This window comes from Rhizobium sp. 05N430 (genome assembly GCF_056396985.1).
Map to the genome: position 1 here is coordinate 1 of NZ_JBFTMO010000017.1, position 115,343 is coordinate 115,343.

A 115,343-nucleotide genomic window follows, 5' to 3' on the forward strand; every position below is an offset into this window, starting at 1 on the left:
GCCGACACAGCTCTCCGGAAGATCGACGGATGGATTGAAGACTATAATGAAATCCATCCACACTCAGCGCTCAAAATGGCCTCCCCAAGGGAGTTCATCAAAGCATTGTCTCAATAGCTGAGCTGTCCGGCGAAATGGGGGGCACTCCAGAGAGCAAGACTGGTGCTATGATCCTTCCATAGCTTGTATCTGTCGCAATGCAGTCCTGCTTTGGCTCATCTGATGAGCTTTATGACAGGTCCTTAAAGCTCGGGCCAAACCTTACCGGGTCTCGACGTGATGCGGCGTATCTTCGCATATTAGACAATGCGGAGCGGACCACCGCGAGCAATCCATTCCGGCTGATTCTCGCCTCGCTCCGCTTAAAGGACTGAATAAAGCGTCATCGTTCAGTAAGCGAAAAGAACGACTAGCGTCACACTGCCACGAAGCTTCAGGTACCAACGCAGGTCGTCGTCTTCGACGATAGTACTGGCGTCAACGACGAGGAGAATACCAAACAAAATCATCTGAGCCAAAAGGATGATCGTCATGGATCCGATGAGAAGCGTTGCAAATGCGACCAGTGCCAGAACGTTGCTAAACAGGGTAACGAAGACGCCGGCGCGACCGTTGAGTGCGCTCCGCCAAAGCGTTCCCGCCATGAACGAGGCGATAATTGCTCCATACGCTAGGAACGCGCGCTGCGCTTCAAATTGCGGCGCGATAAGCGAAACAACTATGAGCAGCCAAAACGGTAACGTTCCCAAATACGTCAAGACGATTGCCAAAACGCGGTGCCTTTTGCCCATCCTACTGACCCACCATGCTACTAAGCGCCTTCGCCAGCACCAGCCCGCTAACGTGCGCCGCCCCTTTACAGCTAGCATCGGGTTGAATTTCCGCGAGCTTTGAAGCGTCGCGAACGCACCAGATCTCCGCTGCACTTTTCACGGCCGGATTGTTGCGCCACTCGGCCTGCCGGATCATTGCTGCTGCAGGACGGCCAGTGTTGCACACCGCGACCATATCGCTTCGAACGCCACCGTCGCCAACCGAGCGGCAGCCATGAATGCGAGCTACAAGATCCCTGCTATCGATTGCACTCACTGTACCGCGCGAAAATAAGCCGTTTCCAACTGTCACGATTGTTCGCGCCTTTTCATCGCTCCAAGAATACAAGCGCGTTTACGAGGTCATCGCGAAACAGATCAAAAAGTGGGGATCTGATGTGCCGGAAATTTGATCCGACCGATGATCGACGCCGTAACAGCGCGGTTATCATAGCGAAGGACGGTTCTGATGGACGCAATCGTAAACGACACCGGATTTTTTGCGGCCGCGGACCTGCCCACCCAGGAGGAAGCCGAGGCCGCCGTGCGCACCTTGATCCGCTGGGCTGGCGACGACCCAACGCGGGAGGGCCTTCTTGACACCCCGAAGCGCGTCGCCAAAGCGTATCGTGAGCTCTTTGCCGGCTACGACGCAGCGCCGGAAGAGATTTTGGCGAAGACGTTTTCGGATGTCGCCGGTTACAAAGACATGGTCGTCGTCAAGGATATCGCATTCCATTCGCATTGTGAGCATCACATGGTGCCGTTCCACGGTGTTGCCCATATCGCCTATTTCCCGGATGGCGCCGTTCTTGGACTTTCAAAAATGGCGCGACTCGTGGACCTTTATGCCCGTCGGCTGCAGACACAGGAAACGATGACGTCGCAGATTGCAAAAGCTTTCGATGAGAGCCTGCGACCGAAAGGCTTGGCCGTCATGATTGAAGCAGAACATATGTGCATGGCGATGCGCGGCATCCAAAAGCAGGGTGCAAAAACCATAACGACGACATTCCTTGGCCGTTTCGACAGCTGTGCGCAGGATCAGTCGCGCTTTATGATGATGGTGCGCGGCTGATTGTTCGAGCTAACCATCCTATGTGAAGGGAGTTCGTTCAATGGCGGGTAAGCTGCTGACATCGTTGGCCCCCGGATACTCGGCCTTGGTGATCGGTGCCAGTGGCGGCGTCGGCCATGACGAGGAATCCGTCCATCTCGCAGCCGATCGATTTCAATCAACGTCGTTCGATTTGATTGTGTGCGCGACAGGTGCTCTCACGATAGATGGTGTTGGGCCGGAGAAATCGATCCACCAGATCTCAATGATGAACCAATTTGCCGTCAATGCCATCGGACCGGCATTAGTATTGAAGTACTTTGTTCCGTTGCTTGCCAAGAAGAAGCGGGGTGATCCTCGCTTTCCTGTCGGCTCGCGTGGGGTCGATTGGCGACAATAAGCTCGGCGGGTGGATTTTCTTATCGTTATTCCAAGGCTGCGCTGAACCAGATGGTCCACACGGCCGCGATCGACGTGTCCAGGGCAAATCCTGCATCGCTGCTGGTCGCAGTGCATCCGGGCAGTGTTGCGACCTCCCTGTCGGATCCATTTTCCTCAGGCTACGAAAGGTCGAAGCCAGACGAGGCCGCGCGATCGGCCCTTCAGGCGCTTGACGCGCTCCAGCCTGCGAATACCGGCGGCTTCTTTGCCTATGACGGAAGCTCAATCGTTTGGTAGCACGCGTTGAAAATGCTTCGCTGACGACTAGGATCTGAACAGAGCCCAGCTGGCAGGCTCACTATCCGCAGATTCTGACATTCCTCTGATCGTTATTCCTTTACCACCGCAAAAATCTACCTGACGTTTCATATCTGGATCGGCCGCGGCAGACTCGAAGATGTCCTGTGAAAGCGTGTAGATGGCGGGGATTACTTTCCCAGCATCTTCACCAATGCTGTCGATCCAATCGATCCATTTCGGTTCTTTTGAACCTTCTATTTTAAATCGCCCCTCGATCAAAGTGTCGCCACCGGTAACAGCCACATGGAACATCTTACCGGAGATCGTGTGACTGCGGCCGTCCGAGCATTTGTAGCTGCGGTAGAATGGGTCGAGGAACCCTTGAAGCTCCTCGTAATCTCATGTTGAGCGGGATCCCGGCCRCTTGTCGACGCTCGATCTCCTTCGGGGTTTCGACTGTGGTGAGTTTAAAGGGGCATGAATCGTCGATCAGGCTGTTTCTAACGCGGCAAGACAGCAGATAACGCCGTGGAGTAGCGCAGCCGGCAACGCTAGCGTAACCCGCGACCGTGGAGTTCGAAGCTAAGTTGTCATCTGCCAGCCCAAACAGACGTGTGTGCGGGCGTTCAAGGGCCGGAGGCGCTTTCGTCAGCTCCAGATGAGGATATTTTAAAGGCCAGTCATACGTTGGGAGATCTCCCAAAGCTGCTGACTGGCGGCTTTGTCGAGAGCCTGTTGCGGGATGCTTGCCGGTTGCGGATGTCCGCGTGTTTCGCCAAGGCGATCGGGCCCATAGTAGCCGCCTGATTTGGCCTCCTTCGAGGTGGCAGCGAACAGCTGCGGTAAAGCGCCTTGCGCGACGGGCTGGAAGAGAAACCAGAGATAGGTTCGCGCCAGTCCCTGCAAGCTATTTCGTCCGGGTGCATTGTGCAGCAGATCGGTCCGAGAGATCCCGGGATGTGCCGCGATGCTTGAGACGCGCCACCCTGCAGCTCGGCTTCGAGCCTGGAGCTCGAGCGCAAACATCAAACATGCAAGTTTCGACTGGCTGTAGGCCTCCATCGGACGATAGTGCCTCTCAGAATTGATGTCGTCAAAGTTGATCTTTCCTGCACGAGCTGCCACGCTGGACACGGTGACGACACGGGCGTCCGTCCCCCTTGATAGCAGTGGCATCAGATGAGCCGTCAATGCGAAATGGCCGAGGTAGTTCGTTCCGAATTGCAACTCGAAGCCATCCCGCGTTTCCTGCCGCTTCGGCGGCACCATGATGCCGGCATTGTTCACCAGCAAATCCACGCTCTCCCTCTCGTTTTCCATCCGCTGGGCGAACGACACGATTGAGGAGAGATCTGCAAGATCGAGTGTGTCAAACCGCACAATGGCTTTGGGAGCGGCGTATTTAACGCGCGATACAGCGTCGGCACCTTTTTCAGGATTGCGGCCGGCTATGGTCACATCGCACCCTGCGCGGGCGAGCGATAGAGCGGTTTCAAGCCCTAGTCCACCCGTTCCTGTCACCACGGCGGATCGCCCGCGCTGATCTGGTATGTCGGTCTCGTGCCACTTGGTCATTTCACCCCTCTTCCATCATTCTCGCACTTGGTGTAAAATTAATATCGCACTGAGTGTAATTATACAAGAGGCTGTGGTGAAGAAAACCGAGCGTGACGTTCAAGCAGGCGATGGCCTACGGGAACGAAAGAAGCGCGAGACAAAAAAGCGCATAACCGAGAAAGGCATCGCTCTTTTCGTTCAGAAAGGAATCGACCACACAACGCTTGACGAAATTGCCGCGGCCGCAGGGATTTCGCGCAGAACTTTCTTCTACTACTTCACGTCGAAGGACGAGATTCTGCTGTCTCTTCAAAGTGGGATCGGCGAGATGTTGGCGGATGCGGTACGAAAGGCTCCCGCGACCTCGACGCCGATTGACGCGGTACGAGATGCTGTGGTGAGCGTGTGTAATGCGATCCCGACGGACGACATGATCGAGATGGATAGGTTGATGAGGACCAGTCCAAGCGTTCAAGCGCGCAAGCAGATATCATACGTGCAGCAAGAACTTGAGATATACGACGCGCTCAGAGAGCGGTGGCCCGAGCCTGAGCGATCAACGGCGTTGCGTGTCGTCGCTATGGTTTCCGTCGGAGCGATGCGCATTGCTGGAGATATCTTCAACCAGGAGAAAGGCGCGCGGCCAATGGCCGAACTCCTTCAGGAAGCATTCGGCAGCGTCGTCCGGGAGGTCCAGTCAGGGTCCACGCATGAGTGATCTCGACGAGATCCGGAGGCCGGTTAATATGAGACAAGAGCCTAACAATATAAGGTCTGGATATATCCCACCAATGCAGTCAATGCAGGTCCGTCGCTGAGCGTGCGGTAGGTCATGCATCTCTCGCGTCCGTAGGCAAACAGACACCGGGATCGTTCAAGGTCGCCAACGTGAGCTCTAGCCGCTGCCTCCAGATGAGTTATGACACTCAAAAAATCCGCATCGATATGCGGCCGCTCTTTGAGTATCAAGAACGGCTGGTCAATGTGATCGTAGATGGCTTTGACTGCATTCAACTTCGTCTGATCCGAAGGATCATCCAGGCTCTTGTCCGAGTTTGCCTTCATTTCGAAAAGAACAGGTCGTGCATCCTCAAAAGCGATTTCACTTTTGAACGGCTCGGCCACCGCCTCGTACAACGGCCTGCCCTCGAGCAGCTCATCGAGAAAGCTTGGATGTACATGGGCTAGGATGTCTGGTGTATACCTGAATTGCCAGTTTATACCGCGGAATGCAAAGAAGAGGCTGTGTGGTTGTGAGTTTATCCTCACCACGCGAGAACACGCCGAAAGCATCCTCAGCGCGTTCCGCTCAACGTCGCGGGACTCCCAAGGCACCCCGTGGAACCTTAGCTTGTTTAATGGGATTAAACCGACCGGATGGGTTCGTCGCCCATTGGCGACCCATCGGACCGGAGCATCTCCCTCGGCTCGCCCGAAACCGAAGTTATCGACAATGTACGGGTCCGTGGTTTCTGACATTGAGTTCCCCTTGTGAAGCTCCGTTGATCGCAAGTTCGAGAGCAAAACACCCGTTGCATCTTCAACCCGCATGACAAAAAAGACGCGAAAAGATAGACTTGACCTCCCAGACCAAAAGCATCCACGAACAAAAGATTCCAACTTGCCACGATCAAAACAAAATATCATTCCCGGCGCGGAGAAAACTGGGAATCCTTTCTTTCAACAGAAAGATTCCACTTCCGCGTCCGATCACCTTGACCTCACGGTCTGGGCTGGCGAATTGAAACGCAAAATCGCGACTTCCGAAGAACTTACTGCGGACCTGCGCAGTCAGGCCGCCTCGTTACGCACCCGAGCAGACTTTCTGTCGGGTATGGCGCAGCAGGCTGACGTCGAGGCCAAGGCTCTCCGCGACTTACTAAAGCAGATCGAAACGACCGAAGTGTCAATCAAGTCCAGACCGAATGTCTCAACGCCTCACGGCAGCGACGCGAAGAACCTATCCTCTCGAGTGCGGGCGCATGTGAAGGTCATCCTCAAGGCAGCCGGACGCCCCTTGGGACGAACCGAAATACTTGCACAACTGAATGAGGACGGTGTCACCGTTCCCGGCCGCAACCCTGCCCAGAGAGTTGGAAAGATACTTTGGGAGGCCGATGAGTTCGAGTACAAAGGCAAAGGTTATTGGCTTGCGGGCGAGCCGGTTCCGGAACATCTCGTCCCTTCTAAACGCTATCGCGCACCAAACCGAAAGAAATAGCTGGGCGAAGTAGCGCCCCACATCCGGGCCGTTCTTTATAGTTCCGGCCAGTTCACGTGAAGGACGATGCATCCTGGACGCCACGGTCGCATGGATCATTTCTGCTGCCACAAATAATTCCTTCCATAAGTCGCGCACGATGACGTCGCTTCCTCAACTTTTGTTTATGATGCGATAGACCAAGGCTTCTCCTCCAGGCTAAGCGCGCTCGTGAATGCCAAGGCGGATGATTACACCGAGCCAGCAAGTGAAAGCTGGCTCGGAGGATTTTGCGCAAGAGGTCCCGGTGTCGGCTCTTTCACTCACGCAGGACGCGACTCCGCCCTACTTTTACTTACGCCGTGCGGAAGCCGAACATAGAAGCGGCAATGGGATGCCTCTCTGCTTTGAAACTAAACAACCGTCGCGGCAGGCTACTCGCTGTCTTGACCAATGCGGTCCATGCGCCGCAGAAAGATAGAGCGGCATGCGTCCATCAATGCCTCATGCGCATCATAAAATGGCTCATGGTCAAACTCACGTACAAGAACCGGAATATCCTTGGCAGGTGGGGTGTTGATAGGCTTCATTCGAACATCTCCTTCTCCGCGCCCTCAAGGAGCGGCGCGCAGACGCGATCGCATGCTTTCGCTGTTGTGCAGCGATGCGTATTGCGCATGGTTTCGTAAACGCCCTGACGGGCTACCGGCGGTGTCGTGCTGATGACTTAGTTGCCGCAGCCGTAAGTCGAGGCATGAAAGAGGCCCGCAGGCACCTCTAATGTGTGGCCTTTCAGCCGATCCACTGGTTTTTCTGGCCTGAAGCGTAGTGCAAGCCTGCTCGCCAGTTGTTTTCGAGAGATGTTCGAGATAGACAGATACTCGGCATAGATAGACATTGATGGTCTTCTCCATTTCTAGGCCACATCGGCAGAGCTGGTGTCACAGCCTTGCCGACCTATCGGATCGGGCTGCACGCCAATGCAGCCCGCATTCGTTTTAGCCTAACGCGTAAGGGGCGGATCGCTCATCTACGCTCGGCACACGAAAATAAGCTCCAGCCGCGAAAACTTTCAAGCGCCCTGGTTCGAGTGTGTGTTGAATTACTTCCGGGAGGTTCCAGTCCCGAAATTGCTCTTTACAAACGCTGATTTTGATCCCCATCACGATTCTCCGTTACCCTCCGGCATCGCATCCCAGACCAACAGCGCCACGTTTCTCACCTGACCGCCAACTTGGATACAACGGCTAGGGACGTTATTGAATCCTTACATTCTCACAGGTCCGGCGAGCGTCTGGCGACTTTATCCCTCACGGGAATTGGAGACGCCTCTATCGGAGTTAATTACAGGATGGAAAACTAATTGCCGTACGCGTGTACGCCGAAATTCTCGTCGTTTTGACCGCTCGCAAGACTCCGCCTCTGACTGGAGTCTTGAGCGGAGCCGATCCAACGCAAATCAAGGACGCCGCATTTCCAACTGGTCGCCGAATTATTTTCCGCTTGCGCCTAGATTTGAAGCAACGCGGGGTGAAGAGCGGAACCTTGAATTATCCCGACCGGAATTGACATTCTGGAGGCGGAACTTTCCGTGGAACTGCGCCACAGGATGGATTGAAATTGGGGAGCTGGACACTTCCGGTTTGCTTCGCGTTATCTGAAAGGATGTGTGTCTGGTGTAAAAGAGCATGCAACCGCGCCGGACGCCCGGCCTGAGAATTGGGGCTTGATTTTCCAGAAGTTGACCGATGTCCGGGAATCGCTGTGCCTTTTCCGCAACACGATCTCGTGTTGATTTTGGTGCCCCGAATATCCGTCGAGTAGTTCGGGACAGCCTCATTGCGAACAATCCGCTGAAATCGAAGACTCACTTGTGTCTCGCGCCGCATAACAACGGTCCAGCTGAGACCATTGTCCGTCACCCGCGCCCTCGATGAGCGGCCCTTAAAGTGTGATTTGTCTTCATCGACATAGCGGACGGTGACTTCGGCCACGGTAACGCGGCGCTACTGCCCAGCTCATATGAACAATCGGGTTGAACGATCAATCTTCGCGAATGCCGACTGTCTAGCATACGCGCTCGATACTAGAGAACATTACGAGTGTACCTCGCCAAAGAAACGGACGACATGTTGTCCGATACTTGATCCCCTTGACCGCAGCGGCAATGACCAAGAAGCCGCGACGCAAAAGCAAGCACAGCGCCTGATTTCATACATCTCGGCATCTCCATCCAATGACGACTGGAGCGCAGCGAAACGTAGAACCGATATTCGGCCCGCTCGGTGGAAGCGGCAGCCTATACAAGCCTGCCGCCCTTTTCCGTTAGCCCAACGTCTGTTTTGCACTCGCCACCGTGCCGTCAGTTCCACCCACACGGTCACCCCGCGGGATCATCCGTCCCACGACAAGAACTAGAACGGCTGCAATCGCTAAACACGCCGCAAGGAAGAACATTGGAGCGATAGTGCTGCCCGTGGTGTCTTTGATCCAAGGCACAACGTTCTGCGCAACGAAACCACCGAGGTTGCCGACGGAGTTGATGGCCGCGAGCCCTGCTGCTGCGCCAGCCCCTCTCAGAAAGTGGGAAGGAAGGCTCCAGAAGACAGGCTGGCCAGCGAAAATCCCGGCGGCGGCAATACTGAGGAAGACGAATTGCAAAACGTGGTTTGGGACGATGGCGGACAGGACTAAACAGATAGCTCCGACTACCGCGGGAAACACGATATATGGGGTTTTGGCAGGCGCTTTGTCTGCCCGGGTGGGCACCACGTAAAGAGCTATTGCGACGAGTACCCAGGGGAGGATGTTGAGGAAGCCATTGACTGTGTTGCTGACCCCGAAGCCCTTGACGATCGTCGGCAGCCAATAGCTCAGCCCGTAAGCGGCAAGCGGAAATCCGACGTAACAAGCCGACATCAACAGTACGCGTGGATTGATGAGAGCTTTTAAGCCATCGCCCGCGTTCGCTTCCATCCCGGAATTTTCCGAAGCCAGTCGCCTTTTCAGCCAGTCCTTTTCCTCCAGACTGAGGAATTTCGCATGCTCAGGACGGTCAGACAGATAGAACAGGGTCACAAAACCGGCAAGGACGGCTGGAATACCGGTCGCCAGGAACACCCACTGCCAGCCAGCGTAACCGTAGATGCCGTCTAGATCGAGTAACACGCCGCCCAGCGGTGCACCCACTGCATTGGCCACGGCGGAGAAAATCATAAAGAGCCCGACCATCCTGCCGCGGTACGACGCGGGGAACCATAGGGTCAGAAGGTACAGCACACCAGGAAAGAACCCGGCCTCACATGCGCCAAGGAGAAAACGCAGTATATAGAACATGGTGGGGTTCTGCGTGTAGGCCAACGCAACGGTGACAAGGCCCCACGAAACCAGAATTCTGGCAAACCACTTACTTGCCCCGAACCGATCGAGGAGAAGGTTACTCGGCACCTCGAAGATGAAATAGCCGATGAAGAACAGCGACGCACCGAGACCATATGCGTATTCGCTCATTCCCAGCGCATCGACCATTTCGAGTTTGGCGAAGCTCACATTCTGGCGATCAATGTAGGAGATCAGGTAAAGCAATCCGAGAAACGGCATCAAGCGCCAGGTAATTTTTGAAATCAGGTCTTTTTCGACAATCACAACAGTTCTCTCCTCACTCCGGATGCAGGTGACATAGGCCAGCTACCCAACCTATCAACCATGAGGCGAAGAAGTGCCCCCTCGCCCGCTCCCCAACGAATTGCCGCGCGTACCTGAAACTCCAAAGCCAATGACACCACCGGCAATAACCGAAGGTTATACCGGCGGCTTCAGAAGGATTTCTGCGGGTTTGGTGATCAGGTATACGAAAAGTCCGGGACGTATCGAGAGGGAGAGTGGCTTGAATGCTCGGCGGAAGATCGGGACGCGCTTCGTCGACGCGGTAGCCTTTGGGACGATCAAGGAGGCCGTAGAGGCATTGCACTTGGCATTGCACACAGAATGGTCGCGAGCCAAGCAACTGCACAACCTTCGCCGTATGCAAAAAATTGGCATCCAGCTTTGCGAGCTCCGTGCGCCTGGCGGTGACGCAAATCTACCTCTTGAATCCAAATTCAACGGAATAAGGCTGTCGATCGGCGAGGCAATCGATTTGGTCCAGTCGCGGGCGGCTGAAATCCGCCGATCCGCCTTCGCGGGTGAGGTGAACTTCAAACGCCTCCCGATTGTAGATTTATGGCCTGGGTGGACTAGGAAAAGTGCCGCCGTGTCCCTACGTGTGCGGACACAGAAATTCGCGGGAGGCGACATGAAACTGCTTGAGGCCATTACATCGATCAAGTCCGCAATAGACACGTCAGCGGAGGCAAAGAGCGATAGCGCTTGGAAAGCTGCGATCAACGCGGCTGGCCTAGTCGTGCAAGGCGACGAAAAGACCGGCCTCTACATCGATGAGGAATTTGTGGGGTCATTCGGCACTTTCAATGTGCGAGTGAAACACACATGCCGCGACACCTCGAAAACCTTTTCAATCGGTCCTGATCGAACAAGGGTGACGCTCGAACTGATCCAGGACGGCAAGGTGGTCGATAGCTATACCAACGGTTACGAGGATTAGTGCAATGAAGTTGCTGGATTTCCTCGCTGTTGGTGACGACGAGGCGTTTACCGTCGAAGACGCCGCGAACCTCAACCGCGATCTGGCGAGCAAGTCCCTCTCGGACATTCCCGCTGAACGTCGTCCCGACGTGCTGAATTACCTGACAAACGCAATGCTGGCCGATTCCGTGGATCATGATATTCGACCGCAAATCGAAGGCTTAATTGCCGATCTGGAACGGTGATTTTCTGACTCATCGATCGCCCGCCCATCTATTCCCTCGCGAAAGCGCAAATCGGCCCCTACAAGGCCTAAAACCACTACGTGCAAACGCTATCATTGCCCTGCTATACGTGTTCGGCACGTGGGTGACGGCGGGGGGGATATGAAGCAAATTGCAATGGCAGTCAGACGCTATTTCATGTGGAGAGTGATCGACATTTCCATGCGGATTGCCGTCCCGACTTCGATCCCGACATCGGGAGAAGAGGGCCAAAAAACCAACATCTACGTCGTCTATTTTCGTGGCGAAGACGGCGAATTGCCTTTCATGGCGAATGAGATGTTGCCGAATGGACTGACGGGCAAATGGTGGTCGAAAGCGGAAAAGAAATTTGCCGTCGAATGCTCTGTCCCCTACGCCGCATTCGATGACTATCGGTTGCACGTCCAGCACTTTTACAAAGGGTGGGTTTTCAACAGCGACGGCATTCTGTCGTTCGTGTGGAAACACATCACCTCTTATCCCTTCCTGCGGGTAATGGCCGATAGGGTCATGCAATTGGTCTTCAACCTGCGGCCCTTGCCGCGGCATGATCGGATGAAGGTTCTCAAATTCATCCTCGCGGAGACGATCAAGGATAAGGACTGGCGAGCGCCGAGTTTGGCTTTACCATGCGGGCGAAAGCCCTCAACACCATTGCCGACTACGAGAAAGAGGAACGGCGACACACGGACAATTTCAAAGTCCAGCGCCGAATCTTCTATCTAACGATCGTTCTGATGGCAGTCGGCATCATTCAAGCCGCCACTGGCGGCTTTGAGGCGTGGTTAGATTTTACCAAGCCGACACCCTGACAGGGACAATTGGAGCATATCGGAGCTTTCAGCATAGCGCCGCCAAAAGCGGGAAGCCTCGAACCGGCGATCAAAATGATCGTGCAGCCTTTGGGTGTTGGTTTCCACGCAGAACTGCGCCGGTTAGGCGCATAATTTCCATTGAGAATTGAGCCATGTGAACCTTTCCCCAATGCGGCGAGCGGCGGGGGCAACGGAGTATCCGCATGGGACTTTTAAACATCATCCGACGAATGGCGTTGCACGAGAAGCAGTCGATGCGCGAGATCAGGCGGCGCACCGGGCTGTCACGCAACACGATCGCGAAGTATCTGAGCGCTGGTCCATATTATTGAGAGAGAGGTCAGAAATGGAGACGGAGATCAGCCTGAATTAGCGCTCACTTTGCGAAGACTTCAGGTTCGCGCGTTCGAGTGCCGATTTAGGGTGGACGACACAGCGACACGCCCACGGCGTCACTTCGTTGGCGCATAATCGCCGGTAGAAGCGCAAGTTCCATGCTGGGAATTGCCGTTGTGCCGGAACGCAATGGTACAAGCCCTGAGCCTCCTTTTCGACCACATTCAGGTTGGCAGCGGTAGCCAATCGCTCGGCAAACTGCCATCGCAAAGCGTGTGTGGGCGCGAATGAGGACGCTAAATATGGATTGGTTTCCAACAGTCTTTTTCACGTTTAAGTTTCTAGTGCTGGGAGTGGGCATGTACTTCGCCATCAAGTGGCATTACGACCAAATCCAGAAGGCGGAGAAAGGCGCAGCGCTCCGTGCCGGCGGCATAATGGCTGGAATATTTCTGCTAGCCCTTTTTGGTGTTGGTCTCCTCGCCTTTTTCGTCAGCAAGGTTCTAGGCTTGGACTTAGGCTTTTGAAGCCTGTGCATAATCAGTCAGCAGTTGTAAGCCGCCAGTTCAAAGCCCCAAGCGCCGAACTCTGATACGCGCCTTAGTCGTGATTGGCTATCTCGCGAACGGTCACAGCATCAGCCCTTCAACATACCGCGGGATCAATCCGAGGAAACTTCCCGAAACCCCAAGAGGACAACAATATAATTATACAATAACTGCTCTCCATTCGCACCCATCCTTTCCGACACAACCGATGGAGCGAATTATGTCGAGTTACAAATCAAGAATATACGACAACCACAACAACAACTACTCTACTGGGTTTCCGCTGCTGGTGATCGGCGGCACGATAGCTGCAATCGTTGTTTACCTTGCTTTGGGATCATCCCTATTAGCACCTCCAGCCCGTGCAACAAGGGTTTACGTCCAAGTGGCCGAGACGCCTGTATACAGGCCCCTAGACATTCCGTCGCCGTCGCGCCCTTAGCGTTGCTGAAGTTTGGTCCGCGCGCATATCAGTGGAGAGTATGGGCGGCTTCGAGTCTGGCCGGGGTTGCCCTTAATACTCCGGGCGCACTTTCGAGCAATTGGGCGAAGGATCTCTCGTTGACACCGTCCGCCCGGTTGAGCATCGCAAAAGCGGATCATTTGCGGCCTCGATTATCGACAGATCAGCTAGAACAGGCGCTACACCATCCTTGGTGCACCCGGTCCCATTTCCGATGTCACAATCGCCGGATGGAACTCGACATCAGATGTACATTCGCGCCGTGGGAGGTAGTGGGAGTTCGCGTTACGATTGCGATAACCAGCTGTCACCGGCACCGACATGTTGACCTCAGGCATGGAATGCCTCCAAAGCATTTGACTGTGCGGCCCTAGTTATCGACAGCCAACGCGTTCGCCAATAAAACGATTGTATGCTTCCGGTATCGCGTATCGCACCCTATTTAAGATGTTAGATATGGCAAACGAGGCGTCTCACATGGTTGCACGATTAGCGCCGGTATCCTCCACGGCCGCGTCTCATCAAACGCGAGTGGACAGCAGTTTTTCGCTGGCGGAGCCCGACGTAGCATGGGTGGCCGAAAGGCAGTCGACGATAGATAGAGGCTTAGAGAAGGCGCGTGAGGAACGCGTGGGCGATGATCGAGAGTCGTCGGGAGAAGCCGCAGAACATCGTCACCAACCGTCACCGGACCTTATCTCGGCCGAAGAACCAGATCGCGCCTCCAGCCTGCTGTCGGGTGAAAGCGACCGAATCGGACAAGGAAACCTTAGCGACGACGTGCCTTTCGGGAAGCACGAAGGGTATGTCTAGCGGCAGCACTAAATCGATGCCTTGATTGGTTGCCTTGGTAGGCTTCTAGGGAAGCGTCACAAGGAAGTCACCGCCTGGATCGGCAGCGTGAACTCAAATCGACAACCGGGCGTCTCGATTTTAGCTAGGCGCATTTGCCCGCCATGGTTCTCGACGATAGTGCGGCATATCGACAAGCCCATTCCCATGCCGTTCATTTTCGAGGTCTGGAATGGTTGGAAGATGTTGTCTGCCAAGTCTTCGGGCACCCCGGGACCATTATCGTTGACCCCGACCGTCACCAATTCGTGGTCTTTCCTGAAATCGATCGTGATTGCCCTATCGCGATCAGTGATGCTCTTCATAGCCTCGATGGCGTTGAGGATCAGGTTCACGAAGACCTGCTGAAGCTGGACGCGGTCGACCGGGACGAACGGAAAATCGTCTGGTATGTCGAGCTTGAGCGCGACTTTGGTCTTTTGAAGTTCTCCGCGCGTCAGTGAAATGACATCGCCAATCAGTTCGGCCATCCGTACAGGCTCGACTGTCGCCATTTCCTTCCTGAACATTTTCCGAATTCTGGTGACGATCTCGCTCGCACGCCTCCCATCATCTATGACATTTTTGAGGCTGTCTCTGGCCCTGACAACGTCAGGGGTAGCCTTGGAGAGCCACCGCAGCGCTGCCCCACCGCTGGCAACTATCCCGGTGAGCGGCTGGTTCACCTCATGCGCAATCGAGGCCGCGAGTTCACCCATGGTGGTCGCGCGCGCCACATGCTCAAGCTCCGCCTGCACTTCCCTCAGATGCGCCGCGCTCCTTAGAAGTTCAGACTCCACTCTCTTGCGGTCTGTGATGTCCATCGTCGTTCCGACATAGCCCGTCACCTCGCCGGACTGACTGATTGAAGCCCTTCCTGTGCAGAGGAGCTGGATGGTGTTTCCACTGGGGAGTGTCGCCTGGTACTCGAACTGGATGTCCGTCTTCTTCGCGATCGCCTTCCGCATTGCATCCTTCACCAATGCGGCCTCCTCCGGACGCATTCTATCGAGCATACTTTCGAGCGTTCCTCCGACATCCGAGACCATGTAGCCAAAGATGTTGCCGTGTTCTTCAGACCATTCCAGCTTGTCGGTCGCGGCGTTCCATGCCCAGCTCCCGGTATGCGAGATACGTTGTCCTTCCGCCAGCATCGCCTCGCTCTTCTTGAGCGCGTCCTCCGCGATCTTGCGTTCAAGTACAAAGCTCGCGAGCTGAGTAAAGCGGTCGATCGCCTGTCGTTCGCGATCGCCGGCCGACCGGGGCCTGTTAGAGTAGACCGCTATCGTTCCGAACACCGATCCACGACCGGACATGATCGGAGTGGACCAGCAGGACTTGAATCCAAAGCGATCAACGATGTCGCGCGCGCAATCCCATCGGTGATCCGTGTCGACGTTGTCGATCCACACGGGCTCCTGCCTGAAAGCGGCTGTTCCGCAAGAGCCGAATTCAGGTCCGACGGGAATTCCGCATACTGCGTCACTGAAGCCCTCGGGGAGCTTATATCCTCCACCGGGCTGCAGCGTACGGCCTTCTTGATCCTGCAGCATGATCGTGACGAAATACGCGTCCGTTAGCACGTAGAGCGTCTGGCAAAGCGAATCCAGTATTGCCGGCAACGGCTGATCGGTCGTCATCATCTCAAACGACCGCTTTTCTCCAGCCAAGAGGATTTCCGCCCGCTTGAGATCGTCGATGTCGCTTTCAGCGCCATAACACCTGACGATGCGACCGGTGGCGTCGCAATGGGGCTTCGCTCTCACGATAAACCAGCGATACTCCCCGTCGTGCCGTCGCTTCCGAGCCTCCAGCCCGCTCACTTCGCGCTTGGTTACAATCCGATGCCATGTCGCCGCAGATTCCGCCCTGTCATCCGGGTGGAAAACGTACTTCCAACCGCCGTTGCAGGCCTGTTCGGGTGTGAGGCCAGTGTATTCGTACCATTCCTTGTTGAACCACTCGTTCGCCCCGTTTGCGTCGGCGCTCCAGGTCATCGACGGCATCGTGTCGTTCGCCATCCGAAATTCGTGCTCGCGCTCCGCGAGGTCGGCCTTCTCCGTTTCCAGTTCGGCAAAGAGCTTCGCGTTGTCTAGAGCTATCGCAGCGTGAGGCGCGATAGCGAGAAGAGTCGGCAAGCCAACCCGCCCTCGCAGCCTTTCATCCGTGAAGTCGAAGAGACGCAAAATGGCGATGAGCCGGGACTTTTTGACCAACGGGATGAAGTACCCTTCCCCACCCGACATTTTGGTACCTTCGCCGGTGAGCGTGGCGTTCACACCCGTTTCTTCCGAGATCGGCTCAAGGGTTCGCGCGACAGCGAGCACGGCAGCTTGAGATACCTCCCCGTGTTCGGGGGCACGGCGCTCCGAACTATAGGTGGTCTCTCCGCTGTTACGAAATCCAGAGCCGGTGATCCATGCCTGGGAGCCTTCCAGCTCGATCAGCATCGCCCTGTTCGCTCCTGACGCGTCCAACGCGGTCTCGAGGACCGCCTCAACGAGCGGTCCGTGACCGATGACAGAGGCAATTGCCTGCGAAAGATCAAGCACGGTTTCTAACAGATCGCCTTGGCCGATAACCGGCGACAGCTGTGCTTCACGCTCTCCAGATTCCGCAGCGATGTCCGGATATGCCCTCTCGAGTTGCGCTACCTTCGCTGCCGCTCCCCAACGACGATAGCAATCCCTCGCTCTGGACAGATGGATTTTAGCTGATTTCTCTCTGCCGAATTCCCGATAGAACCGCCCGGCGACTTCACATGCAAGCGCCTCGTCGGCAAGTAGGCCGAACCTTGTCGCCGCATCGATTGCCTGCTCGTATAGGCGCTCGGCTACCGTCGAATCTCCGTCAATCCGGGCCAATTCGGCGAGAGCGAGCAAGCGCTTGCTCTGGAATGTATCGGGGCATGTTTCTGCCCAACGGACAAGCCAGTCCACGTGACCGGCAATCGCGGCTCTCTTGTCTTCGGTGCCGTCCTTGAATCGCGCTGCGAGTGCGAGCGCGGCGATCAAGTGATACCCGGCGAGTTGAATATGTCCGGTGCAAGCCCAAATGAGGTCGGATATTCGCTCGACAGCATCTGCCGCCGCATTGAAATCGCCGTAAACGTAAGACGCGTGCGCCTTGAGAACCCAGTAGAAGCAGATGTAAGTCGGCGTCTGTTCAGGGACAAATTTGGCTTCGAACGCGCGGGCGTCGAAACCGTCGCGGTCGAACATATCTTTCAGGCCGCGTCCCTCCGTCATCGTGAGGAGAAACGCCCTCTGTGAATGAAGGGCCATCAGAGGAGCGGCAAAGCTGGCTCTTTCGACGAATCCGACGGCGTCTTCCAGTTCCGCAGCAACGTCGATAAGGCTGTCGCCTCGAGCAAACCGATAGGCCACCATGCGAACCCGCGCGTAGCAGGAATAGGGAATGTCCCTGCTGCCCGCCGCTGCCGCAATGCACGATCTGGTCAGCTCGATCACGGAACGCAAGGGACGCGCCCATACAGCAACCAGTTCGATGTAACTTATAGCCTTGACTTCGTGCTCCCAGAACCCGTGGACCTTGACGAGTTCTCGCGCGGTTTCGCAGAATTTCAATCCATCTTGATAGCGGCCGAAATGGTTACTGAGAAAGAAGCCAAACAAGCCAAAAGCAAGGACGGCCTCTTTGGTAATTCCGTGATCTAGGGTCAACACAACCATATGGCTGAGTGTGACGCCCAGCAGCCGTTCGTCCGTGAGCTGTGCGGAATTCGTCATGGCGGAGAGAACGCCGACAATAGCCTCCACTTCCGGATTATCCATCATCGGCAGATGGACAAGTTCTTCGACCTGACGACCGTAAAGCCGCTCCCATACTCCTATGGTGGCCGTTTCGAGATCGACCTGGTCTGGGTGGAGTGGTATGTCGAGACCGAAATCCCTTAGGCATTCGAGACCGGCGGCAACACTCTCTGGAACCTCAGACCTACGAAGATGCCAGTCGATCTTGAGGCAGCAAACCTCAGCCTTTTCGATCTTCGTGTCTGCCATTGCGGAGGCAAGCTGGATGTTCTTATCGGATGCGGCGAGTTCAGCAGCGGCCAGGCTGGATTTGGCTGCTTCCAACGCCGTTCGGAAACCTCCGTGGACCTCTTCGCCGGCATTCACCGTCTTGAGATCGTGCGGTTGGCTGGAAGTTTCGATCTGGGATGGCATCCGTTCGCTCTGTGATCGTCATTTGAAGGCGTGGCTACCGTTTGTTTTGGCACCGATGCTTTCAATTGGGAACCGGGCTTCTTCACGGAAGGTATAAATTCAGCGGAAAGCGCCAAGCAGCACTATCGGGCTAGGCCACCAGCGTTATCAATCTTTCCTGCCAACGGCATAAGCGGCTGAGCATATTGCCAAGCGATTTGGCGAAAGACGCCGGTCTACACTTCATCGATGGCCTGTCTCAAGCTTCTCACGCGCGAGGTGAACGATCCTGGTCAAGTGGTCTTGTAAGAAACGGTTTTGCCGATCAACCGAGTGCCTTTAGCGGTTTCAATTCCGCGCGTCCACGTCGCGTATTAGATTGCCTCGGACTGGCTGGGCAAGACCTCGTCACTTCAAGAGCGGCGGTCCGTTGGCCATTCCTGCATCAACATAGCAATGGCGCTTGCCGCCTGGACAGCCCGCGAATGACGAGATGTACAAGAATGCTGTTTTTCGTCCACTTAAACCATCTTCAGTGCCGAATACTTCGCCGATGGTCGCGATAGTCCGGTCCCGACAGCTGAAGCTTCCCAAGTCCGTGGAGAGAACAATGAACGATAAAAGCCTGACAACCGCCGCCGGCGCGCCCGTTCCCGACAACTTCAACATCGAGACGGCAGGACGCCGAGGCCCTGCCCTGCTGCAGGACGTCTGGCTAATCGAGAAGCTCGCCCATTTCGACCGCGAGGTCATCCCGGAACGCCGGATGCATGCTAAAGGTGCCGGAGCTCACGGGACATTCACGGTCACCAATGACATGAGCAGGTACACCAAGGCGGCCATCTTCTCCGAGATCGGGAAGCAGACACCGATGTTCGTCAGGTTCTCGACGGTCGCCGGCGAACGCGGCGCGGCCGACGCCGAACGTGATATCCGCGGCTTCGCCCTGAAATTCTATACCGAACAGGGCAACTGGGACCTTGTCGGCAACAACACGCCGGTTTTCTTCTTCCGCGATCCTCTCCGCTTTCCCGATCTCAACCATGCAGTCAAGCGTGATCCGCGGACCGGGATGCGCAGTGCCGAGAACAACTGGGACTTCTGGACGCTCCTTCCGGAGGCACTCCACCAAGTCACGATCGTCATGTCAGAGCGCGGCATCCCCAAGAGCTTCAGGCACATGCACGGCTTCGGCTCACACACCTACAGCTTCATCAACTCTGAAAACGAGCGGACCTGGGTGAAGTTCACCTTCAAAACGCAGCAGTCGATCGAGAACCTGTCGGACGAGGAAGCGACGTCGCTGATCGGTGCTGACCGCGAAAGCCATCAGCGCGACTTGTTCGAGAGCATTGAGCGAGGGGAATTCCCCCGCTGGAAGATGTACATCCAGATCATGACCGAGGAAGCTGCCACCACGCATCGGCACAACCCATTCGACCTCACCAAGGTCTGGCCGCACGCCGACTACCCGCTTCATGAGGTCGGCTATTTCGAGCTCAACCGCAATCCCGAAAACTTCTTTGCAGAGGTCGAACAGGCTTCCTTCACCCCCGCGAACATCGTACCGGGCATCGGATTTTCGCCTGACAAAATGCTGCAGGCGCGCCTGTTCTCCTACGGCGATGCCGCCCGTTACCGTCTCGGCGTCAACCATCACCAGATTCCCGTGAACGCTCCAAAATGTCCGTACCATTCCTATCACCGTGACGGCGCGATGCGAATCGACGGCAACCACGGGGCAGCGACATCCTACGTTCCCAACTCGGCAAACCAATGGGCAGAACAGCCAGACTTCCGCGAGCCGCCGCTTGCCCTCGAAGGTTTTGCCGCCCACTGGGATCACCGTGTCGACGAAGACCATTACGAGCAGCCAGGCAATCTATTCCGTGCGATGTCCGCCGATCAAAAGCGTGCCTTGTTCGAGAACACGGCGCGGGCGATGGCTGGAACGTCTGTCAAGGTTCGGGAGCGCCACGTGGTCAACTGCACAAAGGCAGATGCGGTATACGGTGCGGGCATTGCGCGGGCGCTTGGCCTTTCTGTAAATAGGCTGATCGATTGAGAGTCTGCCGGCCGTCGAGCTGCGAATTTTGAAAATCTCAGTGAGAGGCGGCAAACCCTCTCACCTCTTTTAGCGATTCAAACCAGACTCGGATCTACTTACGACGCGAAAGATATATCGTCGGGTTCTGAGCCACGATCGCCTTCGCATCCCGGTAGACTCCGGCTACCGATGCCCCACATAGGGCTTTGACGCGATCCGGATTAGCACTTCTGAATAGCTGCTCCGCATTCCCCTTATATCCCTGTAGCCAAGGAAGCTCGCTTACGGAGGCATCTCGATCGTTCATCGCTGCGACGATGCCCGATATTCTCGACTGGCAGAAATCCGCGGCGTCAAAGCATTTCAGGTTATTTAGGTGCGCGAAGACCCTGTCCTGGCTCATCTTACTGAAGCTACTGGGCACCAGTGCATAAAATGGATCGACTTTGTTGCCTGCCGCGCACGCTCTTTCTATTCCGATGAGGTCACTGCGCTCGATAGCGTTGTCGAGGTCCTCTCCTGTTAAGTAAGAACCAGGCGGTGCAGCAGCAGCACTGGGGCCAGTGGGTTGGTTTGCACCTTCAGCACTCTTTGTCAGTAAGTTACTGCCTATCGCACCGACGACCGAGATTCCCAAAATTAAGCAGACTTGCGAAAGGTTGCTTTTTCGAGATGAGCGTCGAGACGTCAAAACCGACAGAACGATTAGGATGATACCGAGACATGCCGCCAGAGACGGATAGTTTCTGATTGGCGCGAGAAGCAAAGTCACAACAGCTACAATTGCTTGCAGGACCCCGATATCCAGCAAAGAGTACAATTCTTTCAGCCATACAGCAAACAAACGGCTCTCCCTTAAATGCTAGAAGAAGCGTTAGCCTGCCGATCTTAAACTCGTTTAAAGGTTCAATGTAAACCTATTCCAAATTGGAGAAGTCACGCGTCATCCAAAAATGGTGACACGTGACCGAAGTGGTTCTTAGCCACCATTTTGGCCTTTGCGCCTGATTATCATCTCGCGAGCGGCACCGCACAAGAGGCAGAAGCCTGTGCAAGCCGATCGGTAGCCTCCTCGGTCGTCCACAAAGCGTTCGCGAACCAGCGGAAATTCACGAGAGCCGCGAGATAGGCGTCGCCTTCGGGCAGCTTGCTTCCGGCGGTCGCGTCGCGGACCACGGCGACCTCGAACCCCTTCTCGACAAAGTCGCGGAGATGGGACTCGACGCAGAAGTTCGCAGCCATGCCTGCCAGGATCACCTTGTCGATACGCTTCTTGCGTAGCTGAAAGACAACGTCGTTGGTCTGCGGACCCGCGATTTTGTGGGGCGAGCACACGATCGTCTTGCCATCCTCGATGTACTGCTTGTACTCGGGCATCCAATCCGCGCCCGAGTTTTCAAAGCCTTCGAGCGACAGCGGGTCGCGGCGATCGAACATCCGCAGCTTGTGCATCAGCGTCTCACCCGTGGCGGCAAAATCCCACCGGTGGTCGAACGGGTAGTAGTAGTGGGGCGAAATGACAACCTCGATGCCGGCCTTCTTCGACGCCTCGAAAAGCTTGCCGATGTTCTCGACCGTATTGTGTTCCGTGATGCTCGCGCCGAAAGCGCCCCACCCAGCACCCTTGGGGCTCAGGAAATCGATTTGCGGATCGGTGATCACCAACGCTGTACGTGGGATATCGATCTCAACGTCGGTCTTGGGGAGTGCCGGATTCTGCGGGTCGCGATATGCGATCGGGATGACTTTGTCCGTCATAGAAGCTTCCTCTAGGGCGTTTTGCCGGGCGGCGATCGCGTCGTTGCAACCGCGCGGGCGTGTTGACTGAGTTCGAGAACCAGTACCCATCGACGTCGGCCAGCGATGCAACGCTATGACGCGAACCTAATTATCGGGGATACGGATACGAGAATGGAGCCACGCGAGGCTGTGGGATTGTAACATCCTGTCACCACGATCCGCCCGGATGCACGCCCAAACGCTTGAGCACATATCCACGCTCGAGTTTGGGAGCTTGTCAGCTTTCACGACATTTCCCTCTGACGGTCCCAGCCGACCGCCGTGAGGTCCTCGGCCATGGTGCTTTTCGCCGCAAAGGTCCGTTCCGCGTCGAACATGTAATCACGGGCGAGCGGCAGGGTCGAAACGTTCTTTGTCAGCTGGAGCTGCCAATTCATATGGCCCATTCGGCGGAATGCCAGCTCGGACCCGATGAGGTAAAATTCGAACATTCGGCAGAAGCGCTCGTCGTAGAGCTTGGCGAGTTTGCCTCTGTTGTCGGCGAAGCGATGATGCCACTGCTCCAGCGTCTTTGCGTAGTGCAGACGGAGGACTTCGATATCCGTGACCCACAGACCCGACTTTTCTACGACTGACATAACCTCGGATATCGCCGGAGAATATCCGCCCGGGAAAATGTACTTGGCAACCCACGGATTAGTGCTGCCGGGGCCATCTGCGCGGCCGATGGAATGGATAAGCGCCACACCGTCGTCAGTCAGTATCGACTTGATCTTGTCGAAATAGGTTCGGAAATGGTTTACGCCCACATGCTCGAACATCCCGACAGATACCACGCGATCGACCTGCTTGGTCCAGTTTCGGTAATCCATCAGCTCGAACGTGACCACCTTTTCGAGCTGTGCCTCTTTGGCGCGTATCCGCGCTTCTTTGAGCTGCTCCTCGGATAGGGTTAGGCCCGTGACCCGCGCGCCAAACTCTCTGGCGAGGTAAAGGGCCATCCCTCCCCAGCCGCACCCGATATCCAGGACATCGAGTCCCGGGCGGTCGAGCCTGAGCTTGGAGGCAATATGCCTCTTCTTTTTGAGCTGTGCTTGCTCGAGCGTCTCGTCGCCGTCCGGAAAATACCCGCAAGAATACTGGCGATCAGTGTCCAACATGAGCGAATAAAGCCGGCCGTCGAGATCGTAGTGGTGAGCGACGTTTCTCTTCGAGCGCGCTGCGTAGTTCAATTGGTCAAGCTTCCGGCGAAACCAGCGCACTTTCTCCATCAACTTGTCCATCGGATGGCTGCCGCCATCCATCGCGTTCATGGCAAGGAAATCCAGAGTCTGGAAAAGCCCGCGCGGCCCGGGCTCGATCTCTCCATCCACGTACAGTTCTCCAAGCGCAAGCGCCGGATTGAGAAGAAGACGGCGCTTGGCGCGCTCGGTGCGGATCACTATGGCAGCCAGAGGCTCCTGCCCCGTTCCGAAGCTACGACTACTGCCGTCGGGGAACTTGACGCTGAGAGTGCCGATTTTAATGAGTTTCTGGAGGGTGGCTTCAAGCAACATCTTTACTACCTTCTCGGCCCTGTGGAACTGCCATTGGCTTCCAGGCGACGATAGGCGGTAGGGTTCTAGATTAATTGCACAATTCGGCTTGTATGCGCGGCGATCGGGTCATGAAATCTCGGCGTCGGCCCACGTTCCAAAGCGGCGCGAGTCGAAACGCACCTATCCATCAATGACTGCGCGCTTTCGTCGACAGCTAGCTTCCGTCGCCAATGAGATTGTGGGTGTCGGCAACACATCTCACCAGTTCGTCAGCATCGATCGGCTTGTTGAGGAAGTGCGCCGCCCCGTTCTCGAGTGCTTTCATCCTCGTGACGTCATCGTCATGCGAAGTGACGAAAACAATTGGGAGCTTGCTGCGTTGTCGCTGCAACTGCGCCTGTAGTTCCAGACCGCTCATTCCGGGTAGCCGCTGATCCAGGATGAGACACTGGACTTCATCATGGCAACTAGAACTAATGAAATCTTCGGCGGAGCCAAAAGCTTTCACCTCGTACCCATACGACGACATCAGGTCCGCGTATGCGACCCTTACCCCGTCATCGTCCTCAACTATTGCGATCGTCAGCAATTCACGTGGCTCCGACGGCCTCTTTGCAACTCAACCCACGAGAGCTTTGCGATGTTGGGCATTGTGCAAAGCATTCGGGATTTCTTGTTCCAACACGGCTAACGACTTTTGAGACGAACGCACTGACCTGGGAACCGAAAACCAAATCCTTGGGCATCCAGCTCGCGAATCCGCGAACATGCACGCGACCTTATCAGACTTCGAACCCCAGTCCACCTAGCTCTAGGTATAGAGACGCCGCGGCCGCACCCGTGCACGATGATACAATAACGACCGGCTCGGGTGGCGTAATTTGCTCCTACACTTCGATTGATGAGCGTCGAAAGCCGACGCGGCTAGTCGAAAACAGCCGCCGAAAGGGAGCATTAAATTGGACAACCTCAAGACGATCGCAAGCTACTCCGGAACGTTCAAGATCGGCGATTTCGTGGTCAACAGGCTGGGCTTCGGCTCAATGCGCCTCACCGGGCGCGGCATTTGGGGTCCCCCGACGGATCGCAGAGAAGCGCTGGCAGCCGTGCGCCGGGCTGTTGAATTGGGGGTCAATTTCATCGACACCGCAGACTCCTACGGCCCGGACGTCGCCGAGGAGCTGATTGGAGAAGCATTGGCGGGTCGCGGTGACATCCTGGTCGCCACCAAGGCCGGACTGCGCCGTCCAGGCCCGGATCAATGGACGCCCCACGGCCGACCCGAATACTTGATCGAACGTGCGAAGGGCAGCCTCAAGAAGCTCGGCGTGGAGCAGATCGGTCTCTGGCAGTTGCACCGGATCGACCCGCGCGTTCCCATGCAGGACCAGTTCGCCGCCGTCCGCCAACTGCTCGACGAGGGTGTAATCGCCAACGCCGGACTAAGCGAGGTTTCGATCGAAGAAATCGAGGCCGCCTCCCGGTACTTCAAGGTCGCCACCGTCCAGAACCGCTACAACCTGGTTGACCGTGGGAGCGAGGACGTCCTCGACTACTGCGAACGCAACGATATCGGCTTCATTCCCTGGTTCCCACTTGCAGCCGGCGATCTAGCGCGCCCGGGTGGCGTTCTCGACTCGCTAGCCAAGCGCCATGCCGCGACGGCTGGCCAGATCGCGCTGGCGTGGATGCTCAAGCGGAGCCCGGTCATGCTACCGATCCCCGGCACTTCGAAGGTCAGCCACTTGGAGCAGAACGTCGCTTCAGCACGCATCCAGCTCTCGGATGACGAGTTTGCGGATTTTGAGGGAAGCGTTGGCTGATCCTGCCGCGATCGTGTGGACGCCGTGCATGGACGCCGGCGGCTATCTCCAAAGTCTTCAAGAGGTGTGACATGGCAATCGACTCGACGGGATTTCCGCCTAATCAACAAGAGCTGCACACGTGCTCGATCGCCGGCGTAGCCGCTCGGACCCCGGCTGCATATTTCGGAATGGTTCTCGGTCTTGCGGGTCTCGGCAACGCTTGGCGCGCAGCCGAACAGACCTGGCATATAGGCAACGGCGTTTCAGAATGGATATTAGCTCTCGCCGCGGCTGTTTGGGCGGTTCTGGTTCTACTGTTCGCCGCCAAGGCGCTGTTCGCCGTGGACAAGCTGGTCGCAGAAATCAGCCATCCCGTCCAATGCTGCTTTGTCGGTTTGATCGGGGTCGCGACGATGCTGATCGCCGGCGCTGCTGAGCCTTACTCCTATGCCGCCGGCGCTACACTATTTGTCATCGGGTTTGCCTTCACTGCCATTTTTGCAGTTTGGCGTACCGGTGGCCTCTGGCATGGCGAACGGGACCACGCGACCACGACAGCGGTGCTTTACCTGCCGACGGTGGCCGGAAGCTTCGTGACTGCCACAGTGGCCTCTTCGCTCGGATATCAGGATTGGGGTCAGCTCGCCTTCGGTGCGGGGATGTTCTCTTGGCTTTCGATCGAGTCGGTCCTTCTCCACCGCCTGCTCACCGGGCCGATGACGCCGCCGGCTCTTCGTCCGACGCTCGGTGTTCAGCTCGCCCCCGCCCCGGTCGGAGCCGTCGCGTATATCGCCGTGACAGGAGGAACTCCCGACATGTTTGTACACGCCCTAATTGGTTATGGAATTCTCCAGCTCCTATTCCTACTGCGTCTTTCTCCGTGGCTTCGCGAAGCTGGAGCGGTGATGGGCTTCTGGGCTTTCAGCTTCGGAGCGACTTCCATCGCGACCGGCCCCATCCGCCTTCTAGGTGCAGGAGACAACGCGGCAATCTCGCTCGTTGCGCCAGTTACCTTCGCTTTGGCTAACGTTTTCGTGCTTGTGCTGACCATAATGACGGTTTGGCTTTTATTCTCCGGCCGGATGTACGGGAAGCCCGCTGTCGCGAAATAGCCTTTTGCTACGGACGAGAGACCACTTCAGAGCACGAAGTTAGAACGTCCAGATAGCCGGACGGGCTGAAGGTCGTTGGCTTCTGTCTTCCTGCAATCTTCTATCCGGACAAGGGCCACGACGCGCATTGCCGGCAGCGTGAGGCGATCGTGGCACGTTTGAACACGTCTCTCTAATCAACCCAACTCAAAGGATCATCAAATGAACGCGCCTGTCAGAAAGATCATCGACGCTCATGGCGGCCTCGAAAAATGGAAGAAGTTCTCGCTTCTAAGGGCGCGGCTCAATCAGGGTGGAGCCTTGTGGTCCATCAAGGGACATCCCGCAACTCTCTCGGAAGCCAGCGTAACCGTTGACCTCTTGAGGGAATGGGCCTCGCACTCACCGTTTGGCCCCGAGGCAAAGACGTCGAGCTTCGAGCCCAACAAGGTGACCCTCAGCAACGCCCAGGGCAAAGTTGTCGAGGAACTCAAAGACCCGCGCTCGTCATTCACCGGACATACGCTTGAGACGCCGTGGAACGAGCTGCAGCTCGCCTACTTCGCAGGCTGCGCAATGTGGACCTACCTGAACATGCCGTTCCTGCTCGCCCGTGAGGGCGTTGTGACCGAAGAACTTTCGGATTGGACCGAGAACGGCGAAACGTGGCACAGGCTCAAGATCACATTCCCACCCGAGATCGTCAGCCACAGCGCGGTGCAGACGATCTACTTTGACGACGCGGGCCTTCTCAAGCGGCATGACTATGACGTTGAGATCACCGGCGGAACTCCGGGAGCGCACTACATCAGCGGATACACGGATGTTCAGGGCATCAAGATCCCAACGCACCGTCGCATTTTCCCGAGACAGCCGGATGGCCATGCGATGACAGAGCCTCTCGTCGTCTCGATCGATCTCTCCGACATCGTGCTAACGTGAACGAAAGACTCCGCCTTGGCGACGCAGCCGCTTGCCGGGACGACCGTCAGGCCTCCGTGACGCGACACGATCCAATATTACAACGACCGGTTAGAGCTGCCTGCGACAAGTCGGAGAGAATACAGGAGCAACCCGGCGGAGGGGTCGACCAAACAGAAACCTCCCTTCCCTGCCAAGTTCGAACTGAACCACAAGCCTATTTGGGCACCCGGCCACATCTGCCTCAAAATCGAAGTCTGCGGGTTCTGTCAGTCAGACCCAAGTCCTGTCAGGCTTTTTTCAGATCAGCTGTCCGCGGTTCCTGCTTAACGGAGCGCATCATGAGCAAAGACCTGACAATGCAGGAAGCGATCGCTGACGATTTGATCGAAATGGTCAATGCCGCGGATGGCGTCGACCGACGCTCGTTTGCGAAGCTATTGGAAGACATCGCCGTCGAATTATCGGCGGTCGTCTTGGAGCGGCGTTCTCAAATTCGTTACAGTGATCATAATCCGGACACTCAAAGCGCTGGTCTTTCGCCAACCGCGTAATCCTCTTTGAGACCCCCGATCCGCCGTCGGCAACAGGCGAGACAGCGTTTCCAGATGCGGTCTCTCAAAATGTGATCGCGCCCCGACCGTCGCGGCCGCGCCTGTCATCGTTACCTGTCTCTAGGGATAGGTTGGCCCAACCAACAGTACAATTGTACCCATCCACCAGTCCTATATCGATTGCATGGGGCGAGCTTCTCAGGCGTTGTCCTCGGTTCTTTACCTCGGATCGCAGCCGCAAGCTGGCGCTGATCGATCCCAACGTGAGCGCAGGTGGACGATGACGATACTGCGGTTTGACGATTTCGAAATGGATATACCAGCCCGGAGCCTCAGACGATCCGGTTGCGACGTCCGCATAGGCTCACGTGCGTTCGATATGTTGATTGCTTTGGCCTCCAGACAGGGCGAAATCCTTTCAAAGGCGGACCTGATGGAGGCAGCTTGGCCCGAAACGCATGTTGAGGAAAGCTCCCTGCGTGTGAACATCGTAGCCCTTCGCAAGGCACTTGACGGTGGCAATCCTTACAGCATGGTCGAAAATGTGGCTGGAAGAGGCTACACTTTCACGGTTCCCGTCACAAAGCTGGAAGTCCACCGCACCGCCGCCCCAGCACTGCCAGCGCCTCGAGTGGATAGCCTTCCGAACGCCTGCGCACGGCTAGTCGGACGCGATGAGCTGACTTCGAAATGGGCCGACGAGATGAGACCCGGCATCACGACAATCGTGGGACCGGGAGGTATCGGCAAGACCGTGGTGGCCCTCCAGATGGCCCGCCTCGTCCAGGAAGCATATGATAGCGTTCAATTCGTAGATGTTGCGGAGCAGACAAGCGCTCTTTCCACGCCAATCGCCGAGGCTCTGACGGTGCAATGCCTGACGTCAGATACGCTCCGGCTTGCGGTAGAGAGCTTCGGCGAGAAATCCGGTCTATTGGTTCTCGATGGATGCGACTGGTCCATTGACCGCGTTGCGCTGATCGTGGAATCCATTTCAGACAGTCTCCCAAACCTCGTCATTCTAACGACAAGCCGCGAACCTCTCGGGATCATTGATGAAAAGGTCCTTCGCTTGCCGGCGCTTACCGTCCCAACCGCCCATGACAGAATAAATGACTTGGCAACATTCAGCGCCGTCGAGTTGTTCGCAGAGCGCGTTTCTATGGTCGCCGAGGAATATGCGATCGACGATCCACGGGGAATCGAACTTGCGGCCGAAGTTGTCCGTAAGACGGACGGCAATCCTCTTGCCATCGAGCTGGCTGCGTCTCGCGTCGCAGACCTTGGCCTCGAGAACCTGGTGATATCGCTTGATCGACCGTTGAGGACACTACGTCGCGGAAATCGGACCTCGCATCCACGCCAGCAGACATTGCGCGCGAACATCGACTGGAGCTACAATCTCCTCGACAAAAATATGCAGTCGCTTCTCGGGTTGCTTTCCGAGTTCGATGAAGACTTCACAAAAGATACCGCGCGCGCGCAGTATAGTTTCGAGTTCGCACGGTCGGACTTCGAGGAAGCGTTCAACGGCCTTGTCGTCAAATCTCTCATCGAAGGCGAGCAGCGCGACGGGACTTATGCGCTTCCAAAACTGATCCGCGAGTATGCTCTGGAGAAGCAAGCACAGCTTACGCCGGCGACCATGCAGTTCTCGACAGATACGAACTCTGTCGCCAGGGGACTCGATTATCGACATCCCCAGTCGCCATTCTTTCCCACCACAAGTGAACCACGCTCGTTCACCAAGGCCGTCCGGGCAGCCTAGCTATCCCCTTGGAGAAATGATTGGTCCTGGGTGAGAAGTTCGGCCTTCTTCACCAAATCGGCAACGGATCGGGCACGCATTTTCTTCATCAGATTTGATCGATGAAGCTTCACGGTTACCATGCTGATACCTAGCTGGCCGGCGATCTGCTTGTTCATGTAGCCGTTCACAACCGCATGCATCACCTCGACCTCCCTCGGCGTCAGGGACTCCCTGAGCTTCTCCACGTCTGAACGGGATTGGGACTGCGTCCGTATCACTTCGTCTCGCTTGATCGCTCCGGTCACCGCGTCGATCAGGTCCTGTTCCCTGAACGGCTTGGTCAGAAAGTCCATAGCTCCGGCTTTCATTGCCCTCACAGTCATCGGAATGTCCCCGTGTCCCGTCACGACAATTATGGGCATCCGATTGCCTGCGCTTTGAAGTTCTGACTGGAAATCCAGCCCGCTAGCGCCTGAAAATCGAACATCGAGGACGATGCATCCGGGCGTATCGAGATTGTCGGCGTCAAGCAGAGCTCGGGGAGACTCGTATGCGATCGCCTCTAGATCAATCGACTTGAAGAGGTCGACAAGTGCTACGCGCACTGAACGGTCGTCATCGACTATGCGAATGAGTGGCTGTGATGACGGACTTTCTTCCACCGGACATTCCTTTACTCTCGGCGGCCTAAGCTTTGATATTGCCGCCAAGACAAAGATTTAGCGCGGGAAATCTGCCGTTGCAATTCTGCAAAACCCATCGATGAGTGGGAAATGGCTCAAGTGAGCCTTTAGCCTGTCATTTGCCGATACTTGGAGGTTTGCCGCACCGCCAAATTAACAAGATCAAGAAAACGTACGGGCGAGAAAGGCTTCTCGACAAAGGCAAACGCTCCCAAATTCTCCGACTCGCCGAGGATCGATACATTTCTCCGTGCAGACATTACGATTAGCGGCGTTTTTATTCTGTTCGAGCGCAAAAAGCGCAAAAGTTCGACGCATCCTTTCCCTGGCATCTCGACATCACTTATCACGCAATCGCTTTCCCAAAGAGCCGAGGAGCAAAGGAAGTCCTCAGCCGTACAAAACACGTTCGTCGTGTAGCCACCGCTTTTAAGAAGGTCATCGATGGCGGCACAGACACTGGGAACGTCGTCGATTACGGATATAAGAGCGAATGCCGTCAAGACTCGTGCCTTTTTTCGTATTTCATCGGCCCGTTATGACGGCGCGCATGTATTCCTTCGATAACGTACCGGCAATAAACAGGTTCCCGTGCGGTACGGCGGTCAGACGATTTGGATCACATGTTTGCGTCAAACAACTCAAATTTAACAACAAATCACATGCGTTAGCTGGCGCTTTCGGCGAATATTAGTCGAGATTTCAGGTCATTTAGCTGCCCACCGTCTAGCAGTGTCCCTTGACGCACACGAATAGGTTGGACGCGGTGCACCTGCTCTCAGCGCCGGCCGTCGGAAGGCGCTTGATTACGACGCATCGTTGCGCTGGGCGAAAGGATAGAGAGCAATGGCAAAAACGACACTGGCAGCCGCTGCAAGACGTTCGGTCGTGCACAGTAGCGACTGATCCGCGAGGTCATCTGACATGTCCCTCCTAAAATTCGAAGATTACGAAATAGATATCGAGCAAAGGCGATTGACCGAGCACGGCCTTCCCTTGCGGCTAGGAGGCAGAGCGTTCGACATTCTCTCGGCACTCGTGTCCAGGGCTGGAGTGATCGTGACCAAGGAAGAGTTGATCGCTCTCGTTTGGCCTACAACCAATGTTGATGAGGGTGCGCTTCGGGTACACTTGGTCGCCCTTAGGAAAGCCTTGGGAGATGACGCAAGACACCTGATCGAAACGATACCCGGTCGAGGATATATTTTTGCGGGAAGCGTACGACAGGTCTCGCGGGACGAGGTCTTAACGGAACCAGTCTCGCCTGTTGCCCCGCATCTGGTAGGCAGCCTGCCCCGCATGCCGAAGAGCTTGATCGGCAGGAACGACTATATCCGATCAACCCTCGAGCTGCTCGGTTCGACACGCCTTCTGACGCTAACCGGTCCCGGGGGCATCGGAAAAACTGCGATCGCCGTTTCCTGTGCGAATGCCGTTGCAGAGAGAAAACGCGTTGTATTCCTCGACCTCACGACACTCGCCGAGGGAGAGGTTCTTCTGCCAACGCTTGCAACGCAGCTTGGTCTTAGTGCCTTCGGGAATGACGTACTTCCCGGCATCATCGTCGAGCTTTCAAAACGAGAAACACTCCTGTTCTTGGACGGGTGCGAACGTGTCGTCGATGCTGCCGCGGGTTCTGCGGAAGCGATACTTCGCCAATCCCCGACTACTCAAATCCTGGCGACCACACGTGAGCCACTACGAACCTCTATGGAAAAGGTAAGACAGGTCACGCCGCTAGCGTTCCCTATCATCGGAGAGAAGGTTTCGGACGTCAGCACTTTTCCAGCCATGGAACTGTTTGCCTCGCTGGCCGCTCTATCCGGCGATAGTGTTGATCTATCGGGGGAGACGAACCTCAGCTTCGTCGCAGATATAGTTCGCGATCTGGACGGGATACCGTTGGCTATCGAACTCGCCGCTGCCCGCCTTTTTGAAATGGGTCTTCCAACCCTTCACCGATCGGTTTCCGAGCCTACGGCATTTTTGAGGCGCGGCCGCCGAACCGCGCCGCCCCGCCAACAGACAATGCAAGCGACATTAGACTGGAGCTACCTCACCCTGTCGGATGAAGAAAGGGAGCTGCTTTTGCGCCTCTCGGTCTTTGCCGGCACGTTTTCAACCGACGCCGCATTTGCCGTATCGGAGAAGGCAGACGATCCGGATACATTCCATGAGGCGTTCGACGGGCTGTTTTTAAAGTCGCTTTTGGTCGTCACTCAGCGTGGAGGGAGCTTCAGACTGCTCTTGACGACGAGGGACTATGCTCGTGAGAAGCTTTTTGAATCGCAGCTTTTCAGATCTTGCAGGCTCGCGCATGCGCGATACTGCCTACAACGCCTCTCCTTCGCCCACGATGAATGGAACCGGCTCGATCCAGCAAAGTGGCGCTCTAGCTATGGCGAGCTCGTCAACGACTTGCGTTCCGCTCTCCTGTGGACTCTTGGAGAGGATAGCGACGAGGACCTCGGTCTAGCGCTCGCCGCGGAATCCGACATGCTTTGGATTCAATTTGGCCTGGTCGGGGAACAGCACGCGATATCCGAGCGGGCTTTGAAGCTATTCGAAGCAAGAGGTTTCAGTGATCCGGGCCTCGAGATGAAGCTTCGGATGCTATACGGCGTTGCGCTTTACCATTCGAAGACCTTCGAACGAAATCGGGAGGTTATCGATCAGTATGAGCGGGTTTTGAGCCTCGCCGCCGACGCGCGTGATATCGCAACGTTGATGCGGGCCATAGCCGGCGCAGCGGCTATCCATACGTCAAACGGCAACTACCAGAAGGCACTCGACCTCGTTCATCGTTTCGATAAAGAGTTCGATCAAATGCCTCCACAGGCAAGAAGCCATTTTCTGAACCACAACTATCACTACATTGGCAACTTCGACAGCGCCATGGAGCATGCTCGAGTAGCACTCTTACCGACGAGGGAGGCCTCGAAAGCTCCGCCAAATAGCGCAAGCTATTTCGACATCCGCATCAGCGCCTTTTCCGTGATGGTCAAAACGCTATGGATACAAGGGCGTTACTCAGCAGCCGAGACCGCTCTTCGTGATGCCCTGAAGGAGGTCTTGGAGAAAGATCACGCCATTTCCACATGTCTTTATCTGGCGGCCTCCGCGTGCCCGACCGCGCTCGGCATCGGCGATGCCGGCCTTGGAGCAAGATTACTGGAAATGCTCCGCGAGACATCGACCAGGCACTCCCTTCTCAGATGGAAAGCTTGGGGACAGGCTTACGAAGAGGTCGTCGCCGCGACAGCGCAAAACGACTCGGCTGCATTCCAGCGAACGGTATCCCGTCTGGGTGGCACGCCTCTCGAAAACTGCCTCGTCATCGGCGGTCGTCTCGCCAGCACCGAACTCCTCGAGCGGATCGTACCGGAAGGCACGTGGTGCGGAGCGGAAGTCTTGAGGCTGCGTGGCGAGTTGGGAATGTCCATTTCGCCAGATTACGGGCGCGGGCTCCTTCAGACGGCTCATGATCTGGCAATGGAGCAGGCCGCAAGGACCTTTGCCTTGAGGTGCGCAACCAGTCTTCATCGGCACTCCCCACCGGACCGCCAAAGTGCCTCGAGAAGCCTGCTCCTCAAGGCCTTGGACGCGGTGGAGTTCCGGGAGGACATCGCCGATGTGGCTTACGCCAGATCACTTCTCTAGCCGCGGCTCCAGAAGGATCAGCTTTTCCGGTTCGATTCGAACAGGAACCACACGCGCCCCTCGGCTTCGTCCACCCAGTTTTCGAGAAGACTGGTTGTGGCGACGTCGCCGTGCTCAGAGGTCAGTTCGTGGACCTGCCTCATGATCCCGATCAGCTGTTCGTTGTCGCTCTTGAGCTCCGCGAGCATGTCGTCGGCGGCAACGAAATCCGCATCGTTGTCGAGCAGTCGCTGCACGCGCGCAATATGGCCGACAGACCGCAGAGTCGTGCCGCCGACCTTCCGGACACGTTCGGCGACCGCATCCGTCATGCCGATCAGCTGATCGGCTTGATCATCCAACATCAGGTGGAAGTCGCGAAAATGGGGCCCGGAGAGATGCCAGTGAAAATTCTTGGTCTTAACGTAGAGCGCAAACACGTCTGCGAGCAAAGCGGTGAGCGCGCCGGAGATGTCGTTGCGTGCGTTTTGACCGAGGTCGGTCGGGGTTTTCAACGAAGCATTTCGTAGGGTCGAAGCGGAAGCCTGGTCCATGGATATATCCTTCAGTGCTGCCGGATGTAGCAAGCGGTAGCGCCAGACGTCCGGGATCACCAAGACTGAGGGGTATCGGGTCTGATTTCTTGGATGATCGAGCCGTTCTATCCAGGCCACGTTTCATCTTGCCGGAAGCAGCCGCTTTCCACTCGGGACGGTGCGCCGGCCGCAATAGCGTTGCGGCAGACAGCGGCTTCGGCGAAAGTCTGCTGACGGCTTCACGGCTCGCCATCCCCCTGCCCGCCCTTGACCACAAAGTGTGACAAACGCCCGTTCGTCGCCCCGGCGAGACTCAATGCCTAGCGACAATGGCGTGAGAAGAAGATACTCATGTTCATGGGGACGGCGATTGGGACGGCCGACTGTACGAGGGCTTGGGCGGCATGACTGAACGGATACGAAGACCTCTCTTCCTGGCATCGGCAGCCGCTCTGACTGCACTTGTTTTCTGGATCGACAGTATAACGGAATACGAGTCCTCTGTGGCAATCCTGTACCTGGCGGCACTTGTACTTGTGTCTGCGGTCGGTAGCAGTAGGGAGGTCAAGTGGGCTGCGTACGGCTGCGGGACTTTGACTGTCTTGGCCTGGATTATCGCCCATTTCCATACCCCGACGGCAGCAAGCGCTCTAAGAGGCGTGTTTGCGTGCATCGCGATAGGTGTTACGGCGGCTTTGCTTGTCAGCAGGAAGCGGCTCGAGGCGACCCAGCGGGACCTCGAACACAGTCGTGCCGAAGTCGACCTTTTCGCGAATTCCGTCCCGTACGTGCTCTGGCGGTCAAACCCCCGTGGCGAGATCGAGTATCTAAATGCGAGCTGGACGGCCGTCACGGGATTGGATCGGTTGACGGTGCTGGAAGGTCAACGCTACAACGACGTCGTCCATCCGGACGACATCCCCATCTTGAACGAGACCGTGTCGGCCGCGGTCGCCAATCGGACAGTTACGAACCTCAAGGTGAGAATCCGGCAAGCGGACGGGGCTTACCGCTGGATGCAGATTTACGACAACCCGGCATATTCACCGCTGACGGAACAAGTGGAACGCTTCGGCGGACTTTCCGACGTCCACGACGAGGTCATCGCGAAGCAACAGCTTCAGGTGGTTCGGGACGAGCTTGAGACAAGCCGGACGGAACTGGTGAATTTTACGGACTCTGTCCCACAAATATTGTGGCGTGCCGATGCCCGCGGCAAAGTCGACTTCTTCAATCGTCGCTATACCGAAATCACCGGGATGGATGTTCAAACGACCATCGAAAGGCAAGCTCACGTGGACGCCATTCATCCCGACGACCGAGAACGCTTTTCTGCCGTGTGGAACGAGGCGATTTCCGGCCGCACCGAGGTGCGAGCCACATACAGGCTGCGTCATGGAAGTGGCGATTTCCGTTGGATGTCTCTCGTAGGGCGGCCGGTGCGACTGGGGGAAAGTTCTGATGATGTAAGGTATTACGGTGGCATCTCGGATATCCACGATGAGGTGACCTCTCATCAGAAGGTGAAGGAACTCAACGAGACACTGGAACAGCGCGTGGCGGAGCGCACCTCGGAGCTAGTGCTCACAGAGCAGAGATACGCGGGGCTCTTCGACGTCAGCAATATGACGTTCGCGGAGATGGACTTCAGCGACGCCGAGAAGATGCTCGACGCGATCAAGGACCGCGGCGTTACTGACTTGCCCGCATATATGGCCGACCACCCGGACGAATTGGCACGGACGCTAGGTATGATCCGGACCACCAGGGTCAACGAGGCGCTTGCTCGCCTGATGGGCTACGAGAGCGTTGCCGAGCTTGTTGCCAACCCGCCTGAGCAGAACGCGGAGGACGGAACCGAGGTTTTGCTTCGCCAGCTCGACATGTACTTCAATGGCATCCATCATATCGACGGCCGCACGGTTCTCGTCGGCAAAGGAGGCCGGCGAATCCCTACCTACTTCACGGTGACCAGGCTTTCGGACGGGCTGCACCTGTCCAGCCACCTCGACCTTTCAGAACAGGAGCGGATCGAGGAGATGCGCCAGGCCGCGCAGGCAGAAATGGCCCGGGCGAACCGTATAGCGACCGTCGGGGCATTTTCCGCCTCGATCGCTCACGAGCTTAACCAGCCTATCACCTCCATGGTGTTCGACGCGCGGACCGGCATACGAATGATGAGCCGGGAGCACCCCGATATGGAGGGAGTCGATCGCATTCTGCAGCGCATGGAAAAGAACGCTCAACGGGTGGCAGGAATTGTCCAGAGGACGCGGGAAAACTTAGCAGGAAGACGGCGCGCCGTGGGTCCTATCAGTCTCAATCGACTCGTTCTGGAAACACGTGATCTAATAGATCACGACCTCAAGAGGGCGGACGTCGAATTGGAGGTCCTCTGCGCGAAGCCGGTGCCAGAGATCATGGGAGATCCCGTCGAGCTTCAGCAGGTGTTCGTCAACCTGGTGAACAACGCGGTCGACGCTATGCGTGGCCAGCGTGGAGCAAAGCGCGTCGCGATCGAATTAATCGCGAAGGACAACTCCGTCGAGGTGCGGGTAAGCGATACTGGACCGGGCATACCAGAGGAGTACATCCAGAAGCTCTTCGAGCCGTTCTTCACGACCAAGGAGACAGGGATGGGTATGGGGCTCGAGATTTGCCGTGCCGCCGTGGCGGCGATGGGCGGACAGCTGACTGTCATCAATCGTCCACAAGGGGGAGCGCTTTTCTCGTTCCACCTTCCATTTGCCGTCAAACGGGACGCATAGGACCTGGGTTCTGCAAGCGCTTTCGGCTCTGTGATCGAGGCTGTTTCGTACAATACCTCATCCCGCACGTTGGCATTCTTCGTCCGAGCACTATGACACCTCGCCTCTTGGCGGGAGTCAGATGTGTTGAGAACGACGGAAAGGATCGGTCATGCAGGACGAACGCCCGGAAGGAATTGAGCGGTACGATGACCCGGCTGGCGGTTGGGGTGCGCTCAAGGCGGTAGCGAAAACCCTCGCCCACCAGCAGGTGGTCGCGCAGGGAACCCCGACGCTCCTCAAGGCGAACCAACCGGATGGCTTTGATTGCCCTGGCTGCGCCTGGCCTGATCCCAAGCACACGTCCTCTTTCGAGTTCTGCGAGAACGGCGCAAAGGCCATCACTTGGGAATCCACAGCACGCCGCGTCGGCCCGGACTTTTTCGAAAACAACACCGTCGACGAACTCTGGACCTGGAGCGATCACAAGCTGGAAGACGCCGGAAGGCTGACGACGCCGCTGTTCTACAATCGGAGCCGCGACCGCTACGAGGCCATCGGGTGGGATGAAGCGTTCGTAATCATCGCATCTGAACTCAACAAGCTGCCCGATCCAAACATGGCCGAGTTCTATACGTCCGGCCGCGCCTCGAACGAGGCGGCCTTCATGTATCAAGTCTTCGTTCGGGCATTCGGGACCAACAATTTCCCTGACTGTTCGAACATGTGCCACGAGGCTACGAGCGTCGGGTTACCCAAGTCGATCGGTGTCGGCAAAGGAACCGTAACTCTCGAGGATTTCGATCACTGCGATGCGATTTTCTCCTTTGGCCACAATCCGGGCACCAACCATCCGCGAATGATGACGACGCTGCATGAAGCTTCCCGCCGAGGCGTGCCGATCGTCGCATTCAATCCACTCAAGGAGCGCGCGCTCGAGCGGTTCGCCGCGCCACAGAACCCTGTCGAGATGCTGACTTTGTCGTCGACACCGATAGCGTCATCCTACAACCAGCTTCGGGTCGGCGGCGACATTGCGACGCTCAAGGGCCTGATGAAGATGGTTTTGGAGCGCGACGATGTGGACATTCGTGGTGGAGGTCCAGGCGTGCTGGACCGCGAGTTCATCGCCGAGCATACGGCCGGGTTTGAAGAACTCAGAAAAGACGTCGAGGCGACCTCGTGGGAGAGCATCCTGGATGTCTCCGGGCTTTCGATGACAGCGTTCGAGAATGCGGCTGACGTCTACATTCACGCCGACAGGGTCATCGTTTGCTATGGAATGGGCCTGACCCAGCACGAGAACGGCACCGCCAACGTCCAGCAGCTTGCGAATTTCATGATGCTACGTGGGAACGTGGGTCGCAAGGGGGCTGGCATCTGCCCGGTTCGCGGTCACTCGAACGTCCAAGGTGACCGAACCGTCGGTATCACAGAAATTCCCAACGATGCCCTTCTGGACGGAATGGAGAAAGCATTCGGCTTCCGTCCGTCTGCGGAAAAGGGGCACAATGCGATTGAAACGATCGAGGCGATTGCCGAATGTCGCTCCAAGGCGCTCGTCTGCCTCGGCGGCAACCTCGCTGTCGCCATGGCCGATCCGGATGCGACGTTCGCCGCGATGCGCAAGCTCGATCTGGCCGTCCACATCGCCACGAAGCTGAATCGGTCGCATCTGCTCGTCGCGAAGACGTCGCTTATCCTTCCGTGCCTCGGCAGGACCGATCTCGATACCCAGGCTTCGGGACATCAGTCGGTAACCGTCGAGGACTCTATGTCCATGGTTCATGCGTCCCGGGGGTTTCTCAAGCCGCCGAGTCCCCTGCTCCGGTCGGAACCGGCCATCATCGCTGGAATTGCCAGCGCGACGCTCGGCGGCCGTCACGGGATTGATTGGGCCGGGCTGATAGCCAACTACGATCGCATTCGCGAGAAAATCGAAATCGTTTTTCCCGACTTCCACGACTTCAACAAGCGCGTGCGCGTGAAGGGCGGCTTCCGGCTCGACGTTCCGGCTTCGTATCGCGTCTGGAAGACAGATACCGGGAAAGCGAATTTTCTGCTCCCTCCGGGTCTCGATGGTGATCGCCTCGTCGAGAACCGGAAGGCGCTGATGCTGACGACGATACGGAGCCACGACCAGTACAACACGACCGTCTACGGCCTCGATGACCGTTATCGCGGGGTCTTCGGTCGACGGGATGTCGTCTTCATGAACAAGGCCGACCTCTCCGACCGCGGGCTTCAGGACGGCGACCTTGTAGACCTGACCGCGACGCTCTCAAAAGAGCCTCGGAAGGCCGCAAAGTTTACGGTGGTAGAGTACAACATCCCGAAGGGATCGGTGGCGGGCTATTATCCGGAGCTCAACGTTGTCGTCACACTCGAGCACTACGACCGCCTGTCCGGCACGCCGTCGTACAAAAGCGTCCCCGTCATCGTAGCAGCAGCCGCGTGAGCGCCCTCGCCCACCCCCGAAGAGTGGTCGCTTTTCGCCTGTAGGGGCGATTTGAGACAATACCGCTTTCGACGTGGCGTGCATTTTTCTTCGGCCACCAATCCTAGCCGATGAAGAGCGACATGATCGAACAGCTCCTTTCGAACCCGATACTTCAGTTCTCCGTTTTGGTCGTGACGACGATCGCGGTCCGTGTCGCCCTTGGCCGGAATCCGACGATCAGATTCATCGTCAGCGTCTGCTTTTTCGCGCTCCTGACCGCCACTTTGTTGTCTCACGACATCGCGCCTTATTCCCCCGACTTCGGCGACGACGTGCTATCAAGGAGAATAACGACCGGGCTTCTCAAGGCCGTCTGGTGGATCGGTGGAGCGATAGTGCTTGTCAGCGCTGTCCGGCTATTCCTCATTTTCGAAAACAAGCCGCGGGAGGGCCGACTTGCCCAAGACCTTGTTATCGGAATCATCTACCTCGGAGCTGGCTTGGCGTTGATAGCGAACGTCTTCAGCCTCCCCGTCGGCACCTTGATCGCAACGTCCGGAGCGTTCGCGATCGTGTTGGGTCTGGCGCTTCAGAGCACACTCAATGACGTCTTCTCTGGGATAGCGCTTAACCTCGGCCGCCCATATTCCGTGGGTGACTGGATCGTACTGGAAGGAGGCTTCCAGGGACGGGTCGTCGAGACAAACTGGAGATCGACCCACCTACTGGACGGCACAAACGACCTTGTCGTCCTCCCTAACAGCACCTTGGCAAAGGCACGCCTCATAAATTTGACGCGCCCTGATAACACGCATGGCGTCGCGATAACCGTGCGCTTCCTTCCCACTCGCTCGCCGGCCACTATCGAGGAGACGATGCGGACGGTGCTGTTGAGCAGCTTCGCCATCCTTAAAACCCCAGCACCCACGGCTCTTGTCGTTGGCGTTGACAGTCAGGCTGTCGAAATCGAGCTTGCCTTTCGAGTCTCCGGGTTCTCCGCAGCCGGGGCTGCAAGGAGCGAGATATACGATCTGGTCTATCGTCACGCCAAGGCCAACGGCCTGAGACTCGCCGGACCGCGTGAAGCCGTCGTCCTGCAATCGGAAGCACCCCCGGAAAACCAATCGGTCAAACACCCGGGCACTCCGTGGCGGCTGCTGGAGTCAATTCCGCTTTTCGCGACTCTGACTGAAGACGAGAAGGACGCCATAGCTTCAAGCATGACGCGTCGAACGTATCAGAAGGGTTCCGTCATCGCTTCGAAGGGGAGCAAGCTGACTTCCCTAATGATCATGCGGACCGGCGTCGCGGCGCTACAGAGGGTGGAAGGCGGCCGTCCGGTCGAGCTGGCGAGGCTGTCGCCTGGCGACCTATTCGGAGAGCGAGGGGTCCTGGTCGATGCCGCAGAGGCAGGAGATACGACGGCGCTCACCTTTGTGGTCATTTACGAGATAACCAAGGAAGATTTGGCGGCGGTTATGCGTGACCGTCCAGCCTTGGCAGAGGAACTCGGGGTTCTTCTCTCTCGGCGCATGGAGGAAGAGAAACACCTCTCGAATGCCCACGCTATTGAGCACGGCACCCATCCCGACACCATGGCCACACGTATTCGACGCCTGTTCGAGATACAGCGGGAATCTGAATTACCGTAAAGGCCGCCGGGAGCCCGGCGGCCTTAGATCACTTGATCACTTCACGTTCGCAAACAGCATATTAAGGCCTTCCGAGATCGTCGGATGGGCGAAGATTCCGTCCCTGAGTGCTGTGAATGGTAAGTTACCAAGCATCGCCATCTGCGCAACGCTCATGACTTCGCCCGCGTTGACGCCTAGCATCTCGAACCCGAGGATACGGTCGCTCTCCTTTGCCACCAGGGCCTTCATGAAGCCCTTCCGCTGCGAAAGAGTGCGCGCCCTCGGCACGACGTCCATCGGTAGCCGGGCAACACGATACTCGATGTTTCTGGAGCGTGCTTCGCTTTCGTTCAAGCCCACCCGCGCGAATTCAGGGTCGATGAATACGCAATACGGGATCATCCGTCCGTCGGTCGTTCTGTCGCCGCCCTTGAGCTGGCCTGATACCACGCGGTAGTCGTCAAGGGATGCATGGGTGAACATCGGCGTTCCCGCGACCTCGCCCATCGCCCAGACGTCTTTCGCCGAGGTCCTGAGAAGATTGTCTACCTTTACGAATCCACGCTCATCAAGCTCCACTCCCGCCAGATCAAGGCCGATCCCCTCGGTTCGCGGACGGCGGCCGGCGGCGACCAGTAGATGCGATCCTTCGAAAACGCGCCCATCTGCCGTCGTGATGCTAACCGTCTGTCCGGACTTTCCAGCCACGGTCATACCCGTGCAGTTGAGAGCCACATTGACGCCTTCGTCCTGCAGAACGCCCAGCAAAGCGGCGCTCACATCGTCGTCTTCTCTTGGAACCAGGTGAGCGCCCTTCTCCAGGATGGTCACCTCCGCGCCAAGCCGACGGAAGGCCTGCCCGAGTTCCATGCCGATATAGCCGCCGCCTAGAACAAGCAGGTGTGTAGGCATGTCGCCGAGTTGGAGCGCTTCAACGTGGGTGATCGGGTCGGCGGCCGCTAGTCCAGGGACATCCGGCACGGCGGCCGTCGTCCCAAGGTTGATGAATACCTTGTCGCCTGTGAGCGTCCTGACGCCGTTTCCTGTCTCGACGGAGATCGTCCTGGGAGATACGAAGCGTCCCCAGCCGATCACCAGTGCAAAGCCACTGGCGTCGAACCCGGTTTGGTTGAAAGCAACCATCTCCGAAACCACGCTGGCAGTACGGTTGCGGACGAGATCAAGACTGGTTCGGATGTTATCGGCATATGTGCCGAACTCGGAGGCCCTCCTAGCAGCATGCGCCACTTCCGCGCTCCGTATCAGTGCTTTGCTAGGGATACAGGCGATGTTGATGCAAGAGCCGCCTATCAGGCCCGCCTCGATCACGGCGACGCGCTTGCCCGCCTTCGCCTGCTCGATCGCTAGGGTCTTTCCCGCCTTGCCACCGCCGAAAACGAGGATGTCGAATGATTCCGATTGAGTCATTGATGTTTCTCCTTGGGGATTGATTTCCTTTCGGAGAAAAGCAGTTGTCGACGGCTGGCGATTGTAAAATCGAGCTTCCCGTCGAGCTTCCGGTGTACACTCCGGGTATTGGCCTCTTCGCGGCAATCACTCCATTGGAAACAAGACCGAGAACCGAAGCCCCGACTGCGTCACGGTGTGCTCCATTTTACCGCGAAGGTAGCTGCTCACAATTTTACGCAGCAGTTTAGAACCTTGATTGGGAGATGCCGTGCCATCGGCTTTAGGTCCGTCGATCTCCGCCCACCAGAGCCCGAGTTCGCCATTACGGCAGGTCCACCGGATCAGTATCTTGCCCGAACCAACGGAGAGCGAGCCATGTTTAAGCGCGTTGGTCGCAAGTTCATTTGCAAGAAGACCCAACGCCAGTGCAACGGTGGAGCTAACCTCGATCTCGGGGCCCTCCGCGAGAATCCGCGGCACGTCCGCGTCGTGATATGGAAACAGCACGCCCGCGAGGAGTTCTCGGAGAGAAATTCCAGAATCCCTTTGATCCTCGTTGTCAAGGAAATCATGAACTTCCGCCAATGTCCTAAGGCGTTGCGCGAATTCTCTCGAGTGCTCCTCTGGAAGGGAAAGGTTCGCAAGCCCGATCGCCGAAGCATAAACGTTCTTGAGCCGATGCCGCGCCTCGTCTCGCTCCAGACTCACACGCGCGCTTGCGTCCATCAGCTCGTCGAGATCGACGCACCGGGAGATCGCCGCCGACGCCGCCCGCGCGAGTGTCTGTGCCGCAGCGATCTCACCGATCGCGTCGGGCATCAGTTCTTCGGAGAAGAACGCCGAAACGCCTTCGATCGGTTGCCGAGCCATTATGGTGGGCACATGGACGCCACCGGAGTAGCGCGAAAGAGCACAGCCAGAAGTGCGTGCACGATCCCCCATCGCGCTCACGGCAATCAGGGTCGACGCCGCATGAGCCTCAATCGCACGAGCAGGCTTCGGGATCGGCGTCGCTCCCACGTTCCCGATCATCCCGGCGTTTGCCCGGATCATCTTGATGGCCTCGGCCGAGAGGATACGCCTCGCTGCGTTGCGTGCGATCTCCGCAATCTGGTTGCTGTCGTTGGAAGCGGCGATTTCCGCAAGCGCTTCTACAAGTATTGGGTAAGGCTGGGACATGTTCGACACCAAAGTTGGGGGTCGCCGCATGGGCTATTGATAGCACCATGGCTATGCCTCCGCTTCAGCTCGGAATAGGACGATTCTGTCTTTGAAGCCGTTTCGACCCTCATCAGAATCTATGCGCGACCACCAGGACCTTAGCGGTGAACCAGAATCAACCCGCTCCCGCGACCGAATCCTCCAATATTGCCTAGAGGCTTCCCGCGTATGCGAGTGCTTGCACAGGCCGATGAGAGGATACGAGATGAAAACCGCCACACCCCGAACGCTGAGGACACTCGGCGCGCTCGAGCATCTCTTTGCCGCCTATGGCGAAGACGGCACTATGAACTTCACGATCGCCGCGCGAATATCCGGCAATGTTTCGGAGCAAGCAGTTGCCGAGGCGCTTGCCAAGGTCCAGGAGCGGCACGTTCTGCTCGGGACCTCACTCGGATGGGACAGCGATGACACGCACTGCTTCATGCATTCCGAGCGCCCGGTTCCTCTGTCGACAATAGAGCCCTCTGTGACAAGCTGGGAGAGGATCGCTGAAAGCGAAATGAATAGGCCCCTTGTTTCGGCAGACGCACCACTCGTAAGGGCCGCTAGGGTCGCCGTAGACGACTCCACTACGTTGTTCCTTACTTTCCATCATGCAGTCGCCGACGGCATGGCTGCGGTATTCGTGATGCACCAGCTTCTGACAGCATTGAGCGGCGCGGAGCTCACGGCCACGGCCGACGACGTCAGGCTTGAGGACAGAATCGGGCTGGAGCTACCGCGCTTCTTTCGTAGTTCCGCCTTTTCTGGCAGGGACGACGAAACCGATCTCGGCAACCTCTATCGCTCCTCAGGTGGAGCGAAGGTCGATGCTGTGGAATTCGACAGGGATCGCTTGGCGAGGCTTCATCGAGCGGCGAAATCCCGGACTACGACTATAAACTCCATGATCACAGCAGCACTTGGGCGGGCACTTGTCACTCTGAACGACCGCTGGTCGGAAAATGCCCTCCGGGTCATGTCCCCGATCGACCTCAGATCGGGGTTCGACATCCCCGAGCACGTCGGCGTGGCACTGTCGATCGCGATTACTCCGTTCGAAAATGGGACGAGGTTCGCCGGGTCCAAGAGCAGATCGCCAAATTCCGCGAGAGGAAGATGGCGCTATGGATGGTCGCGGACATCGCGAAACGATGCATCACCGACCCGAGCTATGAGGCAACGAGGCGGCGCATACTGGAACATAGCCCTTTTGACAGCGTGATGACAAACTTTGGCGTGTTACGCATGCCGAACCGTTTTGGCGATCTTGTCGTCGAGAAGATGTGGGCCCCGGCGCTTCGCTCGGTACCGGGTCAGGACGTCCTGGCGGCGGCGACGTTTGACGGTGGCCTCAGCCTCGTACACACCCGCGTGGCGGGAACCGAGGGACTTCTCGCGCGAATGGTCGAAATCCTCGACACCGAATAACCGCCGCTTTCGCCGCCCGGCATCCAGTATGTCCGGGCGGCTCGTGTCCGCGGGAGATTTGCCGAGCCCGGCGGTTTCGTCGGGTGATCAGCCCCCGGTCACGCTCATATGTCGGCGAACGGCGGGCTTTTCTCCCCTACCGATGACAAAGTCATGTCCCCGTGGCTTACGGGCAATTCCACCGTCGATCGCCCGCCCGAGCTCGACATCGTCGGCACCAGACCTCAAAACTGCTCGGAGATCGACCGCGTCGTCCTGCCCGAGACACATGTAGAGCGTTCCAGTGCAGGTAAGGCGGACGCGATTGCAGCTCTCGCAGAAGTTATGGCTCATTGGCGTGATGAAGCCGAGCTTGCCACCCGTTTCCGCGACCTCGACATATCTTGCAGGTCCTGATGTCCGGTAGTCCAGTGGCCTGATCGTGAAATGGTCGGCAAGGGTTCGGCGCACATCCGAAAGCGGCAGGTAGACGTCGGTCCTGTCTTCGCCGACATCTCCCATCGGCATCGTCTCGATCAACGTGACGTCCATGCCGTAGAGATGGCCGAAACGGATGATATCGGGTATCTCGTGTTCGTTGACGCCACGCATCGCCACGACATTGAGCTTGATTTTCAGCCCGGCGGCAAGCGCAGCCTGGATTCCATCCAGTACCTTGGCGAGTTCCCCTCGCCTCGTTATCTTGCGGAACTGGTCGGCCTGCAGCGAGTCGAGCGACACGTTGAGCCTACGAACGCCGGCTTCCGCCAGCTCCACCGCGTGCTGCGCGAGCTGCGAGCCGTTCGTCGTCAACGTCAATTCGTCGAGGCCCGATCCAATCTTGCGGCCGAGCGACCGCACGAGGTCCATCATCCCCTTGCGCACCAGAGGCTCGCCGCCAGTCAACCGCAGCTTTCGCACGCCTTTCGAAATGAAAACCATGCAAAGTCGCTCGAGTTCCCGGAGGGTGAGCAGTTCATCCCTCGGAAGGAAGGTCATGCTTTCCGCCATACAGTAGGTGCAGCGGAAATCGCAGCGATCTGTCACGGACACCCGCAAATAGCTGACTCGACGGCCGAAACCGTCCGTCATACCGGTCATCATCGGAGGCTCCATGTTGTCTCCCGTCGGTCTCGCTTGCCACCCGTACTTTTGTAACGTCGCAATATCACACCGCGGCCTGCGAAAGGGGGAGCGACCTGATACGCTTTCCAGTCGCCGAAAAGATCGCGTTCGCCAGAGCGCCCGCTGCCGCAGCAGTGCCCGCTTCCCCGACGCCACCAGGCTTTTCGAGGCTCTTGATCTGGTATACCTCGACCTTGGGCGCTTCGTTAATTCGCAGGATGCGATAGTTGTCGAAATTGCTCTGGTCCACGGCTCCGTCGGTGAAGGTCACCTCGTTGAACATCGCGGTACCAAGCCCGAACAGCACGCCCCCTTCCATCTGCGCCGTGACGGTGTCCGGGTTGATGACGATACCGCAGTCTACCGCCAGCACGGAGCGCAGAAGCTTAACCTCCTTGCCGGGGGCGACCTCGACCTCGATTATATGTGCGAGGTAGGTATCGAACGCGAACTGCAGACTTACACCGCGACCGCGACCCTCGGGAAGCTTTTCCTTCCATCCGGCCTTTTCGGCAGCCAGCTCGAGTACGGCCAGCGCTCGCGGATTCTTGGTCAGCATCCTTCTTCTAAAATCGACGGGGTCCTGCCCTGCGGCGTGGGCCATCTCGTCGACAAAGCTCTCCATCACGAACAGATTATGGGTAGCGCCGACGCCCCGCCACCAGGCTGTGGTTAGCCCTTCCGGCTCGTGGCGGACGTAGTCCGCGAAAACGGACGTCTCATCGTAAGGCGTTTCGGCCGCGCAATCGAGCGCGTCCGGGTCGATGCCGTTTTTGAAAGCCGGCGGTGCCCAGCGAGCCATCACAGACGACCCCGTCACTCGGTGCGTACGACCGACAAGCTGGCCGGCCTCGTCCAGTCCCGCCGACACGCGGTCGTAGTAGTACGGTCGGAAGAAATCGTGAGTGAGGTCCTGCTCGCGGGTCCAAACCAGTTTGACGGGATATCGTATGTTCCGCAGGAGCCTCGCCGCCTGCTCGATCGTATCGATATCGAGACGCCGTCCGAACGCGCCGCCCATGAGCTGATTGTTGACGGTCACCTTGTCGGGAGGCAATCCAGTTGCCTCGGCGACCGCCTTCTGGGCTCGGACTGGAACCTGGGTCCCGACCCACAACTCCGCTCGGTCATCCTCGATGTGAAGCGTGCAGTTCATGGGTTCGAGCGGGGAATGCGACAGGAATGGCGAACGGTAGATCGCGTCGAGCTTCGTCTTAGCCTTCCGTATCGCTTCGGCTGCCCCGTTGTCGTCTCGCACGACAACGCCCGGTTTGAGAGAGGCCTCATGCATGTCCATTACGATCGCGTGGGTTGAAACCGACAAATTCGGCCCGCTATCCCAGCTCAGTTCGAGCGCGTCGACACCGAGCTTCGCGGCCCACATATGTTCACCGATGACGGCCACGGAGTCGTCTGTTCGGACGACGTCGCGGACACCCTTTACCGCTCGTGCGGCTGCCTCGTTCATGCTGGCGATCTTGCCGCCTTTGACGGGAGCGATCGCGAGTGTTGCGTAAGCCATCCCGGGAAGCCGAGTGTCGATGCCGTAGACCATCGATCCGTTGACTTTGGCCGGGGTATCCAGACGCTTTGCCTTAGTGCCGATAAGCCTGAACTTTGATGGGTCTTTAAGCGGGACCTGCTTCGGCACGTCTCGGGTGGCGGCGTCCGGAGCGACCTCGATATAGCTCAGCGAACGGCCAGAAGGACCATGATGTATGACACCTTTCTCGACAGCGCACTCGTCCGCGGGAACTCCCCATCGTGCAGCCGCCGCACCCACGAGCATAATCCGGGCGGACGCCCCCGCTTCCCGCAAACGCACCCAATCTGTCCGCGTGGACGTCGACCCGCCTGTCGCCTGGTCGTACAGTATGGGGTCCATGTACTTCTTGAGGTCAGGCGGCGCTGCCTCAACTCGCACCTGCCCAAGATCGACCTCGAGTTCCTCGGCCATGAGCATAGCACTGGAAGTGTATATACCCTGCCCCACTTCCGTGTGCGGCATGATCAGCGTGATGCCTTCGTCGTCGATTTTGACAAAGGCGTTGGGTATGAATTTCGACTGCTCGCCGTCTGCGGCGGAGGCGCGGCGAGTATTTCCCGGTAGCTGGACGGCGAGCACCAGCCCGGCGGTCGCAAGTGCGGTTCCCCGGAGGAAGTTCCTACGCGATACGAGATTTTCGATCATTGGAAAGCCCTCACGCGTTGACCGAATGGATTGCTTCGCGGATTCGGACGTATGTGGCGCAGCGACAGATGTTTCCGGCCATGGCGTCATCGATGTCGGTGTCCGTGGGCTTGGGATTCTCGGTAAGGAGAGCCGTCGCCGACATAATCTGTCCGGACTGGCAGTAACCGCACTGCACCACTTCTTTGTCCAGCCATGCGGCCTGGACCTTGGCACCGATTGGCGTGCTGCCGATACCCTCGATTGTGGTTATTGGCATGTCTTCGATCATGTTCATCGTCGTCTGGCAGGAACGAACCGCAACGCCCCCGAGATGAACGGTACAAGCCCCACACTGGGCGATACCGCACCCGAATTTCGTCCCCGTCAGGCCAAGGACGTCGCGCAGCACCCAAAGGAGCGGCATGTCGTCCTGCACGTCGACGTCGTGGACTTGGCCGTTGATGTTCAGCTTTCTCATTGTCGCCTCTTCTCCATGACATCCGGACGAGTAAACCGCGTTTCGGCTTGCCGGGTTGTCAAACCGTCATCGCGTACGGTGACAGAATCTGAGGCTGAGTAATTGGACGATCCTGCACCGAAATACCGGGCCGCCGCAGAGCGTGATGGCATGCGAAGGAGGCGAGCGCCTTGCGACTAGCAATCGACGTAGGCCGGAGACCCGCGACCGAATTCCACATTGGTGCCCTCGGTTAGGTAATCCCATTGTCGGGTTTTCGGCACCGAGGCGTTCCTGCGCCACTTGAGGGGTGTCGTTCCGACAAGTCGCTTGAACACCTTCGAAAGGTGCGCCTGATCGCTGAGACCGCAGGCATGAGCGATCTGGCTGAGCGGCTCCCGAGTCGATGCGATCAGGTATTTCGCCGCCTCGATGCGTCGGGACAGGACGTAATCGTATGGCGGGCGACCGAAGGTCACATTGAAGCCCTTGGAAAATCGGCTGACGCTGAGACGAACCTGCTCGCTAAGGTCGCTGACGCGTAGCCTACTGTCGACATTGTCGTCGACGTAGCGGATGATCTTCTTCCGCTGCCATTCGCTAAGGCCGGAAGGAAGCTTTTCCTTGATCGCTATAGCCGCCGGCGGCCGTTGGTCTTCGAGGCTCTGTCGATCTAGCCACCCTTCGATCGCCAGGGAGCCTACATCTGCGTGCCATACCTGCGGGGCGCTGCCGCCATCCAGAACCGTAATAAAAGAAAGGGAGGTGTCCATAACGATGTCCTCGCTGCTTCGATGCGGTGAGGTTGCCGTGTTGGGACGTGTGAAATCGAGTTATAGGATGTAAAAAGAAGTTACGCCGTTAAGGCCGCACTCCTAACAAATTCGGAACCGGATTGTACAATACCCACCAACATAAGGTCGGTAGCTGCAAGTTGAGGACCTTGCTGCTTGTCCGGCTTGAGTTCCCGCAGATCAATAAGAGCTCTATGAGGCATTCCGTGAACGCGGTGGGACTTAATTCCGAATGGGACGCCAGTTCCCGAGTGGCTCTCGTCACGAGAGCGAGTACAGACATCGGCATGGCGACTGTCCAGGCGCTCGCTCGTACCGGAGCGGACTTGGCGCTTGCCCTGGAGAGTGAACCTGCTCCTCACCTCATGGAGTCGCTGCGATCATACGGTAGTCGGGTTGTCTGGTTTCCAATCACAGGATCGCCGAACGGCGTCCAAGCTGCGCAGCTCGTGCGCGCTGTCGTCGCGGCGCTCGGACGGATTGACATACTTGTCGCAAATACGGTCCACCGCGTCGAAGGGCAGATAGACGACGAAGACGTCGACGAGGATGCGCTCGACGAACAGATGGCGACGGATGTTAGAAGCGTGATCTCCCTCATAAAGGCCACTTCTAAGGCCATGCGCGACGGCGGACGGGTTGTGGCTTTGGGCTCCTGCTTGGCCGAGCGTGTTGGGACGCCAGGTCTTGCCGATTTCGCGGCAACGCGCTCGGCAATTGCCGGATTCTGCAGGGGAGCTGCGCATGACCTCGGCCCCCGCGGGATTACGGTGAACGTGGTCCAGATCGGCGCGATCGAATCCCAAGCCGATCAAGCCCTTTCTAAAGAGATGCTCGCGGCAGAAAGAGACGCGAACGCTCTCAGGAGACTGGGGAAGCCGTCCGAAGTGGCGGACGCGATCATGTTTCTTGCGGGTCCGGGAGCGGCATTCATCACCGGTAGCGTTCTGAACGTAGACGGCGGATACAGCGCGTAGAACGAAGATTACAGCCAAATAGCCGCGCTGTTGTAGATCACGGAGCGTTGTTGTCCACCGCCGAAAGTGGGACAGCGGTCTACCCTGCGATGTTCGAGCGTCTCTGAAGTCGCGGAGACGCGGACCTACCTCAATGGATAGGTATCCAACCGGAAAACTTCGATGTTAGCTCAACTTCGGGAAGAAACCTGGGGTAGAGCTTAGGAGCTTGTCTTGGAGGTAGCGTTGCAGACGAAATCGATCGCCCTGTTTTTGTGATCGCACTGATCTTTTCGGTCAGCAGGGCTGCGTTTCGCCTGTTCCAGGAAGCCGGTGCGAAAATTTTCGTGTCGCCCTCTGCTCACCGGGACAAGATGACAGGCGACTGCCTCAAAGCACCGTCCAGCGCCGTGCGCGATGGATTAGGGGGAGAAGCGATGTCGAGCATCCGGAAGCCATTCGCACCATCCCGTCGCTTCGGTGTGTCAAATGGGATCGGCACTTCGATCCGTTACTTAACGTTGCAGTCGCAGGCGGTTCGCGGCTTCCGAGTTCTTGCTGTCGTGCCTGTAATTCTGGCTGGCTTGTTTTTGGAGGCGCGGCGCGGCACTCTTTCGATACCTCTCAATTACGGCTGGTTCGCCTCATACAATACTGCTGTAGCGGCGGCGATCGCCCTCGCCGCGGCAACCGTTATCATGCTTCGCAAACGCCGGCGCGGTACGCCTGCCCCGTTCATTGATCCCATTGAATACCGTCAGGAACTTGCCGATGCCTTACCGCACGTCTTGTGGGGCACTGGCGCTGACGGGCGGTGCGAGTTTCTCAACGAACGATATACCGAGACATTTGGAATTCCCCGTCTCGAGGCTATTCGGGATGAAAGCTGGGCTGATCCGATACATCCTGCTGATCGCCCCAAGATGTATCAGGCTTGGCGCGGTGCACTTGAAAACGGGAACTCGAATTACTCGGCCCACGCACGTGTGCGTATGAACGACGGGTCTTACCGATGGATGGAATCCGTAGGCCGGTCTGTGAGGTCCCCGGAATCCGGAGAAATCGTGAGGTGGTTTGGCAGTTTGGTGGACGTCCAAAGCCAAGTGGAAGACCGCGAGACAATTTCGAGGCTGCAGTTTGATCTCCAGACCATCACAGACGAATCCGCGAGATCGCTCGCCCGCGCCGACGAGCGTGTGGAAGCGATCTTTGAACCGAGAGAGACAACGTGGGTCGAGTATGACTTAACGACCGTACAGTCGATGTCTGACGAGCTGAGAGCGAACGGCGTGATCGATGTCAGCAGTTATATTGCCGCCAATCCGTCTCTGGCCAGCTATCTGAGGGAGACCCTCCAGGTCCGCCGTGCTAGCGAACGCGCTTTTGAAATCTTCGGCCACGAAGGCACTCCCGATACGTTTCTTAGATGGATGAGAACCGACGGCGTTCGCAGACTCGATGTCGAAATCGCCGTACTCGCCGCTTTGGTTCGCCGCGTATCGTCAACATGCGGAATAACGGAACTGGTCAACGCCGATGGCGAAGGACGTTCATATCCATTTTCGCTCTGGATTACCGACGATGGCGTTGCGAGGGTGTCGTTCTTCGACGCCCAGTGCTTCGACGATCGCACTGAAAGGGGAGAGAAAGCTCGGGAAGAACTCGCCAAGGCGTACCGTATTGCATGCGCGTCCGCGCTATCAACATCGCTGGTTCATGAAATGAGCCAGCCAATCACAGCGCTCTCGCTTGATTTGGCGACAGCCAGCAGGCTTGTAGCGACGGGTTCAGACAGCCTGGCGGCCGTCACGAAGTTGATGGATCGACTTCGCTGGAATGCCCAGCGGCTTACTGACATAGGATTGAGAACGCGCGACAGCCTAAAACCCAGTCGATTAAACCATCAGCTCGTAGATATCGTGGAACTGGCCGAGCGGTCACGCGAACTCGTTCTTAGCCCACTTGACCGGACCGATGCCGTTATAACGATAGCCGCCGACGCTGATCTTTCGACAATCGAGGCCGATCCAGTCGCTTTGCAGCAAGTTATCTGCGCCCTCCTCCTCAACGCTTTGGAGTCGGGCGGCTCGACCGTGCAGCCCCCCGTTATCTCGGTGAAGATTTCCCGATCGTCCTCAGCGCCGGAGCTGAGCATTTCGGTGTCGGATCGCGGCTCCGGAGTGCGTGAAGAGCACTTGGCACTCGCATTCGATCCGTTCTTTTCGACAAGACCTAATCGATTGGGTTTCGGCTTGACGGTATGCCAGAGCGTAGTCGAGGGTTTTGGCGGAACGCTGACCCTCAACAACAGAAGCGGCGGTGGAGCGGTCGCGGCGTTTTCTATTCCCTTATTCGACGCAGGAGCGCGCCCGGTCTCATCGTCGATTGTTTGAGAATGGCGCTCGAATCAGGTCACCCTATTCAGAAGTATATCCGGAGTTCGATTTGGCGTGACTTTCCGATCCAACGTCGGCGTTGCTTTAAATGCTAACAGATGTGATATCCGTCTGAGGGGTCAGTTCCGACGGGGTCTGTGGTTCGACGATGGCTGTTATTAAGTTCGGTACTTTTGAACTCGATCTGGTCAACAAAAAGCTGACAGAGTCGGGCAGACCGTATCAGCTCGGAAAAAAGGCGCTCGAACTCCTTATAGCTCTCGCCAGTAACGCTGGCGAAATCGTCTCCAAGGAAGAGCTGCTGAAAGCGGCTTGGCCCACGACAACGGTCGACGAGGGAGCCTTACGCGTCCACCTGATGACACTCAGGAAGGCTCTCGGCGAGTACAGCGAACAGCGGTATATCGAAAATATTGCGGGACGAGGCTATGTCTTCGTCGCCCCTGTGGAGTCTTCAGTCTCCAGCTCGGACCCCGAGTTGGTTCCAGTCCCAGAGAGCAATTTGCCCCGCTTTACCACTCGGCTGATTGGGCGCGAGGAATTCATAGCGACCAGTGTGGCCGCCCTCGGAATGACGAGATTGCTGACGATAGCCGGCGCGGGCGGAATAGGCAAAACCGCTGTCGCTCTGGAACTGGCCTCGCGTGTCCAGCACTCGAGACGGGTCGTCTTCGTCGATTTGGCGGTATTGCAGGACGGCCGTTTGCTGATGCCAACGTTGGCGTCGCTGCTTGGATTGGTACTTTATACGAATGACTACAGGCAAGCGGTCATCAACTCCCTTCAAGAGAGTGACATCCTTTTCCTGTTGGACAATTGCGAGCATCTGATTGAGACCGTCGCTGTCGAAGTGGATCAAATTCTTCGAGCGACCGCACGGGTGGCGATTCTAGCGACGAGCCGGGAGCCATTGAGGGTGGCGGGCGAGCGTGTAAGGCAGTTGCCCTCCCTACCCGTCCCCGACGTCGGGACTTCTGTGAATGACCTCCTTTCTGTTCCCTCCGTGGAATTGTTCGCGGAGTCAGTCAGGCTTGCATCCGACATCGACGATTTTCGAGACGAAGAGAGCCTGCATGCGGCGGCTGCAATAGTCCGAAGCCTTGATGGCATCCCGTTGGCGATCGAACTGGCGGCGTCTCGGGTAAGCAGTCTCGGCCTGAAAAGCGTTCTCGGCTCACTAGATGATCCGCTTTCGATTTTGCGGAGGGGACGCCGTACCGCTCCCCCGCGACAGCAGACACTAAGAGCCACCTTGGACTGGAGTTACAACAGCCTCAATATGGACGAAAGGGAACTCTTCGCGGCCACTGCGGTTTTTCCCGGCACCTTCTCGGAGCAGGCCGCAGAGTTCTTGATGCGCGGAAGGCTTCCCGGTGAGATGTTCGACAAGGCCTTCGACGGCCTTCTTCTGAAATCCCTCATTGCCGTCTCAAGCGGCGACGGCCGATTTCGCCTTCTGGATACGACCAAAGGCTATGCGTTGGAGAAACTCGTGGCCGGTGATTTCGAGGTGGCTACTCGACGTTCGCACGCCCAGTACTGCCGTGATGAGCTTTTGAGGGCGGAATTCGATTGGCGCGGCCTTTCGACAGGCGAGTGGCTCAGACGCTATGCCACACTGATCAACGATCTGCGCGCTGCAGTCGAGTGGTCGAACTCGCCTCAAGGCGACTTTGATCTCGTGGTGGAGCTTATAGCGATCTCCGACACGATCTGGGTGCAGCTCGGCGCAATGAACGAGCAGTTCGGCGCTGTGGAAGCCGCTATCGAGCGCCTTCCTTTAACGCGGCACTCCGGGACCGACGTGGAACTTCAACTGAGGATCGCCAGGGGGAGCGCCATGTACCATATCGGAGGCTTTCGGAGCGACGAGGAGGCAAGCTCCGAGTTTGAAAAGGCTGCGGTGATAGCCGAGCGGCTCGGCAACCCAAGTCGCATCATGCGTGCGTACGGCGGCATGGCCTCCGTCGCAAGCTCTAAGGGCAAATACCTACATTCGATTTCGATTGCGAGCGATCTGCAAAACCGGTTTCCCGGGGCGCTCAGCTACAGCCGGCTACTTGAGCACAATTACCTGTTTCACGGAGATCTGAAATCATCGCGGGAACAGGCGGATATTTCGCTGTTCGAGGCCAGTCGCGCGGTTCGCACGACGCAGAACTACGGCACAGGTTACGATCAGGGAACGATAGCAAGGTCTGTGATCACGATGATAGATTTCCTTGAAGGGAAAGTGGATCGTAGTTTCTCCGGTATCAACGAACTAATGGCAGACAGCGAACGGCTGGGCCATTCGATCTCGACCTGCCTCATGTTGTGCTTGAGTGCGATACCGATCGCGTACCTCGCAGGTCAGACCGAGAAAGCGAGGTCGAGTCTGAGTACGGCCAAGCGGATCGCCGCAAAGGACATGCTGGTCAGATGGCAGGAGTGGATCGATGGGTACGATCTGGTCGTACCGGAGGAAACCCAGACTGAAGAAATGCAGACGAAACTGCAGCACGCGCTGTTGGACGGCGTTGGCATGCGGCTTGAATACATGACGGTACTTGCCGGATGCAGGGCTTCTCAAGCCGCCGTAGAACAAGCGCTATCCGGAGACGCCGGATGGTGCCGGCCGGAGCTACTCCGTCTCAAAGCAGTGTCGATGATAAAGCGGGACCGTGCCCAAGCCCGGGCAATCCTTGCTGAAGCGATCGACCTCGCCCGCTCCATGGGTGCGGTGATATGGGAACTACGTTGCGCTATCTGCCTCGTCCACCTTGCTACTCCCGCCGAAATCAGCTCGGCATTGCACGAGCTGGAGTCTGCTTCGGAAAAGCTCGATTGCAGCCTCTCCATTCCCGACATCAATGTGGCGCGAGCGCTTCTGGCGGAGCGAAGCCTGTAGGGCTGCCGCTTGCTACGCCTTCTCGCATTACGGATCTTACGTCGAAACCGTCGAGCTTAGCTGGCGTGCGACGCCCGCGGAGAAACCGCTCGTGCCGTGAAACCGTAGAGCAGCACGATGCTGATCGCTTCCGCCACTGCGGCAGCAATGCCGAGATCCGCGACCTGCCCGTGCGAGACGACCACCGAGCCGATAGCGCTGCCAAGGGAGAAGCCGCAATACATGGACGAGGTGTTGAGAGAAAGCACGATTGGTGCCGAGGCCCGTCCGCCAATTTGGATCAGGTGTGACATCTGCGCTGGGTGGAAGCCGAATACGGCCACGCCCCAAACGGCGATGGAGACCACGATGGGAATGACCGCTTGGTTCGGTGTAAGCCAGAACGCCGTGAAGGAAAGTAGCAGGAATACGCCGGTCAAAAGCGACAGGCTGCCTCCCATCACAGTCCTCGCGCCCAACTTGTCGCTAAGTGCTCCGCCGCTAAAGTTGCCGATGGCCGCGCACACGCCCCACAGACAAATTATCAGGCTGGTGCCTTCGGGCCCAAAGTTTGCGACAGAACGGAGGTAGGGCGCGATGTAGGTCCACACGATGTAAGCTCCGACCGCCCAGAACAACGTAATCGCCAAGCCGACCAGGATCGGAGGGCGTTTCGCCACCGCCACCCTGGCCGAAAGGCTAGGAACCTCAACTCCCGTTCCCGCCGACTTGTCGAGCCCGAAGAAGAGACCCAGAACAGCTATCAGGGCGAGGATACCGACACCGAGGAACGTCACGCGCCATCCGAGCGCATTTCCCAACAGCGATCCGATTGGCAATCCCAACGCGATGGCGATCGTCATACCGCCGTTGATGATGGCAAGTGATCTACCTCGCTTCTCCGGCGCGACCAACACGCTGATCAGCGCGTTTGCACTTGGGGTGTAGAGACCAGCCGCTAGAGCAAGAAACACGCGGGCGGCGAGAATGCCCCAGTACCCGCTCGACTGCCAAGCCATCAGATTCCCCAACGCGAAAAATGCCATCGTGGCGATCAAAAGGCGACGCCGGTCAACTCGTCCGAAAAGCGTGGTCAGGATTGGCGAACTGAACGCGAGTGTCAGTGTAAAGACGGTGACGAGCGTTCCAAGGGTGGCGATCGAAAGTTGGAGGTCCGCGGCCATGTCCGGCAGTAGAGGAACGATCATGAACCCTTCCGTCCCGATCGCGAACGTGCCGAGTGCCATTATCCAAGCCGGCGCAAGATTGTGATTCTGGATGTCCGCGGCCATGGCGATCTCCATATTAGTGGTTCGGTTTTAATACGGCTGAAAATTTAGCTCCGCAGAGCTGCACGGCATCCTTGAGATCGGTAAAGGTCTCTCATCCCCAAGGACTACAAGGGATTTCCATAGCAACGACCTTCAGAGATACGATCGCATCGCCCAGGCCCATCATATTGTCCGATCCTGCGCTTACCACTTGAGCCGATCAGCGCCCGTCTTGGCTTCTTCATCTTGAGATGTGAGGAGAGCGAAACTGATGGCGCTTGGCCTGTCAGGACCGACGATCAACATTGAGAGTGAGGCTCATCACCTGCTATTGGAGCAGCGCCAGTGACCTATCGAGGGTCGTCAAATTCTGAGACTGTCTGTTGCACATGCTCGCAACGCTCATTCCAACACAATCGCAGCAATGTCGGCGACCACCGAAAGGGCCAGCGATTTCGCATCCCGAGCTTTGCCGAAGATGCCGATAGGCGCTTTGATCCGCGCTATATCGTCGTTGCCGTAGCCCAATTCGAGCAAGTGTTTCCGTCGCCTGTCGTGCGTGCGCATGCTCCCCAGTGCGCCGATGTAAAACGCTGGCGACTCAAGGGCAGCTTCGAGCGCGGGCAGCTCCGCATCCAAATCATGGTTTAGAAGGACCATTGCCGTGAACCTGTCGAAGGAGATGTCAGCGAGGAGCCGCTCACCGAATTTTCCGGACAGAACCACTTCGTATCCGGCGGCTTGCGCGACACGTGCTACGGCGTCGACTTCGAGCTCGTTGCCCGAAATCACGATCTTGTTACGAGGTCGATAGACCCTCATGAATTCATCCGACTGCCAACCCGTTATCACTGGAGGGTGACAGATCAGAGCCTTCGATTTCGGGCTGTACAAAAGCGCTGCTTCCCGCCGCAGTCCCACGATATCCAAGACCCGGTCGAACGGCTCTACGTTCCTGACAATATGTATCGATAGCCGAATGCCGCCGCCGCAGGGCAGGACGATATCGAAAAAAGGGGAGCCTTCTCCAAGCAGAGGAAATCGATCGTGCCCTGCCTTCAGAGCATCGATCGCCTCGGCCGCGACCGCCGGCTCTGTGCACCCACCGGATACGAAACCGCAGTAGAGGCCATCGATCCGGACACTCATTTGCGCGCCAAGCGGTCGCGCAGCACCTCCCCTTATGTCTACCAGCGTCACGAGCGCGACTGGGATGCCCGCCGAAAACGCGTCACGGGCATGGCGCAAGATTTCCAAGGGATCATCCGTGATGAACTGGCTTCGTGGCCCGCCTATTTCGACTATATGACTATGCGGCTTCATTGAAACGGCCTGTTTTGTTTCTTGTTACGAAAGCGGTCAAAGCACTAACAGCGCGGGCCGATCTCGATCGCATGTTGATCACCGTGCCTCCGAAACCTGCTCCGGGGTGACGGTTCCCTTTCGCCCGCTGAAGTGCTCGACGACGAAATTCGCCAAGGCGGCCACATCTTCATCCGTGTAAATTTTTGCGAAGGCCGGCATGGTTTTCCCCGGAGCGGCCTCGTGGTCCGAGGACCCCTGAAGCACGACCCTAACCACGTTGCTGGCTGTGGGATCGCTAAGGGCGTGACCGCCGACGATCGCGGCCCGCTGATTGAACTGCCCCTCTCCATTCCAGCCATGACAGCTCGCGCAGGCTCCAGCATAGATTTGCTTGCCGGATCGCGTGTTGGATGAGACCTCCGTTGATCTTGCGGTCAACTCCTCGTCGTTACGCCGGACGGATTTGAGGTCGGGATCTCCCGAGACCGCGGGTACCGTCCGGAGGTACGCCACGATGGCATCGATGTCGGATTTAGGTAGCTTGCTCAAGCTCAGGTCAATCGCCTCGCGCATCGGACCTGCTGCCACACCATGATCCTTGGCATGTCCTGCCGACAGCATTTGTGCGATCTGCTCGTCGCTCCAGTTTCCAAGGCCGTGATCCTTGTCGGAAGTGATGTTCCAGGCCTTCCAGCCGTTGACATCACCGCCAGAGAGGGCCACCCCCTGCTTTCTCTGGAACATCAGGCCGCGTGGGGTATGGCATTCACCACAGTGAGCCAGCGCCTCGACGAGATACGCACCCTCGTTCCAAATCTTGTCTTTACCAGTATCCGGTTCGAACTGTTCGCGCGGGAGAAAGAGCAGTTTCCACCCACGCATCAGCGGCCTTTGATTGAACGGGAATGCTAGCTCATTCGCCGGCGCGGGCTCGGCTACCGGAACGACAGTAGTCAGATAGGCCTTGATGGCGAGAATATCGTCGGTCGAGAGAAGTGCATAGGAGGTGTAAGGGAAAGCGGGATAGAGATCCTCGCCGTGCTTCCCTACACCTGACCGCATAGCCCGAACGAACTCGGAGTCGCTCCAATTGCCAATACCAGCGTTAGCGTCAGGCGTGATGTTTGGCGAGTAGATCGTCCCGAACGGCAACTTGAACGCCAAGCCGCCCGCGAAAGGCTTTCCTCCTTTAGTCGTGTGACATGCGGCACAATCCGCAGCGACGGTCAAATACTCCCCACGAGTGAGGAGTTCGGGTCCTGCCAGCTGCGCCGTGCTGGCCTCGACCTCCGGAAGTCCGTGGGGCCAGAATAAAAAACAGGACACGCCCACAAGGCCGACGGCCACGATGGAACAGATACCGATGATATATTTCCGCCAGCGCACCATGGGCAGCCTTCCTTCTCGATCCCGACTTTTTCGACGCGACATTCGCATCAGCAGATTTCCTCAGCGCGGATGTGCTCGGCTACCGACCGAGGCTGACCAACGCTTGAACTCCTAGAGGATCTGAATTGAGTGTGGCAGGATTGCATAATCCTGCACTTTTGCAGTTGCCGCCGCAGGCTCCATTTGTCAGCCTCGACCGTAGTTGCGGTGCCACGAAAATGGCGATCCCTGCTCGGTCTGGGAGGGGGGCCAGGAGCAGGGATCGCAAAGTCGCAGCCATGGCGGATGGTCTACGACTGGAAGGCGATTGAGACACCTTCGAGGAGAGGAGGTCGATGGTTGAGGAGGAGGTCGACCGTGTTTCCTCGCCTGAATGTATAAGGCCTCAAGAAGGGCATCAATTCTTGCAAGATTCGATTTTCAGCGGAGGTTTTTTGTATCATCTCTCCCTGTACGGGGATTTCTTGCGAAGAAACGGCGACCACACAGTCGTCGTTTCTTCAAATTGCTTAATTCGAGAGCTGCCCAGTAACGATCTCCATTTCGGTCTTTGTTGCCAGCTGCGGTTTGTAACGTGACCGCAGAAGGACAAAGAACACTGGGGTTAGAAACAAACCAAAGAAAGTCACACCCAGCATTCCCGAAAACACGGCAGTACCGAGCGACTGCCGCAATTCCGCCCCCGGCCCCTCGGCGACCATCAGAGGCACGACGCCCAGGATAAACGCAAAGGCGGTCATTAGGATCGGTCGCAGCCGCAGCCTGCTCGCGGTTATCGCTGCCTCGACGGCCTCGCCCCCTCGTCCTGTGCCTGCCTCGCGAACTCGACGATCAGGATCGCGTTCTTGGCGGCAAGACCGATCAGCACGATCAGCCCGATCTGGACCAGGATGTTGTTGTCCAGTCCGCGCAAATGCACGCCGATAAGCGCAGCGAGGATCGCCAACGGCACGATGAGGATGATCGCCAACGGCAAAGTCCAGCTTTCATATTGGGCGGCCAAGGCCAGGAAGACAAAGACCACCGACAGGATGAAGATGTATGTCGCCGTGTTCCCGGTGTTCCGCTCCTGATAGGCTAGTTCGGTCCAATCGAAGCTCGTTCCGGGCGGCAGAATCTTGCTCGCGACTTGCTCCATCGCGTCAAGCGCGCTTCCTGTCGAGACGCCTGGGGCGGCGCGACCCTGGATCGGAACCGACACATACATGTTGTACCGCTGTACGAGAGAAGGGCCTGTCGTGTCCTTGATGTCGACCAGGGTGCCCATGGGAACGAGGGCCCCGGTTGCCGATCGCACCTTGAGGGCCAAGATGTCGTCCCTCTCCATACGCTGGCTTTGCTCGGCCTGTGCCCGAACTTGATATACTCGGCCGTAGGCGTTGAAATCGTTGACGTACGAGGTTCCGAGATTGATAGACAATGCCTCGAAGATATTCGGGATGGGAACGTTCAGCGAGCGCGCCTTGTCCCGGTCGATGTCGAGGAAGTATTGAGGACTCGACGCGGTAAAGGTCGTGAAAACACCGGCCAGTCCCTTCGTCTTGCTAGCCGCTCCCATGATTTCGTAGGCGAGCGGCAGTAGGCGCTTCATATCCGAGTTGTCGAGGTCCTTGATCTGCATCTTGAACCCGCCGGAGTTTCCTACCCCGCGCACGGGAGGCGGGGGAATGGCGATAATGAACGCCTCTTCAATCGACTGGAGATTGGCGTAAAGCTGGCCGATCAGCTTTTCGGCGGACTGTCCCTTCTCGAGTCGCTCCTCGAACGGGTCGAAGGTAGCAAAGATAAGCCCCTGGTTCGAAGCGTTGGTGAACGTCGCGCCGCTGAAGCCCGCAAAGGAGGCGGTATGGGCGATACCAGGCATCTTGTTGATCAGTGCCGAAGCGCGTTTGACGACGTCGTCCGTGCGGCTTAGGGACGCGCCGTCCGGAAGCTGGACCACCACAAGTGCGTACTCCTGGTCCATTGTCGGGATGAACCCGCGCGGCACGATCTGAGTCATGTAGTAAGTGCCGCCGATCAGCGCGAGGAACGCGACGGTGGAAATGGTTAGCGCCGCCCGGCTCTGAACCATTCTACGGACGACCCAGGAATACCCGGCGCTTAGCCGATCGAATCCGCCGTTGAACCTGTCGGCCGCCCATTGGCCGGAACGGGCGAGAATGCCCGTAGATTTTCCATGTTCGTGGGGGCGTGGCACGATCGCCGCCAAGGCGGGGGAAAGCGTGAGCGAGTTCAGGGCGGAGATAGCCGTCGCAACCGAAATCGTGACTGCGAACTGCCTGTAGAATTGTCCCGTGATGCCCGGGATAAACGCTGTCGGAACAAAAACGGCTATGAGGACCAAAGAAATCGCGATGACGGCGGTACCGACTTCGTCCATCGTCACATGCGCCGCCTCGCCTGGAGTGAGGCCATTCCTGAGGTCTCGCTCGACGTTCTCGACTACTACGATGGCATCGTCCACCACGATGCCAATGGCGAGAACCAGCCCGAAAAGCGAGAGCATGTTGAGCGATATCCCGAAGGCTAGCAAAAACGCGAGCGTGCCGATAAGCGATACGGGAATGGCTACGATCGGGATGAGGGCCGTGCGCCAGGATTGCAGGAATACCAAAACCACTATGGCGACAAGGACTGCCGCCTCGAATATGGTTTTGTAGACCTCATCGATAGACGCGGAAATGAACTTCGTGGGGTCATAGGCGATCCTGTACTCGAGCCCCGGAGGGAAGTTCTTCGCCTCCGTGTCCATGATCTTCCTGACCGCCGCCGCCGCCTCGAGGGCGTTCGTACCAGGACGGGTGTAGATACCCAGCCCGACGGCCGGTATGCCGTCGAGATAACTGTTCGTGACGTAGTTCTTGGCACTGAGTTCAATGCGGGCGACGTCCTGGAGCTGTACTAGGCGGCCGGTGTCCGTCGACTTGACGATGACATATCGGAATTGTTTGGCGTCGCTAAAGCGACCTTCTGTCCGCACCGTATATTCGAACGCGTTCGTGCCGGCGGCCGGAGGGCTACCGATGGAGCCGCCGGAGACTTGGACGTTCTGGTCACGCAATGCTTGCACCACATCGCCCGACGTCATCCCGTACGCTGAAAGCTTTTCCGGATCGAGCCAGATGCGGAGAGAGTATTCCCGCTCACCAAAGAGTATGACGTCCCCTACCCCGGCTAGCCGCACGACCTGGTCGCGAATACGGTTACGGCCAAAATTGGAAATGTAGAGCTGGTCATAGCGGCTGTCCGGGGAAAGCAGATGGACAACCATCATGATGTCCGGCGAGCTCTTCACAGTTGTCACGCCGAGGCGGCGGACTTCCTCGGGAAGCCGCGGCTCCGCGATGGCGACTCGGTTTTGGACGAGCACCTGCGCCTTGTCGAGGTCCGTGCCGAGCTTGAAGGTCACGGTGATCGACATAGCGCCGTCGGCACTCGAGTTGGACGACATGTAGAGCATGTCCTCGACGCCGTTGATCTCCTGCTCGATCGGCGTCGCGACGGTATCCGCCACAGTCTGAGAATCCGCGCCGGGGTAGGACGTGCGCACCACGATCGTCGGGGGCGCGATCTCCGGATACTGGGCGACCGGAAGATTGAAATAGGATATCCCGCCAACAATAAGCAAGACGATGGAAAGGACTGACGCGAAAATCGGCCGCCTGATGAAGAAGTGAGAGAACCTCATTTCATCCCTCCCGCAACAGGGGCTTCCTGCGGAAGTTCCGTCATTTTCGGTGTCACTTGCTTCCCGGGACGAGCTCGCATCAGGCCGTTGACAACGATCGTTTCGTCGCCTTTGAGACCCTGGCGGATCACCCGGTCCCCGTAGAGCTTAGGCCCTGTACGGACGGCCTTGGTGGTGACGGTTCCATCTTCGCCGACGACAAAGACGACCCGCTGGTTCTGGTCGGCCGAAAGCGCTTCGTCCGGCACAAGAACAGCGGTGTAGGCTTTCGACGCTCCCACCTCGACCCTACCGAAAAGGCCCGGCTGGAGCACGAGGTCGGGGTTCGGGAAGCGGGCGCGGACGCGCATCGTGCCGGACTGGCTGTCGACCTTGTTCTCCGAGAAGTTCAGCTTCCCGTGAAAAGGCTTCGACGCGCCATCCGCGATCGTCACAGTTACGTCGAGGCCACCTCCGCCCTCCTGCAGGGACTTGCCGTTTTCACGGGCGAGCGCGGCGTAGGACAGAAGCCGACGCTCGTCGACATCGAAGTAGAAGTCGATCGGATCCAAAGAGACGATCGTCGTAAGCTCGGTCTGGTCGGCTTGGACCAGATTTCCGGGCGAGATCATGTGCCTGTCAATCCGTCCGCTCAGCGGCGCTGTGATCTGCGTGTAACCGAGGTCCAATTGGGCGCGGTCGACGGTCGCCTTGGCTCCTCGAACGTTGGCTTGTGCCGAAATCCACTCACGCCGGCGGTCATCCAGTATCGAAATCGATTGGCTGCCGCTGGTGGAAAGCGCTTCGGCTCGGTGAAACTGGGCCTCCGCATAGGTCAAAGTGGATTTCGCTACCTCGAGCGCCGAGGTCGCTTCTTCGAGAGCGGTCTCGGAAGGCCTTTGATCGATCACGAAAAGAGGGTCACCGCTTTTGACGAGCGCGCCGTCCGTAAACTGGACTTTGTCCAGGTATCCCCCGACCCTCGCTCGGACAACGACTTCCTCTACAGCCTGGAATCTGCCAATGAAATCGTCCTGATCCGTAACCATTCGAACCACTGGCTTCGCGACCGTCACCGGGGGCGGACCGGACATATCCTGTCCAAACGTTGCCGTCGCAGTACAGACTGCCGCCATAGTCGCAAAGATTATTGAGTGAGCGTATTTCCGCTTTTTGGCGGGCAAGTTGGGCTTCATCGCAGGACCCTTGTCTCTCGAGGCATTACCAGGGAGACAGTTTGTCCGGGACGATTGATCGGATATTGTACCTTACGGCCGTCGATCGGTAGCGCTTGCCCGTCGACACTCTCGAGGTGGCACGCGCGAATTGGACAATCCGGCAATGCCACCGTCGCTGTAAGTTGAAGCTCCGCGGAGAAAGCGTACACGCGGGACTCACGCAAGTCTTATAGCCGCGCTTGCCGCGCGCACTGTACCAGGAGCAACTTTGTTGAAAATCACTTATCACGTTGGCCAACATGATGGCGGCTATGCCTATCGTTTAGACAATGTTTGGTCCGAGCCTTTTCCGACCCATCATCAGGCACTAGAGGCCGCCAAGATCGCTGCGGAGCGACAGCATCTCGAAGGCCGCGATGCTGAAATCAGCTACCAGACCGCGGACGGCATTTGGCGGCACGAGCACGCTCTCGGCGGCGACAGGCCGGAGACCGTGGTCGTTGACGACGGCTGAGCCGCCATTGACGTTGACAGCCCGCCGAGCATCGCTCGACGGGCTGGCTCAGTCAGTTTGATTCAACATTGAAGCGCGAAGACCTGACGATCACTCGTCGAAGGCCGCGGCTCCAGCTTTGGCAACCGCCTCATCCTGATCCTTGTTTCCGCCACTCACGCCGATCGCACCGACAACCTTGCCGTCCAACTTGAGCGGAATACCGCCCTGCATAACTACATAACCCGACGACAGTAGAGCCGCACGGCCACCGTTCGCCGCGTTTTCCAGGTTTCCCGTGCTCTGCCAGAATGCGGCTGCCGTCTCGGCCTTGGCCTGAGCGATCTTCGCACTTGCCGGGAAGGCTCCGTCCATACGTTCGGCTGCGACGACAGCGCCCGAGTTGTCGACGACGAAAACGCTCGAGGACGGCCCCTTCCGAGCTTCAACGATCGCGGCCGAGATGACTTTTTGCGCGGTGGCGACGTCGAGACCGGTGGTCGACTTTGCCGATTGGGCGTCAGCCTGAGAGGCGCAAGCCAAAGCCAGGCTCAACGATCCAGCGAGAAACCCTCCGACCCGTCGTGGCTTTGACAGGTCTGTTGGGTTTAGTGTGCCGAGGTAATTTTTCACAGAAAACTCCATGTTTAATCCGAGGGCGTAGTTAGCCCTCAAGTGCGCTTCACCGTAACTTTTGCCCCTGTGGTGTTCTTGTAACTTCGGGTCACAACTTATTGAGAAGTTGAGATGGCAAAGGCGCGTGGCGGAACGGTGCTTTCGATTTGAAGGCTACGCGCCCATCGCCGCGAGAAGATGTGCTGTTTCCTTCTCGTCGCCCGCCAACGGGAGGACGATCTCAAAAACGGCCCCGCTGTCCTCATTATTTCGGGCGGTGAGCGAACCTCCGTGTGCCTCGACAATCGTTTTGCATATTGCGAGGCCGATTCCCATGCCGTCATTCTTGGTCGTGAAGAACGGGCTGAAGAGCTTGGCAAGGTTCTCCGGCGCTATGCCAGTACCGTGATCGCGGACCTGCAGCCGAACCATCGCCTGATCCGTGGCGGCCATGGAGATATCGAGGTCGCGTCGCTCGGCCGGCACTCCGCCCATCGCGTGGAGGCCATTGGTTATGAGGTTTGCGATGACCTGCTGCATCTCGACCCTGTCTGCCAAGACAACTGGATCACGGATCGAGAAGTCGGTCGTTACCTTTGTCGACGCGGACATCAGCTCGCGGTCAAGCAATCCCAGTACGTCCGTGACGATGCTCGTCAAGTCAACGCTTTCCAACCTTCTCTTGGTGCCTCGAACCTGCTCGCGGGTGCGCTGGATGATCTCGCTAGCCCGCATGCTGTGCTTGATCGCGCGCTCCGCCGCTGTCGAGGCGGCTTCGATGTCCGGCGGATTGGCTTTGAGCCAGCGCATACAGGCCTGAGCGCTCATCACCACAGCGCCGATTGGCTGGTTCACTTCGTGGGCGATCGAGGCGGAGATCGCGCCAACGGTCGCAACTCGCCCTACCCTTGCGAGTTCGCCTTGCGCCGCCATCAGCGCTTCTTTGGCTTGCTCGCGCTGTGTCACGTCGATCATGGCGCAAGCAACGCGGTCGAACGTGTCCTTGTCCTCTGGAAAAGCGATGACAAAGATCACAATGGCTTCGTTGCCCGGGCTCCGGAGAAGGCGTGCCTCCATCTCTACTCGGTCGTCACCCGAACACATGCCGAGGATGATGGCCTCGATCAGCTCGCTATGCGGAGGAAGGAACCGGTCGATGGAACCGAGCACGTCCCTCTCGCTCTCTCGCCCAAGCAGCTGGACAGTCGCGTCGTTGACGTCCACGAACTTCACCAGCTTCGAGCATTGGTCGACAAACTCCGGCGCGGTCTCAAGGTAGGAATTCAACTTTTCCGCCGGGAGAGATCGCACATGTTCGAGCCGCTTCCATAGAAGCGAAAGATCGACCTCGCAGAGTGATACATGGTTCTGCGCAAAAATGGAGCGGTATCTCGTCTCACTCTGGGCAAGCGCTCCCAGCGCTTTGCGCCTGGCGCTGGCATCGAACGCTATAAGGCTCAAGCCGCCTGTGATCGCTAGATAGAAACCGACCGCAACCAGTCCGCTGTACTGAGCGAGGGCTTGGGACACTACCGGGGTCAGAGCCCCGCCGATGATGCCGCCGATATTGAAAGCGACTGATGTCCCGGAGTAGCGAACTCGGGTTGGGAACAGGCCCGGCAACCACGCGCCCAACGGTCCGTTCACGAATCCCATCACCCAGAGCGAGAAGGCGAGATACAGGAAGATGACCAATAGCGACCCGCTTCCCAGCATGGGCGCGAGCACGACGCCCGATATTATCGTGCCTGCACAACCAAAAATCAGAATGCGCTCGGGATCGATCCTGTCAGAAAGCCAGCTCGCGACCACGATACCAGCAGCCATAAAGAGGATCGCGCCAAGCTCCACCATCAGGAAAGACGATCGGGTGTAGCCAAGCTCGGACGTGCCGTATCCGAGGGCGAACGCCGTCACTACGTAATAGAGTGAAAAGCAGGCGACGACGCCGAAAGCGCCGGATATCACCTCGTCCACATGGTGCCGGAATATGTCGAGCAAAGGTACGCGGGAGGGCTTCGACTTGCTTATCGCAGCGTGAAAGTCGCGCGTTTCGACGAGGTTGAACCGAATCCAGATACCCATCCAAACCAATGGCGCGCTCAACAGGAAAGGCACTCGCCATCCCCAATCAGAGAATTGCTCGGGGGAAAGCGTCAGCGTGAGCACCAAAAATAGACTGTTGGCCAAAACGAAGCCGATCGGAGCGCCGAGAGGGGCGAACATCGCGTAACGCGCTCGCCATCCTTTTGGAGCGTTCTCGAGAGCGAGAAGCGCAGCACCTGTCCATTCGCCACCGAGGGCGAGCCCCTGACCGAACCGGAGTAGACAAAGCAATGCTGGCGCGAGCCATCCTGCGATCGCATAAGTGGGAAGCAGACCGATCGCCGCAGTCGATGCTCCCATCAGAAGGAGCGAAGCGACGAGAGTGGCTTTGCGCCCAACCCGGTCGCCGAAATGTCCGAATACTGCACCACCCAGTGGCCGGGCGATGAACGCGATCCCAAAACTGGCGTAAGCCCCGATCAGCTCCATTGATGAGACGGTTGCCGGAAAGAAGAGCGGGCCGAAGACGAGGCTGGCAGCAGTGGCGTAGATGTAGAAATCGTAGAATTCCACCGACGTCCCAACCAGGCTCGACATCAGAATCCGAAATGTCATTCCGCTTGGTATTGGGTCCTCGCCAACATGAGGGATGTCGGACTGAGCTCTGGCGTTCATCGTAATCGATCCTGGGATTTCGTCGTGGAAGTTGCGACCCTCCCAAACCAAGTCGACACTACAAATATTGGCCTGCTCACAGTACCTATCCTTAGAGCTAGGTCGAGGTTTGCGCCCGCGCGTAGTACCTAATTGCAGAAACCACCGCCCGGTTCCGTTGCAGCATTGATGGCAGCTGGCGATCTAATCCAATATACGAGGTCCATGCCGATGTCGGCAGCAGCAGGTAATCAGGCGCATGACACCACGGCCGCCAAAGCCGATGCTCCTCTGGTAGTCGTCGTTGATGATGATGACGGGATGCGCGACGGCGTTAGAGATGTCTTACGCTCGGTGGGAATAGATTCCCTCGGCTTTTCATCAACGACCGAACTCCTTGCTGAACCACTGCCGGACCGTCTGGGTTGCCTGATCCTCGATGTTCGGCTTCCCGGACTGAGCGGACTCGATCTCCAGGCCAAATTGAACGGTATGGGCAACAAACTGCCGATCGTATTCATGACCGGATATGCAGATGTGCCGATGAGCGTCCGCGCAATGAAGGCAGGTGCTACTGACTTCCTGACCAAACCATTCCGGGATCAGGAAATGCTAGATGCCGTTTCCGTCGCCATTGAGCGAGATCGTGTGCGCCGCGTCGAATTAGGGGCCGCCAATGAGGCGATAGCGGCAGCGTCATCTCTCACGCCGAGAGAGAGTGAGGTCATGGAAGCGGTCGTCAAAGGTCTTCTAAACAAGCAGATCGCCCATCTCCTGGACATCTCCGAGGTGACGGTGAAAATCCATCGCGGCAACGTGATGCGAAAAATGAACGTGACGTCCCTCGCCGACCTGGTGAGAAAGGTCGAGATACTCAAGTCCTTGGCCTGAAATCGACATCCCGTCGCGTGCCTCGAGCACGGACGGCGGGATACTCATACAATCGTATTATTACAAATCGCGGTCATTCAATCTAACTAGATGTTCAAGCCCGTAGGTCGGGAAAAGGAACATCAAGTGTCTGGCGACAAGAAATCAGTAGCCATCGTTGACGACGATGAAGCGCTTCTCGAGGCAACATCTGGATTTCTCGAGTCCATGGGCTACGACGCCCTCCCCTTCAGCTCGGGGCGTGCGTTTCTCGCCTATGATAGCATCGACCTCGTCGCACTGCTTTTGACCGACATCAACATGCCGGAGATGACTGGGCTCGAACTTTTGGACATCGTCAAACGGCGTTGGCCGCACATGCCGATCATCATGATGACCGCACTCAAGGACGAGGTCATTAGAAGGCGGGCGATAGCTGGCGGGGCAAGAGAACTCCTCCAGAAGCCGGTTCTCGCCGACGATTTGATCAGGTGTATCGAAGAGGTCTGACCTATTTTGCCTATCGAGCCCGGTGAGCCGGTGGATCGTAAAGCCGTCGGAATCCACGAAACCACGTGGCCTGTCTAATGTCGACACCACTTGGAGATGCGACGCGCGATGATATCGTTTCCTCAAGCGGGAATAGCGGTCAACCTACTGTAACCGACGATTAGTCCTACGCGCCCGCTCGACAGTCGGTTCGTCAGCTTCTATTTACTGGCGATGACCTCTGCAGCCGAAGACACCATTGCCAATCGTATAAGCCGCGTTCTTGCTGAGCGAATTATCGCAGGTGAACTGGAGCCGGGCAGCAAGTTGAGGCAAGACCATATCGCTGAGGAGTTTGATACAAGCCACGTCCCAGTGCGAGAAGCATTTCGTCGCCTGGAGGCTCAAGGGCTTGCTATCAGCGAGAGTCGCCGCGGTGTTCGGGTAGCCAGTTTCTCCAAGGAAGCGGTGGAAGAGGTCGCGATCATGCGCTCGGTTCTCGAGGGGCTAGCGTTGCGACGTTCCGCGCCGAACCTTACGCCAGCCATTTTGGATGAAGCGATGGCGGCCATGATCGCTGGCGATACGGCGTCGAACGCAAGAGCATGGTATGAGGCAAATCGACGTTTCCATCACCTCTTGCTTGCGCCTTGCAAAATGCCGCGCCTGCTGGCGGCCATAGATGACCTGCAAATGGTCGGTTCCCGGTACGTTTTCGCAACCTTCGGCTCAGCTTGGTCTCCACGGATCGACCTCGATCACCATTCGATCCTCGACCACTTGCGAAAAGGCGAAGTTAGCCAAGCTGTCGTAGTTCTCGAACGACACGTGCAGCGAGTTGCTCCCATCCAGCGCTAAACAAGCCGCGCTTTTGGTTTCGAAGCCTAGACCCTCCGCACGGTAGATCAAGAGCGCTCGTCCACAACCTACCGCACAGATTGCCATCGCACCAAATTCCCCAACTGGTTGGTTGCGTGGCTGCGGCCGGATCCATTTTATAGATAAAACGTGATTCTATCTATTGAAGCGGGCAAGGAATTAGCTATGAAGCAACTGAACGAGCGTCCAAGCGCAGTGTCGACTGAGGCAAACGCTACAATTATCTATAATCTGCCATTTATTGACCTTCTCTTTCGCGCCCAGCAGATACATCGTGAAACCTTCGATCCGAACACTGTCCAAATGAGCCGCTTGCTCTCGATCAAGACTGGAGGCTGTGCCGAGGACTGCGGCTACTGCAGTCAGTCGTCTCACTACCCTACCGGGCTCAAGGCCTCTAAATTGATGGAAGTCGAGCGGGTCCTTGCGGAAGCGCGGCAGGCACGCGATGGCGGAGCGACGCGGTATTGCATGGGCGCGGCATGGCGTAGCCCGAAGGACCGCGACATGGACACACTTGTTGCAATGGTCGAGGGAGTCAGAGCCCTCGGCATGGAAACCTGTATGACCCTTGGCATGCTCACGCCAGAGCACTCCCAGCGCCTCGCCGCTGCAGGCTTGGATTACTACAACCACAACATCGACAGCTCCGAACGGTTCTATCCGGAGATCATCACCACCCGCGCTTTCGAGGATCGGTTGGAGACCCTCTCAAATGTCCGTAGCGCTGGCATCAAGGTCTGTGCTGGTGGCATTCTCGGGATGGGCGAAACCGTCGCCGACCGGATTTCGATGCTGGTAACTCTGGCAAACTTGCCGGAACAGCCAGAGAGCGTTCCAATTAACATGCTGATCCCGATCCCCGGATCGAAGCTTGCGAACGCTGCCGCCGTCGATCCGATCGATTTCGTACGCACAATTGCCCTTGCTCGTATCTTGATGCCAAAGGCCCATGTCCGTTTGTCAGCCGGACGCACCGACATGAGCGATGAGATGCAGGCACTCTGTTTCTTCGCCGGGGCCAACTCGATCTTCGTTGGCGAAACGCTTTTGACGGCAGACAATCCGGCGGAAGATAAAGATGCCATGCTGTTTCGACGACTCGGTCTGCAGCCGATGGCATCGGAATACCGGTCATGAGTGCAGAGGCACTGGCCCGCTTCGCGAAGACGCTAAATGGCCTGCAGCGAAGGGCGCGCCTTCGGTCCGTTGCCATGGGATCAGGCATCGATTTCGCCTCGAACGACTATCTTGGGCTCGCAAATTCCGCCCGCCTAAAACAAGCAATCACCACAGCAATCGATCGAGGCGTGCCCGTCGGCGCTGGCGGCTCACGGCTGCTACGGGGGAATCATCTCGAGCACGAGATGCTTGAAGAGGAGGCGGCGCGGTTCTTTGGCGCAGAGAAGGTGATCTACTTCGCCAACGGTTATGCGGCTAATGCTGCGCTTTTTTCGACACTTCCGCAGCGCGACGACCTGATTGTCTATGATGACCTGATCCACGCGAGCGCACGTGAAGGCATTCGAGCAAGCAAGGCCACCACCAGCGCGGTGCCTCATAACGAGGTCGGTGCATTCGAGCGGGCAATAAGAAGTTGGCGCGAACTTGGCGGAAAAGGCGTGCCATGGATCGGCGTTGAAAGTCTTTATTCGATGGATGGCGATAAAGCGCCCTTGCGAGAACTGGCGGAACTCGCGCATCGCAATGAAGGCTTTCTTGTCGTTGACGAAGCTCATGCTACGGGCGTCTTTGGACCTGACGGTCGAGGGCTCGCCGCCGAACTCGGCGTGAAGACCAACATTCTCACCCTGCATACATGTGGCAAGGCGCTAGGCGCAGCAGGTGCCTTGTTGGGTGGCCCGAAGATCATGGTGGACTACCTGGTCAATCGAGCACGCAACTTCATCTATTCTACCGCACCATCACCTTTGATGGCCGCCGCGGTGCGCGAGGCGCTTCAAATTCTCGTTGACGAGAGCAGCCGGCGGACCCGCTTGGAGAGACTCACGGCCTATGCCGGGTGCCAAATGCAATCTCGGCTGGCCAAAAAGCCGAGCGGCTCGCAGATACTTCCCGTCATAGTCGGTGACAGCGGCCGTGCGGTCTCAATCGCCCGTGAGATGCAAGCCGAAGGCTTTGACGTTCGCGCAGTTCGCCCGCCCACGGTTCCCGAAGGAACCGCGCGACTACGAATCTCCATCACGCTGAACGTCGACGAAGAGAAGATTGAAGCGATGTTCACACGGCTATCGGCAACACTGCAGGGAAATGCGTCATGACGACTCGCTTTGTTATCAGCGGCACGGATACGGGAGTTGGCAAGACCATCTTCTCGGCCGCCCTCACCAGCGCCCTGGGGAGCTATTATTGGAAGCCCGTGCAATCCGGTCTCGACGAGGAGACGGACACACAAATTGTTCGTCGACTCGGAGGGGTTCCTTCAGAGCGAATCTTGCCGGAGGCCTACAGGCTTGCAACGCCTGTCTCGCCACATCTCTCAGCCCGAATTGACGGCACATCAATTGTTACGGAAACGCTTGACCCGCCATCCGTAAATGGACCTCTCGTCATCGAAGGAGCCGGGGGCTTGATGGTTCCGCTCTCCGAGCAACTGTTGTTTGCCGATGCATTCGCCCAATGGAAGATACCTGTCATCCTGTGCGCAAGGACAACGCTTGGCACGATCAACCACACTCTACTGTCTATCGAAGCCTTACGAAATCGCGCAATACCCATATTTGGCATAGCGTTTATCGGAGAGATGAATCTCGAGACCCAAAGGATCATCGTCCAACTTAGTGGCGTCAGGTCTCTCGGTCGATTGCCGATCCTACCCAACTTGACGGCAGCGGCCTTGCGCGCGGCTTTCCACGAGAATTTCGATCTCGAAACTTTCGCGGACGCCCGCTCATGAGAAATCCTATCGTATGGCATCCATTTACCCAGCATGCACTGGAACCTCCGATGAAGCGGATCGTGTCGACGGAAGGAGCATATCTCTTCGATGAAGACGGCAACCGCGTGCTCGATGCTATCTCTTCTTGGTGGGTGATAACCCATGGTCATCGACACCCAGTGATTATGCGAGCAATCCGCGAGGCAACGGAAACGTACGACCAGGTAATCTTTGCGGAGTATTCACATGAGCCAGCTGAATGTCTCGCCGAAGGGCTGCTTGCGGTCGCGCCGACCGGTTTGAAGCACGTGTTCTTTTCCGACAGCGGTTCCACCTCCGTCGAGGTCGCCTTGAAGATGGCGCTTGGATACTTTCACAACATCGGAGAGACGCGCGACCGCATTGTCGTGATGGAGCACGGCTACCACGGCGACACCATTGGCACTATGTCTGCAGGCGAACGCGGCGTATTCAATGCCGCATACGCGCCACTGCTCTTTGGTGTCGATCGCGTCCCCTTTCCAAAGCAAGGTCTCGAGAAGCAGACGCTGGACGCCTTTGAGACTGCTTGCGGAACGGGGCGTGTCGCCGCCATCCTCCTTGAGCCACTCGTTCTCGGCGCAGGAGGCATGCTGACCTACGCCCCGGACGTCCTCACCGCTATAAGGCAGATCGCCGATCGGGCTGGGTGCTTGGTTATCACCGACGAGGTGATGACGGGATGGGGGCGGACGGGAACCATGTTCGCCTGCGAACAGGCAGGGCTCCTGCCGGATATACTCTGCACGTCAAAAGGCCTGACAGGCGGCGCTCTGCCGCTCGCGGCTACGCTTTGTACTTCCGAGATATTCGACGCCCATCTTTCAACGGATCGGCGAAAGACATTCTTTCATTTCAGTTCCTACACCGCAAACCCTATCGCTTGCGCGGCTGGCGTAGCGAACCTCGAGGTATGGAAGAACGAGGACGTGGCGGCGCGCATAAAGACGATGGAGCTTTACCATCGCACGAGTTTGCAACGTTTCGAGGGCGACGAGCGGTTCTCGGCCGTGCGACAAGCGGGAACGATTGCGGCGCTTGACTTAAACGTGACTGCCAGTGGCTATCTTGCCGATGTCGGTCCACGCATGCGCAAACTGTTTCGCGAGCGTGGTCTGCTCATTCGGCCGCTTGGCAACGTAATCTACATGATGCCACCCTACTGTGTCACACCATCCGAGCTCGCTACCACCTATGACGCCATCGACGAGGTAGCTTCCATCATTCTTGGGAGATCCTGATGGGACCGGCCGCTGGCTCTCGCATGGTGGGTTTCGGGCATGCCGTTCCCGGCCGTTGTGTTCAGAATGCCGAGATCGAGGTCGCCTTGGGGCTTGAGAATGGGTGGATTCAACGCCGGACAGGCATTCGGAGCCGTTATTGGGCGAACGAAGCAGACACTCTGAGCGGCTTGGCAGCAGATGCTGGCCGTATGGCACTGGACAACTCAGGTGTTGCGCCGGGTGATATTGCTCTTACCCTCCTTGCGACCTCGACACCTGATCATCTTCTTCCGCCCTCCGCCCCGCTACTTGCTCACCGTCTGGGCCTCGCGCGATCGGGCGCGATCGATCTCGCCGGGGCGTGCGCTGGCTTTCTGTATGCGCTCGCCCTGGCTGACGCCTTTGTGCGTCAGCATGGTCGCTCGGTCCTCGTGGTGGCTGCCAATATCCTGTCTCGACGTATCAATCCAAGCGAACGGGCCACTGCTGTCCTCTTCGCCGACGCTGCTGGCGCTGTGGTGCTCTCCCCAACCGACGAACCAGAGGCCGGACTGAGGGCCGTAGAACTCGCGTCCGATGGCAGCGGCTATGACCTGATCACCATTCCGGCGGGCGGAAGCAGCCGGCCGTTTACGAGGGAGATCGACGCCAGTGACGTTCTCATGTCGATGAAGGATGGAAAAGAGGTCTTCTCGCGCGCAGTTGCCGTCATGACAGACTGTTCGAGGGTCGCGCTCACGAGGGCTGGCCTGACGGCATCGCAGCTCGATCGCTTCATTCCACATCAAGCAAATACCCGGATTTTTGATGCCGTCTGTAACGATCTTGGCATCGACCCTTCGCGGACCTCACGAACAATCGAGATGTTTGGCAACTCGTCCGCAGCGACGATCGCCCTCTCCCTTTCCGTCGCCAACGCCGCCAAGCCATTTGTTCGTGGTGAGCGATTGCTGCTTGCGGCGGCTGGCGCGGGAATGATCGGAGGCGCTTGTCTATGGGTCGCATAACCGGCTAACTCAGAATACACTCGAGAGATGATGCGACCATCGTCAGTCTCTCCTTCACCCTAGTTTGCGGCAGAGCCGAAGGGTATCGTATTCGTTTCGATGCGGGCGGCCGACGTAGGCCATGCGCCAGAAGCATTGTGGGCGACCAGCGAAGTACGACGCCATTGGTTCGGCGTCGTGCCAAAGACCTTGCGAAACGTCTTGCAAAGGTGAGCCTGATCGGCCATCCCGCAGTCGAGAGCGATCTCGCTGAGCGCACCGTCGGTTTCGGTGATGAGTTCCTTTGCCATCTCCATACGCCGGCGCAGGACATAATTATAGGGGCTCTCCTTGAACGCCGACTTGAAGACCCTCGAGAAATAGGTCTTGCTGAGCTTTGTCAGGGCGGCAAGCTCCTCGACCTTGATCGTCTCTGTAAGGTGCTCTTCGATGAACTGGAGGACCTTGCGACGTTGCCACGGGAGAAGAAGGTCCCGCTGAACAATTTCGGAGGAAAGGTCCGGAAGTGCTATCGGAGCCCGTGCGGCGGCAGGAACGGCCGTCGACAAATCGATCTCCGAAACGATTGCCAGCGATGCTGCTGCGATGATCTTGAGGTCCGCGTTGGTGACATTGGCGTTCATCGGTGCTCTCCGTGATTTGAATTTCGATGAGCAGATGTTGCCTTTCCTGCGGCTTGGAATCTGTTCGGACCAGGGTGTGCCGAGACCATACCTTTTGGTTATAGGTGGCAGGCCAAAGCGTGATCCAAGCCGAAGAATCGTTCAGAAAACCGAGCGGTAGACGTTATCGATCGTCCGCGAGACCATGAGTACGTCGACTCGGTTCTCCGATGAGGATGCCTCGACACGAGGTCGGAATTTTCAAGAAAACAATCGCTGCCAACGGTAAGTGATGGTGGCGTTACACAAGGGGCGATTTCGAGATGCTATCGAGAGTAGCGATTGTGATTCTAGCAGCTGGACGTGCAACACGAATGTCTGGCTTCAACAAGCTACTTTCCACAATCGGAAATGTCCCGTTGGTGCGTATCTCAACGGCTGAAGCGGTGTACCGCGGAGAAGGCCCCGTGATCGTCGTGACAGGACACATGGCACACGAGATACGGAACGCGGTCACCGGACTTTCCGTTACGGTCGTCCACAACGACGAATACGCGTCCGGGATGTCGTCGTCGGTTCGGGCGGCGTTGCGCGCGATCCCCGAGGACTGCAACGGCATGCTCATCCATCTAGCGGACATGCCCCTTGTTACCAGAGCCCATCTGGCGTCAATGATAGAAGCCTTCACCTTGCACGAGGGTATCGCGATAGTGCGTGCGACTGCATTTGGCAGGTTTGGAAATCCGGTCATCGTGCCGAGGTCGCTGTTCTCGGATCTCTCGGCGATCGACGGCGATGTTGGGGCCCGTGAAGTTATCTCAAAGAGCGGAGTTCCGATAGTTTCCGTTGAGATCGGACATGTAGCATCATTCGATGTCGATACAATTGACGACCTGAAGGCGGCTGGCGGCGATCTAGGTGCCGGTTGACTGTATTTCTCTTTCTTGCCGCCGTTCGGCGATGAAAGGCCGTGCGGCCGATGCTATTTGCATCAAGGACGTCTTTTCGGGCGCGCTCTGACGCCACAGCCTCCAGACAAGAATACCGTCAGGGGCCGTTCCAGCCTGTTGAGACGGGATTGTTAGACTTCGCGCGAATGAAGAAGGTAATTGCCACGAAGGCTAGCTTGCAGCCAGCATCGTGTTATCTTCGAACACGCAACATGTTCTTGATACGTAAGTGTGCGCTCCCGTCCATCGCGGCTACACAGTGACCGTGCGGAAGCCTCCATCTCTGTATGCGCCCCCTATCCAGTTCCGTATCTCAAATCCGTATTCGACTGCGGCGTCTTCCCATATCAGATGACCGCCCTCCAGCAGTATCTGGCGGCTTCGAGGAACGAGCGTCACTAAATGTTGACTGTTAAAAGGCGGCACTAGCTGGTCGCGACGGCCAGCTAGTGAAAGAACTGGCACCTCTATTTTCGGCAGCACTTTTTTGAGAAGTGGTAATTCTTCGGAATAGGCGCGTACGTAGTTGGCTGCGCGATCAAAACGCGCAGCCGCCGACGAATGCCAATAGTCCTCCATCACGGATGGCGGAACAGGCTTTGAAGAAAACTGCGAGACAAAACCGACCGCAAGGTCGCCACCCTCCTTATTTGAAAAACTGCCCTGGGGTGAGGAGATAAGATCAGCTAATCCGTCGGCAGCCAACTCGACACTTGCGGCTCCGCCGCCCACCACAAGGCTTTCGAACAACTCCGGCCGATCCGCTGCAGCGAAGAGCATTGCAAGGGAACCCACGTCAGGTCCCACGCCATGCATTCTCTTAATCCCGAGCTTCCAAGCCGCCCTCACGATAAATCGGGCCATACCTCTCGGCGACATCAAATCCGAGCGCCCTTGCGACATCCCAAAGCCCGGAAGGTCAATGGCGATGTAAGGTGCTAAGGCACCAATCTCAGACAGAACATCTCTGAAGGCGTAAATACTTTCGGGCCAAGGGCTCGTTAGAACGACTGGGATTCCGTCAGCCGCTCCGCCGACCGCTAAGCGCACATTTACACCGTCGATCTCAAGGTTCGAAATCTCTCCAATATTGGGGAGCACGTTTGACATATCACTACCTCCACTCGCCCAGGTGACACGCGAAGCGCGTTCATCGCCGAAGCCAATGCCCAGTGTCGCGAGCGCAACCGAGTGCGGATTGTGCGATCGTGCGATCGCTGGATGCGAATGAACACGACGCTATCCTACAATAAGCCCAGGACTCGGCAGTCTATGTTCAGCTCATGGGAGTGGTCCCTTCTCAACGTGAGGTCCGTAAGACGAGCTTGGATCAGGCGTGAGCATTTTGGTCTTGCCCCCTGTGTTCGCTTTGCATGCCGTTCCGAGCCGCGTCCTGAACCTGGCCAGCTTACCCACCGCCAGACCATTTTCACCGGCTCCAAACGTGGGAGCTTCTTGCTGCCTCTGTCGGCCGATCGCCGGGAGTCGCGGTGACGCTAACGCTTTTCAAACGACCAGGAGACAGCCATGTCGATACACGAAAAGAAAACCATCAAGATGTACCTCCGTCCCATTGACCGCGATGGCTTGCTAGCTTTCGCCGAGCGCGGTCGGGAAAATCCGGATCGACGCGGCACGAACCTGGTCCACACTGTTTGTGAAGGACAATATCGCACTCTCAGCTACGTCGCTGACCATGATCCTGTCGTCGTAGACGAGCCACTCCACCTCTTCGGTCAGGACACTGCCCCGGCTCCTGGGGAGATTGCTCTGTCCGGTCTCGGCGGCTGCCTTGCCGTCGGGATTACTGCAGTCGCTACCTTCAAGCACATCCGGCTGTCTCGACTCGAGTTGCATATCGAAGGAGATGTCGGAAATTCCGCTGCATGGGGAGCTGGTGGCGCGCCGCGCCAACCCTCTCAGATGGGCTTTCAAGCTATCCGAGTGAAGGTGGAAATCGAGGGCGACGCCACTCGCGAAGAGCTCGACGAGATCGTCCGACAGGCGAACTACTTTTCGCCCGTAGCCAATTCCATGCGGAATCCGATCCCGCTTGACGTTTCGCTTTCCTAGCGGCTGTACGCGATACAGGTGAAAACATGAAGCCGAAGCTTTCTCAAACCTCTTGCAAATTTAGGCAAGCGCCCATCGGACGACTGAAAATGATCGTCCGAAAAAGCGGATTCCAGGCCGCAAATGATAACTTGCGCCATCTACCATCGTACGGACAGGCGACCCAAGCGGACGATCTACCCTCGTTGGTGGATGTCGGTCCGATCTTGGCGGTGATGGCGATCTCAGCTGGAACACTTTACTCTATCTCCGGCGTTGTCAGCGGGTATCTACAATCGCTCGCGATATTTTACCCGTGATGTTTCTGCGCACGAACGACGTTTTCGCCTACCCTCAGTGGGCGCTTCACTCGACGCCTCTCCCCTCTGGGACCGCATCACGAATTGGTAGTGCGCGATCCTACAATAATCACCCCGACGTCACCCATAAGTTCACGGTGCATGCCGAGACCCGGCACGAATAAATGGAGCGACTTGTGACCTACGAACTTTCCCGCCGACAGACACTTATTGCAGGGGCAGCCGTCTCTTTTTCCATGTTTGTGCCGGTCGCAGAAGCAGCCGGCAAAAAGAGCACCGCAGAAATCGAAGGAGAATTCGAAATGACCGAAGCATTCGTAAAGACCAAGGAAGGCGTCGAACTGTACTACAAGGACTGGGGTCCCAAGGATGCTCAGCCGATCGTCTTCCACCATGGCTGGCCGCTGTCGTCGGACGACTGGGACACTCAGATGCTGTTCTTCCTTGCCAACGGCTACCGCGTCATCGCCCATGACCGTCGCGGCCACGGCCGCTCCTCGCAGGTCGCCGATGGCCACACGATCGAGCAGTATGCGGCAGATGCCAACGCCGTTTACGAGCATCTGAACCTCAAGAACGCGGTCCACATCGGTCACTCCACCGGCGGTGGCGAGGTCGCGCGTTACGTCGCGAAATACGGTGAACCGCAGAAGCGCGTTGCCAAGGCAGTACTCGTCAGCGCGATTCCGCCGCTGATGCTCAAAACGGAGTCCAATCCAGGCGGCCTTCCGATTACAGTCTTCGATGGCCTCCGTAACGGTCTCGCCGCTAATCGCGCCCAGTTTTTCCTCGACCTGCCGACTGGCCCGTTCTACGGTTTCAACCGTCCGGGTGCCGCGATTTCGCAGGGCACCATCCAGAATTGGTGGCGTCAGGGCATGATGGGCGGCGCAAAAGCCCACTACGACGGCATCAAGGCCTTTTCCGAGACCGACCAGACGGAAGATCTCAAGAAGATCACCGTGCCGACCCTGGTCATGCACGGCGACGACGACCAGATCGTTCCGATCGACGACGCGGCGCGCCTGTCGGTCAAGCTCCTGAAGAACGGCACTTTGAAGGTCTATCCGGGCTACCCGCACGGCATGCTGACCACCCATGCCGATGTCATCAACCCGGACCTCCTGGCGTTCGTAAAGGGCTGATGCTCTGATTTCGCCTAGACCATGCGGCCACGCTAATTTTCGGGCGTGGCCGCATGGCCCTATTGAACGCTTCCCGCCTCGAAACCTGCTATCTCGTAGCCGAGTTCGATCAACGCCATTGATATCAGGTACTGAACCATTGGAGAGTTTGCCTGTTTCGCGGACTCGTAGGCTGCGATGCAGTGATCTGCCAGGTTGGCTTCCGACGACGCTCGCAAACCGCCAGTCACTTGGAACATTACCCCGGTGCAGATACCGGAAGCGCGCCCGCTCGGCTGGAACGAATTCCCTGCAGCCCGGAGTCTTCCGCCAGGACCGTTCAACGCTTCGAGCCGGAAGATGTGCCTCAGTTCTGATCCCAATCGAGCTGACGATTCGATCGCGTCTAGAAATCCACCGCGATCAACCGGGTCGATGAATGCGGCGAAGCTTTGGATGGCAATACCTGTCGCGCCGATCTCCCGATCGAGCCCGATGTATCGACATAACCTCGCGTCCATTCGGAAGGCATCTGCGGCGATATCCCACGCATAGATTCCATACTCGACAGGCATGTCCCCGTCGTTATTGCCACCACGTTTCAGGTCATTTCTCAGCATTTAGTCGCATCGCCGCTTTTAATCATGGACACACAATCCCTTAGGATTGCTAGACCCCGAACGCGGGGCCTACGGAGCTGGACGAGGTAATTCGTCAATCCATGATGCATTCGAAACCGCCGTCTTGCGGCTTCCCGACCTTGCAGCAAAAGGGCCGCGCGAAATGCACAGGCATTAGCCACGTGTCCGTCTCGCTTAGGCTTTCAAGGACCTGCATTCTTGTCCGTATCGCTTGAAGCGGCACCGAGCAGGCTGACGAATTCCATGTTGGGATGTGGACCTGTATCGGATGATGGACGATATCGCCCGAGAAGACTGCCCGCTCCCCGCCCGATGAAAGAGTGACGTGGCAGTGCTCGGAGGTGTGGCCTGGACTCGCTTCGATGTAGAGCTCATCGCAAAGCTGGAATGGGGTATCGATCAAAAGCCATTGCTTACTGTCGATGATCGGTTGAATGGTATCTACGATCAAGTTCAAATGGTCTTGCGACGGATTTGGGTCAGAAACGAGGCGCTCAAATTCATTCCGGGATACGACATACTTGGCGTTGCGAAAGGTTGGGACCCAGCGTCCGTCGACAAGCCGCGTGTTCCATCCGGCGTGGTCGATGTGAAGATGAGTGCAGAAGACGTAGTCCACTTCATCTGGGTCAACGCCGGCAGCGAGAAGGTTTTCAAGATAACTTGAATTCTTCATCGAAAAGAACGGGTTGTCCGGACGATGCTTGTGATTTCCGCTGCAGGTGTCCACCAAGACGGTAAGGTTCGGCAGCTTAATGAGCCAGCTGTGTATAGAGCCAACCAATCTGCCTTCGTCAGGGACATAATGCCTCGGCACCATCCAGTGGAGGTGCTTCTGCACGAGGGTGTCCTCCCAGTCGGGAAGGAAAGCCTGCGGTGGAAACCCGAGACCATGGTACTCCTCGATCCGTAGGACCTCAGCCTTCCCAACGCGCATTTTTGTAACCCCTCTTTGGCCTGAAGCAGTTAGTCGCGTGTGCTGGGCATCTTCAACCTACATCTAAGGCTAGGTATTTCCCGCATACGCCTCAGAGTAAGGTCACCATGCCGAACTGCACTCAGCCGCTTGCCTATTGCTTGCGAATAGTTCGGGGAGGTTTCGGGACACCTTGATGTCTGTGGTACATTTTCATGAGTTTGAACTGGACGCCTCCCGTAGGCTCCTTTCGCACCGTGGCACACCGGTGAAAATCGGATCGCGAGCACTGGACATTCTCACCGTTTTGGCATCGAGGCCTGGCGAGGTGGTCTCGACGACTGAAATATTGAAGGCCGTCTGGCCGGATAGCGTTTCGGCGGAAAATTCTTTGAGGGTGAATGTCGGCGCGTTAAGGAAAGCACTCTCGGTAAGCGACGCCGGCGCTCTCGTTCAAAGTGTTGCAGGTCGCGGGTATATCCTGTCGGCCACAGTCAAAAGAGACGAGCTGAGTCCTGGCACGGCCGAGGTCCACCAGGGCAAAGGCAATCTACCCGCCAGAAGTGCGACTGTGGTTGGTAGAGAAGGTTTCATTGACCGGTGCCTCGACCTTCGGCGTGCGCGTGTAATGACAATCGTCGGTACCGGCGGAATCGGAAAGACCACGGTGGCCCTGGAGCTGGCGCATCAGCTGAGCCAAGAATACGAGGCCGTGTATTTACTGGACCTCGCAGCGCTCAATTCAGCAACCAGTATTGCGCCAACCCTCGCGTCCCTGCTTGGCCTTGCGGTCTACGGTGATGACCCACTACCCGGGATCATGACTGCCTTGGCGCACCGAAGAGTTTTGCTGGTGTTCGATAATTGCGAACATGTGATCTCGACTGCTGCTGAGATCGTCGAAAAGATCACGAAGACGTGCCCAAACGTTTCTGTACTGGCTACAAGTCGCGAACCCCTTAGCATTCAAGCGGAAACGATACGACGGCTTCGTTCACTAGAGGTTCCACCATTAGGCCACGTCTCATCGGAATTGCTGGACTGCCCATCTGTCGCTCTGTTTATGACGACGATGGAGCATTCGTATGATCTTCGCGCTCCCCTCGACAACGCACAAATGGAAACCGTCGCGGCCATCGTTAGAAAACTCGAAGGCATCCCACTCGCAATTGAATTTGCAGCGACTCGAGTCGTCGATCTTGGAGTGGAGGAGCTTCTGGCCTCTTTGGACCGGCCTTTGGCGATCTTGAGACGTGGTCGTAGAACCGCGCCGCGCCGTCAACAAACACTTCAAGCAACGCTCGACTGGAGTTACGGCTTTCTGACCGATAACGAGAAGATGGTCATGCGGGCGATATCGGTCTTCGCCTATTCGTTCTCACGGGAAGGAGTTTACGCGGTATGTGGTGCCTTTCTCGGCCAAGATGAGGTCGAGGATGCAATCTGGGGCCTCCAATCAAAATCACTCTTAACGAAATCGGATTCAGGGAAGGCTCTGCGCTTACTTGAGACCACGAGGGAGTACGCCTCCAAAAAACTGGCCGCCTCTGGACACCTGGCGGACGTGCGTTTGGCCCATGCTTCGCTTTTGCTCAGCCGAATGCGCGAAGCCGAACTGCAATGGGACAAGCTCTCCACGTCACAGTGGAACAGCGGATACGGAGTTCTCATCCATGATATCCGCCTTGCTCTCGATTTTTGCGACGCAACAGGTGAATCGCAACTGTTCTGTCTGCTTCTCGATGCGTCTCGGCTGCTTTGGACGCAGCTAGGATTAATGAATGAGCAGTTTCGCCACATCGAGAGGGCTATGAAGTCCTTTGACGCCGCGCCGACGTCGGAGACTTCGCTTGAATCCAGGCTTCGGTCAGCCTACGGCTCGATCGCGTACAACGTCCATAGCGCCGCGGGCGATATCGAGGCGCGCCGGCAATTCGAACTGGCGGCTAGAGGAGCGCGGGAGATCAGCGACTCTACCGGGCTCCTTCGAGCAGGAAGTGGGATATGCGCTCTTCTGACGACTCAAGGGCGCTACCATGAGGCTAACGATGCAGCGCTTGAGTTGATCCGAGACCTCGGATCGATCGCGGAGCCCGCTGTTGACCGCATACTCGCCCACAACAACCACTACCTTGGATACCACGACGAAGCACATGCGCATGCACGACGCGCATTGCTGGCCAACGGCAAGGCAGTCCGCGGGACACAAACAAGCGGGGCGAGTTTCGGACAGAAGACCCTTTCGCTGATGATTTTGGCCAAGACGGCCTATCTTCGAGGTCAAATCGCTGCTTCTTTGGGATATCTCGATGAGATGACTTCGGACGCCCTTGCGGTGGATCATCCCATATCGACGTGCCTGGGTCTCGCTGTTGGAGCTTGCCCTATTTATTTCGGCCTCGGCCAAATGGAATTAGGCGAGCGATTTCTGGAAGTCCTTAGAGACATCGCGACCAGAAATTCCCTGGTGCGATGGGCAGAGTATGTGGAGGGCTTTGATTTCGCGATGGGGACACGGCATGCCAACGATCACGCTGTCGTCGCAAGCCTCATAAGTGAAGGCAACGGCCCGCGCTTGGAGAACATTGTCACAGTCGCTGGAAAGAAGGCAGGCCTCGATCTCATCGAATTGGCACTTTCGGGGGAAGCCGGGTGGTGTCGATCGGAGCTACTACGACTTAAAGGGGAAATTCTACTTGAGATGGGAAACGCAGGCGGGCGGGACCTACTTCTCGAGGGCTACGACATCGCTAGCCGCCAGTCCGCCCTCACTTGGCAGTTGAAATGCGCGAACAGCTTGGCAAAGCACGCCACGTCTAAGACGATCGCTGGGGATCGGGATAGGATCGATCGCACTTTGGCGCTTTTCCCAGGTCCCCTCCCCGAGAACGGTTTGATGGATGCCGGACGATGCTCGTCGCTCTCGGGATTGAATACTGAACGCGTCCACTTTGACCAAGAGGTTCAAGTGTAGTCTGCCAGAGGCGAGTAACTCCGCATGCTGTTGGATCTCGTCGATCGCTTCCATCTGAACGATCGTACAATATTTAGAGAGCTTGCTCTGGCTTCCTATCAATGTCGAAACAATTCACACGAGGAAATGCTATGTTCAAGAAAATGTTCTCAATTGCGCTGCTAGCCACTTCGTTGACTGGACCGGTTGCCTACGCTGCCGACGCCAAGCCCACGATTGTCTTGGTTCACGGCGCATTCGCCGACGCTTCAAGCTGGACCGGCGTCATCGGAAAGCTCGAATCCGACGGCTACCGAGTGGTCGCCGTCGCCAATCCCCTGCGCAGCGTTAAGGGCGACAGCGCCTACCTCAAGCGGATCATCGGAAGCCTCGACACTCCCGTCGTATTGGTCGGCCACTCCTACGGCGGCGCGGTCATCTCCGAAGCCGCGACCAAGGGCCAGAAGATCAAGTCGCTTGTTTACGTCTCGGCATTTGCCCCCGAGATCGGTGAATCCGCCCTCGAGCTCAGCGGTAAGTTTCCGGGCTGCACTCTTGCACCGACGCTCGACAAGCCTGTCGAACTCGAAAACGGCGCGAAGGATCTCTACATCCAGCAGGACAAGTTCCACAAGCAATTCGCAGCGGACGTTTCCGAGAAGGCCGCCGCCGCCATGGCCGCCTCGCAGCGCCCAGTAACCGACGTCGCCCTTGGCGAAGCCGCTACAAACGCTGGATGGAAGGAAATTCCCTCGTGGTCGATTTTCGGCTCGGCTGACAAGAACATCCCGCCGGAAGCGATGAAGTGGATGGCGAAACGCGCCAACGCAAAGGAGACCGTTGAGGTCAAGGGGGCGTCCCACGTCGTGATGGTATCTCATCCGGATCGTGTCGCCAAAGTAATCGAAGACGCCGCAGCTAGCGAGTAGTCGCCGCATGCCGAAGGGACGTTCATCGGAGTCATCCTGGGCGTCCCTTATATATGGCCTGAGTGAACGGCAGAAAGCGCGCTTCCCCACCATCGAAGGGTACCGCTCCTCCACCCATTCGTTGTACTCGACGCCCGACCTGTGATCGCCTATCCATGGACGTGAGGTTCACCGGCACTGGCCAGTTTAGTTCGAAGCGCAGATTGTTTCAGGGAGCCTTCGGAAGCCGCCGTCTAGCTACGCTTCCACGACGTCGCCTGAATTCCGGCTTTCCGCGATGTCTCTAACCGTCATTTTCTGCGATTATAGATGCGTATCTCGTCGAGGAAGGTCAACTTCGAGGACGAAATAATGGAGCGCTCTTCGAGCCAGCGCACAAATTCTTGGTTCTCAGGGTTGTTGGCAATGGTTGGCTGAGACCATCCTGGCTCGATGTCCGAGTATGGTTTTGGCAATTTCTGAATCGTCGCCTTGACTTGGTCATCTGACATTCGACCTTGGCATTTATTGAAAAGCGCGATTTGAATGGTCAAATCGGTTGCGTGCATCACCACCGCTTGCGCCGCCTCGGGATCAAGTTGGCTGACATCTGCGTTCGAGCGATAGATTACCTGACCTACTATCGATGCTCGGCGCGGCAGGCCAGGCAATAACGCTAGGTCCATCTGTTGAATTATCTTGAGCTTCCAATCGTCACCAATGCTCGTCCGGACGAGCGTCTCGCGAAACTCGTCATCGATCGAAAACTTTTCTTCACTGGCTAGGTAATCGTCGATATTGGCGGCAACGAGGAGGACCTGGAGTTGTTCGTCGTCTGCCAAAAATGAAAATGCGCTCACGGAAAATATGACTTTTTGCTCTTCGATAATTGCTTGCAGCTTCGTCTCATCGACACCTTCTGGAAATTGTTGGAATTTTTTGGGGAGCGCCCCAAGGAAGGCGCGATAGGTATCGACGTCGAACGCAGTGTTATTGAAAAGGAATTGCCGCAGAGGCAAGGCATCCTTTCCGTCATCAATAACCATCGGAGCAAGTTTCCCCTTCACCTCGGGGAGCTGCAGGTAGTTGGCCAACGTCTGCGCCTCGAAACCGTCAGAGGTGACATACGCCAGGCAATTTCCCCAAGACGGTTCGATCTTGTGCAATTTAAATACCGACGACCGAAGGCGAAGAGGAACGGGCTCCAGTATAGGGAGAGTGTTCGTTTGCTGAGCCAAAAACTGCTCGAGAGCCGCTAGTCCGATCTCGTCGCGATTACAAACGTCCAAGATCGAGGAAACGTCCTCTTCGGTGTTACTCGCCTGGAGAAGTGCCTCGTCGACGTAGCGACTGAAGTCGGCGTACACCTTGTCCAGTAAAGGCTGGAATGCGGTTTGACGGACCATCGTATAATGTTTGGTTTGGACATCTAGCGCGTTCAGACCAAGCAGGCCGCACATTATAAAGTTCAAATTCGCGACCGTGATCTGGTACAGCCCGTGCTCCGCAAGCAGCCGAGCGATGGCAGGATAAGGTGCGAGGCTCTCAAGGTCCCGCACCTCGAACCTTATGCGAGCGAGACGACTTGGCTCAAAATCGATTTGTAGAGCCAAAATCTGCGAGAGATTGTCCGCTAGAAAGTCAGCCAAGTACGGAGCGTTTGAAGCGACAGATTTCAGCAGTTTTTCGGGAAGGTGTGCAATGATCCGAGCCACGTGCAGCACGTTTTCGTTCGATGCGATAGCGGCTGGAACAAAACCTCGCCATTCTTCGATCAGGGCCGTCAAAAGCTCCCGGTTGCATTTTCCGGTTTGGTAATACGCAGAGAAGAAGGGCCCACAGTCGGCAAAATTCGATGAGACGAACTCCATCAACTTAGCGATATGCCCTCTGTAAGAGCCTTGATCGCTGAACATGCAATCAACCAGCGTGTTGTTCAGGACAAACCTCTGTCGGAAATCGTCCTCGCGCATCGCGGCGATGACTTCCTTAGGATTATCGATCTGGAAGTCCGGCTCCGGAGTGTTGAAACTCCGTATCTGGATGAGGAATTTGTTGTCCGACGGAGATAGTCGCCCGCGATGAAAGAGCGACGTGTATTGGTAGTAGGTGTCATCCAGGAAACCCTCGAGGACGAGAAACCGCACCAGGTCCCTGTTTTCTTCGAATGCATCAAATAGATCTTCGATATCCTCTGCATTAGTTAGGATCAATTCGTTGAATTTCGCTGTACGTAGGCGTGAAATTTTAGACCTGAGTTCACCGATGGTTTTCGTCGCTGTAGTCTTGAAGGCAGCGGATTTGGACTCGATCTGGTCCTTCCTTTCTAGATACGTCGCTCCATCGAAGACTTGCTTTTCGAAGCCACGAAGGACGACGTTCTGCCTGTTGTTGTACTGCGGGTGCCTAACTGTAATCTGATCCTGTGCGATGATCTGATCAAAGTCCGGTCGCGCTGGCAGGCTGTTTAACGGGATGCTGTCTTGGCCGTTGAACACCAGATAGGTGTACTCGTGAGGCACCTTCGCAATCACGGACATAGCGTAAATTTTCCGAAGCTCTGTCACATCGATCGGGACAAGCTTCTCGGCATCGCTGATTTGTCGTTCCAACGCCGCGATCCGAGCCTTGTATCGGGCTTCCGCGCTCACGAGGTATGCGTCATGCCGGCTGAGAATGTCTGCGAGTTTACCTTTTCCGCGATGCAGGTCCTCGAAGTCGCTCGGCAGAACGTTTTTATAAATCAGAATTGCGAGGAGCTTGTTCGCGTCGAGAATGTTCTCACCGTCCGTCTCGAGGTTCGCGACGTAAACGGCATATTCGTTAAAGATGTTGTGGATCAAGCGCAGGTCGTTGAGATAGCGCGACACCTCGCGAAGGTACTGCCGATCCAGCCTCTCGTCTAACGAAAGCCGCTGGCCCTGTTCGATAACCTTGTCGATCGAATTGGAGCTATTGATAATCGGTATAACCGGAACGATGAACTCAAAAAACTTGGTTCGATCGGTATTCACGAACATGTTGTCTCGAAGGGCATAGAGAAACCGTATCCGGCGTTTTACCCCTGCGTTCGCGTTGACCAGGCTGTTTATCTCGCGAAGTGTCACGAAAATCTCTGGGTTATTGAAACGGTCGAGGTCTTCGATTACGACCAGATCGTACTTCGTGACTTGGAAAAAGTAGATAATCTCGTCCAGATGCCTGTTGAGGATGGATTCCTCTTTCGTGGCCTCCGGTGTGATTTCGATGTCTTTCAGAGAGACACTTTTGAGCGATAGGCCGAGGCTCTTTATGTACATCTGATGAATGGCGAGCCAGACGAACGAAAATCCAATTACCGCCGTTGCAAGGTTCAGCCAGTTCGGGAAGTCGAACGGTTTAAAGAACTCACCACTCAGCACATCGTCCATTTTCTTGAAGATATGCCAGCAGGAAAACAGCCCGACCATGATGAACAGCGACGTCAGGCTGGACCACCATCTGGGCGTCTGGATTCGCTTAAAGCGCGAGAGCGGTAGACTGTTCGCATCAGCCCCGTAAAGCATCTGCTGCAAAATACTCCGCTCAATCTCCTGTTTGCTGACGTTACCTTTTTGCGGGCGGCCTCCACTAGGTTCATTGGTCGTTACCGATCCATCTGCTTCAGGCAGGAATGCGGCGAGCGAAATTTGAAGAACGGGCCGTCTGTATTTCCGCAGAAACGTTTTGATTATACTGCTTTTTCCCGACCCGTATGGCCCGGTTAGCGCGATGTTCGAGACAGTGTGTTTCCCGGTGGCCTCCATAAGAGCGTCGGAGTAAATCCCATACTCGTCGGCCTTGTCCGTCGGCGCGAGATCGACGTACTTCGGGGAATGCTCACCTTTCTTGCCCGCTATCGCAAGTGACCATGCCCATAGCACCGCTAAAGTTGTCAAATCTGCATTCCTGCGCCGAAAATCCAAACGATCGCATTTCGTACCAGCTGCTCCGTAAGCGGGGAAGGTGGAATTCTAAGTTGTACACATGACTGCACCACGTGACGGATGGACGCTCGGTTCAGATGGAACGGGCACAGCAAAGCACCCGCCCTACTTCTCAATCGCCCGTTATCTCGTGCAGAGACTTACGCCTTGTTTTTGGCGGCGTGCGCGCTTCCCCAGAGCGAACCGGGATTGATCCGGTTCGGATAGATCGCAAGCATCCGGTTGTAGAGTTCTTCCGCCGTCTTAGTCTGGCGATCTATGCGGTCGAAGTCCTTAATGTAGCGCCGAGTGGCTTCGATATGCGCGGGGCTGTTGTCCGGGTCGAGCGGCCCGTGGCCGACAACCACAATCTTCGGGCCGAGCGCCTCTGCCTTGTCGAGTGCTTGCAGCCACGACTGCCGTCCCGCAGCATCCGTCTCGACAAGGAATGGGTGCGCTTCGTTGTACGCTACATCTCCCGCGATGAGCAGCTCGAGAGAGGGTACATATAGAGCTGTCGTATCTTCGGTATCCGTATGGCCCATTTCAATGACGAGCAGGTCGTTGCCTTCCAATTCGATCTTTGCATCCCGAAGCGGCTCTGCGATGGTGAGCCGCTCGGGGACTTGGCCCGGAAAGCGGACCTTCCAGTTGGTCTCGACAATCTCGGGCGACAGTATCCTTCTCATCCCAGCAATGACTTCCGGCGTTGCAACGGCCTTTGCTTCCGGAAACCGCTTGAGAAGAAGCGTGAGGCCGAAAATGTGGTCGGGATGAGCGTGCGTCAAATAGATAGTCTGCAGTTTGCGATGCTTGGACTCGATCCAGTTCGCGAGTTCTTCGTTCTGGGCGTCGCTGAGCAAAGTGTCGACCAACACCGCGTCCCTTTCACCCCAGAGCAGCGTCACCGTATTGGCTACCCAGGTCAGATCCTCCTTGCCGGGTGGGACGCCCTGCGTGGCACTCGCGCGTTTTTTGATAAACAGTTCCCACCGCAGCGGCGCACCGGCAGCATTCTGGCCCATATTCGGTCTCCAAATGTTAAAAGTGACTTCGGATGCGCTGCCTACGCGGGGCGGCGCATCCTACGACTCTGCGAATTTGAGCTCAGCCTGGCCCGACGGCCGAGCGTTTGCCTGCAGCGACGGTCGACCTCGCTAAGCTCTGGCTATTGAGCACTTTCGCTCTCGGCTCTCGATTAGAACGCCGCCTACGCCTTAGCTGTTGACGCGAAAAGAGATAGATTGTCGCTTATCCAAGTGGCGACAGATCGCGGTGCTTTGCCCGTAAAGTCAGAGACGGTGCTGGTGGTCTCGGCTTGAGCAGATTGCTCGAAGAGAAGATCGAGCCCGAGACGCATTTCAATTGCCAGTTCGCTGGCTCCCGCACGAGTAAGCAGCTCTCGCTGTTCCGTACGTGAACGGTGATGATATCGGACCTCGCGACCCAGCTGCCTTGAAAACTCGGCCGCCACTTCGGGCATGCTAACGGACGCCGGCCCCGTAAGATGGTATGCGCGTTGTGCGTCGATAAACTTGTCATCGAGGAGCGCGATGCGCCCTACGTCCGCGATATCCCGAGTGTCGACCAAGTTGGCTCGACCTTTTCCCGCCGATCCGCCCCATGAACCCTCCGCAATTGCGCCGGCGGCGCGATCCAGGCCATCGACAAAAGTCGAGGGGCGAAGCACCGTGTAGCCGACGTCGTAGGTGGCGAGGTGAGCCTCGATCTTCATATGCCAGTCGAATGGGTGAAGTTTGACGGGAGGTCCCATGACCGAAACCTTCACGATATGCTTTACGCCAGCGGCGACAGCGGCGTCGATCAGAACGATTTCGTTTTCGACCTGCTTAGCGTAAGTGCCGTGCGAAATGAAAAGTTTGTGCACTCCCTGCAAACCCTGGGCCAACGAAGCTGGCGCTTCGAAATCGACGACAGTAGGAGCTAGACCGCGCGGCAGGCGATCGGTCGATGCGTTGCGGGAGAACGCGACCAACTCAACATCGTCGTTGACGAGCTGCGAGAGCAACGCGGTGCCGATGCGACCGGTTGCGCCTACGACCGCGATGCGGCCGCCACTCTTGGGAGATACATTTGACATTGGGAACCCTTTACCGCTGTTCGTATTGACTGCCGTCCACACAGGATGGCTCATTGAAAATGATGGGGCCGGATCGATGACACTGTACGCCGCCCTAGATCCAGCGTTCGAGACCCCGCGAGGAGTAACAGGCATCATTGACGAAAACGGCATTCGCGATTGTAGGATTCTGCCTTCGTCGACTTGGGCAACTGAGGTTGCTTGGTGGCAGCACATAGCAGCGTGCCGATGAAGCGGGAGCGGATTCTACAATACAAGCAGGATTGGGCTTCCTACCGATTCCGCCGCAACGTGAGCTATTCCTTGGTTCACCAACGTGAGAGGGAAAGATGAAGGCCGTAGGTTATAAACAAGCAGGTGCGTTGGACCGTACAGAATCCCTGGTCGATATCGAACTGGACAAGCCGGCCCCGACGAGCAGAGACATTCTGGTGAAAGTAGAAGCGGTATCGGTGAACCCCGTCGACTGCAAGATCAGGAAAAGCATGTCGCCACCGGAAGGCTCTTGGAAGGTGCTTGGCTGGGACGCCGCCGGGACGATCGAGGCTGTAGGTGACGGCGTGAAGGATTTCAAAGTCGGGGATGCCGTGTTCTATGCAGGATCACTCGTCAGGCAGGGCGCGAATGTCGAGTACCACTTGGTCGACGAACGCATTGTCGGGAGAAGGCCGGCAACGGTGTCGGACGTCGAGGCAGCCGCGTTGCCGCTTACGGCAATCACCTCGTGGGAAATGATGTTCGATCGGCTCGACGTCGGGAAAGCCGTGCCAGGGGCTGCCAACGCCATTCTCGTCATCGGTGGAGCGGGCGGTGTTGGCTCCATTACCATCCAGCTAGCGCGCGCTCTCACTGACTTGACCGTGATCGCGACCGCATCGCGGCCCGAAACCGTCGAATGGGTCAAACAGCTTGGCGCTCACCACGTGATCGACCACAGGAAGCCATTGGCCGAACAGGTGAAAGCGTTGGGGATCGGAGCGCCGGCGTTCGTGTTTTCCACAAACGAGACCAAGTCGCAGCTTTCCGAAATCATCGAACTGATCGCCCCGCAGGGCAGGCTCGGTCTGATCGACGACCCTGACAGCCTGGATATCATGGGCTTCAAGCGGAAGTCGGTGTCCGTCCACCAGGAATTCATGTTCACGCGTTCGATGTATGGCACGACGGACATGGAGGAACAGGGAAAGCTTCTCACCAAGGTTGCCGACCTGATCGACAGCGGGGCGATCAAAACCACTGTCACCGAAGTCCTGCGGCCGATCAATGCCGAGAACCTCAAGAAGGCCCACGCGACGCTGGAAAGCGGCAGGGCCAAGGGCAAGATTGTCCTTGAGGGTTTCTAATCCGCGGAGTTCTTCAAGTGAGATGCCGCCGGAACCTATCGAGGGACCGGCGGCATCTTTGGTTAGCGGATGCTCTGCACAAAGGATGTGATGGTCGCCGCGCAGAACTCCGGCTCTTGGTGATGAGGTCCGTGTCCAGCCTGCGGAACCGTCAGGAGGTGGAGGGACTTCCATTTCTTCGTGAGCGGAAGCCAATTTTCGATCGGGCACGCGATGTCGTGATCGCCACTGACGACGAGGACCGGGTTGGGGCCTGCGGCAAGCGCGGCCATCTCCGAACCCTCCGGATCGGGATAGATCGTGGAGCGATCCTGTGCCTCGCTGAGAAGCTTCATGAAAACAGCGCCTGGAATATCAGGGGACCGGTCCGCATCACGGCTTTCGATGCGCTCGAGCGAACGCTTTGCCGCTTCCCGGCTACCTTCAGACGCCGGCTCGAAGAATAGGATGATCTGGTCTTCCAGACCGTTGTTGGGATGCATGGCCGTTTCCATGAACAACCGCTCGCCGCTCACTTCCGGTTTGCCCGGAGGGGCCGTGCCGATCAGCACGGTGTGAGAAACCAGTTCGGGATGGGTCGCCGTGAATTTCTGGGCCACCACGCCGCCAAGCGACCAACCGCCGATCACGACCTTCTTGAACCCGAGAAAGTCAATAAGGTCTTTGGCGTCCTTGACCAGCGATGCGCGGTCGTAACTCGGGTTCCCGGTCGAGGCTCCCAGCCCTGTGTAATCGTAAATGACGACCTCGAAACTCTTTGCAAGCTCGTCAAGGAAAAGTGGGTCCCAAGAATCCATGGTTCCTCGGAAGCGGATGTTGAGCACGAGTGGTATGCCCTTTCCGAACCGTCTGTAGGCGATCTTCCGGTCCTCGAGTTCGGCGAACTGCGTCGGTGTCTGCGATGCTGCTTCGGTCATGTCGGCTCTCCTTTGATAGTGAGACAACACACCTTTTGGCGGCTCAATTATTGTAGGATGCTGTCCCTTGTTCGATGCCAGTTGCAAAAGGTTTGCGACGAGACCTTACCAAGCGAAGTCGGGCCCCCACTCTGAAGGCAATACGGCTGTGGAACCGCTTTACGTGGACTGCCGGACTGGCGGACTGCCTGACTGCCGGCTGGCTGGCTGGATGGCGAAGAATAAGCACCCGTCATCCCCACCGTCCAAGTCGCTGTTGCCCCTCGTATCACCAACGAATGTTCGATTTAGCAAGATCAAGCACGGCGTCCCCTCTACCGCTTAGGACGGCTTTTGCCATCCACAGGCTGAAGCCCCCAATCTGCTCGGGCGTTACCTTGGGAGGCATCGCGAGTTCGTCGCTGTTGGTGACGACGTCCACAACCGCTGGCCCCGGGTGCCCAAAGGCGTCCCTCAGCGCTTGGTCCAGATCCGCTGCCTCTTCCACTCTGATGCCCTTGATGCCGCCCGCTTGTGCCATCGCGGCAAAGTTCGGGTTCTTGAGTTCCACGTTAGACGGCAGGAAACCGGCGGCTTTCATCTCCATGTCGACGAAACCGAGCACGCCGTTGTTGATAATCACGATTTTCACAGGGAGGTCGAGCTGACGAAGCGTGAGAAGGTCACCCATCAGCATCGCGAAACCGCCATCGCCCGACAGGCTTATAGTCTGACGTCCCGGAAACGCCGCCTGCGCGCCGATGGCTTGCACCATCGCGTTCGCCATCGAACCGTGCACGAAGGAACCGAGCAAGCGTCGCTTGCCGTTCATTTTGAGATAACGTGCTGCCCAGACTGTCGGCGTGCCGACGTCGCAGGTGAATACCGCGTCTTCCTCGGCGATCTCGCTCACGAGCCTGGCGACATATTGCGGGTGGATCGGCTGTCCCTGTTTCCCGGCGGTGGCCAGATCGTCGAGCCCTTCGCGGGCCTCGGCGTAGTTGTCCAGGGCATTCTGCAGGTGATCGTCGTCCTCCTTGAGCCGGAGCTTGGGGATCAACGCCTCTATGGTGGCACCGACGTCTCCGATCAAGCCGAGATTGAGTGCCGTCCTTCGCCCAAGCCTCGAGCCGTCGATATCGATCTGGATTATCTTTGCATCGCTCGGGTAAAACTGTCGATATGGAAAATCCGTGCCCAGCATGAGGAGCGTGTCGCACTGCTTCATGGCGTGGTAGCCAGAAGCAAAGCCTATCAGCCCGGTCATGCCGACATCATATGGATTGTCCCATTCGACATGCTCCTTTCCCCGGAGTGCATGAACGACAGGCGCTTTCAGGATTTCCGCCAATCTGACCACTTGGTCGTGAGCGCCGGAGCAGCCAGCCCCGGCCAGAATGGTCACGCGATCCGCGGCATCGAGCAGGGATACCGCCTTGTCGATGTCGTCTGGCCGCGGCAAGATTACAGGATCGGACGGCACGATCCAGCGTCCAGGCGCGACGGCGTCCACCTTTTCCATCGCGACGTCACCGGGGATCACGATCACCGAGACGCCACGCTTGGTAACGGCCTGCCTTATCGCGATATCTAGCACTCGCGGCATTACCTGCGGTGTTGAGACGAGTTCCGTGTAATGGCTGCATTCCGCGAAAATCTTTTCGGGGTGCGTTTCCTGGAAGTATCCGCTGCCGATCTCGACGCTCGGAATCTGAGCGGCGATGGCGAGCACCCTCGCCTCGCTACGATGGCAATCGTAGAGGCCGTTGATGAGATGAAGATTGCCGGGACCGCAACTCCCCGCGCAAACCGCCAATCCTCCGGTGAGCTGAGCTTCAGCACCAGCCGCGAATGCGGCAGCCTCCTCGTTCCGCATGTGGACCCACTCAATCGTACCCTTGCGACGAAGGGCGTCGCTCAATCCGTTCAAGGAGTCTCCGGTGACGCCATAGACGCGGTTCACGCCCGCGGCCTCGAGCGTGTCTACAATCAATTCCGCTATTGTCTGCTTTGCCATGGGATAGCTCGTTGCTGGTAAGAGGCAGCCTGTAAATGGGCCGGGTGGGACAGGCGCGATGACAGCCCCAACGAATGCTTTGTCCTGAACAGCGACGCAGCCGGCTCGGCTTGTGCCACAATCGCGTTCGATTTTACTTTCGCGGACAAGATCGCCTTCAGCCCGGACACTCGCTCGACTTAGGAGAAGCTCTGGGACGTTCAAGGCCCAAGAGACCTGCCACAGGTCAGCTGTGCACCTGGACTTCCAAGGGCTTGATGGCTCAGTCCATCCGGCCTGACGCCATGGGGTCGCTGGCGGGGAAGGATTCCATCAGCGCTTCGTCGAGCAGCTCATCCTGTTCCGATATTGGGGTCGGCGGAAGCTCGAGTGCGATGTCTGCAACCTCGGGCATGGTCTCAACCTCGTCTCTGACCTTTTCGGTCAGTTGTTCTCGTCTGCTGTGCATGATCGTTCGCTCCGTTGATCTCGTGCGAATAGAGCAAGCACTGAGCGACAATTATTGAACGATTCCCTCCTGCCTTCGGAAGGGCGTTGCCGATCCACTGCTTTGACGCCTTGCGGGGAGTTGTATCTCTGGGACAGGGTATCGCCAATTGGACGTCGGTGCGGCAGTCGCTGCACCGACGTCAGGCCTCACGCGCCCTTGGCGTAGGTGAAGCGCGCGTCCTGCAGCTCGGCGAGATATGCGACGACGCTGGGGACGAGGACCACTCCGGGGACGAGGTTGTTCGTCAGATCGGCAGCAATCGCGTCCGCCGGCAGGCCCGAATTGCTCTCCTTCGAGGCGATCGCGCGCGCGATAGCGTGGATGGAGTCATGGCAGGCTACGAACACTGCACCGCGCTTCTGGAGCGAACCGATGTTGTTGTTCGCGGGACCGTAGAACCCGTTGACGTCTTGACGATCGTCCGCCTCCGTCGCGCCGGATTTTGCAGCGATGAAGTCGTTACGCTTGCTCTTGGAGCCCGCAATTTCGGCAAGGTCATATTTGTCCCACATCGCCTGGCTGAACAGGGCGTGATGGGCGCTGCCATGCACCGCTGCCACCGCGATGAAGTCCTCGTTTCCGTGGGCGAATACCTGGCCGTTGATCGACTCTCGCATGAGGTTGAGCCAAGCGGCCGCTATATCCGATGCTTCCCAGACCTGCCGGGGCCCGCCATCGTAGCCGAGAAGGACGGCGGACGCCTCGTGATCCCAGAGGTCCTTGCGGTCGGCCATGAAAGGCACCGAGGTGAAATCACGACGGCGCGGCGCTCTGGCCAACTTCGCCGAGATATCCCGCAGTTTCCGGCCGCCTTGAGAGGCGGCCGGATGGGAAGTCTTTTCTTTCGCCGATACCGGGGAAGCGACCACTGTGACGGCAGCCACCGCGGAAGCGCCGAGCGCACCGAGCGCGGATCGTCGGGAGGTGGGCTTTTCAAGTCCGAACATTTGTTGCCTCCCGTTAGTAGTTGTAGACGTTCGCGGCGCGACCGACGACGCCATCGAGGAACTTTGTCATCGTCCCGACTGTCGCCTGGTCCTTGATGCCATAACCGTCCACGAGCGTGGCGACGTTCGGATAGCCCACCCAGGTGCGGTTGTACTCGTCTTCCCAGACCAGAACGCGAAGCGGCAAGTCGACGCCGATCGCCTGATCTGCCTGCATCAGCTTGGTTCCGATCTTGGGGTTGCCGAAAACCATCACGGTTGTGGGGCGCAGCTTCTCCCCAACGGACGTTGCGTTCTCCGCATGGTCAAACGTTGCGAACACCGGCACCTTTTTCGATCCGAGATCGTCCTTGATACGTTCGATCGTTTCGGCCGCGCTGTATTTGCTTTCCTGAGCGATGAGGTTCTGCGGATTTACCGCAGGGCCGAGGTCAGACCGATATGCCGCCGCGATATTGCGGGCGAGCACGGTGAGGTCCACGCCTTCCTTGTCGGTGAGAAGCGTCACGCAGACAAGTTCGTAGGACTCGGTGAAACGGCTCAGATAGGAGCTGAAGCCGGGCGAGCTCCCCTTCACTTCCATGAAGCCAGGGTGCTTTGTGAATTCCCAGCCAGCCATGGCCGGCACGACAGTTCCGTTCGCAAGCTTCGTAGGCATGTAGATGACGTTGCGATTGGCGATGTCCTTGATCAGGACCGAGCCGGCCAACGCGATGTCCCATTTGCTGATGTCTTCGGCCGAAGACCAGATGTTGCCAAAGCCGAACAGGTTGTCCGAAAGGTCCGCATCGACGGGCTTCAAGTGTCCGTTGACTTCGCGATAGCCTGTGGCAGGCTCGACTGGATTGATGAAGTCCAGCTCAGCCTTGAAGTGCGTGTGCTGGTTTTCATGCGCTGAGACCGTCTCGGGGCGATCGATCCGGGCCTTCGTCTTCATGTCCTCTGCGAACATCGTGCTCGGCAGACCGGACGCATCGATCTGGTACTTCCAAATGTAATCGTGGTAGCTCATGCCACTGGCATGCTCGATCGCCATGGCAAGCAGCGTGAAGTTGGTCGCGCTCTGGGCAACCTTGGTGCCGCTTTCGAACATGAGAGGCTTGTCGCTTACGAGTGCGATCAGTTCCTTTGGCGTGTAGCGCTTACCATCGGCGAATTTCTCCCGGTAATCCGGGATGCCCGAGGAATGTTGAAGGAGCTCCAAGAGCGTGACGTCCTTCCAGATTGCCGGAAGTCCATCGACGTACTTGGAGACCTTGTCGGCCAGCTTGAGCTTGCCCTGCTCTTTCAGCTGCATAACGGCTACGGCCGTGAAAGCCTGGGTAACCGGACCGACATTCCACATTGTCTTTGTGGAAGCCAATTCGTCATGATCGATACTCGTCTTTCCGTATCCGTTAGAGCGTGGGATGTAAGGCGCTTGGACGATGGCAAGCGTTAGCCCGGGCAGCTGGTTCTTCTCGATGAAGTCCGCGATCATCTGATCGATATAGACGCCATAGCTTTTCTGCACGGGATTACCTCTGACGATGGTTTCGCTTGCACCAGGGATGGTATCGGCGAGAGCGGTTCCGCTCATCAGGGCAGCGATACCGAGCGCCATGAGAAATCTGGCCTTCATGAATGTTTCCTTTCGTTGTTGTGTAAGATCGGGAGGCCGCCAATGCGTCTGATAAGGAGGGGGTCGACGCATGCGGCTCGGCAGTTGACGAAGGAAAATTCGCTCAGAGCCCAATTATTAGATTGTAATATCCAGCCTCGCCGTTAATGCGGAAAATTCGCGTCAGGATGCATCCTCGCAACGCTGATTTCCCTATGACCGTTGGTAAGCAGCTATTTCGCGATCAGCACGGCTGATTGATACAAGAAACTCGTCGCCGCTTCAGGCACGATCTCAGGCGTCTCCCGCGAAGACAAAGTGAACGATCGCACCGTGAAACCCATCCGCAACGCAAGTTACGGCGCTACCAGCGATTGATTTTCCGGAACTCCGCAGGTCGATCGAATGACACCGGTTAGGCAGACAACGAGCGTGTTATCGAGGCGCTGGGATGTGCATGGAGCTGGGTCTGGGTCTGGGCCTGGGTCTGGGTCTGGGTCTGGGTCTGGGAAATCGCTCAAACACGTAATACCAAAGGGTTACCTGAGCCAAACCTGTATAGAATACCATATCTGCGCTCGGGTCCTTACCCTTCCCTCCATAGCGAAACCAACGCATTCGCTGCAACGAAGAGGTGATCTTTATGCCCCAGGACCAACCGCATTCCCTGTACTTCGCCACTGCTTTTGCTGCGGCAGTGATGTTCGCCGCAACGACAGTGAATGCTTCTGACAGTTGGTTTCCAGACTTCATATTCCCGGAAACCACATCCACGTCCAATACAAAAACGGCGGAAAGAACGATCACGGGCTCGATCCCCCGTGCTGCGGAAGACGCAAAGCAATCCGACAGGGACACGCCGATACAGCAAAACCTGCGTCGGGAGAGAGTCTCGAGCGTCAAGAAGGGCACACCATGAGCGGCTATTCCCAATACCGCCGACCCCGTGGCGCTGTGGCTCGAACCGCGGTCACAACGTTATCCAGCCCACACGTGGTTGTCAGCCTTTACCTTCTCAGCATGGGCGTCCTCGCGCTGACACTTGCACTAACTCGCCTTTGACGTGAGACAGGAGCAGTAGAACCGCAGCGCCGCTTTGGTCGCGGCGACTTTTGGAGCATTGTTGACGATGCCGCGGACACCCCCTCGCCGAGCAACATGCTTCCGCTTGTCGCCTGGGACCGTATTCACACTTAGTGCTCCCAAAATGAAAAGATGCCGGCTTTCGACCGGCACCTCCTTCGACAGCTTTAATTGCCCAGCCACTGATACTCGGCAATGGCGGCCTTGCCCGTGCGCTTATCATAAAGGCACAGCATGTTTGCCCTTGCCTTCGACTTTCCGCGGCCGGTTTCGCCTCTGAGCAAAATGGCGATTTTCCCAACGCTGTCGTCGAACACCACCGGCGAGGAAGCCTCTGGTGTGTTCATCCTGGACAGGCCGATGCAGGTGCCATTTGCCTTCGCGAATAGCGCGTTCCAGGAGCTGTCGCTCGAGGCAAATACCGGGCCGACCGAAGTGGCTGTCACCAATGACACCAAGGCTGCTTTCAAAAACATGCGAATCCTTTCTAAATTTCAGATGCCATGCTTGCCTGTTAACTTTGGCTCGAAAATGGCTCTGTCTGGCGGGAGTGAACAGGCGTGCGCTAATGACGGAACACGGCGTAGCGGCCCGACCGAAGCTTAGGGTCACTACTAGCTGCGATCTTGTAACATTCGCATCCGATAGCAGGGGCACGGTTGCTAACATCGAGCTTGAGCACTGGACGAGACAGATCGGAGCGGATCGACCAATTGTCTCCGGGGATCGCAGAGGATCATGGAGAGAGGGCCCGTGACTAATATCGCTCGCATGTTGGACGAGCGCTTGGTGATCCATCGTGTTCCGGAAGGCTATCGATCGATGTCGCAAAACCTTTGAACATATGAAGCCCGGAGAATTTTGCGCGGCCGCGATAGACGTTCGACGGTGTCAACAATGCGACGCGATCGGATTTGGATACGGACAAACCGAGCTTGCCGAGGCGTCAAATGACTAGAGCTCCCGTCTCGCAGTGACGGGCCGGGCGAGCGAGGGTGGCCACCCGGCGGAAGCCTCTCTGTACGAAGGTCATATACAAGTGAACACCAGCGCCGCCTGGGTGCATCCACCTTTGGCTACTTCGCCGATTGACATGCCTCTTGTTTCTTACAGCCGGAAGAACTTTCCGAGAAGACTTCGAGGGGTTCACGCATACAGCGGAGGCACCCTGCGGCTCGATCACTTTATCGCCGGGCGAGCCCTCCAAAGGTATCGAAAATGATCCACCGCCGCTGTCGTCTCGATAGCGATCAGTTCCAGGAGGCATGCCATCAAACCTGCCGGAGTTGTCCTGATCGCCAAGCGATTGAGCCACTGCAAGTGATGGGAGTAGCACGAAAAGTGCTGCGAGTGTCGATACGCGCATAGCGAAATACCCTTACGACGTTGGAGTTGCTCAGAGAAATACGCTTTGTGGAAGCGTCTCTCTTGTAACATCCTGCCGCCCCAGTGGTTTGGGGTCTGGGCAATATCAGGCTGACGGCACAGTCAAATCTCGTTCGCGGGTGAGGAAGTTGATGAGACCGTGCGGCTGGGCACCGCATTTAGGACTGAATCGGCCAAGTCAAGCCGCGCCTCGCCCTTTATCGTACGGCTGGCGCTCGGGTCCGCGGAGACTGCAAAGCCTTACTGGCGCGGCACCCTCGCACAGAACACACACCGGAAAAGGCTGGAAAGATAACAATGGACCAATTGATGAGGAAGAAAGTGGAGCAGTTCCCAGTTCGTAGCAAGTTTGACCCTTCAGAAACAATGGACAGGCTCGAGCGAGCGGTCTTGGACCGAGGAATGAGGGTTTTCTGCCGTGTAAACTTCACAGCAGACGCCAACAGCGTCGGCTTGGACCTCGAAGCAACCGAGCTGCTGATTTTCGGAAACCCTAAGATCGGTACACTACTGCTCCAATCCGACCAACGAATTGGCCTCGACCTTCCCTTGAAAGCGCTTGTGAGGGCTACGCCTAAGGGCGAGACGTTTGTCGATGTACAAGACCCGATCGATCTCGCGGCAAAGTATCGGGTGACCGATCTCGAAATTGTCGCGAAGATGCAGCAGATGGTCCACCGAATAGTCCAGGAAGCCACCGGGGAGGCGCTTTAGGTTTCATTTCACACGAAGTGCCTAATTCACGATACTATAGGGTTGAGTTCGACGAAAGCAGACGCTTCGGGAGTCGAAAAAGGACCACGGAGCGTTGGCACCGTGGTCCTTTTTTGGTGAACCAGATTTACTTCGAGACGACCTGAAGTTTGAGTTCTTCTGTGCCCACGGCAACGTTGACGCCCTGCTCAGACTGGACGGAGACCGGCTGCAACGCGATCGACTTACCTTGGCCGCCGCCCAGCACGTTCGCGCCGAGACCAACGCCGATGGTCGCGTCGGCGTCGATACCGACATAGTCGCCCGTCAGTGCGCCGGCACCGAGGCTCGTAGCGCCATAAACGAACCATACCAAGGAAGCTTCGCGTATCTGACCGATTTCCAGGCCAAACTTCGCGATTGTTCCCCGATAGCGCTCCGGTGCACCGGTGGTAGGCTTGAACGTGCAGTCGACATCCTGTTGCGCGATCAGAATCTTTCCGATCCCTGTAGAGACGTCGCATGTCAGGGTGCCGGCCTGGATGCGGGCCGCGGAGGCTGGGTACACAGCCGAGACCAGGCTGGCCGCGACGATTGCGATTACTTTTTTGTTCACTGGAATCTCCTTTGTTTGCAGAGAGACAGTTGCCCAACTTGTAATGCATAGATTGTACGAATTGGCCTTGAGGTTGTCCGACCGCAAAGAGCGATCCTTTACCGCTGTGCGGGATCGGCCGTCCGAGCCTGGCTTTCCCTCGGGATGAAAAGCCCCTCGCCGCGATATTGGGCGGCCAGACATATCGTAGGGTCATTCGCCTCGAGACGGAAATGCGCACCGAATAGTACAATATCACCCTAGTGCCGACCTCTAAGGATTTTTCAGGCAATCCAACCGCCCCTGGTCTTTCGCGACCGGTCCATTTTCTGGAGGAATCCCATGACAACTACTATCGCGCCTAAACTCTCTCGCCGCGGCTTTTGCCTTTGCTGCATCGGCATCGCGTCCGTCGGCCTTGCAGGCGGCTGGCTCTCGCCGCGCGAAGTCTACGCAGAAGCGCACCAGCTCGTCGGAATGATCCGCGGTGCCGCGGCAAAGGCTGACATCGCAACCCATAAGCTTCGCGGTGGAGTCTACGTTTTGGAAGGTTCCGGCGGAAATATCGCTGTGTTTGTTGGAAAAGAGGGCAAGGTGATGATCGACGCGGGGATCACCGCGACCCGCCCCAAGATCGTCCAGGCGCTCAACGCTCTTGGCACGCAGCCCGTCACCAACCTCATCAACACTCACTGGCATTTCGACCACGCGGATGGCAACGAGTGGGTACAGGCCCAGGGCGCAACGATCATGGCGCACGCGAACACGAAGAAGCGCTTGATGGAAACCCAGCGAGTTGCAGACTGGGACTTCACCTTCCCACCCTCGCCGGCGGGCGCTATTCCGACGGAAGTCTTCTCATCAGATAACAAGGTCGAGCTGCAGGGCTGCAAGCTCCATCTGATCTGCTACGAAGCGGCTCACACAGACAGCGACGTCGGTGTGCATTTCGTTGATCAACACATCCTGCATACTGGCGATACCTATTGGAATGGGATCTATCCGTTCATCGACTATTCGACCGGCGGCAGCATCGACGGCAAAATCGCCGCCTGCAAGAAGAGCCTGGGGATGATCGACGACAAGACCATCGTCGTTCCTGGTCACGGCGCGCCCGTGCGCAACAAAGCTGAGCTCACGGCCTTCCATGACATGCTTGTTGCGGTACGTGACAACGTCGCCAAACTGAAGGCTCAGGGCATGTCGGTTGGTGAGGTCGTTGCGGCGAAGCCGACCGCGGCTTTCGACAAGAAGTGGGGTCAGTTCGTTATCACCCCCGGCCTGTTCACAGAGCTCGTATATGAAGGCGTCTGAGCAGGGGTGAAGCAACCGACCTTGCTTCTCGGGAAACTGCGGTGCCTCAACATCAGGCTGATCTAATAGGGCGGTGGCAATGCCGCCGCCCTCTTTGACTATTGGTGGACCAGATCAGGTCGGAAGTCGCTCATCGTGGAGAGCCATAGCAGCGTGTCGGCGGCCTTGGGAGCTCAGGTGAGCTCCCAATCGGCTTGATCAGGAAGCCTTGGTAGGCCTCAGCGCACATAGAATGTCAAACTACCGTCGGCAGATTGATACGCATTGACCACATCTCGGAGAGCGACACCTTCGCGTTTCAGCCTATCCAGAAGGGCATTGTTGTCATGGATTGACGATCGCAAACGCGCAACCTCTTCGGGCGGGCGGTCCGGAATACCGAGTGGACCGTCTGTTTTATCGTTCAGAGTTAGGCGATTGTGAATATATTCCACCTGGAACTGACCACTAAATGTTCGAAGCGTTCTCTCGATCGCTACAGCCGAATTTGGCTGGATGCTGCCCGCACTGGCTGCGTTGACGCCTTGAATAGCCACTACGACCAAAACGGCTGTCATAAATTTGTGTAGATACATGATGACCTCAATTACTCTCGGGTTATGGGCTCTTCATCACCCGCTTTCTTAGGTGAGACCCCGATAAACCCTTAGCCCGGATTGGGTCGCGGACATTGTCGAATTGGGTCGCCGAGGCGTCCATTGACCCGCCGCGTGGCGCACACGAGGTGCTAAGCGCCTCGCGCTCGCGCACGTGGTTGTGCCAACGACGAAGGCCCGCCTGTAGCGCCGCAGTTGCAACGTACAAGATAACCGTGTCGGGCCTCTCTAAACGGGAGAAATAGGCAGCCGGGCGGTCAGCCTTCATGGGCTGGTTCACCAATTTCGATAATGGGGAAATACATAATGCATCAGAGATTCTCGGTCGGTGTAGGACGGTCGAGGGGCGACTCTCGTTTGCTTGTATTTTCGGATGATGTTGAGACGGTCATTCGCAAATACGATCTATCCTTTTACATGATATGTGACTTTCCGACGATCGATCGGCCGCAGCTCAACGAAAACATCATCGCGACCAATTGGCCGCATGACCTGCTTAGGTTGAACGAAAACGGCAACTTGCTCCTCGATGAGCGTTTGATCGACAACCTCAAGGCAAGCATCATGCCTTTGCTCTTGGATCACTCGCCTTTCTCATCCAACGATAGCCTCTGCGAGCTTGTAAGCGTGTATGTCTGCGAGCGTTTTAAGGACACCGTCGCGATTTCGCTTTACGACGCCAAGCGCCAGCATCATGCGCTCATTTTGTCCGGCCACAATCCGGTCGACGGAAGCAAACTGCCCTCCCTCGTACTGCAATTGATGGAGGCATTCGACAGGTACGGGAGGACATCCGAAAACCTTAGACTGCTGACGATGCGAGAAACAGAGTGCCTGTCCTGGTCCGCAGCAGGCAAAAGCACCGACGAGACCGCACTGATACTTGACCTATCATTCCACACGGTGAACAGCCATCTCAAGACGGCAATGCAGAAACTAGAGGCTGTCACGAGGACGCAAGCCGTGGCGACGGCAGTCAGGCTTGGCTTGATAAGGTAGTAGCGCCTTTCTGTGTGGCGGGCACAGAAAGGCGATGAGCCAAGTCACGCGCGTCGTCTCTCCGGTTAATCAACATCCCGCCTTGTGTGTCGGCGAAGACGGAGTCGAGCCTGCTGCCGATCGACAAGCTGCCGCTTGATGCGATCGTTGAACTTTGCTGTTCAGTAACCGTCATTCAGCCGCTATTTCAGTCCAAATTGAGCCTTGCTTATCAAGCGATCATCCGAGACGTCACCGACGATTTCAACGAGATAAGTTATACGGCGACGCCAGAGATGCCGCCGACTACGCGGTTTGCACGGTCCTCCGCGACGCCAGTCACCGGCTCGGTAAGGTTGACGTCGCGGCTCGCAAATCCGCGAAATACTTCACAATCTTGGACACCGAACTCGCGTTGGTGAATTCAAACGAATACCTCGACAGGTCGTCATCACTAAAACCTCCGGGCGCTTACCGCGGATATCCTTTGTCTAAATAAAGGCGGAACGCTTGGCAGAATGTGTTTTGCGTCCTGCGCTTCGTGAGATCGGCGGCAATGAAATGCGCGCGCTTCTTCGCGCGAGCGATTACGTCATCCTTACTGATCGCTTGGGAAATCATCGCCGAGCCTATCGCCACTTGCATGGCCTCGCCGTCGGCGAGAGGTATGCCGCAAACGCCCTGTCCGACGGCCATGATAGCGACCTTCTCGACCCACACTGCTTCCTGTTTTGCGTGTGCGGGAGCCATTTGAAACAACAGCCAAACTACACAAACGACGAATCTCATGTCATCAATTCCCATTCGGCGCATCTACGTTGGCGGGGGAAGGCGCAACTTGCCAAAGAAACCAAAGAAGTCAACCAAGTTGACATTCTACCTGTGGGTTGCAAAAATCTTCGCTATTCCGTCGTTATCACCAAGATGAAAGTAACTTATGGCCGTCGTTGACATCGACTCTTTGCTGGAAGGTGCAGAAGAGACGGATGTCCTAGAATTCAAGGCGGCCATGCCTTGGAGCACCGGGCTGATAAAAGACATTCTTGCGATGGCGAACCTGCAAGACGGCGGCCGTATCGTTATCGGTATCGAGGACGAAACCTACGTTCGTCAGGGCATGACCGATGCCCAGATCGCAACCTACAATCCTGATATCATGCGTGATCAAGTGACTCCGTTCGCCGACCCATTCGTCGAGTTCACAACGTCCGTAACGGCTGATCGACATGGACTGAACTACGTTGTCATCGTTGTATCGCCGTTTCGCGAGATCCCGGTCATATGCAAACGAGACGGCGGACCCAAGAACGAACTGCAGGCGGGATCGATTTATTACCGAAGCCCGGTAAGGCGGCCACAGAGCGCTCGCGTTTCGTCTTCCTCCGACATGCGCTCGATAGTGGAGGTGGCTGCCGCCCGGCAGCTACAGCGTTCCAGGAGTTCGACGCGGACGGGCGAATGAAGCCATCTTCCTACTACGATCGCGTCGTCGATGTCTGCGAGGAACTGGTGAAGTTCACCCTTCTGACACGGGATGCGTCTTCCTATCTCACCAATCGCTACAGCGAGCGGAAGGAAGAGGCTGAAAAACTCGAACAACGCGTGGGCCTGAAATCCATATGATGGAACGTCCGCCGATTGCCGCCATCCTCGCTTTGGGCCTCACGCAGATCATCGGCTACGGGACGCTTTACTACAGCTTCAGCATTCTCGCGCCAGACATGGCACGGGATCTGAACTGGTCGGCGGAATGGATATTCGGTGCGCTTTCGGCGGCACTTCTCCTGGGCGGACTGAGCGCGCCGTGGCTGGGCAGGGCGATAGACCACTTCGGCGCGGGCCGCGTGATGACGGCTGGTTCCGCAATTGCCGCTTCGGCCCTTATCGCCTACGCTCTCGCGCCCGGCAAGATTGCCTTCCTTGCGGCGTTGATCGTGATCGAGATCGCCGCAAACCTGGTACAGTACGGCACAGCCTTCGCGCTGCTTGTCCAGATCCGGCCGCAGACCGCCCAACGCAGCATAACTTATCTGACCTTGATCGCCGGATTTGCTTCAACATTCTTCTGGCCCATCACCACGACGCTGCATGCCCATCTCTCCTGGCAAAACATCTATCTCGTGTTCGCCGGACTCAATCTCCTGATCTGCCTGCCTCTCCATGCCTGGCTTTCCCATGGGCTTGCCAAAGGCCGCCGACAGGAACAGAGCGGATCGGTAAGCGTCGTTGACGGGGCTTTGCGTCCGAACGTCAGACGCCTTGGGTTTATTCTGATGGTCGCCGGTTTCTCGTTGCAGTCGCTCGTTAGCGCGGCAGTGTTGGTCCATATGGTGCCGCTATTGTCGGGCCTCGGTCTGGGCGCCACGGCTACAAAAGTCGGCACACTGTTCGGCCCGTCGCAGGTTTTGAGCCGGTTCACGAACATGGTGCTCGGCGGCAATCTGCCGCCACTGGCTTTGGCAACGATCGCCGCGGCGCTCATTCCGGGTGGCGTGCTGATCTTGATCCTCACGGCGCCATCTGTGACCGGAGCGATGGCTTTTGCGATCGTCTTCGGTCTGGGCAACGGCCTGTTCAGCATCGTCACCGGCACCCTGCCGCTGACGCTGTTTGGCAGCGAGGGCTATGGCAGATTTCAGGGTAAGGTTATGGCGGCGAGGCTCATAGTCTCTGCGACCGCACCGTTCGCCCTGGCGTTTGCCATGGCCAATATAGGCGCAACCTCGTCGCTCGCGATCACAACGGGGCTCGGCGCACTTGCAATTCTGGCGTTTCTGACGATCGCGAGACTGGCAAATGAAGGCCCGGCGGTTGTCAGGATCCAACTGAAAGAACTCAAGGGCGAGGCAGGAGCAGAATGACAGACAGCACGAGCACGGCCCAGACTCAAACGCCTGCCGGCACGCCCGCAGAAGTCTTTCTCACGTTCCTGAAGCTCGGCCTCTTATCATTCGGCGGACCGATTACTCATCTCGGGTACTTCCGGGAAGAACTCGTGCACCGACGCGCTTGGCTTTCCGATCACGCCTATGCCGATCTGGTCGCCCTTTGCCAATTCTTGCCGGGTCCAGCATCCAGTCAGGCGGGTTTTGCTTTAGGCATGATGCGCGCGGGCTGGCTAGGGGCACTGGCGGCCTTTACGGCCTTCACCTTGCCATCCGCGCTGATCCTGTTGGTGTTTGCCATGTCTGCTGCAAGCATTTCGGGGCCGGTCGGCACGGGCGCGCTGCATGGCCTGAAGATCGTCGCAGTCGCCATCGTGGCGCAGGCCGTCTGGGGGATGGCGAAGAACCTCTGTCCGGATAAAGAACGAGCGGCAATTGCGGTCGCGGCCGTGGCGGTGCTCGCATTCATGCCGGGAGCCTTCGGCATGGTGAGTGCGATCCTGATTGGCGCAGGCGCGGGGCTGGCACTTAGCCGCGGCACTGGCACACCAGTGAGTGGCCATGTCACAATGCCGGTGTCCCGACGGGGTGCGGCTGCGGCACTCGTCGCTTTTTTCGGACTGCTTGTGATTCTGCCTCTGCTCGCGAAATACGGCCAAGCATTCGCTGTCGCTGATAGCTTCTACCGCGCTGGTTCACTCGTGTTCGGCGGTGGCCATGTAGTCTTGCCTCTTCTCGAGGCCGAAGTCGTGCAACCTGGGTGGGTATCCCCCGATGCATTCCTGGCAGGCTATGGTGCCGCACAGGCGGTCCCTGGGCCGCTGTTCACCTTTGCGGCCTACCTCGGCACTGTACTTGGAACGCAGCCGAATGGCATAGTTGGCGCAGTAATCGCACTGCTCTCCGTCTTCCTGCCAGGATTTCTGATTCTCGTCGGCGTACTGCCCTTTTGGGACCGGTTTCGCTCGTTGGCGACAGCGCAGTCGCTTATGCAGGGAGCAAATGCTGCGGTTGTCGGCATCCTCGGCGCTGCCCTCTATTCGCCAGTATTCACAAGCGCCATCGGCAACATGCGTGATTTCACGCTGGCCCTCTTGTGCTGGGTACTTCTGATGTCGTGGAAGCTTCCGCCGTGGCTCGTTGTCGTTGTGGCTGCGGTTGGCGGCGTAGGACTGGCTCTGATTTCTTGAGAATGCCTCACGGAGGTCTCGTCCGTGAGGACAAAACAGATGGTCCGAATTCTAGGCTCCAATCTCCTTCAGTTGGTCGCAGCACCGAGAAATCGACGCTCGCATCTTCTTCACCATCGAAGAATTCCTCGGCCGCGACGGAAATGTCGTCGCCATAGGGGATGGTTCTGCTCAGCAATCCATCGTCTTCGAGTGCCTCGATATCAGGAAGATCACGCAAGGTATCGAAGCCAAAGGCTGATAGAAAATGCTTCGTCGTTGCAAAAGTGTATGGCGCTCCTGGAGCCGGACTGCGTGTGCTGACTTCCGCCATTGTTACAACCCAACCATCCGGAAGGAGGTGCGGCCGGAAAGCTCCCGCACCGCCTCGAAACTTTCGAGACGCTCGAACAGCTGTGTGGCCCCAGGTGCGCCAGAACGGCCTCGGCCAGCCCAAGCGCCAGCACCTCGGTATCCGGGCGAACGGCAGAGATCGCCGTAATAAGGTCCGCCACCGCGAAGGGTATTGCTCGCCCGGACTGAATGGCAGAATCGACGATATCGGGAACTGAGGCAAGTCCGTCGTCCGACCGAGCCCAGAAAGGTCGGCGGTATCTTTGACGAATGAGGTGGTGACCGGTCCGGATCGGCGCGTCAACATTCGTGTCGCCCGAAACAGCTTTCCAGCCGGTCCGGAATCGTCGCCGGCGACGGTTAGCAGGACGGCGTCCCGGCTAGCGCGCGCCTTCCTCTTGATTGCGGCCGAGCATCTTGGCACCTACAGTGGCCGGTAAGGGCAAGCCGATCGTGCCAGCAGCCAAGCCATCGAGGGTCGGCGCGATGCCGTAAGAAATGCAATCGAACTCCCTAGAGCTACGGTCAAGCCGAAGGTCTGATCAACCGCCTCAAGTACTGAAGCGAGCAGTGTACGGTCGCGCCGGCCCGGAACTGATGAGGGCGAGAATGATGCCGCTGAATCACAGAAATTGAGGAAGAACCCAGTTAAGTGCGAAACGACAGCACGTTCATCGCTCGCACTCTCACTTCCCCACCTTGCCCCCGGCCGCACGCTGGGGCTTTTCTTTTCCCGTCACGCTCGTGTCACGTGGCTAACATCATCAGTTTTGATTAATTCCCGCCCGGTGATGCGTCTTGGCGCCACCTTGTTGCTTGAAGGCTCGCCTGCGTATGGCGAGCCCTTCTCAAACGCGACGTGCCCTGGCATCCCTGCTGCGCAAGACTTCTCGTTCGCGCCGGGCTCTTGAACACCGCTTTTGGCGTTGAGGGCTTGGGAGGGAATCCTGGAAGATTAATTCCCTTGATCCTATCGGCTTTTTGACGCCGCATTTCTCATTGACGAAACCGCGGCTGCAACACCGGAGATTTCATGAGGCCCAATTCCCTCGGCAGCCTACGACCTGTCCGCGCGAAGACACTAGCGCGGAACCGGTATGCGGCCTTCCGAGTTACGCTACCGATGTCAATTTCCCGGACATCATACTCCACAGCACCCCCTTGCCCCGCTCTGAGCCGGGTTTTTCTTTGGCAACGGCATCAGACCAAAGTCCTAGGCATGGAACCGCGTTCAGTGGCCGGCGTTTTGAGCGCGTTATCACCTGTTTGGAGTAACTCGAATGAAAGCTATTATCATCGCAGGCATGATCGGCCTGGCTTCTATATTCTCATCGGCCACTCCCAGTCTCGCGGATAGCGTAACAGTGACGGTCGGAGACAGTCATCATGGCCGGTCATGGGATCGCCATCATGACCGCCGGGATTGGCGCCACGGCCGACACTACTATCGTCATGGCCCGCGATGCCGCGTCAAGACCGTTCGGTACCGGCACCATCACCGCTGGGTCTACTCCAAGAAGCGTATCTGCCGCTGGTAATGCTCACGAGCGGCGCCATCCGCACTCGGAGGCGCCGCTAGCCTCTTCATGTCGATACTGGAAAAATACATTCAAAAATTGCAATCTAATCGCGGTATGAGCTAGGTTCCCCGTCGATACGTTGGAGGCCACCTTGCCTGATCAATCTGATGAAAGCCGCCACTTGATGAAAACACTGATTTTCACATTGGGTGTCATCACTGAAAGCAATGAACGAGAAAAGCAGCAAATAGCCGACGCCTACTCGGAGGCTCGTTCTCTGGCCGCCTCGATCCCCTGGGCTGACGGATCTGCGAGACCAAGAATCACTGCCTGTCTTGAGCGCTTCAACGAGTGCAAGGAAGCGGAAAGCGTCGAAGCCGCCGCATGGCTCTTAACTGCCACGCAGGAGCGTGTTGCCGAGAAGGATCTGCCGGATTGGGAGACGCTTAAAATCGTTGCCGACAAGGCTGCAGGAATGTTGCCTCGACCTCGTAGAATGCATTGATCGCCCACAAGCTATGGCTTGTCCGCCCGCCCTTGTCTTCGTGTCGGACAGCTCTCGTTCAAGCCGCTGCTGGTCCGTCTTCAGATCCATGATGACGTCCTTGGCGCCGCACACGCTGCCCTGCGATTCCTTCATGTCGCTGAGCTGTCGCTGTTGGTCGAGGAACCGCTGATCATATGCCGCGAAGACGTGATCGAGTTCTGCTCGTGGCACCTGGGCGTCTCGGAGGTCGTTGAAAGCGCCGTGCGTTCGCTGCCTGTCTTCCACACCGCGCTGGGTCCGCTACTGCATCTCGTCCTTGCTGACCATCTTATCGACCAGTGTTGCAATAGCCGTCGAGGTGCTAGCGGTTTGAACCTTCGCGTCTTCCCGGATCTGCGTAAGGTTGTCCTTAATTGGCTGCAGCGCAAGATACCCCAGGCCTGCAAGGATGGATCGTGATCGTCACCGAGCTGAAGCCGATGATGATAGGCCACTGGGTCTTCGAGCCGCCGCGGACCTCGTTGGAGAGCGTTTTGGTCGCGGCGTTGAGCCGCTGGAAGCCCGTGTTCATGTTTGAGCGAAGATCGGGGAGATCCTTGCCCTTGTTCTCGACGCGCTCCGATAGGCGAGCCCAGGAGCCATAGGATCGAAACCGTTTCCGTTGTTGCTCATTTCCAGACTGCCTGCCATCCCTGCCCTTGCCTTTTCGATGCCATGCTATGCTCGATTGCCAATCCTTAAGAAAAGCCGCCCGGGTGAGCGGCTTGGAGTGTTCGGTTGACCACAATTTATGAACGGCCGTGGAGTAAGGCATTGAAATTCGGCCACCCGGAATTACTTGGAAATACCGTTGGTAATGAGGGTGCCAAAATGTGCTTACTGAGAGAAGTTGAAGAGGCCGAGCAACAGGGGCGTGACCTTGCAAGGTCTGGGGGTCTTGCGTCTTCAAACCCATACGCCGACCGCCTAGATCTGCACTCCGCTTGGCTGAGAGGATACCGTTCGGCGTGGGCAACCGTGATAGTCCCAGCCCTTCCAGATGGCGACAAAACAGAGAAACGATAACGTTGCGGGGGGCGCAGAAGGAGACCATCCGGGGCAAAAATTGGCTCCCGCTCGTTAAGCTTCGATCAAGATATATTAGACGACACTCATTCGCGTTGGAGGACGCGCCGGAGGAGCAAATGACCAAGCCACTTCTTGTTGATCATCTTACCGTTTGCGCCAAGCTTGCCCGGTCTGACGGGAACCCATTGATCGAATATTTGATACGCATGGCCCTTCTGGAAGCCAAACCAAAAGGGACGAGAGAGCAGAGCGGGAATTGATACACCCGCAACGCCGCCACTTTCGGCGCGAAGGCCCGGTAGCAGCGTTACCGGGCCTTTTCCGTTAGTGGACGCGGTTCCGACGTGCCCACTTGTGATGCCACGCTGTGCCTCAATCGCAGCAAGAGAACCCTTACGGTTGACAGCCGTGAGGGTTATTCGTTGATGGAAGGGAAAAAGCCGCCTCACGCGAATGAGGCTCAGGAAAGCCTTAGGAACGTGAGGCGGCTCGATACGATGGCAGTGACACTCATCGTATTTGTAAATTTGGCGAGGTCATCAACGCGGCTTTGGAGAGCGGACAATGACCTCTAAACAGATGTCACCAACTGTCTAGATGAAGGGTAGCGGATAAAACTCCAGATGCAAATGGTCTTGGCCGAGCTTTTATCCAAAGCTTGACGGAACGCGCTCATGCCAAGCGCGTTCCGCATGGCGTTAAAGCCGAAGGAAGGAAGGCTTACGCCGCTCAACAACATCGAGATGAGTCGAGAGTTCCGTCAACCTTTAGTGATCCAGTCGGCCGGAACATCAAGGTTCAGCACTTGTTCTCTCCCCGTGTTGCCATCCGGTGACAATTCCTGAAGGAGGAAACATTAAATGAAAATGAAACTCGTAGCCGCATCGCTTCTCGCTCTCGGCATGGCAACTTCGATGTCGTATGCTCAGTCCAACCCGGTTCCGAACAATATGGCGACCGACAAGAACGCCAATGAAGATGCCGGCGGCGGCGCCAATGGCGACGTGGACAGCACTGGCACCAAGACGATGAAGCCGATGTCCACCGATGGTACGATGACCAACAGCACGACCAAGACCAACTCAACCGACTGCAAGGACGGCTCCAATACCAAGGGCGCTCTCCAGACCCAGGCGGGCAAGAGCGACGC

Annotated in this window: 96 protein-coding genes and 5 pseudogenes (1 of these 101 running past the window's edge); 55 read left to right on the top strand and 46 right to left on the bottom strand. The window is 57.2% G+C overall.

The genetic code is table 11. The annotated features are described in order from the left end of the window. On the top strand, nucleotides 1-117 hold a 117-nt coding region (locus AC1DJO_RS25050; protein WP_477831735.1), incomplete at its 5' end, for an integrase core domain-containing protein. 272 nt (nucleotides 118-389) lie between these two features. On the opposite strand, the gene AC1DJO_RS25055 is transcribed toward AC1DJO_RS25050, so the two are convergent. Then, nucleotides 390-770 (bottom strand): DUF3429 domain-containing protein, encoded by a 381-nt coding sequence (locus AC1DJO_RS25055; RefSeq protein ID WP_162708586.1) that lies wholly within the window; start codon nucleotides 768-770, stop codon nucleotides 390-392. Between the two features lie 511 nt (nucleotides 771-1,281). Between AC1DJO_RS25055 and folE the strand changes: the two genes are divergently transcribed. Both folE and AC1DJO_RS25065 read left to right on the top strand, forming a co-directional pair. Then, nucleotides 1,282-1,890, top strand: coding sequence for a GTP cyclohydrolase I FolE (gene folE / locus AC1DJO_RS25060; RefSeq protein WP_112445448.1), 609 nt, complete (start codon nucleotides 1,282-1,284; stop codon nucleotides 1,888-1,890). A 40-nt stretch (nucleotides 1,891-1,930) separates the two neighbouring features. Continuing rightward, a pseudogene (locus AC1DJO_RS25065) lies at nucleotides 1,931-2,547 on the top strand (SDR family oxidoreductase). 27 nt (nucleotides 2,548-2,574) lie between these two features. Here AC1DJO_RS25065 and AC1DJO_RS25070 read toward each other — a convergent pair. Together AC1DJO_RS25070 and AC1DJO_RS25075 are read right to left on the bottom strand one after the other, a co-directional pair. After that, the gene (locus AC1DJO_RS25070; protein ID WP_148194301.1) at nucleotides 2,575-2,853 is read right to left on the bottom strand and encodes a hypothetical protein; all 279 of its coding nucleotides are present in this window, start codon (nucleotides 2,851-2,853) and stop codon (nucleotides 2,575-2,577) included. Between the two features lie 366 nt (nucleotides 2,854-3,219). Then, the gene (locus AC1DJO_RS25075; protein WP_112445452.1) at nucleotides 3,220-4,125 is read right to left on the bottom strand and encodes an SDR family oxidoreductase; all 906 of its coding nucleotides are present in this window, start codon (nucleotides 4,123-4,125) and stop codon (nucleotides 3,220-3,222) included. 76 nt (nucleotides 4,126-4,201) lie between these two features. On the opposite strand from AC1DJO_RS25075, the gene AC1DJO_RS25080 reads away from it, so the two are divergent. Next, nucleotides 4,202-4,825 (top strand): TetR/AcrR family transcriptional regulator, encoded by a 624-nt coding sequence (locus tag AC1DJO_RS25080; RefSeq protein ID WP_112389546.1) that lies wholly within the window; start codon nucleotides 4,202-4,204, stop codon nucleotides 4,823-4,825. Nucleotides 4,826-4,866: 41 nt separating this feature from the next. Here the strand turns inward: AC1DJO_RS25080 and AC1DJO_RS25085 are convergent, their stop codons facing one another. After that, nucleotides 4,867-5,586 (bottom strand): hypothetical protein, encoded by a 720-nt coding sequence (locus AC1DJO_RS25085; protein ID WP_148194300.1) that lies wholly within the window; start codon nucleotides 5,584-5,586, stop codon nucleotides 4,867-4,869. Between the two features lie 70 nt (nucleotides 5,587-5,656). Here AC1DJO_RS25085 and AC1DJO_RS25090 point away from each other — a divergent pair, with 70 nt between their 5' ends. Next, on the top strand, nucleotides 5,657-6,328 hold the full coding sequence (locus AC1DJO_RS25090) for a hypothetical protein (protein WP_112445456.1): 672 nt from the start codon (nucleotides 5,657-5,659) through the stop codon (nucleotides 6,326-6,328). A 413-nt stretch (nucleotides 6,329-6,741) separates the two neighbouring features. Here AC1DJO_RS25090 and AC1DJO_RS25095 read toward each other — a convergent pair whose 3' ends face one another. From AC1DJO_RS25095 to AC1DJO_RS25105, 3 genes are all read right to left on the bottom strand, one after another. After that, nucleotides 6,742-6,897 carry a hypothetical protein gene (locus tag AC1DJO_RS25095; protein ID WP_162708587.1) on the bottom strand — a complete coding sequence of 52 codons (156 nt, stop codon included), beginning with the start codon at nucleotides 6,895-6,897 and terminating at the stop codon, nucleotides 6,742-6,744. A 137-nt stretch (nucleotides 6,898-7,034) separates the two neighbouring features. Continuing rightward, nucleotides 7,035-7,205: a hypothetical protein gene (locus AC1DJO_RS25100; RefSeq protein WP_162708589.1), complete on the bottom strand. Its 171-nt coding sequence runs from the start codon at nucleotides 7,203-7,205 to the stop codon at nucleotides 7,035-7,037. A 1,427-nt stretch (nucleotides 7,206-8,632) separates the two neighbouring features. Beyond that, nucleotides 8,633-9,952: an MFS transporter gene (locus tag AC1DJO_RS25105; RefSeq protein ID WP_112445458.1), complete on the bottom strand. Its 1,320-nt coding sequence runs from the start codon at nucleotides 9,950-9,952 to the stop codon at nucleotides 8,633-8,635. A gap of 241 nt (nucleotides 9,953-10,193) precedes the next feature. Between AC1DJO_RS25105 and AC1DJO_RS25110 the strand changes: the two genes are divergently transcribed. The 5 genes from AC1DJO_RS25110 (at nucleotide 10,194) to AC1DJO_RS25130 (ending at nucleotide 12,835) form a co-directional block, all read left to right on the top strand. Beyond that, nucleotides 10,194-10,910, top strand: a complete 717-nt coding sequence (locus tag AC1DJO_RS25110) for a hypothetical protein (protein WP_148194299.1) — start codon at nucleotides 10,194-10,196, stop codon at nucleotides 10,908-10,910. A 4-nt stretch (nucleotides 10,911-10,914) separates the two neighbouring features. Further along, complete coding sequence (locus AC1DJO_RS25115; protein WP_112445462.1) at nucleotides 10,915-11,136, top strand: hypothetical protein; 222 nt, start codon at nucleotides 10,915-10,917, stop codon at nucleotides 11,134-11,136. Nucleotides 11,137-11,277: 141 nt separating this feature from the next. Continuing rightward, entirely contained in the window at nucleotides 11,278-11,883 is a 606-nt protein-coding gene (locus tag AC1DJO_RS25120; protein ID WP_477973489.1) for a hypothetical protein, read from the top strand. Nucleotides 11,884-12,175: 292 nt separating this feature from the next. Then, nucleotides 12,176-12,304, top strand: coding sequence for a hypothetical protein (locus tag AC1DJO_RS25125; protein ID WP_477973567.1), 129 nt, complete (start codon nucleotides 12,176-12,178; stop codon nucleotides 12,302-12,304). Between the two features lie 363 nt (nucleotides 12,305-12,667). Further along, a complete protein-coding gene (locus AC1DJO_RS25130; RefSeq protein WP_477973491.1) occupies nucleotides 12,668-12,835 on the top strand; it encodes a hypothetical protein in 168 nt (55 codons plus the stop codon). A gap of 1,353 nt (nucleotides 12,836-14,188) precedes the next feature. On the opposite strand, the gene AC1DJO_RS25135 is transcribed toward AC1DJO_RS25130, so the two are convergent. Continuing rightward, a complete protein-coding gene (locus AC1DJO_RS25135; protein ID WP_477973493.1) occupies nucleotides 14,189-18,337 on the bottom strand; it encodes a PAS domain-containing protein in 4,149 nt (1,382 codons plus the stop codon). Nucleotides 18,338-18,926: 589 nt separating this feature from the next. Here AC1DJO_RS25135 and AC1DJO_RS25140 point away from each other — a divergent pair. Continuing rightward, nucleotides 18,927-20,381 (top strand): catalase, encoded by a 1,455-nt coding sequence (locus AC1DJO_RS25140; RefSeq protein WP_112445472.1) that lies wholly within the window; start codon nucleotides 18,927-18,929, stop codon nucleotides 20,379-20,381. A 94-nt stretch (nucleotides 20,382-20,475) separates the two neighbouring features. On the opposite strand, the gene AC1DJO_RS25145 is transcribed toward AC1DJO_RS25140, so the two are convergent. The 4 genes from AC1DJO_RS25145 to AC1DJO_RS25160 form a co-directional block, all read right to left on the bottom strand. Beyond that, on the bottom strand, nucleotides 20,476-21,207 hold the full coding sequence (locus AC1DJO_RS25145; RefSeq protein WP_112445473.1) for a hypothetical protein: 732 nt from the start codon (nucleotides 21,205-21,207) through the stop codon (nucleotides 20,476-20,478). A gap of 167 nt (nucleotides 21,208-21,374) precedes the next feature. Then, on the bottom strand, nucleotides 21,375-22,121 hold the full coding sequence (locus AC1DJO_RS25150; RefSeq protein WP_112445475.1) for a cysteine hydrolase family protein: 747 nt from the start codon (nucleotides 22,119-22,121) through the stop codon (nucleotides 21,375-21,377). 266 nt (nucleotides 22,122-22,387) lie between these two features. Further along, complete coding sequence (locus tag AC1DJO_RS25155; protein WP_112445494.1) at nucleotides 22,388-23,659, bottom strand: SAM-dependent methyltransferase; 1,272 nt, start codon at nucleotides 23,657-23,659, stop codon at nucleotides 22,388-22,390. 196 nt (nucleotides 23,660-23,855) lie between these two features. Further along, nucleotides 23,856-24,230, bottom strand: a complete 375-nt coding sequence (locus tag AC1DJO_RS25160) for a response regulator (protein ID WP_112445498.1) — start codon at nucleotides 24,228-24,230, stop codon at nucleotides 23,856-23,858. Nucleotides 24,231-24,600: 370 nt separating this feature from the next. Here AC1DJO_RS25160 and AC1DJO_RS25165 point away from each other — a divergent pair, with 370 nt between their 5' ends. From AC1DJO_RS25165 to AC1DJO_RS25185, 5 genes are all read left to right on the top strand, one after another. Then, nucleotides 24,601-25,464 carry an aldo/keto reductase gene (locus tag AC1DJO_RS25165; RefSeq protein ID WP_112445502.1) on the top strand — a complete coding sequence of 288 codons (864 nt, stop codon included), beginning with the start codon at nucleotides 24,601-24,603 and terminating at the stop codon, nucleotides 25,462-25,464. Nucleotides 25,465-25,535: 71 nt separating this feature from the next. Continuing rightward, nucleotides 25,536-26,558 (top strand): dicarboxylate transporter/tellurite-resistance protein TehA, encoded by a 1,023-nt coding sequence (tehA, locus tag AC1DJO_RS25170; protein WP_112445504.1) that lies wholly within the window; start codon nucleotides 25,536-25,538, stop codon nucleotides 26,556-26,558. 201 nt (nucleotides 26,559-26,759) lie between these two features. Continuing rightward, entirely contained in the window at nucleotides 26,760-27,479 is a 720-nt protein-coding gene (locus AC1DJO_RS25175; RefSeq protein WP_112445506.1) for a hypothetical protein, read from the top strand. 320 nt (nucleotides 27,480-27,799) lie between these two features. After that, nucleotides 27,800-28,012, top strand: coding sequence for a hypothetical protein (locus AC1DJO_RS25180; RefSeq protein WP_112445510.1), 213 nt, complete (start codon nucleotides 27,800-27,802; stop codon nucleotides 28,010-28,012). 280 nt (nucleotides 28,013-28,292) lie between these two features. Beyond that, nucleotides 28,293-29,780: a helix-turn-helix transcriptional regulator gene (locus AC1DJO_RS25185; RefSeq protein ID WP_162708591.1), complete on the top strand. Its 1,488-nt coding sequence runs from the start codon at nucleotides 28,293-28,295 to the stop codon at nucleotides 29,778-29,780. Here the strand turns inward: AC1DJO_RS25185 and AC1DJO_RS25190 are convergent. Further along, nucleotides 29,777-30,424: a response regulator transcription factor gene (locus AC1DJO_RS25190; RefSeq protein WP_112445514.1), complete on the bottom strand. Its 648-nt coding sequence runs from the start codon at nucleotides 30,422-30,424 to the stop codon at nucleotides 29,777-29,779. The two genes, AC1DJO_RS25185 and AC1DJO_RS25190, sit on opposite strands and share 4 nt — an antisense overlap. Before the next feature lie 128 nt (nucleotides 30,425-30,552). Continuing rightward, nucleotides 30,553-30,948 carry a response regulator gene (locus tag AC1DJO_RS25195; protein ID WP_162708592.1) on the bottom strand — a complete coding sequence of 132 codons (396 nt, stop codon included), beginning with the start codon at nucleotides 30,946-30,948 and terminating at the stop codon, nucleotides 30,553-30,555. A gap of 421 nt (nucleotides 30,949-31,369) precedes the next feature. Here AC1DJO_RS25195 and AC1DJO_RS25200 point away from each other — a divergent pair, with 421 nt between their 5' ends. After that, complete coding sequence (locus AC1DJO_RS25200) at nucleotides 31,370-34,105, top strand: helix-turn-helix transcriptional regulator (RefSeq protein WP_112445518.1); 2,736 nt, start codon at nucleotides 31,370-31,372, stop codon at nucleotides 34,103-34,105. A 17-nt stretch (nucleotides 34,106-34,122) separates the two neighbouring features. On the opposite strand, the gene AC1DJO_RS25205 is transcribed toward AC1DJO_RS25200, so the two are convergent. Next, nucleotides 34,123-34,638, bottom strand: coding sequence for a Dps family protein (locus tag AC1DJO_RS25205; RefSeq protein ID WP_112445520.1), 516 nt, complete (start codon nucleotides 34,636-34,638; stop codon nucleotides 34,123-34,125). Between the two features lie 584 nt (nucleotides 34,639-35,222). Here AC1DJO_RS25205 and AC1DJO_RS25210 point away from each other — a divergent pair. The 3 genes from AC1DJO_RS25210 (at nucleotide 35,223) to AC1DJO_RS25220 (ending at nucleotide 41,459) form a co-directional block, all read left to right on the top strand. After that, nucleotides 35,223-37,388, top strand: coding sequence for an ATP-binding protein (locus AC1DJO_RS25210; protein WP_162708594.1), 2,166 nt, complete (start codon nucleotides 35,223-35,225; stop codon nucleotides 37,386-37,388). A 151-nt stretch (nucleotides 37,389-37,539) separates the two neighbouring features. Next, nucleotides 37,540-39,825 (top strand): FdhF/YdeP family oxidoreductase, encoded by a 2,286-nt coding sequence (locus AC1DJO_RS25215; RefSeq protein WP_477973500.1) that lies wholly within the window; start codon nucleotides 37,540-37,542, stop codon nucleotides 39,823-39,825. A gap of 122 nt (nucleotides 39,826-39,947) precedes the next feature. Then, nucleotides 39,948-41,459 carry a mechanosensitive ion channel domain-containing protein gene (locus AC1DJO_RS25220; RefSeq protein ID WP_477973502.1) on the top strand — a complete coding sequence of 504 codons (1,512 nt, stop codon included), beginning with the start codon at nucleotides 39,948-39,950 and terminating at the stop codon, nucleotides 41,457-41,459. A 36-nt stretch (nucleotides 41,460-41,495) separates the two neighbouring features. On the opposite strand, the gene AC1DJO_RS25225 is transcribed toward AC1DJO_RS25220, so the two are convergent. Both AC1DJO_RS25225 and AC1DJO_RS25230 read right to left on the bottom strand, forming a co-directional pair. Next, complete coding sequence (locus AC1DJO_RS25225) at nucleotides 41,496-42,869, bottom strand: FAD-dependent oxidoreductase (protein ID WP_112445528.1); 1,374 nt, start codon at nucleotides 42,867-42,869, stop codon at nucleotides 41,496-41,498. A 126-nt stretch (nucleotides 42,870-42,995) separates the two neighbouring features. Further along, nucleotides 42,996-44,030, bottom strand: coding sequence for a sensor histidine kinase (locus AC1DJO_RS25230; RefSeq protein WP_162708596.1), 1,035 nt, complete (start codon nucleotides 44,028-44,030; stop codon nucleotides 42,996-42,998). A gap of 247 nt (nucleotides 44,031-44,277) precedes the next feature. Between AC1DJO_RS25230 and AC1DJO_RS25235 the strand changes: the two genes are divergently transcribed. Beyond that, entirely contained in the window at nucleotides 44,278-45,279 is a 1,002-nt protein-coding gene (locus AC1DJO_RS25235; protein ID WP_162708598.1) for a condensation domain-containing protein, read from the top strand. A gap of 23 nt (nucleotides 45,280-45,302) precedes the next feature. Continuing rightward, entirely contained in the window at nucleotides 45,303-45,485 is a 183-nt protein-coding gene (locus AC1DJO_RS25240) for a hypothetical protein (protein ID WP_148194298.1), read from the top strand. An 87-nt stretch (nucleotides 45,486-45,572) separates the two neighbouring features. Here AC1DJO_RS25240 and moaA read toward each other — a convergent pair whose 3' ends face one another. The 4 genes from moaA to AC1DJO_RS25260 all read right to left on the bottom strand — a co-directional run bounded on the left by moaA (nucleotide 45,573) and on the right by AC1DJO_RS25260 (nucleotide 49,992). Further along, a complete protein-coding gene (gene moaA / locus AC1DJO_RS25245; protein ID WP_477973505.1) occupies nucleotides 45,573-46,580 on the bottom strand; it encodes a GTP 3',8-cyclase MoaA in 1,008 nt (335 codons plus the stop codon). A gap of 52 nt (nucleotides 46,581-46,632) precedes the next feature. After that, nucleotides 46,633-48,780: a xanthine dehydrogenase family protein molybdopterin-binding subunit gene (locus AC1DJO_RS25250; RefSeq protein ID WP_113470993.1), complete on the bottom strand. Its 2,148-nt coding sequence runs from the start codon at nucleotides 48,778-48,780 to the stop codon at nucleotides 46,633-46,635. 10 nt (nucleotides 48,781-48,790) lie between these two features. Continuing rightward, on the bottom strand, nucleotides 48,791-49,240 hold the full coding sequence (locus AC1DJO_RS25255; protein ID WP_112445538.1) for a (2Fe-2S)-binding protein: 450 nt from the start codon (nucleotides 49,238-49,240) through the stop codon (nucleotides 48,791-48,793). A 176-nt stretch (nucleotides 49,241-49,416) separates the two neighbouring features. Continuing rightward, on the bottom strand, nucleotides 49,417-49,992 hold the full coding sequence (locus AC1DJO_RS25260) for a helix-turn-helix domain-containing protein (protein ID WP_113470992.1): 576 nt from the start codon (nucleotides 49,990-49,992) through the stop codon (nucleotides 49,417-49,419). A 215-nt stretch (nucleotides 49,993-50,207) separates the two neighbouring features. On the opposite strand from AC1DJO_RS25260, the gene AC1DJO_RS25265 reads away from it, so the two are divergent. The 3 genes from AC1DJO_RS25265 to AC1DJO_RS25275 all read left to right on the top strand — a co-directional run bounded on the left by AC1DJO_RS25265 (nucleotide 50,208) and on the right by AC1DJO_RS25275 (nucleotide 56,255). Continuing rightward, a complete protein-coding gene (locus AC1DJO_RS25265; protein WP_112445670.1) occupies nucleotides 50,208-50,990 on the top strand; it encodes an SDR family oxidoreductase in 783 nt (260 codons plus the stop codon). Nucleotides 50,991-51,244: 254 nt separating this feature from the next. Continuing rightward, nucleotides 51,245-53,362, top strand: coding sequence for a PAS domain-containing sensor histidine kinase (locus AC1DJO_RS25270; RefSeq protein WP_112445542.1), 2,118 nt, complete (start codon nucleotides 51,245-51,247; stop codon nucleotides 53,360-53,362). Nucleotides 53,363-53,513: 151 nt separating this feature from the next. Then, on the top strand, nucleotides 53,514-56,255 hold the full coding sequence (locus AC1DJO_RS25275; protein ID WP_477973509.1) for an ATP-binding protein: 2,742 nt from the start codon (nucleotides 53,514-53,516) through the stop codon (nucleotides 56,253-56,255). Between the two features lie 56 nt (nucleotides 56,256-56,311). On the opposite strand, the gene AC1DJO_RS25280 is transcribed toward AC1DJO_RS25275, so the two are convergent. From AC1DJO_RS25280 to AC1DJO_RS25300, 5 genes and pseudogenes are all read right to left on the bottom strand, one after another. After that, the gene (locus AC1DJO_RS25280; protein WP_112445672.1) at nucleotides 56,312-57,526 is read right to left on the bottom strand and encodes an MFS transporter; all 1,215 of its coding nucleotides are present in this window, start codon (nucleotides 57,524-57,526) and stop codon (nucleotides 56,312-56,314) included. A gap of 381 nt (nucleotides 57,527-57,907) precedes the next feature. Then, complete coding sequence (locus AC1DJO_RS25285) at nucleotides 57,908-58,828, bottom strand: XdhC family protein (RefSeq protein WP_112445546.1); 921 nt, start codon at nucleotides 58,826-58,828, stop codon at nucleotides 57,908-57,910. Nucleotides 58,829-58,906: 78 nt separating this feature from the next. Beyond that, entirely contained in the window at nucleotides 58,907-60,199 is a 1,293-nt protein-coding gene (locus AC1DJO_RS25290; RefSeq protein WP_112445548.1) for a cytochrome c, read from the bottom strand. 509 nt (nucleotides 60,200-60,708) lie between these two features. Further along, a pseudogene (locus tag AC1DJO_RS25295) lies at nucleotides 60,709-63,890 on the bottom strand (efflux RND transporter permease subunit). Beyond that, nucleotides 63,887-65,005 carry an efflux RND transporter periplasmic adaptor subunit gene (locus tag AC1DJO_RS25300; protein ID WP_477973559.1) on the bottom strand — a complete coding sequence of 373 codons (1,119 nt, stop codon included), beginning with the start codon at nucleotides 65,003-65,005 and terminating at the stop codon, nucleotides 63,887-63,889. The pseudogene AC1DJO_RS25295 and the gene AC1DJO_RS25300 overlap by 4 nt, the downstream one beginning before the upstream one ends. A 310-nt stretch (nucleotides 65,006-65,315) precedes the next feature. On the opposite strand from AC1DJO_RS25300, the gene AC1DJO_RS25305 reads away from it, so the two are divergent. Beyond that, nucleotides 65,316-65,561 (top strand): DUF2188 domain-containing protein, encoded by a 246-nt coding sequence (locus tag AC1DJO_RS25305; protein WP_112445550.1) that lies wholly within the window; start codon nucleotides 65,316-65,318, stop codon nucleotides 65,559-65,561. Between the two features lie 90 nt (nucleotides 65,562-65,651). Here AC1DJO_RS25305 and AC1DJO_RS25310 read toward each other — a convergent pair whose 3' ends face one another. Continuing rightward, a complete protein-coding gene (locus AC1DJO_RS25310) occupies nucleotides 65,652-66,185 on the bottom strand; it encodes a heme-binding protein (RefSeq protein ID WP_113470985.1) in 534 nt (177 codons plus the stop codon). Nucleotides 66,186-66,329: 144 nt separating this feature from the next. Beyond that, nucleotides 66,330-68,876: an MFS transporter gene (locus AC1DJO_RS25315; protein ID WP_477973513.1), complete on the bottom strand. Its 2,547-nt coding sequence runs from the start codon at nucleotides 68,874-68,876 to the stop codon at nucleotides 66,330-66,332. Between the two features lie 210 nt (nucleotides 68,877-69,086). On the opposite strand from AC1DJO_RS25315, the gene AC1DJO_RS25320 reads away from it, so the two are divergent. From AC1DJO_RS25320 to AC1DJO_RS25355, 8 genes are all read left to right on the top strand, one after another. Continuing rightward, entirely contained in the window at nucleotides 69,087-69,746 is a 660-nt protein-coding gene (locus AC1DJO_RS25320; protein ID WP_112445678.1) for a response regulator transcription factor, read from the top strand. A 126-nt stretch (nucleotides 69,747-69,872) separates the two neighbouring features. Continuing rightward, nucleotides 69,873-70,235, top strand: a complete 363-nt coding sequence (locus AC1DJO_RS25325) for a response regulator (RefSeq protein ID WP_112445554.1) — start codon at nucleotides 69,873-69,875, stop codon at nucleotides 70,233-70,235. Nucleotides 70,236-70,448: 213 nt separating this feature from the next. After that, on the top strand, nucleotides 70,449-71,072 hold the full coding sequence (locus AC1DJO_RS25330; protein WP_477973516.1) for a GntR family transcriptional regulator: 624 nt from the start codon (nucleotides 70,449-70,451) through the stop codon (nucleotides 71,070-71,072). 186 nt (nucleotides 71,073-71,258) lie between these two features. Further along, entirely contained in the window at nucleotides 71,259-72,233 is a 975-nt protein-coding gene (bioB, locus tag AC1DJO_RS25335; RefSeq protein WP_477973518.1) for a biotin synthase BioB, read from the top strand. Then, a complete protein-coding gene (locus tag AC1DJO_RS25340; RefSeq protein WP_112445559.1) occupies nucleotides 72,230-73,375 on the top strand; it encodes an 8-amino-7-oxononanoate synthase in 1,146 nt (381 codons plus the stop codon). Before bioB ends, AC1DJO_RS25340 begins: the two co-directional genes overlap by 4 nt. Beyond that, nucleotides 73,372-74,010, top strand: a complete 639-nt coding sequence (gene bioD / locus AC1DJO_RS25345; protein ID WP_477973520.1) for a dethiobiotin synthase — start codon at nucleotides 73,372-73,374, stop codon at nucleotides 74,008-74,010. Before AC1DJO_RS25340 ends, bioD begins: the two co-directional genes overlap by 4 nt. Then, nucleotides 74,007-75,272: an adenosylmethionine--8-amino-7-oxononanoate transaminase gene (locus AC1DJO_RS25350; protein WP_112445563.1), complete on the top strand. Its 1,266-nt coding sequence runs from the start codon at nucleotides 74,007-74,009 to the stop codon at nucleotides 75,270-75,272. Before bioD ends, AC1DJO_RS25350 begins: the two co-directional genes overlap by 4 nt. Further along, nucleotides 75,272-76,261, top strand: a complete 990-nt coding sequence (locus AC1DJO_RS25355; protein WP_162708599.1) for a beta-ketoacyl-ACP synthase III — start codon at nucleotides 75,272-75,274, stop codon at nucleotides 76,259-76,261. Before AC1DJO_RS25350 ends, AC1DJO_RS25355 begins: the two co-directional genes overlap by 1 nt. 59 nt (nucleotides 76,262-76,320) lie before the next feature. On the opposite strand, the gene AC1DJO_RS25360 is transcribed toward AC1DJO_RS25355, so the two are convergent. Then, entirely contained in the window at nucleotides 76,321-76,884 is a 564-nt protein-coding gene (locus AC1DJO_RS25360) for a helix-turn-helix domain-containing protein (RefSeq protein ID WP_112445565.1), read from the bottom strand. 302 nt (nucleotides 76,885-77,186) lie between these two features. Between AC1DJO_RS25360 and AC1DJO_RS25365 the strand changes: the two genes are divergently transcribed. After that, nucleotides 77,187-77,792, top strand: coding sequence for a nucleotidyltransferase family protein (locus AC1DJO_RS25365; RefSeq protein WP_112445567.1), 606 nt, complete (start codon nucleotides 77,187-77,189; stop codon nucleotides 77,790-77,792). 273 nt (nucleotides 77,793-78,065) lie between these two features. Here AC1DJO_RS25365 and AC1DJO_RS25370 read toward each other — a convergent pair whose 3' ends face one another. Continuing rightward, complete coding sequence (locus AC1DJO_RS25370; RefSeq protein ID WP_112445569.1) at nucleotides 78,066-78,923, bottom strand: alpha/beta fold hydrolase; 858 nt, start codon at nucleotides 78,921-78,923, stop codon at nucleotides 78,066-78,068. Nucleotides 78,924-79,340: 417 nt separating this feature from the next. Between AC1DJO_RS25370 and AC1DJO_RS25375 the strand changes: the two genes are divergently transcribed. The 3 genes from AC1DJO_RS25375 to AC1DJO_RS25385 all read left to right on the top strand — a co-directional run bounded on the left by AC1DJO_RS25375 (nucleotide 79,341) and on the right by AC1DJO_RS25385 (nucleotide 81,330). After that, nucleotides 79,341-79,886, top strand: coding sequence for an OsmC family protein (locus tag AC1DJO_RS25375; protein ID WP_112445571.1), 546 nt, complete (start codon nucleotides 79,341-79,343; stop codon nucleotides 79,884-79,886). 26 nt (nucleotides 79,887-79,912) lie between these two features. Next, nucleotides 79,913-80,185, top strand: coding sequence for a hypothetical protein (locus AC1DJO_RS25380; protein WP_112445573.1), 273 nt, complete (start codon nucleotides 79,913-79,915; stop codon nucleotides 80,183-80,185). A gap of 302 nt (nucleotides 80,186-80,487) precedes the next feature. Continuing rightward, entirely contained in the window at nucleotides 80,488-81,330 is an 843-nt protein-coding gene (locus tag AC1DJO_RS25385) for an alpha/beta fold hydrolase (RefSeq protein ID WP_477973525.1), read from the top strand. Nucleotides 81,331-81,389: 59 nt separating this feature from the next. Here AC1DJO_RS25385 and AC1DJO_RS25390 read toward each other — a convergent pair whose 3' ends face one another. Next, nucleotides 81,390-81,929 (bottom strand): hypothetical protein, encoded by a 540-nt coding sequence (locus AC1DJO_RS25390; RefSeq protein ID WP_112445577.1) that lies wholly within the window; start codon nucleotides 81,927-81,929, stop codon nucleotides 81,390-81,392. A gap of 94 nt (nucleotides 81,930-82,023) precedes the next feature. Further along, a complete protein-coding gene (locus AC1DJO_RS25395; protein ID WP_162708601.1) occupies nucleotides 82,024-82,791 on the bottom strand; it encodes an MBL fold metallo-hydrolase in 768 nt (255 codons plus the stop codon). A 271-nt stretch (nucleotides 82,792-83,062) separates the two neighbouring features. Here AC1DJO_RS25395 and AC1DJO_RS25400 point away from each other — a divergent pair, with 271 nt between their 5' ends. Continuing rightward, nucleotides 83,063-85,840 carry an ATP-binding protein gene (locus tag AC1DJO_RS25400; protein WP_477973527.1) on the top strand — a complete coding sequence of 926 codons (2,778 nt, stop codon included), beginning with the start codon at nucleotides 83,063-83,065 and terminating at the stop codon, nucleotides 85,838-85,840. 143 nt (nucleotides 85,841-85,983) lie between these two features. Further along, nucleotides 85,984-86,748, top strand: a complete 765-nt coding sequence (locus AC1DJO_RS25405; protein WP_477973561.1) for an alpha/beta fold hydrolase — start codon at nucleotides 85,984-85,986, stop codon at nucleotides 86,746-86,748. A 290-nt stretch (nucleotides 86,749-87,038) separates the two neighbouring features. Here AC1DJO_RS25405 and AC1DJO_RS25410 read toward each other — a convergent pair whose 3' ends face one another. From AC1DJO_RS25410 to AC1DJO_RS25420, 3 genes are all read right to left on the bottom strand, one after another. Further along, nucleotides 87,039-90,644: a YobI family P-loop NTPase gene (locus tag AC1DJO_RS25410; protein WP_477973529.1), complete on the bottom strand. Its 3,606-nt coding sequence runs from the start codon at nucleotides 90,642-90,644 to the stop codon at nucleotides 87,039-87,041. Between the two features lie 188 nt (nucleotides 90,645-90,832). Further along, nucleotides 90,833-91,696: an MBL fold metallo-hydrolase gene (locus tag AC1DJO_RS25415; protein WP_112445585.1), complete on the bottom strand. Its 864-nt coding sequence runs from the start codon at nucleotides 91,694-91,696 to the stop codon at nucleotides 90,833-90,835. Between the two features lie 185 nt (nucleotides 91,697-91,881). Further along, entirely contained in the window at nucleotides 91,882-92,772 is an 891-nt protein-coding gene (locus tag AC1DJO_RS25420) for an NAD(P)H-binding protein (protein ID WP_112445587.1), read from the bottom strand. A 329-nt stretch (nucleotides 92,773-93,101) separates the two neighbouring features. Between AC1DJO_RS25420 and AC1DJO_RS25425 the strand changes: the two genes are divergently transcribed. Continuing rightward, nucleotides 93,102-94,115, top strand: a complete 1,014-nt coding sequence (locus AC1DJO_RS25425) for a zinc-binding alcohol dehydrogenase family protein (RefSeq protein WP_112445589.1) — start codon at nucleotides 93,102-93,104, stop codon at nucleotides 94,113-94,115. 62 nt (nucleotides 94,116-94,177) lie between these two features. Here the strand turns inward: AC1DJO_RS25425 and AC1DJO_RS25430 are convergent, their stop codons facing one another. From AC1DJO_RS25430 to AC1DJO_RS25450, 5 genes are all read right to left on the bottom strand, one after another. Continuing rightward, nucleotides 94,178-95,032 (bottom strand): alpha/beta fold hydrolase, encoded by an 855-nt coding sequence (locus tag AC1DJO_RS25430; RefSeq protein ID WP_112445591.1) that lies wholly within the window; start codon nucleotides 95,030-95,032, stop codon nucleotides 94,178-94,180. Between the two features lie 268 nt (nucleotides 95,033-95,300). Next, nucleotides 95,301-97,028, bottom strand: coding sequence for a ubiquinone-dependent pyruvate dehydrogenase (poxB, locus tag AC1DJO_RS25435; protein ID WP_112445593.1), 1,728 nt, complete (start codon nucleotides 97,026-97,028; stop codon nucleotides 95,301-95,303). A 262-nt stretch (nucleotides 97,029-97,290) separates the two neighbouring features. Further along, entirely contained in the window at nucleotides 97,291-97,476 is a 186-nt protein-coding gene (locus AC1DJO_RS25440) for a hypothetical protein (RefSeq protein ID WP_112445595.1), read from the bottom strand. Between the two features lie 188 nt (nucleotides 97,477-97,664). After that, nucleotides 97,665-98,465 carry a thiosulfate dehydrogenase gene (gene tetH, locus AC1DJO_RS25445; RefSeq protein WP_112445597.1) on the bottom strand — a complete coding sequence of 267 codons (801 nt, stop codon included), beginning with the start codon at nucleotides 98,463-98,465 and terminating at the stop codon, nucleotides 97,665-97,667. A gap of 13 nt (nucleotides 98,466-98,478) precedes the next feature. Next, nucleotides 98,479-100,086, bottom strand: a complete 1,608-nt coding sequence (locus tag AC1DJO_RS25450) for a serine hydrolase (protein WP_477973534.1) — start codon at nucleotides 100,084-100,086, stop codon at nucleotides 98,479-98,481. 622 nt (nucleotides 100,087-100,708) lie between these two features. Here AC1DJO_RS25450 and AC1DJO_RS25455 point away from each other — a divergent pair. Continuing rightward, nucleotides 100,709-100,984, top strand: coding sequence for a hypothetical protein (locus AC1DJO_RS25455; RefSeq protein ID WP_112445598.1), 276 nt, complete (start codon nucleotides 100,709-100,711; stop codon nucleotides 100,982-100,984). A gap of 331 nt (nucleotides 100,985-101,315) precedes the next feature. Here AC1DJO_RS25455 and AC1DJO_RS25460 read toward each other — a convergent pair whose 3' ends face one another. Beyond that, nucleotides 101,316-101,624, bottom strand: coding sequence for a hypothetical protein (locus AC1DJO_RS25460; RefSeq protein WP_112445600.1), 309 nt, complete (start codon nucleotides 101,622-101,624; stop codon nucleotides 101,316-101,318). A gap of 1,207 nt (nucleotides 101,625-102,831) precedes the next feature. On the opposite strand from AC1DJO_RS25460, the gene AC1DJO_RS25465 reads away from it, so the two are divergent. Beyond that, nucleotides 102,832-103,248 carry a DUF302 domain-containing protein gene (locus AC1DJO_RS25465; RefSeq protein WP_112445602.1) on the top strand — a complete coding sequence of 139 codons (417 nt, stop codon included), beginning with the start codon at nucleotides 102,832-102,834 and terminating at the stop codon, nucleotides 103,246-103,248. 127 nt (nucleotides 103,249-103,375) lie between these two features. Here the strand turns inward: AC1DJO_RS25465 and AC1DJO_RS25470 are convergent, their stop codons facing one another. Then, nucleotides 103,376-103,843: a DUF992 domain-containing protein gene (locus AC1DJO_RS25470; protein WP_477973537.1), complete on the bottom strand. Its 468-nt coding sequence runs from the start codon at nucleotides 103,841-103,843 to the stop codon at nucleotides 103,376-103,378. 321 nt (nucleotides 103,844-104,164) lie between these two features. Here AC1DJO_RS25470 and AC1DJO_RS25475 point away from each other — a divergent pair, with 321 nt between their 5' ends. Then, nucleotides 104,165-105,136, top strand: coding sequence for an MBL fold metallo-hydrolase (locus tag AC1DJO_RS25475; protein WP_477973539.1), 972 nt, complete (start codon nucleotides 104,165-104,167; stop codon nucleotides 105,134-105,136). 218 nt (nucleotides 105,137-105,354) lie between these two features. On the opposite strand, the gene AC1DJO_RS25480 is transcribed toward AC1DJO_RS25475, so the two are convergent. After that, nucleotides 105,355-105,711 carry a hypothetical protein gene (locus tag AC1DJO_RS25480; protein ID WP_477973541.1) on the bottom strand — a complete coding sequence of 119 codons (357 nt, stop codon included), beginning with the start codon at nucleotides 105,709-105,711 and terminating at the stop codon, nucleotides 105,355-105,357. A 327-nt stretch (nucleotides 105,712-106,038) separates the two neighbouring features. Between AC1DJO_RS25480 and AC1DJO_RS25485 the strand changes: the two genes are divergently transcribed. From AC1DJO_RS25485 to chrA, 6 genes and pseudogenes are all read left to right on the top strand, one after another. Then, nucleotides 106,039-106,731 carry a response regulator transcription factor gene (locus AC1DJO_RS25485; RefSeq protein WP_477973543.1) on the top strand — a complete coding sequence of 231 codons (693 nt, stop codon included), beginning with the start codon at nucleotides 106,039-106,041 and terminating at the stop codon, nucleotides 106,729-106,731. A gap of 489 nt (nucleotides 106,732-107,220) precedes the next feature. After that, nucleotides 107,221-107,661, top strand: a complete 441-nt coding sequence (locus tag AC1DJO_RS25490) for a hypothetical protein (RefSeq protein ID WP_148194297.1) — start codon at nucleotides 107,221-107,223, stop codon at nucleotides 107,659-107,661. After that, a complete protein-coding gene (locus AC1DJO_RS25495; RefSeq protein ID WP_477973545.1) occupies nucleotides 107,648-108,172 on the top strand; it encodes an AlbA family DNA-binding domain-containing protein in 525 nt (174 codons plus the stop codon). Before AC1DJO_RS25490 ends, AC1DJO_RS25495 begins: the two co-directional genes overlap by 14 nt. Continuing rightward, nucleotides 108,133-108,333: pseudogene (locus AC1DJO_RS25500) on the top strand (arsenical resistance protein ArsH); the annotation flags it as partial. The gene AC1DJO_RS25495 and the pseudogene AC1DJO_RS25500, both read left to right, overlap by 40 nt. Continuing rightward, nucleotides 108,330-109,571 carry an arsenite efflux MFS transporter ArsK gene (arsK, locus tag AC1DJO_RS25505; protein WP_112445638.1) on the top strand — a complete coding sequence of 414 codons (1,242 nt, stop codon included), beginning with the start codon at nucleotides 108,330-108,332 and terminating at the stop codon, nucleotides 109,569-109,571. The pseudogene AC1DJO_RS25500 and the gene arsK, both read left to right, overlap by 4 nt. Continuing rightward, complete coding sequence (chrA, locus tag AC1DJO_RS25510; protein ID WP_477973548.1) at nucleotides 109,568-110,785, top strand: chromate efflux transporter; 1,218 nt, start codon at nucleotides 109,568-109,570, stop codon at nucleotides 110,783-110,785. Before arsK ends, chrA begins: the two co-directional genes overlap by 4 nt. Nucleotides 110,786-110,792: 7 nt before the next feature. On the opposite strand, the pseudogene AC1DJO_RS25515 reads toward chrA, so the two are convergent. The 3 genes and pseudogenes from AC1DJO_RS25515 to AC1DJO_RS25525 form a co-directional block, all read right to left on the bottom strand. Further along, a pseudogene (locus AC1DJO_RS25515) lies at nucleotides 110,793-111,080 on the bottom strand (hypothetical protein); the annotation flags it as partial. 20 nt (nucleotides 111,081-111,100) lie between these two features. After that, nucleotides 111,101-111,178: a DUF1403 family protein gene (locus AC1DJO_RS25520; RefSeq protein WP_477973563.1), complete on the bottom strand. Its 78-nt coding sequence runs from the start codon at nucleotides 111,176-111,178 to the stop codon at nucleotides 111,101-111,103. 74 nt (nucleotides 111,179-111,252) lie between these two features. Beyond that, nucleotides 111,253-111,542, bottom strand: a pseudogene (locus tag AC1DJO_RS25525) (DUF1403 family protein); the annotation flags it as partial. Nucleotides 111,543-112,789: 1,247 nt separating this feature from the next. Between AC1DJO_RS25525 and AC1DJO_RS25530 the strand changes: the two are divergent. The 5 genes from AC1DJO_RS25530 to AC1DJO_RS25550 form a co-directional block, all read left to right on the top strand. Further along, nucleotides 112,790-113,143, top strand: a complete 354-nt coding sequence (locus AC1DJO_RS25530; protein ID WP_148194294.1) for a hypothetical protein — start codon at nucleotides 112,790-112,792, stop codon at nucleotides 113,141-113,143. 18 nt (nucleotides 113,144-113,161) lie between these two features. Continuing rightward, nucleotides 113,162-113,584: a hypothetical protein gene (locus AC1DJO_RS25535; RefSeq protein ID WP_477973550.1), complete on the top strand. Its 423-nt coding sequence runs from the start codon at nucleotides 113,162-113,164 to the stop codon at nucleotides 113,582-113,584. A 411-nt stretch (nucleotides 113,585-113,995) separates the two neighbouring features. Then, on the top strand, nucleotides 113,996-114,190 hold the full coding sequence (locus AC1DJO_RS25540; RefSeq protein ID WP_477831467.1) for a ribosome modulation factor: 195 nt from the start codon (nucleotides 113,996-113,998) through the stop codon (nucleotides 114,188-114,190). 119 nt (nucleotides 114,191-114,309) lie between these two features. After that, nucleotides 114,310-114,453 carry a hypothetical protein gene (locus tag AC1DJO_RS25545; protein WP_162698809.1) on the top strand — a complete coding sequence of 48 codons (144 nt, stop codon included), beginning with the start codon at nucleotides 114,310-114,312 and terminating at the stop codon, nucleotides 114,451-114,453. Nucleotides 114,454-115,053: 600 nt separating this feature from the next. Beyond that, on the top strand, nucleotides 115,054-115,343 hold the 5' portion of the coding sequence (locus AC1DJO_RS25550) for a hypothetical protein (RefSeq protein WP_112445641.1). It continues 40 nt past the right edge of the window; 290 of the gene's 330 nt are visible here — the first part of the coding sequence; it begins with the start codon at nucleotides 115,054-115,056; its stop codon lies beyond the right edge, outside the window.

What these genes read in the sequence shown, in the direction of transcription:
- AC1DJO_RS25120 (WP_477973489.1), top strand. Translation starts at nt 11,278, where the DNA reads ATGAAGCAAATTGCAATGGCAGTCAGACGCTATTTCATGTGGAGAGTG.
- AC1DJO_RS25420 (WP_112445587.1), bottom strand. Translation starts at nt 92,772, where the DNA reads ATGTCAAATGTATCTCCCAAGAGTGGCGGCCGCATCGCGGTCGTAGGC.
- AC1DJO_RS25205 (WP_112445520.1), bottom strand. Translation starts at nt 34,638, where the DNA reads ATGGACCAGGCTTCCGCTTCGACCCTACGAAATGCTTCGTTGAAAACC.
- AC1DJO_RS25255 (WP_112445538.1), bottom strand. Translation starts at nt 49,240, where the DNA reads ATGAGAAAGCTGAACATCAACGGCCAAGTCCACGACGTCGACGTGCAG.
- AC1DJO_RS25300 (WP_477973559.1), bottom strand. Translation starts at nt 65,005, where the DNA reads ATGGCGGCAGTCTGTACTGCGACGGCAACGTTTGGACAGGATATGTCC.
- AC1DJO_RS25215 (WP_477973500.1), top strand. Translation starts at nt 37,540, where the DNA reads ATGCAGGACGAACGCCCGGAAGGAATTGAGCGGTACGATGACCCGGCT.
- AC1DJO_RS25100 (WP_162708589.1), bottom strand. Translation starts at nt 7,205, where the DNA reads ATGTCTATCTATGCCGAGTATCTGTCTATCTCGAACATCTCTCGAAAA.
- AC1DJO_RS25365 (WP_112445567.1), top strand. Translation starts at nt 77,187, where the DNA reads ATGCTATCGAGAGTAGCGATTGTGATTCTAGCAGCTGGACGTGCAACA.
- bioB (WP_477973518.1), top strand. Translation starts at nt 71,259, where the DNA reads ATGAAGCAACTGAACGAGCGTCCAAGCGCAGTGTCGACTGAGGCAAAC.
- AC1DJO_RS25465 (WP_112445602.1), top strand. Translation starts at nt 102,832, where the DNA reads ATGGACCAATTGATGAGGAAGAAAGTGGAGCAGTTCCCAGTTCGTAGC.
- AC1DJO_RS25475 (WP_477973539.1), top strand. Translation starts at nt 104,165, where the DNA reads ATGACAACTACTATCGCGCCTAAACTCTCTCGCCGCGGCTTTTGCCTT.
- AC1DJO_RS25480 (WP_477973541.1), bottom strand. Translation starts at nt 105,711, where the DNA reads ATGTATCTACACAAATTTATGACAGCCGTTTTGGTCGTAGTGGCTATT.
- AC1DJO_RS25075 (WP_112445452.1), bottom strand. Translation starts at nt 4,125, where the DNA reads ATGACCAAGTGGCACGAGACCGACATACCAGATCAGCGCGGGCGATCC.
- AC1DJO_RS25375 (WP_112445571.1), top strand. Translation starts at nt 79,341, where the DNA reads ATGTCGATACACGAAAAGAAAACCATCAAGATGTACCTCCGTCCCATT.
- AC1DJO_RS25340 (WP_112445559.1), top strand. Translation starts at nt 72,230, where the DNA reads ATGAGTGCAGAGGCACTGGCCCGCTTCGCGAAGACGCTAAATGGCCTG.
- AC1DJO_RS25085 (WP_148194300.1), bottom strand. Translation starts at nt 5,586, where the DNA reads ATGTCAGAAACCACGGACCCGTACATTGTCGATAACTTCGGTTTCGGG.
- poxB (WP_112445593.1), bottom strand. Translation starts at nt 97,028, where the DNA reads ATGGCAAAGCAGACAATAGCGGAATTGATTGTAGACACGCTCGAGGCC.
- AC1DJO_RS25125 (WP_477973567.1), top strand. Translation starts at nt 12,176, where the DNA reads ATGGGACTTTTAAACATCATCCGACGAATGGCGTTGCACGAGAAGCAG.
- AC1DJO_RS25495 (WP_477973545.1), top strand. Translation starts at nt 107,648, where the DNA reads ATGGCCGTCGTTGACATCGACTCTTTGCTGGAAGGTGCAGAAGAGACG.
- AC1DJO_RS25440 (WP_112445595.1), bottom strand. Translation starts at nt 97,476, where the DNA reads ATGCACAGCAGACGAGAACAACTGACCGAAAAGGTCAGAGACGAGGTT.
- AC1DJO_RS25370 (WP_112445569.1), bottom strand. Translation starts at nt 78,923, where the DNA reads ATGTCAAACGTGCTCCCCAATATTGGAGAGATTTCGAACCTTGAGATC.
- AC1DJO_RS25175 (WP_112445506.1), top strand. Translation starts at nt 26,760, where the DNA reads ATGAACGCGCCTGTCAGAAAGATCATCGACGCTCATGGCGGCCTCGAA.
- AC1DJO_RS25240 (WP_148194298.1), top strand. Translation starts at nt 45,303, where the DNA reads ATGCCGAACCGTTTTGGCGATCTTGTCGTCGAGAAGATGTGGGCCCCG.
- AC1DJO_RS25405 (WP_477973561.1), top strand. Translation starts at nt 85,984, where the DNA reads ATGTTCTCAATTGCGCTGCTAGCCACTTCGTTGACTGGACCGGTTGCC.
- AC1DJO_RS25545 (WP_162698809.1), top strand. Translation starts at nt 114,310, where the DNA reads ATGACCAAGCCACTTCTTGTTGATCATCTTACCGTTTGCGCCAAGCTT.
- AC1DJO_RS25185 (WP_162708591.1), top strand. Translation starts at nt 28,293, where the DNA reads ATGACGATACTGCGGTTTGACGATTTCGAAATGGATATACCAGCCCGG.
- AC1DJO_RS25430 (WP_112445591.1), bottom strand. Translation starts at nt 95,032, where the DNA reads ATGACCGAAGCAGCATCGCAGACACCGACGCAGTTCGCCGAACTCGAG.
- bioD (WP_477973520.1), top strand. Translation starts at nt 73,372, where the DNA reads ATGACGACTCGCTTTGTTATCAGCGGCACGGATACGGGAGTTGGCAAG.
- AC1DJO_RS25265 (WP_112445670.1), top strand. Translation starts at nt 50,208, where the DNA reads ATGAGGCATTCCGTGAACGCGGTGGGACTTAATTCCGAATGGGACGCC.
- AC1DJO_RS25150 (WP_112445475.1), bottom strand. Translation starts at nt 22,121, where the DNA reads ATGACGGACAAAGTCATCCCGATCGCATATCGCGACCCGCAGAATCCG.
- AC1DJO_RS25400 (WP_477973527.1), top strand. Translation starts at nt 83,063, where the DNA reads ATGTCTGTGGTACATTTTCATGAGTTTGAACTGGACGCCTCCCGTAGG.
- folE (WP_112445448.1), top strand. Translation starts at nt 1,282, where the DNA reads ATGGACGCAATCGTAAACGACACCGGATTTTTTGCGGCCGCGGACCTG.
- AC1DJO_RS25235 (WP_162708598.1), top strand. Translation starts at nt 44,278, where the DNA reads ATGAAAACCGCCACACCCCGAACGCTGAGGACACTCGGCGCGCTCGAG.
- arsK (WP_112445638.1), top strand. Translation starts at nt 108,330, where the DNA reads ATGATGGAACGTCCGCCGATTGCCGCCATCCTCGCTTTGGGCCTCACG.
- AC1DJO_RS25095 (WP_162708587.1), bottom strand. Translation starts at nt 6,897, where the DNA reads ATGAAGCCTATCAACACCCCACCTGCCAAGGATATTCCGGTTCTTGTA.
- AC1DJO_RS25385 (WP_477973525.1), top strand. Translation starts at nt 80,488, where the DNA reads ATGACCGAAGCATTCGTAAAGACCAAGGAAGGCGTCGAACTGTACTAC.
- AC1DJO_RS25380 (WP_112445573.1), top strand. Translation starts at nt 79,913, where the DNA reads ATGAAGCCGAAGCTTTCTCAAACCTCTTGCAAATTTAGGCAAGCGCCC.
- AC1DJO_RS25415 (WP_112445585.1), bottom strand. Translation starts at nt 91,696, where the DNA reads ATGGGCCAGAATGCTGCCGGTGCGCCGCTGCGGTGGGAACTGTTTATC.
- AC1DJO_RS25285 (WP_112445546.1), bottom strand. Translation starts at nt 58,828, where the DNA reads ATGAAGCCGCATAGTCATATAGTCGAAATAGGCGGGCCACGAAGCCAG.
- AC1DJO_RS25280 (WP_112445672.1), bottom strand. Translation starts at nt 57,526, where the DNA reads ATGGCCGCGGACATCCAGAATCACAATCTTGCGCCGGCTTGGATAATG.
- AC1DJO_RS25230 (WP_162708596.1), bottom strand. Translation starts at nt 44,030, where the DNA reads ATGTCCCAGCCTTACCCAATACTTGTAGAAGCGCTTGCGGAAATCGCC.
- AC1DJO_RS25115 (WP_112445462.1), top strand. Translation starts at nt 10,915, where the DNA reads ATGAAGTTGCTGGATTTCCTCGCTGTTGGTGACGACGAGGCGTTTACC.
- AC1DJO_RS25135 (WP_477973493.1), bottom strand. Translation starts at nt 18,337, where the DNA reads ATGCCATCCCAGATCGAAACTTCCAGCCAACCGCACGATCTCAAGACG.
- AC1DJO_RS25315 (WP_477973513.1), bottom strand. Translation starts at nt 68,876, where the DNA reads ATGAACGCCAGAGCTCAGTCCGACATCCCTCATGTTGGCGAGGACCCA.
- AC1DJO_RS25090 (WP_112445456.1), top strand. Translation starts at nt 5,657, where the DNA reads ATGACAAAAAAGACGCGAAAAGATAGACTTGACCTCCCAGACCAAAAG.
- moaA (WP_477973505.1), bottom strand. Translation starts at nt 46,580, where the DNA reads ATGGAGCCTCCGATGATGACCGGTATGACGGACGGTTTCGGCCGTCGA.
- AC1DJO_RS25225 (WP_112445528.1), bottom strand. Translation starts at nt 42,869, where the DNA reads ATGACTCAATCGGAATCATTCGACATCCTCGTTTTCGGCGGTGGCAAG.
- AC1DJO_RS25310 (WP_113470985.1), bottom strand. Translation starts at nt 66,185, where the DNA reads ATGGAGTTTTCTGTGAAAAATTACCTCGGCACACTAAACCCAACAGAC.
- AC1DJO_RS25290 (WP_112445548.1), bottom strand. Translation starts at nt 60,199, where the DNA reads ATGGTGCGCTGGCGGAAATATATCATCGGTATCTGTTCCATCGTGGCC.
- AC1DJO_RS25180 (WP_112445510.1), top strand. Translation starts at nt 27,800, where the DNA reads ATGAGCAAAGACCTGACAATGCAGGAAGCGATCGCTGACGATTTGATC.
- tehA (WP_112445504.1), top strand. Translation starts at nt 25,536, where the DNA reads ATGGCAATCGACTCGACGGGATTTCCGCCTAATCAACAAGAGCTGCAC.
- AC1DJO_RS25320 (WP_112445678.1), top strand. Translation starts at nt 69,087, where the DNA reads ATGTCGGCAGCAGCAGGTAATCAGGCGCATGACACCACGGCCGCCAAA.
- AC1DJO_RS25450 (WP_477973534.1), bottom strand. Translation starts at nt 100,086, where the DNA reads ATGAAGGCCAGATTTCTCATGGCGCTCGGTATCGCTGCCCTGATGAGC.
- AC1DJO_RS25140 (WP_112445472.1), top strand. Translation starts at nt 18,927, where the DNA reads ATGAACGATAAAAGCCTGACAACCGCCGCCGGCGCGCCCGTTCCCGAC.
- AC1DJO_RS25485 (WP_477973543.1), top strand. Translation starts at nt 106,039, where the DNA reads ATGCATCAGAGATTCTCGGTCGGTGTAGGACGGTCGAGGGGCGACTCT.
- AC1DJO_RS25460 (WP_112445600.1), bottom strand. Translation starts at nt 101,624, where the DNA reads ATGTTTTTGAAAGCAGCCTTGGTGTCATTGGTGACAGCCACTTCGGTC.
- AC1DJO_RS25540 (WP_477831467.1), top strand. Translation starts at nt 113,996, where the DNA reads ATGTGCTTACTGAGAGAAGTTGAAGAGGCCGAGCAACAGGGGCGTGAC.
- AC1DJO_RS25455 (WP_112445598.1), top strand. Translation starts at nt 100,709, where the DNA reads ATGCCCCAGGACCAACCGCATTCCCTGTACTTCGCCACTGCTTTTGCT.
- AC1DJO_RS25390 (WP_112445577.1), bottom strand. Translation starts at nt 81,929, where the DNA reads ATGCTGAGAAATGACCTGAAACGTGGTGGCAATAACGACGGGGACATG.
- AC1DJO_RS25220 (WP_477973502.1), top strand. Translation starts at nt 39,948, where the DNA reads ATGATCGAACAGCTCCTTTCGAACCCGATACTTCAGTTCTCCGTTTTG.
- chrA (WP_477973548.1), top strand. Translation starts at nt 109,568, where the DNA reads ATGACAGACAGCACGAGCACGGCCCAGACTCAAACGCCTGCCGGCACG.
- AC1DJO_RS25200 (WP_112445518.1), top strand. Translation starts at nt 31,370, where the DNA reads ATGTCCCTCCTAAAATTCGAAGATTACGAAATAGATATCGAGCAAAGG.
- AC1DJO_RS25350 (WP_112445563.1), top strand. Translation starts at nt 74,007, where the DNA reads ATGAGAAATCCTATCGTATGGCATCCATTTACCCAGCATGCACTGGAA.
- AC1DJO_RS25360 (WP_112445565.1), bottom strand. Translation starts at nt 76,884, where the DNA reads ATGAACGCCAATGTCACCAACGCGGACCTCAAGATCATCGCAGCAGCA.
- AC1DJO_RS25250 (WP_113470993.1), bottom strand. Translation starts at nt 48,780, where the DNA reads ATGATCGAAAATCTCGTATCGCGTAGGAACTTCCTCCGGGGAACCGCA.
- AC1DJO_RS25355 (WP_162708599.1), top strand. Translation starts at nt 75,272, where the DNA reads ATGGGACCGGCCGCTGGCTCTCGCATGGTGGGTTTCGGGCATGCCGTT.
- AC1DJO_RS25155 (WP_112445494.1), bottom strand. Translation starts at nt 23,659, where the DNA reads ATGTTGCTTGAAGCCACCCTCCAGAAACTCATTAAAATCGGCACTCTC.
- AC1DJO_RS25330 (WP_477973516.1), top strand. Translation starts at nt 70,449, where the DNA reads ATGACCTCTGCAGCCGAAGACACCATTGCCAATCGTATAAGCCGCGTT.
- AC1DJO_RS25425 (WP_112445589.1), top strand. Translation starts at nt 93,102, where the DNA reads ATGAAGGCCGTAGGTTATAAACAAGCAGGTGCGTTGGACCGTACAGAA.
- AC1DJO_RS25260 (WP_113470992.1), bottom strand. Translation starts at nt 49,992, where the DNA reads ATGGACACCTCCCTTTCTTTTATTACGGTTCTGGATGGCGGCAGCGCC.
- AC1DJO_RS25275 (WP_477973509.1), top strand. Translation starts at nt 53,514, where the DNA reads ATGGCTGTTATTAAGTTCGGTACTTTTGAACTCGATCTGGTCAACAAA.
- AC1DJO_RS25130 (WP_477973491.1), top strand. Translation starts at nt 12,668, where the DNA reads ATGTACTTCGCCATCAAGTGGCATTACGACCAAATCCAGAAGGCGGAG.
- tetH (WP_112445597.1), bottom strand. Translation starts at nt 98,465, where the DNA reads ATGTTCGGACTTGAAAAGCCCACCTCCCGACGATCCGCGCTCGGTGCG.